Annotated in this window: 98 protein-coding genes, 1 pseudogene and 2 riboswitches (1 of these 101 running past the window's edge); of the genes and pseudogenes, 57 read left to right on the top strand and 42 right to left on the bottom strand. The window is 48.4% G+C overall.

The genetic code is table 11. The features are described 5' to 3' along the window. On the bottom strand, positions 1-265 hold the 5' portion of the coding sequence (fabA, locus tag CLC93_RS15965) for a bifunctional 3-hydroxydecanoyl-ACP dehydratase/trans-2-decenoyl-ACP isomerase (RefSeq protein ID WP_095506984.1). Its footprint begins 251 nt before the window's first position; only the first 265 of its 516 coding nucleotides appear in the window; its start codon is at positions 263-265; its stop codon lies off the left edge, out of view. 88 nt (positions 266-353) lie between these two features. Further along, positions 354-1,910 (bottom strand): S16 family serine protease, encoded by a 1,557-nt coding sequence (locus CLC93_RS15960; RefSeq protein ID WP_095506983.1) that lies wholly within the window; start codon positions 1,908-1,910, stop codon positions 354-356. Between the two features lie 205 nt (positions 1,911-2,115). Here CLC93_RS15960 and CLC93_RS15955 point away from each other — a divergent pair, with 205 nt between their 5' ends. The 16 genes from CLC93_RS15955 to CLC93_RS15875 all read left to right on the top strand — a co-directional run bounded on the left by CLC93_RS15955 (position 2,116) and on the right by CLC93_RS15875 (position 24,532). Next, positions 2,116-2,400 carry a helix-turn-helix domain-containing protein gene (locus tag CLC93_RS15955; protein WP_095506982.1) on the top strand — a complete coding sequence of 95 codons (285 nt, stop codon included), beginning with the start codon at positions 2,116-2,118 and terminating at the stop codon, positions 2,398-2,400. Positions 2,401-2,468: 68 nt separating this feature from the next. Then, entirely contained in the window at positions 2,469-2,879 is a 411-nt protein-coding gene (locus CLC93_RS15950; RefSeq protein ID WP_095506981.1) for an STAS/SEC14 domain-containing protein, read from the top strand. Positions 2,880-2,963: 84 nt separating this feature from the next. Then, complete coding sequence (locus CLC93_RS15945) at positions 2,964-3,920, top strand: D-2-hydroxyacid dehydrogenase (protein ID WP_245837180.1); 957 nt, start codon at positions 2,964-2,966, stop codon at positions 3,918-3,920. A 99-nt stretch (positions 3,921-4,019) separates the two neighbouring features. Beyond that, on the top strand, positions 4,020-5,930 hold the full coding sequence (locus CLC93_RS15940) for an acyltransferase family protein (RefSeq protein WP_095506979.1): 1,911 nt from the start codon (positions 4,020-4,022) through the stop codon (positions 5,928-5,930). A gap of 97 nt (positions 5,931-6,027) precedes the next feature. Further along, positions 6,028-7,239, top strand: coding sequence for an outer membrane beta-barrel protein (locus CLC93_RS15935; RefSeq protein ID WP_095506978.1), 1,212 nt, complete (start codon positions 6,028-6,030; stop codon positions 7,237-7,239). A gap of 9 nt (positions 7,240-7,248) precedes the next feature. Beyond that, positions 7,249-7,776, top strand: coding sequence for a polysaccharide biosynthesis/export family protein (locus tag CLC93_RS15930; protein WP_095506977.1), 528 nt, complete (start codon positions 7,249-7,251; stop codon positions 7,774-7,776). Between the two features lie 12 nt (positions 7,777-7,788). Beyond that, positions 7,789-10,047 (top strand): GumC family protein, encoded by a 2,259-nt coding sequence (locus CLC93_RS15925; RefSeq protein ID WP_095506976.1) that lies wholly within the window; start codon positions 7,789-7,791, stop codon positions 10,045-10,047. Positions 10,048-10,089: 42 nt separating this feature from the next. Beyond that, positions 10,090-10,821, top strand: coding sequence for a tyrosine-protein phosphatase (locus CLC93_RS15920; RefSeq protein WP_095506975.1), 732 nt, complete (start codon positions 10,090-10,092; stop codon positions 10,819-10,821). Position 10,822: 1 nt separating this feature from the next. Further along, a complete protein-coding gene (locus CLC93_RS15915) occupies positions 10,823-12,148 on the top strand; it encodes an O-antigen ligase family protein (protein ID WP_095506974.1) in 1,326 nt (441 codons plus the stop codon). Further along, positions 12,132-13,046, top strand: coding sequence for a glycosyltransferase family 2 protein (locus tag CLC93_RS15910; RefSeq protein ID WP_095506973.1), 915 nt, complete (start codon positions 12,132-12,134; stop codon positions 13,044-13,046). The genes CLC93_RS15915 and CLC93_RS15910 overlap by 17 nt, the downstream gene beginning before the upstream one ends. A gap of 51 nt (positions 13,047-13,097) precedes the next feature. Beyond that, the gene (locus tag CLC93_RS15905; RefSeq protein WP_095506972.1) at positions 13,098-14,588 is read left to right on the top strand and encodes a hypothetical protein; all 1,491 of its coding nucleotides are present in this window, start codon (positions 13,098-13,100) and stop codon (positions 14,586-14,588) included. Continuing rightward, positions 14,585-16,417 carry a WecB/TagA/CpsF family glycosyltransferase gene (locus tag CLC93_RS15900; protein WP_095506971.1) on the top strand — a complete coding sequence of 611 codons (1,833 nt, stop codon included), beginning with the start codon at positions 14,585-14,587 and terminating at the stop codon, positions 16,415-16,417. Before CLC93_RS15905 ends, CLC93_RS15900 begins: the two co-directional genes overlap by 4 nt. Before the next feature lie 11 nt (positions 16,418-16,428). Then, on the top strand, positions 16,429-17,580 hold the full coding sequence (locus tag CLC93_RS15895; protein ID WP_095506970.1) for a glycosyltransferase: 1,152 nt from the start codon (positions 16,429-16,431) through the stop codon (positions 17,578-17,580). Between the two features lie 775 nt (positions 17,581-18,355). Further along, entirely contained in the window at positions 18,356-20,362 is a 2,007-nt protein-coding gene (locus CLC93_RS15885) for a hypothetical protein (protein ID WP_141237416.1), read from the top strand. 150 nt (positions 20,363-20,512) lie between these two features. After that, positions 20,513-20,597, top strand: a riboswitch (cyclic di-GMP riboswitch). 49 nt (positions 20,598-20,646) lie between these two features. Then, a complete protein-coding gene (locus tag CLC93_RS15880) occupies positions 20,647-23,109 on the top strand; it encodes a hypothetical protein (RefSeq protein WP_095506967.1) in 2,463 nt (820 codons plus the stop codon). A gap of 127 nt (positions 23,110-23,236) precedes the next feature. After that, on the top strand, positions 23,237-24,532 hold the full coding sequence (locus CLC93_RS15875; RefSeq protein WP_095506966.1) for a hypothetical protein: 1,296 nt from the start codon (positions 23,237-23,239) through the stop codon (positions 24,530-24,532). Here CLC93_RS15875 and tviB read toward each other — a convergent pair. After that, positions 24,501-25,778 (bottom strand): Vi polysaccharide biosynthesis UDP-N-acetylglucosamine C-6 dehydrogenase TviB, encoded by a 1,278-nt coding sequence (tviB, locus tag CLC93_RS15870; protein ID WP_095506965.1) that lies wholly within the window; start codon positions 25,776-25,778, stop codon positions 24,501-24,503. The genes CLC93_RS15875 and tviB overlap by 32 nt on opposite strands. 134 nt (positions 25,779-25,912) lie before the next feature. On the opposite strand from tviB, the gene CLC93_RS15865 reads away from it, so the two are divergent. After that, positions 25,913-27,319, top strand: coding sequence for a mannose-1-phosphate guanylyltransferase/mannose-6-phosphate isomerase (locus CLC93_RS15865; protein WP_095506997.1), 1,407 nt, complete (start codon positions 25,913-25,915; stop codon positions 27,317-27,319). A 6-nt stretch (positions 27,320-27,325) separates the two neighbouring features. On the opposite strand, the gene CLC93_RS15860 is transcribed toward CLC93_RS15865, so the two are convergent. Then, positions 27,326-29,143: an SLC13 family permease gene (locus tag CLC93_RS15860; protein ID WP_211286890.1), complete on the bottom strand. Its 1,818-nt coding sequence runs from the start codon at positions 29,141-29,143 to the stop codon at positions 27,326-27,328. An 80-nt stretch (positions 29,144-29,223) separates the two neighbouring features. Further along, positions 29,224-30,369 carry an acyltransferase family protein gene (locus tag CLC93_RS15855; protein WP_169903086.1) on the bottom strand — a complete coding sequence of 382 codons (1,146 nt, stop codon included), beginning with the start codon at positions 30,367-30,369 and terminating at the stop codon, positions 29,224-29,226. A 131-nt stretch (positions 30,370-30,500) separates the two neighbouring features. Here CLC93_RS15855 and CLC93_RS15850 point away from each other — a divergent pair, with 131 nt between their 5' ends. Beyond that, positions 30,501-31,277 (top strand): Zn-ribbon-containing protein, encoded by a 777-nt coding sequence (locus CLC93_RS15850; RefSeq protein WP_095506963.1) that lies wholly within the window; start codon positions 30,501-30,503, stop codon positions 31,275-31,277. Positions 31,278-31,323: 46 nt separating this feature from the next. Here the strand turns inward: CLC93_RS15850 and CLC93_RS15845 are convergent, their stop codons facing one another. Then, complete coding sequence (locus CLC93_RS15845; protein WP_169903084.1) at positions 31,324-32,505, bottom strand: carbohydrate porin; 1,182 nt, start codon at positions 32,503-32,505, stop codon at positions 31,324-31,326. Positions 32,506-32,615: 110 nt separating this feature from the next. On the opposite strand from CLC93_RS15845, the gene CLC93_RS15840 reads away from it, so the two are divergent. Together CLC93_RS15840 and CLC93_RS15835 are read left to right on the top strand one after the other, a co-directional pair. After that, a complete protein-coding gene (locus CLC93_RS15840) occupies positions 32,616-33,494 on the top strand; it encodes a LysR family transcriptional regulator (RefSeq protein WP_095506961.1) in 879 nt (292 codons plus the stop codon). A gap of 149 nt (positions 33,495-33,643) precedes the next feature. Beyond that, complete coding sequence (locus CLC93_RS15835; protein ID WP_095506960.1) at positions 33,644-34,390, top strand: hypothetical protein; 747 nt, start codon at positions 33,644-33,646, stop codon at positions 34,388-34,390. 88 nt (positions 34,391-34,478) lie between these two features. Here the strand turns inward: CLC93_RS15835 and CLC93_RS15830 are convergent, their stop codons facing one another. The 8 genes from CLC93_RS15830 to CLC93_RS15795 form a co-directional block, all read right to left on the bottom strand. Further along, entirely contained in the window at positions 34,479-35,426 is a 948-nt protein-coding gene (locus tag CLC93_RS15830) for a cation efflux transmembrane domain-containing protein (RefSeq protein ID WP_169903082.1), read from the bottom strand. A gap of 10 nt (positions 35,427-35,436) precedes the next feature. After that, complete coding sequence (locus CLC93_RS15825; protein WP_095506958.1) at positions 35,437-36,858, bottom strand: ABC transporter ATP-binding protein; 1,422 nt, start codon at positions 36,856-36,858, stop codon at positions 35,437-35,439. Beyond that, a complete protein-coding gene (locus CLC93_RS15820; protein WP_095506957.1) occupies positions 36,855-37,655 on the bottom strand; it encodes an ABC transporter permease in 801 nt (266 codons plus the stop codon). Before CLC93_RS15820 ends, CLC93_RS15825 begins: the two co-directional genes overlap by 4 nt. Then, on the bottom strand, positions 37,652-38,590 hold the full coding sequence (locus CLC93_RS15815; RefSeq protein ID WP_245837179.1) for an ABC transporter permease: 939 nt from the start codon (positions 38,588-38,590) through the stop codon (positions 37,652-37,654). The genes CLC93_RS15820 and CLC93_RS15815 overlap by 4 nt, the downstream gene beginning before the upstream one ends. Then, on the bottom strand, positions 38,587-40,191 hold the full coding sequence (locus CLC93_RS15810) for an ABC transporter substrate-binding protein (protein WP_095506956.1): 1,605 nt from the start codon (positions 40,189-40,191) through the stop codon (positions 38,587-38,589). The genes CLC93_RS15815 and CLC93_RS15810 overlap by 4 nt, the downstream gene beginning before the upstream one ends. A gap of 179 nt (positions 40,192-40,370) precedes the next feature. Beyond that, positions 40,371-41,414, bottom strand: coding sequence for a HupE/UreJ family protein (locus CLC93_RS15805; protein WP_169903080.1), 1,044 nt, complete (start codon positions 41,412-41,414; stop codon positions 40,371-40,373). Further along, positions 41,414-42,274 carry a peptidyl-prolyl cis-trans isomerase gene (locus tag CLC93_RS15800; RefSeq protein WP_095506955.1) on the bottom strand — a complete coding sequence of 287 codons (861 nt, stop codon included), beginning with the start codon at positions 42,272-42,274 and terminating at the stop codon, positions 41,414-41,416. The genes CLC93_RS15805 and CLC93_RS15800 overlap by 1 nt, the downstream gene beginning before the upstream one ends. A 228-nt stretch (positions 42,275-42,502) precedes the next feature. Further along, entirely contained in the window at positions 42,503-43,822 is a 1,320-nt protein-coding gene (locus CLC93_RS15795) for an arginase family protein (protein ID WP_095506954.1), read from the bottom strand. Between the two features lie 216 nt (positions 43,823-44,038). Here CLC93_RS15795 and CLC93_RS15790 point away from each other — a divergent pair, with 216 nt between their 5' ends. Beyond that, entirely contained in the window at positions 44,039-45,001 is a 963-nt protein-coding gene (locus CLC93_RS15790) for a helix-turn-helix domain-containing protein (RefSeq protein ID WP_141237413.1), read from the top strand. 25 nt (positions 45,002-45,026) lie between these two features. Here CLC93_RS15790 and CLC93_RS15785 read toward each other — a convergent pair whose 3' ends face one another. Then, positions 45,027-46,427 (bottom strand): amidohydrolase family protein, encoded by a 1,401-nt coding sequence (locus CLC93_RS15785; protein WP_095506952.1) that lies wholly within the window; start codon positions 46,425-46,427, stop codon positions 45,027-45,029. Between the two features lie 185 nt (positions 46,428-46,612). Here CLC93_RS15785 and CLC93_RS15780 point away from each other — a divergent pair, with 185 nt between their 5' ends. The 3 genes from CLC93_RS15780 to CLC93_RS15770 all read left to right on the top strand — a co-directional run bounded on the left by CLC93_RS15780 (position 46,613) and on the right by CLC93_RS15770 (position 48,944). Continuing rightward, positions 46,613-47,557: a helix-turn-helix domain-containing protein gene (locus tag CLC93_RS15780; RefSeq protein WP_095506951.1), complete on the top strand. Its 945-nt coding sequence runs from the start codon at positions 46,613-46,615 to the stop codon at positions 47,555-47,557. A 200-nt stretch (positions 47,558-47,757) separates the two neighbouring features. Beyond that, complete coding sequence (locus CLC93_RS15775; RefSeq protein WP_095506950.1) at positions 47,758-48,345, top strand: HupE/UreJ family protein; 588 nt, start codon at positions 47,758-47,760, stop codon at positions 48,343-48,345. Continuing rightward, positions 48,345-48,944 carry a HupE/UreJ family protein gene (locus CLC93_RS15770; RefSeq protein ID WP_095506949.1) on the top strand — a complete coding sequence of 200 codons (600 nt, stop codon included), beginning with the start codon at positions 48,345-48,347 and terminating at the stop codon, positions 48,942-48,944. The genes CLC93_RS15775 and CLC93_RS15770 overlap by 1 nt, the downstream gene beginning before the upstream one ends. Here the strand turns inward: CLC93_RS15770 and CLC93_RS15765 are convergent. After that, positions 48,903-49,841 (bottom strand): LysR family transcriptional regulator, encoded by a 939-nt coding sequence (locus tag CLC93_RS15765; RefSeq protein WP_095506948.1) that lies wholly within the window; start codon positions 49,839-49,841, stop codon positions 48,903-48,905. The two genes, CLC93_RS15770 and CLC93_RS15765, sit on opposite strands and share 42 nt — an antisense overlap. Before the next feature lie 10 nt (positions 49,842-49,851). Next, positions 49,852-50,727: a LysR family transcriptional regulator gene (locus CLC93_RS15760; protein ID WP_095506947.1), complete on the bottom strand. Its 876-nt coding sequence runs from the start codon at positions 50,725-50,727 to the stop codon at positions 49,852-49,854. Between the two features lie 170 nt (positions 50,728-50,897). On the opposite strand from CLC93_RS15760, the gene CLC93_RS15755 reads away from it, so the two are divergent. The 4 genes from CLC93_RS15755 to groL all read left to right on the top strand — a co-directional run bounded on the left by CLC93_RS15755 (position 50,898) and on the right by groL (position 55,697). Beyond that, positions 50,898-51,803 carry a LysR family transcriptional regulator gene (locus CLC93_RS15755; RefSeq protein ID WP_095506946.1) on the top strand — a complete coding sequence of 302 codons (906 nt, stop codon included), beginning with the start codon at positions 50,898-50,900 and terminating at the stop codon, positions 51,801-51,803. Positions 51,804-51,843: 40 nt separating this feature from the next. Further along, a complete protein-coding gene (locus CLC93_RS15750) occupies positions 51,844-52,968 on the top strand; it encodes an S-(hydroxymethyl)glutathione dehydrogenase/class III alcohol dehydrogenase (RefSeq protein ID WP_095506945.1) in 1,125 nt (374 codons plus the stop codon). Positions 52,969-52,989: 21 nt separating this feature from the next. Then, entirely contained in the window at positions 52,990-53,832 is an 843-nt protein-coding gene (gene fghA / locus CLC93_RS15745; protein WP_095506944.1) for an S-formylglutathione hydrolase, read from the top strand. Between the two features lie 242 nt (positions 53,833-54,074). Beyond that, positions 54,075-55,697, top strand: coding sequence for a chaperonin GroEL (gene groL, locus CLC93_RS15740; RefSeq protein ID WP_095506943.1), 1,623 nt, complete (start codon positions 54,075-54,077; stop codon positions 55,695-55,697). Positions 55,698-55,732: 35 nt separating this feature from the next. Here groL and CLC93_RS15735 read toward each other — a convergent pair whose 3' ends face one another. After that, positions 55,733-56,716 (bottom strand): helix-turn-helix domain-containing protein, encoded by a 984-nt coding sequence (locus tag CLC93_RS15735; RefSeq protein ID WP_095506942.1) that lies wholly within the window; start codon positions 56,714-56,716, stop codon positions 55,733-55,735. Between the two features lie 260 nt (positions 56,717-56,976). Between CLC93_RS15735 and CLC93_RS15730 the strand changes: the two genes are divergently transcribed. Further along, positions 56,977-58,176 (top strand): hypothetical protein, encoded by a 1,200-nt coding sequence (locus CLC93_RS15730; protein ID WP_095506941.1) that lies wholly within the window; start codon positions 56,977-56,979, stop codon positions 58,174-58,176. 62 nt (positions 58,177-58,238) lie between these two features. Here the strand turns inward: CLC93_RS15730 and CLC93_RS15725 are convergent, their stop codons facing one another. Then, on the bottom strand, positions 58,239-59,213 hold the full coding sequence (locus CLC93_RS15725) for a helix-turn-helix transcriptional regulator (protein ID WP_169903078.1): 975 nt from the start codon (positions 59,211-59,213) through the stop codon (positions 58,239-58,241). A 208-nt stretch (positions 59,214-59,421) separates the two neighbouring features. Here CLC93_RS15725 and CLC93_RS15720 point away from each other — a divergent pair, with 208 nt between their 5' ends. Next, the gene (locus CLC93_RS15720) at positions 59,422-60,606 is read left to right on the top strand and encodes a hypothetical protein (RefSeq protein ID WP_095506939.1); all 1,185 of its coding nucleotides are present in this window, start codon (positions 59,422-59,424) and stop codon (positions 60,604-60,606) included. 67 nt (positions 60,607-60,673) lie between these two features. On the opposite strand, the gene CLC93_RS15715 is transcribed toward CLC93_RS15720, so the two are convergent. Next, positions 60,674-61,552, bottom strand: coding sequence for a LysR family transcriptional regulator (locus CLC93_RS15715; protein ID WP_095506938.1), 879 nt, complete (start codon positions 61,550-61,552; stop codon positions 60,674-60,676). Between the two features lie 210 nt (positions 61,553-61,762). On the opposite strand from CLC93_RS15715, the gene CLC93_RS15710 reads away from it, so the two are divergent. Then, entirely contained in the window at positions 61,763-62,950 is a 1,188-nt protein-coding gene (locus CLC93_RS15710; protein WP_095506937.1) for a hypothetical protein, read from the top strand. Positions 62,951-63,017: 67 nt separating this feature from the next. Here CLC93_RS15710 and CLC93_RS15705 read toward each other — a convergent pair whose 3' ends face one another. Further along, on the bottom strand, positions 63,018-63,893 hold the full coding sequence (locus CLC93_RS15705) for a LysR family transcriptional regulator (RefSeq protein ID WP_095506936.1): 876 nt from the start codon (positions 63,891-63,893) through the stop codon (positions 63,018-63,020). Positions 63,894-64,032: 139 nt separating this feature from the next. Continuing rightward, the gene (locus tag CLC93_RS15700; protein WP_095506935.1) at positions 64,033-64,362 is read right to left on the bottom strand and encodes a hypothetical protein; all 330 of its coding nucleotides are present in this window, start codon (positions 64,360-64,362) and stop codon (positions 64,033-64,035) included. Positions 64,363-64,641: 279 nt separating this feature from the next. Here CLC93_RS15700 and CLC93_RS15695 point away from each other — a divergent pair, with 279 nt between their 5' ends. Continuing rightward, positions 64,642-65,040 carry a hypothetical protein gene (locus CLC93_RS15695; protein WP_095506934.1) on the top strand — a complete coding sequence of 133 codons (399 nt, stop codon included), beginning with the start codon at positions 64,642-64,644 and terminating at the stop codon, positions 65,038-65,040. Between the two features lie 61 nt (positions 65,041-65,101). Here the strand turns inward: CLC93_RS15695 and CLC93_RS15690 are convergent, their stop codons facing one another. From CLC93_RS15690 to CLC93_RS15680, 3 genes are all read right to left on the bottom strand, one after another. Next, a complete protein-coding gene (locus tag CLC93_RS15690) occupies positions 65,102-66,793 on the bottom strand; it encodes an aspartate-alanine antiporter-like transporter (protein WP_095506933.1) in 1,692 nt (563 codons plus the stop codon). A gap of 147 nt (positions 66,794-66,940) precedes the next feature. Continuing rightward, a complete protein-coding gene (locus tag CLC93_RS15685) occupies positions 66,941-68,212 on the bottom strand; it encodes a serine hydrolase domain-containing protein (protein ID WP_095506932.1) in 1,272 nt (423 codons plus the stop codon). A 665-nt stretch (positions 68,213-68,877) separates the two neighbouring features. Next, positions 68,878-70,026: an iron-containing alcohol dehydrogenase gene (locus tag CLC93_RS15680; protein WP_095506931.1), complete on the bottom strand. Its 1,149-nt coding sequence runs from the start codon at positions 70,024-70,026 to the stop codon at positions 68,878-68,880. Positions 70,027-70,345: 319 nt separating this feature from the next. Between CLC93_RS15680 and CLC93_RS15675 the strand changes: the two genes are divergently transcribed. Beyond that, positions 70,346-71,104, top strand: coding sequence for a hypothetical protein (locus CLC93_RS15675; RefSeq protein ID WP_095506930.1), 759 nt, complete (start codon positions 70,346-70,348; stop codon positions 71,102-71,104). On the opposite strand, the gene CLC93_RS15670 is transcribed toward CLC93_RS15675, so the two are convergent. The 3 genes from CLC93_RS15670 to CLC93_RS15660 all read right to left on the bottom strand — a co-directional run bounded on the left by CLC93_RS15670 (position 71,101) and on the right by CLC93_RS15660 (position 73,240). Further along, entirely contained in the window at positions 71,101-71,469 is a 369-nt protein-coding gene (locus CLC93_RS15670) for a hypothetical protein (RefSeq protein WP_095506929.1), read from the bottom strand. The genes CLC93_RS15675 and CLC93_RS15670 overlap by 4 nt on opposite strands. A gap of 77 nt (positions 71,470-71,546) precedes the next feature. Further along, entirely contained in the window at positions 71,547-71,972 is a 426-nt protein-coding gene (locus CLC93_RS15665; RefSeq protein WP_095506928.1) for a hypothetical protein, read from the bottom strand. Positions 71,973-71,989: 17 nt separating this feature from the next. Beyond that, a riboswitch (cyclic di-GMP riboswitch) is annotated at positions 71,990-72,070 on the bottom strand. A 120-nt stretch (positions 72,071-72,190) separates the two neighbouring features. Next, entirely contained in the window at positions 72,191-73,240 is a 1,050-nt protein-coding gene (locus tag CLC93_RS15660; RefSeq protein ID WP_095506927.1) for a PLP-dependent cysteine synthase family protein, read from the bottom strand. Positions 73,241-73,393: 153 nt separating this feature from the next. Here CLC93_RS15660 and CLC93_RS15655 point away from each other — a divergent pair, with 153 nt between their 5' ends. From CLC93_RS15655 to CLC93_RS15645, 3 genes are all read left to right on the top strand, one after another. Next, positions 73,394-73,774 carry a RidA family protein gene (locus tag CLC93_RS15655; RefSeq protein WP_095506926.1) on the top strand — a complete coding sequence of 127 codons (381 nt, stop codon included), beginning with the start codon at positions 73,394-73,396 and terminating at the stop codon, positions 73,772-73,774. A gap of 94 nt (positions 73,775-73,868) precedes the next feature. Then, positions 73,869-75,128, top strand: coding sequence for an SLC5/6 family protein (locus tag CLC93_RS15650; protein ID WP_245837181.1), 1,260 nt, complete (start codon positions 73,869-73,871; stop codon positions 75,126-75,128). An 82-nt stretch (positions 75,129-75,210) separates the two neighbouring features. Continuing rightward, positions 75,211-75,516 carry a DnaJ family domain-containing protein gene (locus CLC93_RS15645; RefSeq protein WP_095506925.1) on the top strand — a complete coding sequence of 102 codons (306 nt, stop codon included), beginning with the start codon at positions 75,211-75,213 and terminating at the stop codon, positions 75,514-75,516. An 80-nt stretch (positions 75,517-75,596) separates the two neighbouring features. Here CLC93_RS15645 and CLC93_RS15640 read toward each other — a convergent pair whose 3' ends face one another. From CLC93_RS15640 to CLC93_RS15630, 3 genes are all read right to left on the bottom strand, one after another. Further along, positions 75,597-76,850 carry an MFS transporter gene (locus CLC93_RS15640; protein ID WP_095506924.1) on the bottom strand — a complete coding sequence of 418 codons (1,254 nt, stop codon included), beginning with the start codon at positions 76,848-76,850 and terminating at the stop codon, positions 75,597-75,599. Positions 76,851-76,916: 66 nt separating this feature from the next. After that, a complete protein-coding gene (locus tag CLC93_RS15635; RefSeq protein ID WP_169903074.1) occupies positions 76,917-77,720 on the bottom strand; it encodes an SDR family NAD(P)-dependent oxidoreductase in 804 nt (267 codons plus the stop codon). A 108-nt stretch (positions 77,721-77,828) separates the two neighbouring features. Beyond that, on the bottom strand, positions 77,829-78,977 hold the full coding sequence (locus tag CLC93_RS15630; protein ID WP_095506922.1) for an Ldh family oxidoreductase: 1,149 nt from the start codon (positions 78,975-78,977) through the stop codon (positions 77,829-77,831). A gap of 266 nt (positions 78,978-79,243) precedes the next feature. On the opposite strand from CLC93_RS15630, the gene CLC93_RS15625 reads away from it, so the two are divergent. Continuing rightward, a complete protein-coding gene (locus tag CLC93_RS15625) occupies positions 79,244-80,857 on the top strand; it encodes a transmembrane adenylate cyclase (RefSeq protein ID WP_095506921.1) in 1,614 nt (537 codons plus the stop codon). A gap of 79 nt (positions 80,858-80,936) precedes the next feature. On the opposite strand, the gene CLC93_RS15620 is transcribed toward CLC93_RS15625, so the two are convergent. From CLC93_RS15620 to CLC93_RS15600, 5 genes are all read right to left on the bottom strand, one after another. Then, positions 80,937-82,097 (bottom strand): arginase family protein, encoded by a 1,161-nt coding sequence (locus CLC93_RS15620; RefSeq protein WP_095506920.1) that lies wholly within the window; start codon positions 82,095-82,097, stop codon positions 80,937-80,939. Positions 82,098-82,407: 310 nt separating this feature from the next. Beyond that, positions 82,408-83,175 (bottom strand): SDR family NAD(P)-dependent oxidoreductase, encoded by a 768-nt coding sequence (locus CLC93_RS15615; protein WP_095506919.1) that lies wholly within the window; start codon positions 83,173-83,175, stop codon positions 82,408-82,410. A gap of 154 nt (positions 83,176-83,329) precedes the next feature. Continuing rightward, entirely contained in the window at positions 83,330-84,970 is a 1,641-nt protein-coding gene (gene cydC, locus CLC93_RS15610; RefSeq protein ID WP_095506918.1) for a heme ABC transporter ATP-binding protein/permease CydC, read from the bottom strand. Then, entirely contained in the window at positions 84,958-86,667 is a 1,710-nt protein-coding gene (gene cydD, locus CLC93_RS15605) for a heme ABC transporter permease/ATP-binding protein CydD (protein WP_169903072.1), read from the bottom strand. The genes cydC and cydD overlap by 13 nt, the downstream gene beginning before the upstream one ends. A 23-nt stretch (positions 86,668-86,690) precedes the next feature. Then, positions 86,691-87,167 (bottom strand): hypothetical protein, encoded by a 477-nt coding sequence (locus tag CLC93_RS15600; RefSeq protein ID WP_141237412.1) that lies wholly within the window; start codon positions 87,165-87,167, stop codon positions 86,691-86,693. A gap of 220 nt (positions 87,168-87,387) precedes the next feature. Between CLC93_RS15600 and ccoN the strand changes: the two genes are divergently transcribed. The 12 genes from ccoN (at position 87,388) to ttcA (ending at position 97,930) form a co-directional block, all read left to right on the top strand. Then, positions 87,388-88,824 carry a cytochrome-c oxidase, cbb3-type subunit I gene (gene ccoN, locus CLC93_RS15590; protein WP_095506914.1) on the top strand — a complete coding sequence of 479 codons (1,437 nt, stop codon included), beginning with the start codon at positions 87,388-87,390 and terminating at the stop codon, positions 88,822-88,824. A 13-nt stretch (positions 88,825-88,837) separates the two neighbouring features. Next, complete coding sequence (ccoO, locus tag CLC93_RS15585) at positions 88,838-89,443, top strand: cytochrome-c oxidase, cbb3-type subunit II (RefSeq protein ID WP_095506913.1); 606 nt, start codon at positions 88,838-88,840, stop codon at positions 89,441-89,443. Between the two features lie 16 nt (positions 89,444-89,459). Then, on the top strand, positions 89,460-89,636 hold the full coding sequence (locus tag CLC93_RS15580) for a cbb3-type cytochrome oxidase subunit 3 (protein WP_095506912.1): 177 nt from the start codon (positions 89,460-89,462) through the stop codon (positions 89,634-89,636). Then, complete coding sequence (ccoP, locus tag CLC93_RS15575; RefSeq protein WP_095506911.1) at positions 89,636-90,577, top strand: cytochrome-c oxidase, cbb3-type subunit III; 942 nt, start codon at positions 89,636-89,638, stop codon at positions 90,575-90,577. Before CLC93_RS15580 ends, ccoP begins: the two co-directional genes overlap by 1 nt. Positions 90,578-90,634: 57 nt before the next feature. Then, complete coding sequence (locus tag CLC93_RS15570) at positions 90,635-91,114, top strand: FixH family protein (RefSeq protein ID WP_095506910.1); 480 nt, start codon at positions 90,635-90,637, stop codon at positions 91,112-91,114. A gap of 1 nt (position 91,115) precedes the next feature. Beyond that, positions 91,116-93,509: a heavy metal translocating P-type ATPase gene (locus CLC93_RS15565; protein WP_095506909.1), complete on the top strand. Its 2,394-nt coding sequence runs from the start codon at positions 91,116-91,118 to the stop codon at positions 93,507-93,509. Continuing rightward, positions 93,510-93,701: a cbb3-type cytochrome oxidase assembly protein CcoS gene (ccoS, locus tag CLC93_RS15560; protein WP_095506908.1), complete on the top strand. Its 192-nt coding sequence runs from the start codon at positions 93,510-93,512 to the stop codon at positions 93,699-93,701. It begins immediately after the preceding gene. Next, the gene (locus tag CLC93_RS15555; protein WP_095506907.1) at positions 93,698-94,372 is read left to right on the top strand and encodes a sulfite exporter TauE/SafE family protein; all 675 of its coding nucleotides are present in this window, start codon (positions 93,698-93,700) and stop codon (positions 94,370-94,372) included. The genes ccoS and CLC93_RS15555 overlap by 4 nt, the downstream gene beginning before the upstream one ends. A 57-nt stretch (positions 94,373-94,429) precedes the next feature. Continuing rightward, positions 94,430-95,173: an FNR family transcription factor gene (locus tag CLC93_RS15550; protein WP_095506906.1), complete on the top strand. Its 744-nt coding sequence runs from the start codon at positions 94,430-94,432 to the stop codon at positions 95,171-95,173. 82 nt (positions 95,174-95,255) lie between these two features. After that, a complete protein-coding gene (gene uspE / locus CLC93_RS15545) occupies positions 95,256-96,179 on the top strand; it encodes a universal stress protein UspE (protein ID WP_095506905.1) in 924 nt (307 codons plus the stop codon). Positions 96,180-96,304: 125 nt separating this feature from the next. Continuing rightward, positions 96,305-96,868: an acyloxyacyl hydrolase gene (locus CLC93_RS15540; protein WP_169903070.1), complete on the top strand. Its 564-nt coding sequence runs from the start codon at positions 96,305-96,307 to the stop codon at positions 96,866-96,868. A 117-nt stretch (positions 96,869-96,985) separates the two neighbouring features. Beyond that, on the top strand, positions 96,986-97,930 hold the full coding sequence (gene ttcA / locus CLC93_RS15535) for a tRNA 2-thiocytidine(32) synthetase TtcA (protein WP_095506903.1): 945 nt from the start codon (positions 96,986-96,988) through the stop codon (positions 97,928-97,930). On the opposite strand, the gene CLC93_RS15530 is transcribed toward ttcA, so the two are convergent. Then, entirely contained in the window at positions 97,927-98,571 is a 645-nt protein-coding gene (locus tag CLC93_RS15530; RefSeq protein WP_095506902.1) for a DUF2987 domain-containing protein, read from the bottom strand. The two genes, ttcA and CLC93_RS15530, sit on opposite strands and share 4 nt — an antisense overlap. Positions 98,572-98,613: 42 nt before the next feature. Next, the gene (locus tag CLC93_RS15525; protein ID WP_095506901.1) at positions 98,614-99,411 is read right to left on the bottom strand and encodes a glucosaminidase domain-containing protein; all 798 of its coding nucleotides are present in this window, start codon (positions 99,409-99,411) and stop codon (positions 98,614-98,616) included. A 237-nt stretch (positions 99,412-99,648) separates the two neighbouring features. On the opposite strand from CLC93_RS15525, the gene potA reads away from it, so the two are divergent. From potA to CLC93_RS15500, 5 genes and pseudogenes are all read left to right on the top strand, one after another. Continuing rightward, entirely contained in the window at positions 99,649-100,758 is a 1,110-nt protein-coding gene (potA, locus tag CLC93_RS15520; protein ID WP_095506900.1) for a spermidine/putrescine ABC transporter ATP-binding protein PotA, read from the top strand. After that, positions 100,751-101,593, top strand: a complete 843-nt coding sequence (gene potB, locus CLC93_RS15515) for a spermidine/putrescine ABC transporter permease PotB (protein ID WP_095506899.1) — start codon at positions 100,751-100,753, stop codon at positions 101,591-101,593. The genes potA and potB overlap by 8 nt, the downstream gene beginning before the upstream one ends. Further along, positions 101,590-102,366, top strand: a complete 777-nt coding sequence (potC, locus tag CLC93_RS15510; RefSeq protein WP_342744948.1) for a spermidine/putrescine ABC transporter permease PotC — start codon at positions 101,590-101,592, stop codon at positions 102,364-102,366. Before potB ends, potC begins: the two co-directional genes overlap by 4 nt. A 16-nt stretch (positions 102,367-102,382) precedes the next feature. Beyond that, the gene (locus tag CLC93_RS15505) at positions 102,383-103,420 is read left to right on the top strand and encodes an extracellular solute-binding protein (protein WP_095506898.1); all 1,038 of its coding nucleotides are present in this window, start codon (positions 102,383-102,385) and stop codon (positions 103,418-103,420) included. A gap of 453 nt (positions 103,421-103,873) precedes the next feature. Further along, positions 103,874-105,304, top strand: a pseudogene (locus CLC93_RS15500) (IS1182 family transposase). A 243-nt stretch (positions 105,305-105,547) separates the two neighbouring features. Here the strand turns inward: CLC93_RS15500 and CLC93_RS15495 are convergent. The 3 genes from CLC93_RS15495 to CLC93_RS15485 all read right to left on the bottom strand — a co-directional run bounded on the left by CLC93_RS15495 (position 105,548) and on the right by CLC93_RS15485 (position 108,678). Beyond that, the gene (locus tag CLC93_RS15495) at positions 105,548-106,786 is read right to left on the bottom strand and encodes a C45 family autoproteolytic acyltransferase/hydrolase (protein WP_095506897.1); all 1,239 of its coding nucleotides are present in this window, start codon (positions 106,784-106,786) and stop codon (positions 105,548-105,550) included. A gap of 148 nt (positions 106,787-106,934) precedes the next feature. After that, positions 106,935-107,807, bottom strand: coding sequence for a LysR family transcriptional regulator (locus CLC93_RS15490; RefSeq protein WP_095506896.1), 873 nt, complete (start codon positions 107,805-107,807; stop codon positions 106,935-106,937). Positions 107,808-107,922: 115 nt separating this feature from the next. Continuing rightward, entirely contained in the window at positions 107,923-108,678 is a 756-nt protein-coding gene (locus tag CLC93_RS15485; protein ID WP_095506895.1) for a hypothetical protein, read from the bottom strand. A 411-nt stretch (positions 108,679-109,089) separates the two neighbouring features. Here CLC93_RS15485 and CLC93_RS15480 point away from each other — a divergent pair, with 411 nt between their 5' ends. Further along, positions 109,090-109,830: a hypothetical protein gene (locus CLC93_RS15480; RefSeq protein ID WP_095506894.1), complete on the top strand. Its 741-nt coding sequence runs from the start codon at positions 109,090-109,092 to the stop codon at positions 109,828-109,830. Between the two features lie 57 nt (positions 109,831-109,887). On the opposite strand, the gene CLC93_RS15475 is transcribed toward CLC93_RS15480, so the two are convergent. Then, the gene (locus tag CLC93_RS15475; RefSeq protein WP_169903068.1) at positions 109,888-110,781 is read right to left on the bottom strand and encodes a LysR family transcriptional regulator; all 894 of its coding nucleotides are present in this window, start codon (positions 110,779-110,781) and stop codon (positions 109,888-109,890) included. 109 nt (positions 110,782-110,890) lie between these two features. Here CLC93_RS15475 and CLC93_RS15470 point away from each other — a divergent pair, with 109 nt between their 5' ends. Together CLC93_RS15470 and CLC93_RS15465 are read left to right on the top strand one after the other, a co-directional pair. Then, positions 110,891-112,108, top strand: coding sequence for a C45 family autoproteolytic acyltransferase/hydrolase (locus CLC93_RS15470; protein ID WP_169903066.1), 1,218 nt, complete (start codon positions 110,891-110,893; stop codon positions 112,106-112,108). Between the two features lie 242 nt (positions 112,109-112,350). Then, positions 112,351-114,993 carry an Ig-like domain-containing protein gene (locus CLC93_RS15465; protein WP_095506892.1) on the top strand — a complete coding sequence of 881 codons (2,643 nt, stop codon included), beginning with the start codon at positions 112,351-112,353 and terminating at the stop codon, positions 114,991-114,993. Positions 114,994-115,343: the final 350 nt, after the last annotated feature.

Below are 115,343 nucleotides of genomic sequence, written 5' to 3'. Positions count from 1 at the left end.
GCTGCCACATAGCGTCTAGGCCCAAACAGCCTGGCATCACTGGATCGCCAGGGAAGTGGCAATCGAAGAACCATAGATCTGGGTTGATATCCAGCTCAGCGATGATCTCGCCTTTGCCGTATTTTCCGCCGTCTTCGTTAATTTTTACGATGCGATCAAGCATCAGCATATTTTGTACTGGAAGACGTGGGGTGTCGCCTGGAAACAGGTCGCCGTAACCGCAGGCAACGATTTCTTCTTTATTAAAACTGTTTGGCTTAGTCATGGATAATTCATAGCTCCTTGTCGAATGGCGCCAGAATAGCGAACACCTGTAAGCCTAACAAGTCCAACCAGCGGTTTTAAATCCAGTTTTATGTCAGTTTGTTGATCAAACGCTGCCAAATAGATAACGGCTCGTCGATTTCTCCGGCCAACTGCTCAAGTCGAGCCTGAACCAGAGCGTAAACACTGTCTTCGCTAAAACGCCCACGCTCATCGGCAATGCCCACAGATTTACCAAGCAAAAGCTCGATCGCTTGGTCGATATGGTCAACGGCGTACAAGTGAAACTTTTCCTTTTCGATGGCTTCAACAATTTCTGGGTCGAGGTGCAACTGAACGATGTTGGAGGAGGGAAGCAGCACGCCTTGTTGTCCGCTGAGACCGCGAGCCTGACAGAGGCGATAAAAGCCTTCGACTTTTTCATTGACGCCACCAATGGCCTGTACTTGGCCAAATTGGTCGATGGCGCCGGTGACAGCCAACTCTTGGTTGACCGGTACTTCGCTGATGGCGCTAATCAGCGCACAGTATTCGGCCAGCGAGGCACTGTCCCCATCGATTTCTTGGTAGGATTGTTCAAACACGATATTCGCGTTTAAGTGTAACGGCTCGTCTTTTCCAAAAATTCGGTACAAGCAAGCCGACAGAATCATCATCCCCTTAGCGTGAATATTGCCTCCGAGTTCGGACTTTCGCTCAATATCAGCCACTTCGCCGTCACCATAGTGCACGGTTGCTGTCACTCGAGCAGGCTCTCCGTAACTGAAATCCTGACTGTCAATTACGGTTAACGCGTTGATTTGGCCAACTTCTAATCCTTGGGTCTTTAAACGAACAAAGTCTTCGGTGAAGCTTTGTAGCGATAGCGCTTGTTGGACGTTTACTCGGTAATTTCTGTGGGTCCAGGCTTTGCCTATATCGTCACCGGTAACCTGCTGACCCTCGCTAAACAACTGGCCTTGACGGATAAGGTTCAGCAGGGGACGACTGGCCAGTGTTAGTTTTTGTTGATGCTCGCACTGCCAACTCGCATAACCCATTAACTCGGGGTAGGCTGAATCCGCAAGCTCAACCTGCGCTGCATTCGCTAATTGAAACAGATAGTCCACATAGCTCTGTAAATTGTCTGAATTTGCCGTTATCTCATGCATTAGCTCGGTTACTAATGGGAAGCCGGCATTGATCCCCTCGTGTTGCTCACGAAGATAATCTAGCCAATGAATTCGTCCCAAGATCATAACCACGGCTTGGCAGCCTGTTTGAATCTCAGTGAGCAAGGCTTTGGCTATTTGCTTTTGGCGCACCAGGCATTCAGCGCTGATCACCAGCAGGTCAGTATTGGCAATCAAACCAGGACTTTCTTTTGTGCCTATCAGCTTAGCTTTAGTCGTGGATTGGTTAACGTAAGCGCTGCTGATTTTGAAGCGGGCTTGTATGGCGTCTACCAACAAATCTTCATCTATGTCCGAATAGTAGCCGACCAATAGGTGCTGGTTTGCATCTGGCTTTTTTAACGCAAGCGATAGCGTTTCTACTAAACGCTCCTGTCCTAGGGTGAGTAACTCGGGTAGGGCAGACTGATGCTTGGGCGCTAGTGGGCCAAACGCAGGGCGGGCTAATTTGGCGGAAATTTTGTTGGTTGGCATAGAGATAGCTATTGAATGATTTGGGCGAAACTATACCACAGAAATCTCCATGGGTTTTGCCATGAACAGTCCTGATTCATGATGCAAAAACAGCGTTCTCAGATTGACGTATTTAGCTATTGAGTGTACGCTATTTGGCGTATCGAGAGATTCCTCGTACGCTATGAAGCGTATTGCAGTCTGTAACCAATTGATAAAAAAGACAATGATTGATATCGAACTTTTCTTTAATCAGTATCGAGCGCACGCCGGTTATGCCAGTGATAAGCAAATGGCAAAGGCGCTAGGCCTGTCTACTGCCTACCTTTGCGACATTAAAAAAGGACGCCGGCGCTTGAGTGACGCACTTGCGTTGACCATGGCTAAACCGCTAAACCTGGACCCGGGGGAGCTGTTGTTACAGATGCGGGTGACCTACGCCGCTCAGGCGGAAGAGAAACTGGCTTGGAAGCGCATTATGTTGCAGTGGCAAAAACACAAAGACGCCTAGTTCAAAGTCTTTGCAATACTTTCACGTCTGATGCAGACTGGGGGCATAACCGAACATGGAGGTCGGATATGTTATCTATAGCCATTAGAGGCGCCAGCAATTGTATTGTGGTAAATGCGCAAGGAAGCGTGAAACTGCAAGATTTTGAACTTGCCAATTCCCAACTCAACCAACAGACTGCCGATGGAGCATCCTTTTCTTCGTTGGTTATCTATATTCACGACGAGTCCTCTCGACAAGCGTTAGCGCGACTGTTTCGTCATCTCAATTTTGTGCTCGCCCATAGAGGTAAGTTCACCAAAGTTGCCATTATCTGCGATAACCCTATCGGCGGCATGGCCCTTGCCATCACCCGCTTAGCATCTAGTGCCAAAGTGGTTAGATTTTATTCCTGCCAACAAGCCGAGTTGCAAGCTTTCATTGGCTGCGCAATCGGCCCTGGCTGCTCACAATGTAAACAGGCCCATTGCTGTGGATAGATATCCAGCCATTTGAGCTTGCTCAAAGCTTGATGTTGCTTCAATGGTATAAGCTGACGCTGCATTCCATAAATTACAGGCGTTATGATGAAAGGCGTATTTCTCGATCGAAAAACCTTTAATCCAGACATAGATACTCAAGGCATAGCTTCACAGCTCACTGACTATCGCGAGTTCGCGATGACACAGGCTGAACAGGTGCAAGAGCGCATCGCCGGTGTTGAAGTGGTGATCACTAATAAGGTGGTGATCAGCCGAGAACACATGAAAGCCTGTCCCGAGTTAAAGTTAATCTGCGTCGCCGCCACAGGCACGAATAACGTCGATCTAGAGGCGGCCGAAGCCCTGGGAATTGCCGTGTGCAACGTGGCCAACTACGGCACTTCCACCGTGGCTCAACACGTTATTACTCTGTTGCTGATGCTGGCCACTAACGCCGCCAACTACGATAGGGATGTGAAGCGGGGCAAATGGCAGCAAAGCGATATTTTTTGTTTGCTCGATCATCCAATTGTTGAGTTGAGCGGCAAAACTTTGGGCTTGATTGGCGTGGGTAATATCGCTAATTCGGTGGCTCAGGCTGCCACCGGGCTGGGCATGAAGGTGGTTTTTGGTGAGCGTAAGGGCGCCACTAGTCTGCGTATTGGCCGAGTCAGCTTTGAAACTCTGGTGCAACAAAGCGATGCTATCTCTATCCACTGCCCACTTAATGAGCAAACTGCAGACTTGTTCAACGCAGATACTCTCTCTGCCATGAAGCCCAGTGCTTTTCTCATAAATTGTGCGCGCGGCGGCATCGTCAATGAGCACGATTTAGTTGCCGCTTTGAAACAAAAAGAGATTGCTGGTGCGGCGTTAGACGTTGCCAGTGTTGAGCCAATTCGCGAAGACAACCCCTTGTTGTCCTATAAAGGCAATAACCTAATCATCACTCCACATTCGGCCTGGGCAAGCGCCGAGGCGATGCAGCGATTGATCGATGATATTGGAGTGTCGATAGAAAGTTATCGCCAATCAGAAAGTTATAGTCGGGTGGTTTAATCGACTCCAGTAAACGGAGTCTTCGCACTCCGTTTTTTGTGCGCTGTGCTACTTTGAAAGTACAAGATTAAAAAAAGTAGCCGTTTTCAAAGGGGCAACATGCGCACAGATATTCAAGTACTGCGAGGCATCGCAGTACTCCTAGTCTTGTTCTATCACGCCGAGTTCAGTTGGTTTTCCAAAGGCTACTTGGGTGTCGATGTGTTCTTTGTGGTTTCGGGTTATTTGATCACAGGGCTTATTGTCCGAGACCTCGACAATGGCACCTTTTCCTTTAAACAATTCTATTTTCGACGGCTAAAACGGCTAGCCCCAGCGGCCTACGCCACGTTCGCCATTACATCGGTGATAGCTTTCTATCTGCTCTCGAGCAACGAGCTTGAGGACTATTTAAAACAGCTGATTGGCGCGTTGACCTTTACTGGAAACATTGCACTTTGGATGCAGACGGGTTACTTCCAAGGCGCGGCAGAATTCAAACCTTTATTACACGTTTGGTCTTTAGCGATCGAAGAGCAGTTCTATCTAGTGCTTCCGGTCGCTTTGTATCTGTTGCCTGCGGCGCGCCGCTACAAGTTACTGGTGTTGGCTTGCGCACTTAGTATGGTGTTGTGTTGGTTGCTGGTAACCATGCGCCCAAGCGAAACCTTCTACATGTTGCCCACGAGAGCGTGGGAACTGCTGCTAGGCGGCTTGTTGGCCCTGACGCAGGTACCAAAAATGGACGAGCGTATCGGCAACCTAATCTCTCTAATTGCACTGCTAGCACTGGGGTATGTGGCGTGCTTTGGCATCGACTATGCGCACCCGAGATGGGATGCATTAATCGCATGTTTGGCGACCATGACGCTCATCGCCGCCAGCCCATCTTGGTTAAAGTCTGGCCTTGTGGTGAATGGTCTGTCTAAAGTCGGTGACTGGTCCTACTCCTTATACCTAGTGCATTGGCCAATCTTCTCCTTTGCTCGCAATATCTATTTGGGCGAAACCCTGCCGTTTGCTTTGTCGATAGCCTTGGTTGGATTGAGTTTTGTACTGGCCTATTTGCAATACCAATGGATAGAGCAAAAGTTTCGACACTGGCGGTTTGACAATGCCAAGCCGTTGGCGCTGTCGGTTGGGGCGGCAACGTTCGCGCTGCCATTGGCTGTGTTCTTGTCCTTAACGGTTAGGGAACAAAACAGCGATACCGACTGGCGCTCGGTTCGCCAAGCCAATTATGGACTAGCCGAAGTGTGCGAGAACGACCAAGCGTTTGAGCTCAAAGCCCAGTGTTTAACTCGAGATCCCGCTCAGGTGTTGGTATGGGGCGACAGTTTTGCCATGCATTTGATGGACGGGATCGCCGCGCAACAAAATCTTCGTGGTGTGGTGCAGGCCACCAAATCGTCCTGTGGTCCTAATTTGTCCCTTGCACCGTTTGAGCCAGAGCGTTTGCGCTACCAAGACTGGTCTGAGTCCTGTTTGAGCTTTAATCGCTCTGTGGTCGATTTTATTGGTCAATACAAAAGCATCGATACTGTGGTGCTGGCTTCAACCTTTGGGTATTACTTTGACAGGGCGTACCAAGACGGCGAAGTCATCGCCTCAGATATGGAAATGGCCATCGACAGTTTTCAACAAACCATTGCTGCGTTAAGAGCGCAGCACGTTGAAGTGGTGATTATTGCGCCTCCACCAAGCGTGGGAGTGAATATTGCGTCGTGTCTTGAAAGAGTGAATAACGGACTGCCAGTTCAATCGAGTTGGCTTAATTCCGACTGCTCCTTTGATCAACAAACCTACCAAAATAAAAAGCAGCCTGTGCGGCAATTATTAACCGCTTTAGCAGATGCATCTGACGTACACGTAATATGGCCAGATGAAACATTATGTAACGATGGAATTTGCCAAAGCCAATTATTGGACGTTCCGCTTTATCGCGACGCCTCTCATTTAAGTAAAGTAGGATCAATAGCTTACGCAAACGCTGCGAAGCTAGGGGAGCAAATCCTTTATTTTTCAAAATAAGCTCAATTATTCCTTTGCTTTATTTTTTCTCGACTATAGTTAAACAAGAATTAGGGGTTATTGCGCTTATAAAAATTGAAAGAGTACGGAGGCTTTTATGGGAGCTAAGTCTTTTGTGTCTGGTCGTGTGGCTTTATTAACTGCACTTGTTGGTGCGAGTTTTAATGTTCATTCGGCAGTCCAACCACAACCTTATGTTACTGACAGTGGCGTTGAGTTAGAGCCTTGGCTGAAGGTAACTGGGATCCACGATGATAACTTGTTGCGCAGCCAAACTAACAAGCTATCGACCTCGGGTACCTTTATTGAGCCTGGGGTAAAAGTCCGCCTGAATCCGGGCAGTGCCCAATTCAATTTGGGGTATCGCCTCAATCGCGGTGACTACTACCAGTCCAAAGTCGATAACTTTACCGATCACTTCGGCGACGTGGGGTTGCAGTGGGAAATCACTCGACGCAATCGTCTGAGTTTGGTGTACGATTTTTCTAAACGTCACGAAGGCCGTGGTTATGGGTTTTCGGAAGGTCGTGGTGAGTTATTTGACAAGCCTTTGACCTACGATCGCAACAACGCTGAGGCGATTTATGGCTTTGGTGGTGTTGATGCCGCAGGGCGCCTAGAGCTGAGCGTACGCTACCGCGACAAGAAGTATACAAACTTCGAGGAAGTCACACAGTTTCAAAACCTAAAAGAGATGCGCTATCGCGGTACTTTCTTTTATCAAATGGCGCCAAAGACAGATCTGTTGTTTGAAATCATTCGCAACGATTCGCGCTACGACGTGCAACGCCCAGATTTCTTGAGTCGCGACAACGACGATTACTTTGGTTATGTGGGTGCTTCGATGACGTCGGATTCAGCCCAAGTCGTTGGTGACATTCGCCTAGGTTACCAGAACAAGCGCTTCAAACAGGGCAACCGCGACAAGTTCAATGACTTTAGTTGGGATGTCGGTCTTACCTGGAATCTAAAGACCTATTCACGCATTGAGCTAAGTACCAGCCAGCGCGCGAAAAACCCGAATCAAGAAACCGGTAATTACGTTAAGCAAACCCTTGGCCGTGTGGCCTGGCGCCACGCTTGGGTAGAGCGTTTTTCGTCTACACTTGAGTATTACCATGCAAACGATGATTACAACGGAATTGTACGTAACGACAAGCTGAATCAATACGGGGTTAGTTTTGAATACGACATGCGTCGTTGGCTCAGCTTTGCGGTGGGTTATGTCCATGGCGATAAGACCTCAAACGCCGAGGGCATTGGTTTTAAACAAAACCGTTATACGCTTAGCGTACACGTAACCTTGTAGTGACTGGTTATGAGTAGACTTCTATTAATATTGTTCGCCTTTTTCTTAAGCGCCCCAGTGTTGGCTGACGAGTTTGACGACAACTATAAGCTGGGCCCTGGAGACCTCATTTTAATTGAGGTCTACGGCGAGGAAGAGCTGACCTTTGAAACCTTGTTAGGTGAAAGCGGCTCTATCGACTATCCCTTTTTAGGTCGAATCCCGGTAAAAGGCCGAACCACAGAACAATTGCGCGCGAGCATCGATTCAGGACTACGCGGCGATTACCTAATAGATCCCAATGTTCACGTGAGGATCCTCGAGTATCGGCAGTTCTTCGTCAATGGCGAGGTCAAACAGCCAGGGGGATATCCCTATCAACCAGGTTTGACGGTGAACAAAGCCATTGCTTTGGCGGGCGGGTTTTCCGAGCGAGCGTCTAAATCTGGGATCTACTTGTCATCTTCTGATCACCCGGGGCGCAAGCCGATAAAAGTCGGGCTTAACGATAGGGTTAAGCCGGGTGACATTCTGGTCATAGACCAAAGTTTCTTCTAAAAGGGCGTCGCTATGGAACAGTCCCCAATGCTCTCCGCTTCAGCAATGAACGAAGAGAAGCCACTGGATATCAAAAAGCTCATACTGGTGCTGCTGAAATACAAATGGCGCATCATGTTTTTTGCTGGTTTGATCACGTCAATTGCAGTCGCGGTCGTACTGTCTAAGCCGTCGTTGTACACAGCTTCTGCCACCTTAATGATCGAGCCCAAAGATTCTAAAGTGCTCAGTGGTGAGCAGGTGTTTGGTATTAACACCCGCTCTTCGGAGTATTTGCTGACCCAGTTTGAAATTCTCAAGTCCGATAGCATCTCGTTACAGGTCATAGAGCGGCTCGATCTGGTCAATCATCCCGAGTTCAATCCAGCGCTAGACGAGAGCAATAGCTCGGATCTCAAAGACTTTTTCAAAATGTTCATCAACGTTCGCGATTGGATACCCTTTTTAGCCGAGGCCGAGCCTGAGGTTGAGCCCACAGAGGAGCAAAAACGCTACACCACAGAGCGAATTGTACTGGCAGCGTTTAAGGCCAAACTCAGCATTAGCCCTAAGCGTAAAACCCAGCTGGTTACCATTCGCTTCTCTAGTGAAAGTCCGAACTTGGCAGCCCGAGTGGCCAACACTGTGGGTACTGTGTACATCGAGAACAACCTGAATGCCAAGTTCCAAATGTCCAAACAGGCCTCAGAATGGCTTGGGGTTCGCATGCAAGAACTCAAGGACAAGCTGGTAGTCTCGGAAACCGAGCTACAGGAGTTTGTGAGAACCGAAGGGTTGGTAGAAACCGGTGGTAAAGCCGGTGTCAGCGAGCTGGCTCAACGTGAGCTTAACGAGTTGACTACCCAACTCACGGATGCGCGCAATCGTCGTGTAGCGGCTGCGTCTTTGTACAACCTCAGTACTACCTCAGAGAAAGACATTGCGATTATTCAGTCAATTCCTGAAATCACCAATCATCCTTTGATTCGAGATCTCAAGCTTGCCGAAGGGCAGGCCGAGCGTACCGTGACCGAGTTGTCACAACGCTATGGTCCCAAGCACCCAAGACTGCAGGCTGCGCGCTCGGATTTGCAGAACATTAGCCGTACCCTGAATCAAGAGCTAAACGAGTTGGTTCGAGGCATTAAAAACGAGTTGGCCTCAGCTCGCGCCGCCGAAGCCACCATCAAGCGCGAAATTCAGGCCAAAAAGAACGAGTATCGCGATCTGTCGGTGAAACGCGCCAAATACAACGAGCTGGCACGGGAAGTTGAGTCCAACCAGCAACTGTATGACTTGTTTATGAGCCGCTATAAAGAAACGACCGCCTCCGGTGACTTTGGCGCCACCATCGCTAATTTCACTGACCGCGCAACCGCGCCTCTATTACCAAGTAGCCCCAAGCGCAAATTGATTGTGATGACAGTCTTTGGTGGCGCGTTAGCGATTGGTTGTGTGCTAGCACTGGTGTTTGATGCGTTCAACGATAGCTTTAACGGCGTTAAGCAAATTGAAGAGGGCTTAGCGCTTAGCCTACTTGGGGTGCTGCCTCGAGTGAAACTCAAGAAAGGCAAAGCGCCGGCTTACATGTACTTTGATGACAAAGAGCGAACCTTCTCCGAAGGGATACGAACGGTGCGAACCGGGTACATGCTGTCCAACATCAACAATCAGGGCAAGGTTGTAATAGTCACCTCGTCTGTGCCTGCTGAGGGTAAATCCACTTGCTCTATCAGTTTGGCATTCGCACTAGCGCCGCTAGAAAAAACGCTACTGATCGATGGTGATTTACGCCGTCCGTCGATTGGCAACAAGTTTGAATTTAGCGGCTATCAGCCAGGGCTTGCCAATCTGATATCCGGCACTCACGAACTCAAAGACTGTATTGTCAAAGATCGTCGAGCAGGGCTGGATATCATGCCTGCAGGGCTGATCCCACCGAATCCATTAGACATGATTTTCTCAGAGCGCTTTAAAGAAGTGCTGGCTATGTTGCGCGACCAATACGACCGGATCGTCATAGATACCGCACCATGCCAAGCGGTTAGTGACACTTTCGTGCTGTCGCAGTTTGCCGATTCTTGCATCTTGGTCGTAAAAGCCAATGCCACTCGCACCGGAGCGGTTAAATCGACCGTGGGTAAATTGGTTCAGCAAGGCGTCAAAATTGATGGCGTCATACTCAATGGTTTGGACGTTAAGAAAGCCAACAAATACGGTGATTACCAAACTTACGCTGAGTACTACACCGACGGTAGTGAGCGCAAAGGTGGCCTAGAGAAAGTGGCCTAAGGCCACTTTCGTTGTTGGATTGTGGGAGAGCTTAGGTGAGACATGATTGACCTTCACTGTCATTTATTACCTGACATTGACGATGGCCCGGATACCCTGGACATGGCGGTCAGTATGGCCAAAATGGCGCTAGAAGACGGGATTCATCACAGTGTACTGACTCCGCATATCACACCGGGACGTTTCAATAATCAGCAGCGAGATATCGAAAAAGCTGGGATGAAATATCGCAGCCATTTAGCTGAGCAGGGCATTGAATTAGGCCTTTCTTTTGCCGCCGAGGTTCGCCTAGATCCTGTGATCCTAACCCTTCAAAGCTCAGGTCAGTTACCCTACTTGGGTCAGTACCAAGGCAAGAACGTGGTACTACTTGAAATGCCTCATGGCCAAGTGCCTCCAGGCGCAACTCAATTAGTGAGTTGGCTAATAGAGCGCGACGTACTTCCTATGATTGCTCACCCTGAGCGCAACCGCGATGTGTGGTACAAGCCAGCCAAGCTTCAGCCTTTGCTGGACCAAGGCTGCTTAGTGCAGATCACTGCAGGCAGCCTGCTGGGTCAGTTTCGTCAAGAGTCCTATCAGCGCGCCTGCGAATTGCTACAAGATGGCTTGGTCAATTGCATAGCCACTGACGCGCATAACCTCTCAAGTCGCCCGCCTAAATTGGCAGGTGCGGTTGCCAAGGCGGCCGAATTGGTTGGCGAAGCTCAGGCCAAAGCTATGGTGTTGGATTTTCCGCAAAGTCTGCTCAGTCAACGAGTCCGTGGGGTGTAACATGGATTCAGTATTGAGCTGGTGGCTAGCAGAGGATACAAGGGGTTATCAAAACGCTCAGAGGATCGCTGCGCTAATGGCCACCTTGATTGGTATTCAGGTGCTCAAACTCCTGTCTCCTGACTTTGAAGCCATTAGCTACACTGAGTTTGGCATCGACGTGATGGTCGAAGAAACTTCAACCGGTGATACTGGCAAATATCTGTTCTGGATAAGCATGTTTGCCGCAGCCCTGATGATGACCATTCGTCGTCCCATGAGCTTTGCAAAGAACCTCAGTGAACAGTTACCGCTAGTATGGCTGGTGGGCATTGGTGTGGTTAGCTTTATTTGGGCCTTGGCACCCTTCATTTCCTTTAAGCGCTCGGTCATGCAGTTAATTCTGGTGTTTACTCTGTTTGCCACTGTCACTTATCTGCGCGATCCTCGCCAAATCTTCCTGATTTTTTACCGCCTTTCTATCGTCCTGTTGCTGCTCAATCTACTGAGCATTCCAATCGGCGTGGGCTTTGACGTTAATGGTAATTTTCGCGGTGCTATGAGCCACAAAAACTTGTTCGGTCAGAACGCAGTGCTCGCTCTCTACTTTGGCTTGGCAGTGCTTTGGTTTTACAAAAGCCGAGTCAATCGAATGGTGTGGATGGGATACATGACGCTGTGGTTAGTCTTGTTACTGCTTTCCATGTCCAAAACCTCAATTGCGCTGTTGCTTTTAGTACCCATGCTGTTGATTGTGGCAAATTTTGTGGCCCATTTATTCCGAATGAATCTCGGCGTCGTGATAGCCAGTTTCGTTGCCGCCTGTTTTATGTTCGTGGCGATAGGAACCGCTTGGTTCGGCGTCAGTATCAAACCTTTCCTACAGATGTTCGTCGATGACGTTAGCTTAACCGGTCGCGACTTTATCTGGGCCTTTGTCCTTGAAGAGGTGTCTCAACGTTGGTTTAGCGGACACGGACTGGGCTCATTTTGGGGCATTGGTTTCAACTCGCCAAACGTCAAATACGGTGAGGGCTTTGTGGTTCATATTCACCAATCTCACAACGGTTACATCGATTTGTTAGCCCAGTTGGGAGTGGTCGGCATGGCTTTGTATTTGGCGATGCTGGCACAAATGTCGGCGCATCTTGGAAAAATCGAATCCAATGCGCCAAGACTCTTTTTTATCTGCTGGTTAATCGTGTTGTTTTCGCTGACCAACAATATTACCGAAAGCAGCATTTTCCGAGGCATTCACGGCGTTTGGGTGATTCAACTGATCATGATAGCGATTGCCAGTCGAGTCTATCTAGACAGTAAGCGGAGGGTCGATGTCCACATTAATTAGCCTGTGTCTTTGTACCTTTAAGCGCAATAGCGTGATAGACACGCTACAAAGCCTATCCCAACTGACTCTGCCTAAGGGCGTTGAGGTAGAGATAGTGGTGGTCGATAACTGTGAAAACGGCAGCGGTCGCGAGCGGGTTAATCGGTTCGCAGAAACTTGTCGCTGGCCTTTGACCTATCACGTAGAGCCTAGAAAAAACATCTGCCACGCTCGGAATGCTTGTATCCGGTATGCAAGAGGCGAGTGGTTGACCTTTGTTGATGATGACGAAGTGGCGCAATCTGACTGGCTGGCCCACCTTTATGAAACGGCAATCACCTATGAAGCCAGCGTGGTCATGGGTGCGGTAAAAGCCCATTACCCTGATTCTTGTCCTGAATGGATAGTGCAGGGGGATTACTTCAATCGAGCTATGCCGAAAAGGGGCACTCAAATTGACGTTGGAGCCACCAACAATGTGTTGATCCGCGTATCAGACTTGCCGGCAGGCGATCGCTCTTTCGATCCCAGCTTTGGCATCACCGGCGGTGGTGACACTGAATTGTTTAATCGCATGTATCGATTGGGCAAGAAGATAGTGACCTGCCCAGAGGCCATCGTAGAGGAAGTGGTCGAGGATAAGCGCTTAACTCGCCAATACTTGTTGCGCCGCTCGGTTCGAATAGGGGAAGTGTACGGGCGTATTTTCTTCCCCCAGAAGTGGAGCCTTAGCGGGGTGTATCAGCTTTGCAAAGCGTCACTTGCTCTTGCCGTTGCGACAGCGGCTGTGCCTGTGCTGAAGTTGATAAACGAACAGCGCTCCTTTCAGTACCAGATGAAGCAAAGGGCTAGTCTGGGCAAGGTTCGCTACTTTTTTAACGTGCCGCAAATCGAAATATACGGAAAACACAAAGAATAACGACACGCTACGGAAGGCCGTTACGGCTGGTAGTTAACTTGGGGATGTGCGATGCAAGGTGCAATGGCCAATATGAAGCTGGCTGACGACTATCGTGTAAACGAAGCGCAATTGTACTCACAAATTGACTCGCTAAAAGGCGACGAGCCTGTGATCGTCGACTTTGACGAAACGCTATGGCTGCGAAATTCGACCGAGGCTTTTTTGTCGAATGTCAGCCCGTCAATTTGGGTAGCATTTTGGCTGCAATTGCTTGGACTGATACGCCCATGGCGTTGGGCGTCACCGCACAATCACGATCACGTTCGCGATTGGATACGGGTGTGTGTGGTGGTCATGGTGGCGCCTTGGTCGGTGTGGCAATGGAAACGCGTGGCAGCCACAAAAGCCAAGGATTACCTCAATCGCCCTCTAGCCGAAGCCCTAAAAGCTTCCAATCAGCCAGTATTCGTTGCCAGTTACGGTTTTCAGTTTGTGATTCAGCCGATGTTAGATGCTTTATCCGTAAGTTGGCCATTGATTGTCGCTAGTACGTTGCGCAGTGCTCCCAGCTTAAGAAGACAAGGTAAAGGCGCGGCTGTGGCAAAACAATTGGGATTGCCGGCAGTTCAACGTGGCTTGTCGATCACCGACAGCAAACTCGATCTCGATTTGTTGGCCATGACCCGGTTGTCCGCTTTGATTCGTTGGCCCCAAGCCAAGTACATTCAGGCTGGGCGCAAGCCTATGCTGCCTTTCGTATACCTCAAAAAGGTCAAGCGACCCACAGAAAGCTATTTCACTCGAGCCATATTAGGCCACGATTATCTGTTGTTATTACTGGTCTTCAGTGCAACCAGCAGCACGCCAATCGCAAGCGCAATATGTCTGCTGCTGTTTGTGCTTAGCTATTTTACGGCCTACGAAGTGGGCTACTACGAGAACGACAGACTCGGCATCCTGCACGAGGCTAAACCCAAAGTTTCAAAGGCGTTTAGCGAACTCGGCGACAACTTTGTTCCAATCGTCGCTTGGATATTCGCAGGCCTGTTAGCCATTCCCGCGGCCATCTTAGCCACCGAAGTCAATGGTTTGCGGCAGAGTTTTGTTGGCGGTATGCCGGCAAATGCGATGGAAGTTTGGCTGGTATTCATGGGTCTGTTGGTAGCCGTACGTCTTGTTTTTGCCTGGTTTAATCGACTGCCTGAAATGGGACGAGTGGTACCCATGTTGATTTTGCAGGGGGCTCGCAGCGCAGGTTATTTGTTGCTGTTCACCACCAGCCTAGTTGGCATTCTATTTTGCCTAACTCAGGCTTTGAGCAAATGGATCCCATACGTGGTTTATCGCTTTGGCGGTTCGCGCGCATTGGTGCCTAACCATCTGATTAATTTGTTATTACTTCTAAGTGCAGTCGGTTTGTTGAGTGCATCAGGGCAGGTGAACGGCATCTGGGATCACTGGCACACCTGGCTATTACTGGGATACAGCGCACTTAGAGGCGTTATAGAACTGAGAAAGTTCGGTGTTTACTTAAAGCCATACTCGGGAAGCGAATCATGAAAGTCATACACATCGTTAGGCAGTTTGCGCCAGCTTTGGGTGGCTTAGAAAACTTTGTTCGAAGTCTTGCGCTGGAGCAAATCAAGCTGGGTTTTGAAGTTAAGGTGATTACCTTAAACAAGGTATTTCACGACAGCGGCGAAGTACTGCCAGCTAGCGAGACATTAGATGAAATACAAGTGGTCCGAGTGCCCTATAAAGGCAGCTACAAATACCCGATTGCGCCTCAAGTCCTCGAACACTTGCACGATGGCGATTTAATTCACGTCCATGGTATCGACTTTTTTGTCGACTATCTCAGCCTAAAACGCTGGAGCATCAACAAGCCTATGGTGGTGTCTACTCATGGTGGATTCTTTCACACCGGCTTTGTAAAACCCCTCAAGCAATTGTTTTTCCATACTGTTTCTCGTTGTAGCTTGACCGCTTTTGATGCGGTGGTGGCATGCAGCGTCAATGACTATCAGATCTTTGAGTCGGTGTGCGAGAAGCGATTGCAGTTGATAGAGAATGGGGTTGATACCGAAAAGTTCGCTAACAGGGCAAGCCAGCAGATGACCAAGCGCTTTTTGTTCATCGGTCGGTTCTCCGACAACAAGCGCATAGATTGGTTGATAGAAGTGTTTCAATTCCTGTGTCAAATGGATACTGACTATCAATTGGAAATCGTTGGTAAAGATTGGGACAACAACGAGCAGGATCTGCGCTTGTCGATTCAGCTAAAAGGGCTGGATCAAAACGTGCGCATCCACACCGAACTAAGCGATGAGGCCATCGCCGAGTTGGTTGAGCAATCGAGCTTTGTGGTTAGTGCCTCGGCCTACGAAGGTTTTGGTATGACTATCATTGAGGGGATGGCCGCGGGCTTACAGCCGGTTACGTCTGATATCGCCAGCTTCCAAAGGATCCTCAATCAAGCCCAGCTTGGACTTATTGTCGACTTTGAAGACAGAGAATCCGCCGCATGGCATATCCACAATTACTGCAACAATCTGGCGCCGGATTACCAACAGGCGCGAGCTGCAGCAATAGCAGCAGCTAATGTTTACGCGTGGCCGACGGTGGCACAGCATTTCTCGGAAGTATATAAGCCTTTATTAAGTCGACAGGACAAGGTTATTCAAGGAGTTCGACTAGCGGATTACACCAAACAGAATTTTAGAGCTCTGCTGGACGAGGGTTTAAATGAAGGCGAACGACGTATCGTGGCATTTGCCAATGCCCACACGATAAATTTAGCCCAAAAAGACCCCAACTATCGCCGCGTGCTTAACTCGGTGACCGTGGTTAATGACGGTGTAGGGATGAAGTTGGCTAGCACCATGAAATACGGGCGAGGGTTTGTTGAAAACCTTAATGGTACCGACTTTGTACCCTATTACTTGGCCAATTCAGAGAAGACTGTAAAAGTATTCTTGGTTGGAGCTCGCGAAGAGGTGGTCAAACGCTGCTTCGATATTTGGCGCTCGCAATACTCGCAGCACCAATGGGTGGGATACCAACACGGCTACTTTAAAGCCGAGGACACAGAGCAGGTGTGCTCGCGAATCAAAGCGGCAAACGCCGATCTGGTTATCGTTGCTATGGGCAATCCGATGCAAGAGCTTTGGTTGGATCAGCATTTAGAAAAAACCGGTGCCAGTATTGGTATTGGCGTTGGTGGTTTGTTTGACTTTACCGCAGGCGCGGTAAAGCGAGCACCTCAATGGGTGCAAAGGTTTGGACTAGAATGGTTTTATCGCTTGATACAAGAGCCCAAGCGTATGTGGCGTCGTTATTTGGTGGGTAACGCCGTATTCCTTTTTCACGCTTGGCGGGACAGCCGTTAGCAGGAGGCGATATGACAGAAAATCGTTGCGTATTGCATCTAGCAATGGATTATCCAAACCGAAACCGCCCCAACAACACTCCGGCGGTGCGTAACTTCGTGACCAAAAACCCGGGCGTTGATTACTTTGTGGTGGCACTGAGAAGAGTGGCCTGGCCATGGCAGTGCAACACATTACAAGGTGACGGCGAGGGCGATGAGAAAGTCGTATCTATGGCGTTTTGGGGGTTACCTTTTGGTATAGGCTTAGTGGTGTCGATGTGGATCGTCGCATTGAGGACGCGCGCGTTAATCCGCCAAAGAGAGCTTCAATTTGATGCAGTACACGGCCACAAGTTTGCTTTTGAAGGCATTGCCGCTTGGTGGCTATCCCGTTGGTTCAAAAAACCGCTCATTCTCTCGGTGCGTGGCAACTCAGATCATAAAATCATCCGCTACAAGCCATTTGCTAGGCCTCTTTTAGGGCGTATGTTGCAACACGCTAAGGCCATTTACTACGTATCAGCTTGGTATCGGCCGATCCTAAACCAGTATTTTGAGGTGTCCCAAGAAAAGCAAAAGCTGTTGCCCAACTTTGTTAAGCAGAGACAGCAGGCACCGGCGTCCGATTTCGACCCGTTTCGACTGGTCACTATATTGGACTTGAATCAATACCGGGACAAGGGACTCGACAAACTCCTGCACGCGCTAAAACTACTGGAAGGTCGCTACCCGAAAATGACATTAGATGTCGTGGGCAAGGGCAGCGATTCTAAAATAAAAGAAATTAACACTCTCATAGCTGAGTTAAACCTAGAGGCAAAGGTGCGATTGACTGGCCCAATCCCCAATCAAGAGCTCATCGAACAATTGTCTCAATACGCTGGGCTTGTGCTTCCCACCCAGCACGACGCCTTTGGTATGGTGTATGTGGAGGCGTTACTTAGTGGAGTTGCTGTTGTCTATTCTAAAGGTACCGGCATCGATGGGTTTATCGACGACATCAAGGCTAAAGTCGGTATCGATCCTCAGTCGATTACCGATATCGCTGCGGGCACCGCTCAACTGCTCGACCGCCAACAAGAGTTTCGTCATTGGCTGCTAAGATACCATTATCAGATCAAAGCTCAGTTCAGTGCAGAGCCCTATTTGTCTGGATATAAACAATTAATTCAACAAGTTTAATTTTCTTGGGAATAATCGTTTAAGTTTTTCGATAACCTCGTAGTGTTTTTCACTTGTGAAATAACCTGTTGTAATTTATATGGTTTATCGAATTCATGGCATATTATGGCGGTTTTTTGATTCCTCGTAAAAAATTTCCTCTCCCCAAAAGGGGTAGTGCCTTAGCTCACAATTAGTGTAAAAACTCTAATTGATCGTTTTTTAATCTCGCAAATAAAACTGATAAAATTCAACTAGATAAATAAGTTTTATCGTCAAAACAAAGCCTTATTCACTCCCGATTAACACTGACTTAAAAATTGCACGTTTTCTAAATTTTGAGTAATTAATCGCCACTCCGGTCGTTTAATCAACAATAACAGATGGTTAGTGCATTTTTTAAGCGGGAAGTCCTGTGCCTTCTGAATTGTCAATATGCCGAGGCTTAATTTCTCCGGTTCAAATCCCAAAATCCCGTCTGTATAGTTTTTAGCCATACCTATTCGATATCAGTTTTTAATCGATGAGGGTGCAGAATAAAAATTCCTGACCGTTCGCAATTATTTAAGAAATAGGTTGATGTGACCGGTTAAAGGGTGAGCACTCATATTCATAGAACAGGAGACTTCTTTTGAATCTGTGTAAATTGGATTTACAGACCGCGGTTTTCGGTCTTTCATCTATTGTAATGATTTCAGCAAGTAACGCTCAGGAACAAAATTTATCCGCTAACAACCAGCAAGGACAAAATACAACAGTCAGCTACAGCGCGAATAAACAAACGAGTTTAGCGGACATGAAAAAACAGCCAATTGGCTATCGCGAGCAAAACGGGTTATCTACCACCGCAAGCGCTCAAGTTGATTGGCACAGTGATATCGCGGTGAAGAGTGCTTCTTCAGGTTCAAATATCACGTCAACTAATACAAATAAGAGTATTAGTACACAAAATACCTCGGAGGTGGCATATCAACACGTTGGCTCCGATCCACAATCCTTCGCTCAATTAGAAAACAGCCTTCCTGGCGATGCCGGGAAAGGTACTGCGTTTAATGGCGTGGATTCCTACATCAGCTTTGCGCCGTGGAAGGCCACAGGTAATGTAAGAATCCAGGCGTGGCTGGGCGAATTGGGGCAGCAAGACGACGGCAGTTATCACTGGACCCACGTGGTGGCGTCAGACAATTCCCACGAATCGATCCGCATCGATCGATATTCCGCCCAAATCCAAATTGGCACCCAGTACCCTGGTATTTACCAAGCGTTTGATTTTGCAGAGACTCGCTATGTGCAGGTGGATGTAGAGCCGGGTAAGTTAACTATTTCTGATGGGATTCGCAGTGCCAGTATAGAAGATCAGAGCATTCAGCCTGACCGTCTCGAATTCGATCAGTTCTTTTTGCGCGACGGTCAGTATTCTAAAGGCATTGTTCAAGCGATTTCACTGCAGGAATTGAGCAATAGCGGCAATACGGTTAACTACCGCGCTTATGGTTTTGAGAGCATGCTTCCGGATACTGGCACTCAGTTCAACCTAGTGAATGTTGAGCACATAGTGCCCGATGGCGAAGTACCACCCCCATGTGAGGGTGATGAGTGTCCAGAGCCGCCGCCAAACCCTTGTGTTGACGACCCAAACAACTGTCTGCCAGGTTATGACTTGGATATGAGCAACTCGCCCGTGAAAACTCAGGCGGATTGGGATACTCAATTCTTAGCCCTATATCCAAACCACAAACCGGTAATGAATATTACCGTAGGTGACGACACCGGCCGATTTGCATGGGAAGCGCCAATTTGGCTGAAAACCTACGTGATTATGGCGACTACCTATCAAGACGATAAGTACATCGACTGGGCGGTGGAGCTGGTGGATCACTTGTTCCATTACACGGATGAAAAACGCCAGGCCCGTGGTGAGATTAATGTATCAGCTGAACCTTATTGGCAGGCGCCTAAGCACTACATGAACAATCCGGGTACTCCAGCGCCAGGCTGGCGTCATTACAACCCGAAAGATGGCAAGGACTGGCGTGTACAAGCCTTGCAAGACGGTCGAGTTCTTAGTGGTGTGATGTCTGTCGTTGATTACATCAAAGGCTTTGGTCTGACTCAATACGATGCCAAGGTGGATCAGTGGATCGCTGAAGCTAAGCGTATCGTGGATAGCCACGACACTTCGTACAGCGAGACTAAGCAATCAAGCGTGGCAGGTTCATACTATTATCCAAACGACAATTCGGCGGATGATGACTCTGGTTTGCACAGCCGCCCAATTCCGTTTAACCACAACCTAAGCCAGGCTTACGTGCAGATGGTGATGGACAAGTGGAGTGGTGGCACGACCAATTACTCACAACGCGTACAAAACCTGTTGAAGTTCTTCAGCGATTACTTAGAACGCAAGAGTGACGGTAGTTGTGAATGGCGCTATCAAGCCCACACCACAGATCCGAATACTAAGTTTGAGGACTTTAACCACGGTGATATCGACATTGAATTCTTGGTGAAAGCCCATCGCGAGGGAGTCAACCAAGACGAGAGTATGATGCAGTGTATTACTAAGTCGGTAACCGGCAAGATGCACAATCAGGGCACCTACACGGACTTGGTTAACGGCACAGGTACCGCCTCTGGCGACCATCAGATTAACTCGGGTTGGCACTGGATTGAGCTGCATCAGTACGATTCACAAGTGGCTTACGATGTACACGCCACTTTGACGAAACACGGCAATAGCTTGTCTTGGTATGGAACCTATATGGCATGGGCCAACATGCTGCGCATGACTCATAAGCCATAAAGCGCTCGTTCTAGCCAAAAGGTCAGACTCAAGTCTGGCCTTTTTTATGAGCGGCAGTATTTATCCGCGACACATTTAAGTTGTTTTTTTTACACCTAGTGTAGCTTTGTTGTGTTGCATACTGTGCCCGTTACAAAACCTTCGGTTCACTACAGACAATGGCAAACCACTCGAAAGGGTGGGACGCAAAGCTTCCGGTCTAAGGATTGAGTTCTATGATAGCGGGGCCACCTAAGGGTAGATCGATCTGCCTTTGATTTGTCTGTACTCATATGAGGTACAGCATGGCAATTTCCAACAAGTATTCCTCCACAATTACAGCATCCATTCTTTTGTTGCTGAGCAATGGCGCGCTGGCTTTTGACAGCAAAGAGCTAGGCACAGTGTTTAACGGCGAGTCCAGTTATGGCGAAATGCCAGCGATGAGCGCTTACGGTGGCTTCGAGATACGTGCAAAGTTTTCCGATTTTTCGCCTGACAACGCTCGCGGTTGGGTGACCTTAGTATCCGAGTCGCGTACCAAACGTTCGATCATGTTTGATAAAGACACAGTCGTGGTCAAGCTGGGTAAAAACAGTTTTACCATTTCTAAGAAAGATCTCGATTTCATGGCCAATGGCCAAATTGCCATAGGCATATATCCTGGTGAGCTCACTGCCAGCGACGGTGTAGTTGAGTACAGCATCGAAAACAGCAAAATCCAGCCGAACAAAGCCCAATTTGACCGCCTGTTTCGCCGTGGCAACTACTCTGGTGGATTCAGCGGTGTGGTGATGACCCAGTTTAGTCTGGATGGCAAAGTCGAGCAGGAGGTGTATCACACCTCGCCAGGTCTAGAATCTGAGCTTCCTGAGAACTCCGGCAATCTGACCCTTCACGAAGTGGTAGTGAATCGTCCTGCGATAGAAATTAAACCGCCTATCGAAGTAGAAAAGCCCGAGCCGAAACCGCCTGTGGACCAGCCCAAAGCGCCAGGTCAGCCCGGTTATGGTGCCGTGTTCAATGGCGAAGATGCCTACGCAGAGTTTGCTGATTGGCAAGCGCAAGGGGATATTCAAGTACGCGCTTGGCTAGGCGAGCTAACGGCGAAAGCCGACGGTAGCTATGACTGGTTACACTTGCTTTCGAATGCCGCCAACGGTCAGTCTTTGCGAGTCAACAATGGCTCCGTGCAAATGCAGTTTGACCGCTCATACCCAGGCGTTTATGGCGGACTAGATTTTGCCTCGAAACGATTTGTGGAAGTCACTATCAGCGCTGGCAAATTGACGGTGTCAGATGGGGATGTGCAAAAGGAGATTGCCAACGAAGCGATTCACCCAAGCAAAGTGACCTTTAACCGAGCCTATTTTCGCAATGGCAAGAAATACCCAGGAATTCTGCAAGCACTAGAAATCGTTGACTTAGGCCAGAGCACCAATCGCTTGGCCTTTAATGCCGAGGGTTTTGACTTGGTAGAGCCTGCAAAGCAGGGAATAGAACTAGTCAACGTTGAGATGCGCGTACCAGAGCAAAGCAAACCACCAATAACTCAGCCACCGGAAGTCACTCCACCAGATACCAAACCACCGGTAGTAAACCCGCCGCCAACACCTGAAAATCCAGACAAGCTGGACTTGTCAAACTCGCAGGTGAAAACCCAACAAGACTGGGACGACGCCTTCAACACCATGTATCCAGCCCACAAGCCGGTCATGAACATTGATGTCGGCGATGATACTGGGCGTTTTGCCTGGGAGGCCCCTGTGTGGCTTAAGGCCTATGTCACTATGGCAGAGACCTTTAACGATCCTAAGTACATCGAGTGGGCGGTTGAGCTTGTGGACCACCTGTTTAACTACACCGACGAAATGCGCGCGGCTCGTGGTGAAATCAACCTAGTTGAAGACGGTTACTGGCAAGCACCAAAATACTACATGAACAACTATGGTCAGCCAGTTCCGGGCTGGCGCCATTACAACCCAAGAAATGGCAAGAACTGGCGCGTACAAGCCTTGCAAGACGGTCGAATTCTGTCGGGTGTTATGGTGGTGGTTGACTACATCAAGCGTCATCAAATTGAGTCGTTGATGGACAAAGCTAACGGTTACATGGCGCACGCAAAACGCATTGTGGACAGTCACGATACCTCTTATAGCGAGACCAAGCAGTCGGACGTTGCCGGATCTTATTACTATCCCAACAGCAATTCAGAGACGAATGACAATGGTTTATCGAGCCGTCCAATTCCGTTTAATCACAATTTGAGCCAAGCCTTCGTACAAATGTACCTAGACAAGTGGAGTGATGGCGAGCCTGTCTATCACCACAGAGTGCAAGCGCTGACCACTTTCTTTAGCGATAAGTTGGAGTATCAGTCAGATGGCAGCTGTACCTGGCGTTACCAGCATCACTCACAAAACCCGGATACTAAGGCTGAAGACTTAAACCACGGTGATATTGACATTGAGTTTGTCGCAGCGGCCTATGCTGAAGGGGTGATTAGCGACGATTTAATGATGCGCTGTATTACCAAGACCTTTACTGAGCGCATGTATCAGGACAAAAGCTACAGTGATTTGGTTGATGGAACCGGTGTGGCAAAGGGCGCTCATCAGGTGAATTCAGGCTGGCATTGGGTGCGCTTAACTCAGTTTGATAAACGCGTTCAACAAAATGTGCTGGATACCATGAATCAGCATGCGCCAACTTTGACTTGGTATGGCACGTATCTGTCTTGGGCGAACATGCTAAAACTTGCTCAGTAGGCTGATAAACCCTTTGATACAAAATCCGACCATTATGGTCGGATTTTTTTTGTACTCAAGGTTTGTTGAACCGCCAAAGCTGAACTAGATTGAATCATTCACCCATATCACGATTATTTGCGAGACAATGAGTAAGCCACTTTTCGCTTTGATGGGCCTATTAGGTGTTGGGCTTTGCGAAATTAACGAGGTAAGGGCGGGGATCCCAATAGAACGTCCCAACTTAGAGCTAGATTGGAGCCGAGCTGCGGTAACCGATGTGGCACAGTGGCAATCATTCTTCGATCAAAAATACCCTCTAATGGATCCGGTGATGGACATCACCAAAGGCAATGAGTCTGGGCGTTTTGCCTGGGAGGCCCCTGCTTGGATTCGCAGCTACCTAGCGCTGTATCAAACCACTCGTGACATGCAGTACTTAGAGAAGGCGGTTAATCTAGCTCAGCATATGGCACTCTACACGGATGAAGCCCGCCACCGGCGTGGGGAAATCGACGTGGTGGAGAAGGGCTATTGGCAGGCGCCAAAGTATTACCTAAACAACCGGGGTAACCCGGTACCTGGTTGGCGCGGCTACTCCAAGGGTTGGCGCGTTCAAGTATTGCAAGACGGTCGAATTCTTTCCGCTATTTTGAGAGTGGTCGATCGAATAAAGCAAGAACAGGTGAGCGAGTATTTGGCGGTGGCCGATGAGCTGTTAGCCTTGGCAGAACGAGTCATTGAAAGTCACGATACAAGTTTCAGTCATACTAAAACCCCTCGTGTCGCAGGCAGCTATTACTATCCCCACGTGCGCAATCGTTATACCAATGACAATGGCCTGTTTAGCAAGCCTCTGCCTTTTAACCACAACATGGCCATGGCCGAAGCTTTGCTGTTAGCGCATAAATGGATGCCTGAGAAACAGGACTATTGGGATAAGGCCGAACTACTGACGCAGTTTTTTGCCGATCACATGCAAATCCGGGAAGACGGAAGCTGTTTTTGGCGTTACGCCTTCGTGCCAAGAGATCCTAACTCGAAAGCCGAAGACATTACTCACGCGGACATAGAGATTGGTTTTTTGGTGATAGCGCAGGAAATGCAGTTAGCCGATGTCTCCCCTATGTTGGATTGTATGGCCCAAACCCTAGTCGTCACCATGTATGACGATGGCGAAATCAGTTACAAAGTGGATGGGACCGGGGTCGCTAAAGGCTACCATCAAATGTATGTGGCCAGTCATTGGCTAGAACTGGCGGGTAGGGAGCCTAGGATCGCTGAGATTGCTTTTGAGCTGCTGAATCGATTGGAGTCACCGCCAAGCTCGTTTAATGGCTTTTTGGGTTGGGCGCAGCTTCTGGCGCTGCAAGACTCACAGCGCCAGGCCTTCTTAGTGCAAAATCAGCCGGTTACAGACGAAGGTCCGAATCGGCCTGATTGAGCATGTACTTGAGATCGTATATCACGTGCTTTGGTTTGCAGTAAGCGTGCATGCCATTGATGCCTATGTCTCTGAAATGATCGTGGGCCACCGCAACTATCACAGCGTCGTAGTGATTGACCTGAGGTTGGCTTAACGGGCGGATCCCGTAGTGCTTCTCTGCACTGTCAGCATCGACCCAAGGATCATAAACATCCACTTGAGCGCCGTATTCACTCAGATTACCTATGATATCAACCACACGCGTGTTGCGAATGTCTGGGCAGTTCTCTTTGAAAGCCAACCCCATGATAAGAATGTTGGCATCGCGAACGTGCAGTTTTTCCATCACCATCTTTTTAACCAACTGGTCGCAGACGTAGGCGCCCATACCATCGTTGATCAAACGCCCCGCCAGAATAATATCCGGGTGATAGCCGACCGCTTCGGCTTTGTGGGTCAGGTAGTAGGGGTCGACACTAATACAGTGTCCGCCCACTAAACCCGGTCTGAAGGGTAGGAAGTTCCATTTGGTGCCAGCCGCCTTCAACACCTCTTCGGTATCGATGCCGAGTTTGTTGAAGATAATCGCCAATTCGTTAATGAGCGCAATGTTGAGGTCCCGCTGGGTGTTCTCAATGACCTTAGATGCTTCAGCGACCTTGATTGAAGAAGCTTTGTGAGTGCCGGCTTTGATAATCGAGCGATACAGGCTGTCGACAAACTCTGCCGCCGCCGGGGTCGAGCCTGAGGTGACCTTTTTGATGTTTGCCACAGTGCGAGTTTTGTCGCCCGGGTTAACGCGTTCTGGCGAGTATCCCGCGTAAAAGTCACGATTGAGTTTAAAGCCCGTAGCTTGCTCAATGACAGGAATACAATCTTCCTCGGTGGCGCCGGGGTAAACCGTAGACTCATAAATCACCACGTCGCCTTTTTCTATCACCTGAGCGATGAGCGCACTGGCGGATTTCAAGGGTGTGAGGTCCGGCTTTTTGTCCAGATCTATGGGTGTAGGCACTGTCACTATGTACACATTGGCTTTTCTCAGCGCTTCTGTGTCGGTGCTAAATTGAAGTTGGTCAGACTCTGACAGTTGTTCGCGACTGACTTCTCGCGTGTTGTCTAAGCCCTGGGTGAGTTCGTCAACTCGAACGGGATTAACGTCAAAGCCGATGGTTGGATAGCGTTTTCCGAACTCGACTGCCAGTGGTAACCCCACGTAGCCAAGACCGAGCACAGCGATGCGCACTTCGTGCAAGTGTTCCATAACACACACCTTTTTTAAAAATTAAGCATTCCCCATTGCAAAGCGTAGTCAATATTTTGAGGTTTGCTGGCGAAGTCGGCGTTTGTGTGCACACTTTATTCAAGTAGTTCTTTTTTACAGGGAATATCATCATGATCTATCCAGTCGTGCTCGCTGGTGGCAATGGCACGCGTCTATGGCCACTGTCACGCTCAGCGTTTCCCAAGCAGTTGTTACCGCTAATGGGTGAGCAAACCATGCTGCAACAGACCCTAAATCGTCTGCAGGGACTCAATTGCGCCCATCCGCTGATTATCTGCAATCAAGCCCATCGTTTTATCGTGGCTGAGCAATTGCGCGCGAATGATAAAAAGGCGCGCATATTACTCGAGCCACAAGGCAAAAATACCGCGCCAGCAGTAGCGCTTGCCGCACTCATGGCCATGGAGCAAGACCCAGAAGCCCATATTCTGGTGCTCGCAGCGGATCATCTGGTTCGCGATAACAAAGGGTTTTGCGATGCGGTGAGAGCTGGCCTATCGCCGGACGTCGCCGATAAATTGGTGACTTTTGGTGTCACACCTGAGTATGCCGAAACTGGGTATGGCTATATCAAAACTGGTGAGTCCATAGGCCCGGCCAAGCGAGTCGCTCAGTTTGTCGAGAAACCGGATCAGAACACAGCGAATCACTACGTTGAAAGTGGCGATTACTACTGGAACAGCGGCATCTTTTTGATGAAGGCACAGCGCTTTCTCAATGAATTGAAACGCCATGCTCCTGATATCCTCAGTGTTTGTCAGGCCTGTTTCGATCAAAAATACGTTGACCTTGATTTCATTCGATTACCCGAAGACCTATTTGCCAGTTGTCGCGCCGATTCAGTGGATTACGCAGTTATGGAGAAAACCTCTGATGCGGTAACCGTTGCCATGGATGTCGGCTGGAGTGATCTCGGCAGTTGGCAAGCGCTTTGGCAAAACACCGAGCAAGATGAAGCCAACAATGCTGCCATTGGTGACGTGATAAAGGTGCAGAGTGAAGGTTGTTACTTTAATGCTCAAGACAAGCTTATCGCCGCTGTTGGGGTAAAAGACTTAGTGGTGGTTGAAACCAAAGATGCTGTGCTGGTGGCCGACAAGAACCGAGTGCAGGAGGTGAAGGACTTAGTCGACTGCCTCAAGCACAATGACCGCCCTGAAGTGGTGTTTCATCGCGAGGTTTACCGACCCTGGGGCATGTACGACAGCATAGACAATGGCGAGCGCTATCAGGTAAAGCACATTAGTGTGAAACCCGGTGAAAAACTGTCGATTCAAATGCATCACCACAGAGCGGAACACTGGATTGTGGTGAGTGGCACCGCCAAAGTCACCGTTGGTGAGAAGACCTTTCTGGTTACTGAGAACGAGTCGACCTACATTCCAATCGGCGAGCTACATGCTCTTGAGAACCCTGGAAAAGTGCCACTGGAGATGATTGAGGTGCAATCGGGCTCTTATCTTGGCGAGGATGATATTGTTCGATTTGAAGACAGATACGGGCGCAGCAGCAACGAGTAGCTGCGCCTACAAGGGCCAAACAACTTGCAGCAAAGGAATGCTGATTATCACTACCAGAATTTCCATCGGTAAACCCAAGCGCCAATAATCTCCAAACTTAAACCCAGCGGGCCCCAGAATAAGCGTATTGTTCTGGTGGCCGATTGGAGTGAGGAAGGAACAAGACGCACCGATAGCCACGGCCATCAAGAAAGGGTCTGGACTGGCGCTGAGTTGTTGCGCTGTACTGATTGCAATCGGGCACATCACCGCTGCGGTGGCCGCATTGTTCATAAAATCCGATAAGGTCATAGTGACCACCAGCATCAGGGTTAGCGCAATAATCGGGTGGCCTTGCGCCACGTTTTCAAGCAAAACGCTAGCCAACCAACTGGCGGTACCGGTAGAAGCCATAGCCCCGGCGACTGGCATCAAGCACGCCAAGAGTACGATAACTGGCCAATCGATAGAATCGTACACCTTTCGAATGGGTAAGATGTCAGCGACCACATACCCAATCACTGCAATTGAAAATGCCACCGGCGCCGTCGTTAATCCAACGGCAGTTACCAGAATGGCGGTTAACATGATTGACGCTGCCAATGCCGCACGTTTGATGTTGGGGATGCGTATGTCGCGGTTGGCCAGCGGCACGGCATTAAAGGTGTTGCCAAAGCCCGCCAGCGCCTCTGGGTTTCCTTGCACCAGCAGCACGTCGCCCGCTTGAAGTTTCTCCCAGCGCAGGCGTTTGATAGAGCGGCGACCCTGGCGGCTAATGGCCAACAGTTTAAGCGCGTAACGACGAGACAGTTGCACTTCGCGCGCCGAGCGCCCAACCAGTAATGAATTGGGCAGCACCACAAATTCTTGCAAACCGATTTGGGCCAACTCGCCTTTTGATGGCGGTCGGTCGGGGCCAATTGGCTCCTCTTCACCCGGTGCTTTGGGTGGGTTCTCTTGTTGGATCTCCAAGCCAATTTCGGTGAGCGCAGACGATAGTGCACTGGGCTCGGCCTCAATCACCAAAATATCGCCCGCCATGATGCGTCGATTGGGGTAGGGCGCAAACACACGAAATTCATTGCGCACCATGCTTACTACCTGCGCGCCGTGGCGGTCCAACTCTTGTTGCAGCTTACCCAAGGTCTTATCGATAGCGGCCGAATCTTCTGGCACTAGAGTTTCGGTGAGATAGCTGCCAGCCTCAAATCCTTGTTTATCTTTTGGCTCTCGATTGGGGATCCAACGCCAGGCAATGAGCGCCACAAAGGTGACCCCCACAGCAGCGACCATCACACCAATCGGAGTGAAGTCGAACATCCCGAAGTGACCAAGGCCGGCCTGACTACGAAAGCCTGAGACAATAAGGTTTGGTGGCGTACCGATTAGGGTAGTCATTCCGCCTAAAATGGTGCCAAATGCCAAAGGCATTAGGATTTTACCGGGCGTGAGTTGCAGTCGCCCTGAGAGTTGAATCGCCAGCGGCATTAACAATGCCATAGCGCCGACATTATTCATAAACGACGACAATAGCGCGCCTATGGTCATTAGCGCGCCTATGGTCAAAGTCGGACCTGAGTTTTTGGGGAGTGTGTACTTTGCTAAAAGGTCGACCGCGCCTGTGTGCTGCAAGCCGGAGCTCAATACCAATACGCAGGCAACCGTGATAACCGCCGGGTGACCAAAACCAATAAAGGCGTTGTCAGCGTGAACTAAGCCAAATACAACGCAGGCAAGTAAGGCGCCTAACGCTATTAAATCGTGTCGCCATCGGCCAGACAGAAAAGCCACGATGGTTACCGACAAAATGGCTAATATTTGCCATTGTTGCGCACTCAATCCCATTGTTATGCTTCTTTACGTCCTCGCTGAGCCACTTGTGTAAGCCTAGCTTAAAAAATGCACTTTCAAACTAACTTATTGAATTATCTAGCGGGGTTCAACCCAAAGCGCATCACGGGCATAGGAAAAGCGCGTTGCCCGTTGAGAAACCTAAACAGGCCTGGGGTGATGCTGTGCAATAGCCAAGCAAAGCCGTAAATCAGCCCAAGTGTAATGACGGGCGTCAACAAGTAGACCGCCAGTTGCTCGATACTCGAATTGACGTAAAACAATTTATGCCAACTTCTTTTTACCAGCTCGAGTAAAGGATAATGACTGGCAAAAATGAAAAAACTCAAACCTGAAAAGTGCACCAAAACGCCGTGGAGTTTTGCCGAACATAGGTGCAATCGCACCACCAGCCCACAAAAAGCAATCACAGCGCCCATGCGGATAATGCACTCCCATTGGTGTTCAAAAGGTATGGCCTTGTCTATCAACAGAGGGTAGAAGACTCTAGCCAAAATCAGTAACCAGGTAACCAATACAGCAAGGATGAACACGGGTTTTGACACAAACCAGGCTAATTTCTGCTGACCGCCTTTATGCAGCGCTAATGCGGTCCCTAAACTGAAGAACAAGAGTACGTCTAGTCGGTAAAAGATGGGCACATCGATACCAGTTAACCAAGCAGCACCCAAGGCCACTAAGAACAGTTTGGGGACTCGTTTTATGCACCAGTACAGAAGGGGGCTTAGCAGTAAGGTGTAAATAAGGTCGTGAATGAACCAAAATTGCTGAGCCACGTGTTGCGCTGGACCGTCAAACAAACTCCAGAGCGCGCCGGCCAAAGTGATGTGAAGCTCGCCTTGGGCTCTCGCTAAATAACCACCGCCATCGTCAATTAGGTTGACCGTGTAACCCGTGTTAATCAAAATCTGCCACAATCCAATCCAAACCAGACTGGGCAGCACCAGATTGGTTAAACGATTCTTCAGTTTTCGCTGGAACTGTCGCGGTTGCTGATAAAAAAACAAATAACCCGACACAATGCTGAGCAGTGGCACGGCCCCAAAAAACCAGTAGAGCACACTGCTATTAAGCGCCTGCATTTGCCAGCCATCGGTGCTCTGGACGCCTCTAAAAGGGTTGATGTCAGTGCCGGGGAAAGCGCCAAAATGAAGCAGTACTAAGCCTAGGATCATCAGTAAACGGGTCACTGCGATGCGTTGGCTTAGCTCATCAGACATAGTCAGTCCTTTGATCGGCGTAGGGTGAGTACTTAACTTAGACCCGATACCATTGCTTTTCCTTTCAATCGCTTGGAAATCCATGGGGCTAAGAGCGATAATGTTCAACCGGCCTTTTGAAAAACGAGTCTATGTACTGCGCGACCATACAGTTTGAATGCTATCGAGACGCTTTGATCCAAGAAGTGGATTTGGCCATAGGTAAATATTTGGATGCTTTAAGATATAACGGCCAGATCCTTGGGCGCGAGTTTCCCACAAGAATGGAGCAGGGCGTTTTTGTCACTCGAGTGGTGACGCCCTTGCCCGAAAGCCTTCATGCCAACAATGCATCCGAGCCGGTTAAACGGGCGTTACAAGGCCTACATGATGCGGGCATACTCACCCCGCAAGTCAAAAATCTCGGTATCGATTTACATTCAGATCACGCCGATCCCTGCACTAATCCCGATTGGCAGGTACTCTACACTTCGTTTCTAAGCACCTGTTCGCCCTTGCGCTGTGGTGAGCATTTTGCGCCAATTCCGTTGCATAAGTTACCCGTACTAGAAACCGGCGACTACCAGCCAATACTGCGTTGGCAACAGGCCTGGAGTGCCGCAGACGAGCTGCAAATGAACGGAGAGCTCAGCACTATTGAGCGCCAAGCCGTTAAAGAAATCAGTAACCACGATTCGCAATTAAGCGTAATGGGGCAGACCCTTGCCAAGGCTATCGAGGAGCGAAGCGGGATTCCCACCTATTACTACCTGTATCGAGTTGGTGGTAGCGACAAGGAGTCAGAGCAGAATCGACCTTGTCCTAGCTGTGGCGGTGATTGGCGATTAGAGCAAAGCGTTGCTGATATTCTGGCATTCAAGTGTGACGCTTGCCGCTTAGTTAGTAACCTCAGTTGGGATTTTCAGTAGGCCGAATACAAATAACCCTCGAACACAGTCGAGGGCTTTGTTAGCGCTAAAACACAATCTGAGTGCGAATACCAATCACAGTATCTGGCTTGCGCAGGTTAAACGCTGGGCGAATGTGCTGAAAGTTTGCCGTGACTCGCAACCAGCTCAACACCGCTACATTGTAATACGCCTCAGTCACTTGCTCTGGACGAAGCAAATTACGTGGCTCGGTTACCTTGTAGTTAAAGTCTTTGCTCATTTCGTAGTGGGCGTGAGCCACACCCCATAAATCGTCGCTGCGGCCTTTGATGAAACTGTTGCCACCTATACCTACCATCAGGTGTCCAAGTACTGGCGTTGGGTTACCGTCTGAGCGAGCGATTCGACCAAACACGCCCCAGCCTTTCGATGGGTCGTCTTTATTTTGAAAGAGATACTGTTGGACGTCATAGGCGGCATACCAACGACGTTTTTTCATCTCACCAGTGCCGCGAATATCTTTCCCTTTATAGTCGCTGACATTGGCCGTGATGCTGTGATAACCCTGTTTGCCACCAATTGTTACCGGTACGCGAATATTGGCCATGCCAGAGGTGCCATCTTCAAAGGTGTGGTCCAGCACGCGATTGCTGTTTTGAGTGTTGCGTGGATCGTAAACCATAAAGGTATAGCTGGCTTTGTCACCTTGAACGCTTAACACTGCACCTGTACTGAACGGTGATACGATCCCACTAATGGGCGCAGCAATCGCCATATTTGAAAAAGTCGATAGACCGCCGCCGCCAACTAGGGGCGTGGCTGACGCCATTTTGATCATATCGAACTTACCCGCCATCACAGCAACGCGCTTGCCAAATTGCTGTGTGACGTGTGCAGAGGTTTCATTTTCGCGAGGGAAGGTCATGCCCAACACAGGTGACATGATCACATCGTTTTGTCCCATGGTGCGATTAAAGTTGTTCTGCCCGTGCAAAAAGATCTGATTCACGTTGACAGAGAAACCATCCCACAGGCCTATGGCTTTGCCATCAATAGTGACATTGATGTCGCCACGACCGCCGTTTTGGCTAGGCTTTGCGCCATTGTCACTTTGCCAGTCGTAGGCAAAGTTGGTGTAGCTCATACTGAGATCTATCCCTTTCTCTTTCAGCTCCTTTTTTGCCTCGTTAGCAAAAGTCGCAGCGCTGGGTATTGATAGCAACGCCATAGCGGTTAGGGCCGCTAATCCACGGGTTTTCAATCTCATCACGTTCGCCCTCGAAAAAATTGGCGCCATTGTATGAGGCTTAAACATTAGCGGGTAATGAAATACCTATAGAGAAAACCTATAGTTTGGAAAAGCGCAGGAGGAATAAGATGAATACGCCGACGAGATTACAGCTAGAGACTTTGGTTTGCGCTGCTGAGTCTGGCTCTTTTTCTGAAGCTGCACGCCGGTTGAAGCGCTCCCAGGCAACCGTTAGTCAAACCATTGCCAACCTTGAAATCGACTTAAACCTCGTTTTGTTTGATAGAAGCCAACGCGAGCCTCGGCTAACCAGCGCCGGTGAGATGTTGTTAAACGAAGCTAAACTGATTCTGTCGCGCTTTGAGTACTTTGGCGAGATTGCTAACCGTCTCACCCCAAACATGGTTAGCGAGTTTGTTCTAGCTGGGGAAGTTCAGGTGCAACTGGGCGATGACAAAGCCTTAATCGAGCGCTTGATAGAGAAGTTTCCAGAAACCAATATTCATATCTGGAGTGGAAGTTCTGCTTCAGCCCTGCAAAACGTGATTGACGGTCAAGCTCAGGTCGGTTTAGTTTTCAGCCATCTGTTGTTACCAGAAGAGATAGACTTCCAACCTCTAAAACCAACCCAGTGGTTAACGGTTTGCTCTCCCGAACATCCTTTAGCTAGCCAAAGTTCGGTGAGTTTGTCCGAGTTAACTCTGCATCGTCAGGTCTCATTTACCGAGCCTTATAAGCAAGACTTAGCCAAAGACAGGCTCAGCAGTAAAGCTTGGCGGGTCAATGGGTTTATCACAGCTTACAAACTTACCTTGTCAGGACATTTCTGGATGCGAATTCCCAGAGACCTAGTGGCCTCGGAACTAGAGTTGGGAATAATGGTAGAGATTGCGCTTGATGACGAGTTGTCCCAGTCGGTCGAGTGCGGTCTTATTTGGCGTAGAGACAATAAGGAACACCCTGTAATCCTTGAAGTTTTGGATGTAGTACGAACATCCATGGTGTAATCCCCAGCAAGTAAAACGACCTTTCGAAAATTCCAACGCTCGCTGATTTAAGGCAATGCTAATGTTGCTGTATAGTGCCGCCGAACTCTTCGGCTGAAACTGGAATCACCGATTTTAACGTCATGGAATGACCTATCAGGGGAACATCCATGAAATTGAAACTAGCATCAGCCGTTAGCTTGGCTTTGCTATCTGCAAATGCGCTTGCAGAAGAGAAGAAAGAAGACATCAACTACGGCGATCCAACTGCTGTGTACAAATCCGTTGGTGTGTCTGTTTCGAATAGTAATGCGGTTCAAGGTAACTTGATCTACGGTGCTGGCAAAAACGTTGTAATGGCCGATCTGACCAGCCAATACAAGGATGCCAAGAAGGGTGACGGCAGCAAGGGTATCAACTATCGCGCCCGCTACTTTTACGTGAACGATGGTCTAGGTGCCAGTGTTGATTTGATTGGCACTCACAATCAAAATATCGACAGCACTCAAGCGGTAGCTGGTCTGATGTACAAGATGCAAATCACCGACAACTTCATGTTTTTCCCTATGTTAAACGCCGGTGTTCAGCAGGATAAGTACAAGATCCCTGGCAGTGAAACCTATCAGACAGGCATCATCCAACCGGCGTTTTTTGCCATGTATGCCTTTGACGAAGGCCATTGGTTGTATTTGAACCCGCGCTATACCATCGCAACCAACAAGCGTGAAGAAGTACTGGAAGGCGACAAGTTTGACGCTGGCACGCTGCAAATTGAACTTGGTGGTGGCTATATGTTGAACGAATGGTCAGCACTTGAAGTCAAAGTTGAGCACACGGTAGCCAACAAAACAGTTACCTTGGGTCAAAAACAAAAAGATGACACCGTTGGCTGGTTGAAGTACTCCATCTACTTCTAGAGCTTGAGCTACAAATTGAAAAAGCACCCGAATGGGTGCTTTTTTTGTTTGTGGGGGCATGCGCAAACCGCCGAGACCCTTCGTCAATTTAACTGGCTAGACCGAAGTAACCACCTTGCGACTTAGGCAAACCCCAACCACTATCAAAGGTGAAGGTCAGATCCAAAGTCGTGTGTGGATGCGCCTGGTTGAGCTTTTGGTAGGCGTTTAAACGCAACTTATCTTGCTGAGCGAGCGATAAGTCGGCTGTTGGAGCGACAACCGCTTGAGCAATGACCATCCGCGAGCGCCCGGGTTGCAAGACTCGAACGTACAAAGCTTGAACATCAAGCCCATCCAAAGTTTCAACGATCTCTGTTTTTGCACTGTCTACTAGATGCACATCTGGGGTTCGATTCAGCAGCTGCAAAACCGCATACTTTGCCATCTTGTATGGCACGGGAAGCGAAATTACCACAACAGTCAGTACCACAACCGGGTCAACGTATGGGGCATACTCAGGTAAACCCAGAGTGTTCAGTAAATGGATACCGGCAAATGCCACTAAAACGCAACTGGAGATCAGTGCATTGATGAGCCAGTTTTCTTTGTCGGTTTTTACCAAAGGGCTGTCGGTGTACTTATGTCCCACATGGGTAAAAGCGAAAACCAGCCAACCAATGAGTGTCGCAAAAGCGCCATAACCAACAGCCAATTCAGGGTCGACTACACGACCGCCATCAAAAAGGGCGAATAGCGAGCTGAACAGAGCCATTAAGGCTACTCCAAACACCAGCACACCTTTTAAGCCGTTAATCAAAGGCTCAAAATAGCCGTATCCCAAGGGATACTTGTCGTTGTCGCCAGCAGCGAGCAAAGCGGCAATCTTGATAGCGAACAAGCTACTGACGAAATAAGTTAGATTGAATAAACCGTCTAACAAAATAGCTTCAGAATCACTGGCAAACGCCACTACAAGACCAACAATACCCACCAGCAAATTACCGGCAGCCGCGAGCAGCAGGTACTGGCGTTCGGTTAAGTTTTTAAATAACACGCTTAGCTCCTTAGCCGACCTTGGCAAATTTAGTTGGACAATAGTGGGTAAGGTCGATGACCTTGTCACAGGTTTTGGAGACAAGCTCGGGGTTATGCGTAACCAGTATCAGAGCGCAACCGCGTTCTCTTGCTAGTTCTACCAATAACTCGGTCACCTCTTTTGCGGTAATCGGGTCTAAGCGCGAAGTCGGCTCGTCGGCAAACAAGAACTTGGGCTGCATCAGCATGGTTCTCAAAATAGCGAATCGCTGCAGCTCACCGCCCGAAACTTGCTGACTGGTGCGCTCAAGCAGGCTAGGGCTTAACTTTAATCGCTCCATTAGCGGTCCAATGTCGTTGGCATTTAGTTGGTGCAAAGCAACGAGATCATCCAACAATTGCCCAAGGGTGACAGCCGAACTAAAGGCCGCTGGAGGATCTTGATAAAGCTTAAGGCGAGAGGTTTTATCACCCGCTTGTAAGTAGCCAATCTTGCCAGCACAGGGTTTCAACAACCCAAGCAGAGCATCGCCCAAACTGCTTTTACCACAGCCACTTTCACCAATAAGGCCCAACACCTCACCGGTAGACAGTTCAAAACTAAGGCCTTCAAACAGCGGCTGATTTTCTCGCTTGAGGCTTAGGTTGGAAACCGTGAGTTGCGGTGACAAATCCTGAGCCTTCTCTGCAACAGGCCAGTTGTACGGATCGGCAGCGATCAGCGATTTGGCGTAATCTGACTTCGGCGATTCTAATACGCTTTTGGCATCGCCATGCTCAACCAGCACCCCTTGTTTAATCACCATTATGCGGCCACCCAATTGGCGCGCCACACTGACATCGTGGGTAATGGTCAGTAAACCGCCACCTTGGCTTCTGGCTTTGAGCAGGCGCACCACATCGTCGCGACGACGGCTGTCCAGCCCTTTGGTTGGCTCGTCGGCGAGCACTATGTTGGCACCACCGACTGTGGCCGCCATTATGGCGACACGTTGCGCCATACCACCAGACAACTGGCCTGGGCGTTTGAAGTAGGCGTTGGACAGTTCGACTCGCTCAAGATCCTGCCAAGCTTGTTGATTGGATTGCTGATAGTCCATGCCGTGTAGGGTCTGGTAAACCTCGGCGACTTGGGTGCCAGATTGCATTAAAGGGTCTAAGGCATGCCATGGCTCTTGTGGCAACATCACCAACTCTCGTCCCCACAGGGCTTGCCACTGTTCTGCGCTCGACTGATTGAGCGAGCGTCCCTTAACCCACACTTCGCCCGTGTGAGTTAGACCTTCGGGCAGTAACCCCATAATGGCTTGTGCTAGCAAACTCTTACCGGCACCAGTCTCGCCCAAAATCGTCAGCGGTTGGTCTTGGAATAGCTCCAGATCTAAAGCTTGCAAAAGCTGGACGTTTTGGGCGTGAATACTCAAGTCTTTTACTGAAATTAGTGCGCTCATGATGATTTTCCTGCTAGCAAGTTAAAGCCAAGCACCATTGCGGCGACAACGACTAAAGGTTGTGCCAAGGCCCAAGGGGCTTCGTGGTAGTAGGGGAAGAGTTCAACAATCATTAACCCGAGCTCAGCGGTAGGCGGCTGCAAGCCAACGTAGACAAAGCCAATCGATGCCATGGTCAAAATTGCATGGGCCGCGCCAAAGGCGGCTAGGGTCAGGATTGGTTGAGCCAATTTAGGCCAAACGTGGCGTTTAAATAGGTACCAAGGGCCAAAACCCAACATGGCCGACGCCTGGAGCTCTGGAGCGCTCAGGCTAGATAGAGTGATTGCGCGCACCACACGAAAATATTCAATCCACTGCACCAAAGCGATGGCGAGATAAATGATGAAAAACGAGCCGGGCACAATAGCGGCAAACAGCAACACCACCACAAGACCAGGAAGCGCTAGTAAAATGTTTACCACAATGTGGATGTTTCTATCGACTAGGCCGCCGGCCCATGCCGCCCAAACGCCAAGGCCTGTGCCAATAGCCGCTGCGGTAAGCACGCTAATAATGCTCAAACCAAAAGACAAGCGAACCGCTTCTCCCAGTCTGGCCAGCATTGAGCGGCCAAATTGGTCGCTACCTAGTACGTGAGCCTCACCTGGCGCGGCGAGTACGTTGGACAAGTCCTGAGTGTAAGGAGAGTATTGAGACAGCAGTGGCTCAAGACCTGCGAAGCTCGCCAAGGCCAGCAGCAAACCAAGCCCTATTTTCTGGCTAAGACTCATAGCCGTTAGGTGTTTTACTATCATGATTTCACCTCCTGGCGTGGGTCGAGTTTGGCGCAAGCGATATCAACAAGGGTGTTAAGCATTACAAACATCACGCCCATGCAAAGTGCGGCGCCTTGAATGACAGGAATATCACGAGAGAAGATGGCGTGAGCCAAACCGTGGCCAATGCCTGGCCAGCTAAACAATGACTCGATCATCACGATCCCTTCGATAACAGTAATCAGTTGGATCCCCATAAAGGCCACAACAGGTACAGACATATTGCGAATGCCATGGCGGACAAAGGTCTGCCAGCGGGAGAGTCCTTTTACCTGTGAAAACTGGTAGTAAGGCGCTCGAAAGACGGCCAAAGCAGCATCTCTGATGACTCGGTTAGATGTCGCTGCGAGCACAACCGCCAAACTGATGGCTGGCAATACTAAGAACTTCGCTTCGCCAAAGCCTGCAACTGGGAACCAATTCAACTCAAGCGCGAAGATCAGAACGAATACCAAGCCAATTAAAAACACCGGCATGGCTCGAATGCCAGTAGAAACCACAAGGCTGATACGATCGAGCCAACCACCATAGCGAGCAGCGGCCAAACCAAGTGGGATGGCTATCAATAGAGAAATAGTGACGCCGACAAAAGCCAGCAGCACTGAATGCCCCAACTGGTGTTGCACTTCGGCGATGACAGGACCGCCACTGACCATAGAGGTGCCTAAATTAAAGCTCAGCAAATCCCATAGCCAATTGAAGTACTGCTGCCACACAGGTAGGTCTAGCTCAAGCTCCGCGCGAACCATATCGGCAGCTCCTGCAGTGACATTGTCGTAGCCAAAACGTCCAGCGGCGATGCGATAAGCCATATCTCCAGGCAAGCTGCGTAACAGCACAAAGGTGAGGGTACCAACACCCCAAACCACAGTGATTAGCTGCCAAAAACGGCGCAACAATATTTGCTTAATCATTGGGCAATCTCGAGTTGTTCCAAACGATACGAACGTTCAAACGGGTCGAAACTAAAACCCTTAATGCGCTCGTTCACTGCCGATTGCTGGGTGTAGGTGACCACAGGCAATACTGAGTAGCTTTGATGAATGATTTGCGCACTTTCCTGGGCCATTTGACGATACTCGTCGCGATCACTGGTTAGTGGAAGCTTGCCTAACAGGCTATCCAGCTTACTGCTACTCCAGTTCATCGCTCCCCAATCGCCACCTTTAGAGCCGTCAGACTTGGTGGCAAAGTCGGCAATAATGGTGGCTAGAGGATCAGCAATAAAGCCGTAATTTCTCGCCATTAGCGCCACTTCAAGGCTCTGGTCTTGATGGCCCATAGGTATGCCTGAGGAGTTGACAACATCAATTCCCAAGTCGACTCCAATTTCCGCCCATTGTGACTGAATAGCGGTAGCGACAATCGTAAGTTCGGGGCGATCGGCGTAGGTGATCATGGTTAGACGCAGTAGCTGACCGTCTTTTTCGCGCATGCCTTGGGCACCCATTCGCCAACCGGCTTGGTCTAACAGTTTTGCCGCTTTGTCTTTCGCATCAGCAGCTGAGCTTAAGTCGGTTAGGTACCAATCGCTAAAAGCCGCAGGCAGTAATTGTTCGGTTTCAACACCTGGCGTGCGGAAAATGGACTCGGCGATCCCTTTGCGGTCGATGGCTAAATGCAAGGCTTGGCGAACCCTGTCGTCTTTGAGCTGCGGCAGACCCGCGTTCAGTTTGATCGAAATCGCTCGTGGGATAGGGTCTGTGTGCAAGACGACATTCTTCGCATTGCGGATCTGCGGCAAGCTTGAGGGCTCAAGACCAAACACTATGTCCGCTTGTCCGCTTTTGGCTTGTAAAACGCGACTCTCTGAGCGGTGGCCTGTCAAGTAGCTTGCAAAACGAATGCTCGCGGGCCCTTTCCAGTATTGGTCAAAGCGCTCAACCACCAGTTTATGGGGTGGCTCAAACTCAAATACTTGATAGGGGCCTGTCGCAATCAGTTGGTGAACAAAGCCGTCTTTGTCGAAAGCACCGCTGGCCACAATACCTGCGCTGTAGTGAGCGATAAGCGCGCCTAGCGGGCTGTAAGGCTGTTCAAGCCAAACCGTCACTGAATCAGTGCCTTCTGCGGTAATTCGAACGATTGGGGCTTCAGCTAAGGGACCATGGGTGTCCACTGCATGTTGTAGGGACTTGGCCACCGCCTGTGCTGTCATTTTGCTGCCATCGTGGAAAAACACATTGGGGCGCAAAGTGAATTGCCAGCGTTTGCCATCTTCGCTGACTTGCCAATCTGTGGCTAAGCCAGGGGTTAGCTGACCTTGTTCGTTGACGTTCAACAAGGTTTCTAGCACGCCCATACGTGAGTAGATATAGCCGTGTTGCGAGGGCTGTTGAGTAGTGAACTCCATAGCGGCGGCAATTGATACAGTATTGGCTTTGGTCGGGCGGTCGTGGTGTTGCCCATCAGCGAGTAAATACAAGGTAGTTCCCAGTACGCCAACGAGGCCGGCGACGATAGCCACCAAACCTTTGCGAGAGGATTTTGCAGAAAAGTCAGGAGCGTTGTGCATATAAGAAATCCTAATTAGCCAATTGCGCTAGCAAATAAAAAAGAAAACGTGGAAATCACAATGGCCGCCATATTAAGCGATTGCTAAATTGATGCTATGCAATATCGGAAAGACACAAGAAAAAGAGCCTAACCCCATTAGAAACAAAAGTTTGTGAGGTTAGGCAAGGTTGGATAGATTTATCCTAGTGGATTGAATACTAAGTAAACGCGTTCAAAGGTCCACAGAGTGGCAAAGGTGCCCATGGCGTAAATTAGGGTCAATTCGCCATTGATGAATACGCGGCTGTCTTTGCTGCGATTAAGGGTTTCGCGCAGCGCGTAGGCTAGCGCCAAACACACCCCAACAAACAGTAGTTGGCCTATTTCGACGCCTACGTTGAAGAACAACAGCGCCAATGGGATTTCCGCTTGAGGTAAACCTATGTTCATCAGGGCACCCGCGAAGCCTAGACCGTGCAACAGACCGAAGGCGAAAGACACCACCCATGGGAAGCGATAGGTCAGGCCCTTGCGACCGTTTCTGGCATACAAGAGCTCGGCGCACATAAACACGATAGACAGCGCGATGGCGGCCTCTACCGGCTCAGCCGGAAGTTTTATCAGGCCAAAGGTCGCCAAAGCCAGCGTAATACTGTGGGCAACAGTAAAGGCGGTGATGGTTTTTACCAATAGCCATCCGCCGCGAACCACAAACAATAGGGCCAGAACAAAAAGCAGGTGATCCAATCCCATCAAAATGTGCTCGGTACCAAGCTTGATATAGCGTTTGGCCGCCGGAATAACCCCACCAGAGGCGCCGTTAAACTCACCGAGATCGATGACAATGTGATCGCTGGTGCGGCTGTTCAAGCGGGTTACTGTATCCGCTTCAAACCACTTAACCGTAAGCATTACTCCCTCGCGCTCCCATGGCAGAATAAACTGGTCATTACCGGTTAACGGGGTTAAACACTTAAAGCTAAAGCGAATGCCAGAGGCGGTAGTTTCACCGCCTGGCGAGTCAATAAACTCACAGCGCTCTGGTAACTCTGGCGCGCCAAGATAAAAAGCGATTTCAGCCGGAGTAGTAACCGCAAGCTTGTACTCACCTGGAGCGATTTCGCTGAGTTCAGCTTTGTCCACTCCCAAGGTATGAGCACTCGCCGGCGTCGAGAATACCAGCCCCAGCAAACCGACCAATATCAGTAGTTGGATAACTCGAAAAGGCGTTAAATGGCGCATTATTCAGCCTCCTTGTTGTCACCCTCTGACGTAGGCATTACATGAATTGCGTAGTTTTCACGTGCATCTTCAATGACTTTGCGCATGATCTGGCTTTGCTCGTACGATTCCCACTGAGCTTGAACCCATGGCTTGATGGTTTCAAACGCTGGCGCTTGACCTATCTTACGTGCGTTTAGACGTAGGTAGTGCCAGCCAGAATCCGACTCAATTGGGCCGTACCATTGAGGATTTTCGGTATCCATTAGCTTTTTGGCAGCTTCCTGACCAAAGGTGGCAATTAGCTCGCGATCCGGCACATGGGTCAAGCGATAAGTAAAGTGTGGGTTTACATCACCAAACTCACGGTGGTCAGCACCGGCGTTCAGTTGCTCCATCAAATCTTGTGGAATGCTCTCTTTTTCGATGTAGAACACTTGGTCAAAATTACTGATAGTAGGCGAGGTAAAGCGATTGTTGTGCTCGGTGTAGAACTTGAAAAGCGCTTCATCGCTGGCCTTTGGCATGTCTTCTTTGAAGAAGAAACGCATGTTTTGTTGGAGCAATTTACGGATTTGCCCACTGTTGTCGAGCCCGAGCTTACGCGCTTCTCGAACCAAAATTTCTTCTTGCACAAACTTCTCAACAATGGCGTCTTTCTCGTCGCCAGTTAGATTGTGCATTTTCATGCTCTGTTCCATTTTGAACAGATATTCTTGGGTCATGCGATCCACAACCAGTGGTTCGCGGCTGTCCGCTGCAACCATTTCGTTGGCTGCAAAAAGTAGGGTGGCCAGTACGATGAAATGAACCAGAGGCTCTTTAATGAGCTGACTGAATGAGCTTGCAAGTGGCGATTGTGTCGACTTTTCAGAATTCACAGTGGTTACCTTCTTTCGATGGGCGTTTGACCCAGACCGGATTGCAAAACTTGGATCCACAAGGCGCAATTCAGTAGAAATAGTTTTCGCTACTTTTTCCTTTCGGCGAACAGATTGTCTTAAGAACGGTGGCAGTGTTTCTGCCGGGATAAAACGCAGCCGTTTCCGGCTGCGTTACTGGTCGGTGCTTATTCGTCGATACTTATTCGACGGGATAAGCCGGCTAGATTACTTCTGGTCAGCGTAAGTTTGCTTAATCGCTGGGTGGATGTAATCCGGATCGGTGTTACCTTCTTTACGAGCAGCTTTACCGGCCAAGAAGGCGCGCATCATACGGTTGATGGTGTTAGCCGTGTTGTAGTGGTTGTCGTCCATCAGAGGGGTGTACTCTGCGAAGTCCAACAGTACAACGTCGTTTTGCATGGCTAGTTCACGTAGCATGCGACCCATTTGAGCAGAGGTGAAACCACCAGCTTCTGGGTTAGAAGTACCTGGTACGTATGGCGCGTCTAGAACGTCAACGTCTACAGAGATGTAAAGCTTTTTGCCTTTCAGCTCTTCACGGACTTTCTTCCAAGTCGCTTCAAAGCCCTTGCGCTCAAACTCAGACATGTAGTGGATCTTGTCGCCAGCGGCGTTCAAGTATTCAACACGCTCAGCGTCGTCGTAGGCGCCACGAATACCGATTGAGTGCATGTCAGCACCGTCAATCCAACCATTTTCATGAGCAAAACGACGAGCACGACCACCGTGGGTGAACAGACCTAAAGTACCGGCACCAGCAGTTGAGTAGTCCATGTGAGCGTCAAAGTGAACGAAAGCCACTTCTTTAGGACCGTAGTGATCAACAACTGCCATGATAGAGGCAACCTGAGTACCGTGCTCACCACCAATGGCGATTGGCGTTGCGCCACCTTCGAAGATTTCACGCAGTACTTTAGCGTGCTCTACGAAGTTGTCGTTCATGAATGAAACGTGAGAGTTGGCGTTACCGTAATCGACTACGTTTAGGATGTCGAAGTAGTGGTTGTTCAATACTAGATCGTGGCCAACACCAGCGAAGTCGTACTGACGCACGAAACGCAACTGGTTAGCAGCCCATGCAGTACCGTCACCGCCCATGTTGAAGTTTGAAGGCAAACCAACGATAGCAACGTCAACGTCGCCAGCTTTCAAATCTTCGGTGTTAAGAGCAACTGGCAAACCAAAGTAAGTCGGGAAGCCGTGCTTGGTGGTTACGTACTCGTAGCGCTGCAAGTCGATAGGACCTGGCTCACGCTTAGGGTTGATCTTGTCTAGATCGCGGCGCTTGTAAGTGCCTTCCCAGTCAGTGTCACGCTTGATTAGGTTAGGTTCGCCCGGTACACGCCATGGTTGCATGCTGGCTGGGAAACCGTTGATTTTCTCTTCAGCTTTTAGATTTGGAGCTGGCTTGTCCTGGTAAGCAGAGTAATCAATTTCGCCACCTGGGCCGCCTGCTGCAACTGCGCTACCGCACGCCAGCATTACGCTGATAGTAAGAGGTAACAATGTTTTTGCTTTGTTCATCTATAAAACCTTTTTGATAACAGTAATACTTGAACCTAGAATTCAGGTTCTGTACTGGCTAACGGATTGACAAACCCAATGCGCGATTATCCTTCGCAATGCTGTCCTTATATTTTCCTTAGTTGGCGCTAGTACTATCTGTTGAACCGAGCAGGATTATTGCAGTAAACTCTAATTTAATTCAGGTCGATTTCGGCAAGTTTTAGGAAAGTTCCCTTGAAAGCATATGAAATGATAAATTTTTCGATTAGCGAAGCCTTTGATCAACAGGATGTTGCGGTTGCTATCGAACGTTTATTTGGCGACAAAATTTATGCCTATCAACTTGGCAAAGCTGAAGGTAATGCTCGATTGCAGATAATTGAGGTTCCTGAGTATCAATTAACCATTTTTAAAAAAGAGGTAGTGACTAAGGAGTACCTGAGCTTTACCGTGCCAGCCGACTATGTTGTTATTTCCTTTAGCTATAGTTCCGATGGTTTTTGGTCAAACGGTTTGTTGTTGAAGCAACATTTTATATCTTTCTATGGCAGTGGTAACACCTACCATGAAGTGTCTGGTGCAAACGGCTGGCAATCTTACGACTTGGTCATCCACAAACAAGAGTTGTTGAAGTTGTGTTGGTTCGATAATACAGATTTCACCTTTATCGAAACCAGCAAGCAACCCTTGTATGTACAGGTCGATGAGCGGCAAGCTAATGATTTAAAAGGGCTAATGGGCAGTGTGTTTAGTGTTGGCCAACAGCAGAACATTCAGATCGACGCCAACCGTCTAGAGCCGGTCTGGGATCGCTTGGAAGCCTTGCTTAGTGACACGGGGTTAACGATCCACAAGTTTTCACCTGCTAAAAGTAAGCGTTGTAGAAACCTGATAACAGCATTGTCGATTATTCACAATAATCAGCATGCGCCAATAAAAGTGGAGGACTTAGCGATTAAATTGAATATGAGTGAACGCTCGATAAATAATCTATTTAATAGCACCTTTAATCTCTCGCCTTATCAGTTTTCCATAATGGTTAGATTAAATACTGTAAGACGCTTATTAAAAGATGAAAGTCAAGTGGTTGAAAAAGTTTGTAGTGAATATGGATTTCAAACACTGAGTCGATTCCGCAGTCAATATACTCGGCTATTTGGCGAGCTACCGTCTCAAACCCATTTTCACAGTGAATAAAAGGTGCTCAAAAGCACCTCTTAAATTATTGTAATTGGTTGAGTGTTGCTTTTACGTTTTCGAAGATTCTTTGAATTGATTGATTGTCGTACAACTTGCCCGCCAATATCACTGAATCGATATTTTGAGTGTTATTTATATCCTCTAAAGGATTAGCATTCAAAAGTACCAAGTCTGCCTTAAATCCCTTTTTAACTTCGCCGTGTTGGTTAAAGCCTAATAGCTTGGCTGCATCTAACGTGGCCATCCGCAGAAGTTGGACATTTTCTAAACCAAGGTGATTTAACAGCGACATCTCATCGTGCACCGCGAATCCAGGAAACACGTACGGGTTGCCTGAATTGGTACCGACTAACAATTTAACTCCAGCGTCTGACAATGGCTTTATCAAAGCAAGCTGAAAATCAACAAACTCTCGCAAGACCTCAAACCCTGCTTGGTCCAGGTGCCTTAGTTCCATGTCATTTTTAGCGACCCAAATTTCTTTAAAAGGCTTGGGCAAAAGCGCTAAACGAGGGTCGTTGCTGCGCGGATTGTCCAAACGAGCCATGTTGTAGAGATACAGAGCGGTTGGGTCGATAGCCACATCACTGGCAGCCAACTGCTCAGCCAGCTTGTTGAATTTGTCTTGATCGAACGTATCTAGCAGAAAGCGCATTTTGTTGGTGTCAAAACGCTTGCCGCCTATGTATTTCGCAAGCTCTTGTGGTTGGCTAGTTGAGGCTTCCATCAGACCGTACATATGTTCTAGCGATTGTTGTCCAGATTTGATGGCCTGTTCGATGCTTACTGACTCAGGCAACTGTCCCGCAAAGGGTACACCGAGGGTTTGACTGGTTTTGGCAACCGCTTTATAGGCACCCAAAGAAAGACGGTCGTGGATAGCGATAAAGTCAGCGCCTTGCTTTACATGCCACTCCACCGTGTATTTGGCTTCCTTCGAGCCAGATATGGACTGCAAACTTGGAGTACGGGCAGGTATGCCATCAAGCGGCTCAGCACTTGCAAAGATATTGGGTACCAGATCACCGCTTTCGGCCATTAGCTTCAGTTGTTTGGTGATTTCTGGGTTACCTGTCATGTCGCGCAAGCCAGTAACGCCGTTAGCAATCATCAATGGACGAGCAATAGACTCAGCAGCAGAAAAGTTGGTGTGCATATCCCAAAGGCCGGGTATCAGGTACTTGCCCTGAGCATCTATGGTTCTTCCCGCAGGAGCTTCAGGTGCTCGGCTAGCTTCAATCGAAACAATGGTGTCGCCAGACAAAGTAACCGTCTGGTTGTCCAAGGTCGTACCGCTAGCCACATCCACCACGTTGACATGGGTGATGGTAAGCGTCGGAGTTACCTGAGCTTGTGCTTGGCCAGATACAGCGGATAGGCAAGATAAGGCTAGCATGGATAACGCGGTGGCAACTCGTAGCATGAATACTCTCCCGATTAGGACTACCCACTTAGACGCTGAGGTAAAAGTAGGGCGTAAAGGCTAAATCAAACGGAGGCTATGATAAGTCCCTCCTAAATAACGGCTATGCAAAATCGGAAAAAGCCTTACACTAATCATTGTATCCATGCATTTTTGCTTTCTTTTTTAAGGGAAATTATCGCGAAATGTACAAGAAACAGCGCTTCACCGAACGCTCAGAGCTCGCTGAGTACTTCAATCAAGCCTATGATGGCCAATTCGACATCATTCAATTGTCGCCAGGACCACTCGAATGCTTGTGCGAGCAGTTGATACTTGAGCAGATTCAGCTGTATTGGACTAGCATCTATCACCCCGTGATGTGGAGCTTCCAGCCGAATAGGGCGGATCTGCGCATGAATCTGGTATTGAGCCAAACCGATGAGTTCACCCTATGGGGTAATGCCTTTGACGAACAAACCATTGTAATTCAAGGCAATAAAGACACTACGGAAGGCTACCAAAACGGTGTGACTCAGCATCTTCAACTGGTCCTCTCGGAAGAACTCGCCGGAAGCATAGGACTACCCACCGACCGAAATTTTTGCTTGCGTGGCTTGGCCATCGAGCAAGTTCAGCGCTTAGTCGCTATCTGTGATTGTGCAAAGCTACAGTTAGAGTCCTTTCAGAATAGCGACAGTGATTTGTTAGAACAGCTCGCAGCTTACTGGAATCAAGCGATTGCAGTGGAGTTAACAGAGACCTTTAGCCAGGTCCTCGAAGATCCTGATGTGACTATTGATGAACTCGCGCCCACCAAGCCGTTTGCGACAGTACAAGAGCTGCAAAAGTTGTTTGGCACCACTTTGCACGAGGAATCGATACAAGTTGCTGATCTTGCAGAACAAATTGGTGTTTCAGAGCGTACCGTATACAATGCGTTTAAGGACAGTTTTGGTGTCGGGCCAAGGCAAATTATCGAATTGCTTCGGCTTTACGAGTTTAGAAAGCGCCTACTAGAGGCAGAGGCTGAGCGACAAACAGTGACAGAAATCGCCTTTGACTTGGGCCTGTTTGAGATTGGCCGTATCGCGCAAAGGTACAAGAAGCAGTTTGGTGAGTTACCCAACGAAACACTTAAGCGCGCTTGAACAGTAAAACGCCAGAACACACAAAATAGCGAGTTTTGTGCACAAAGTCTCGCCAGGCTTTTCCGAAATTGCATTTTCGCTCAGAACGCCTGTGGCTAGAATCTCGCTGTCCCTATTTAGCGGTCTCTAATGTGGCGCTCCTGACTCCACAACAGCAATGGGTCGGGGCTGATTTTTAAACAATGGATGGGAATATCTAAATGACGAATCTTTCTAAGAGTGTGTTCGCTCTGTTGGCACTGGCCTTCACAACGCCTGCGCTGGCCCATGAAGTGGTGGATGCCGGCGGTGGATTTATCAATGGCTTCATTCATCCGCTAGTCGGTTTTGATCATATTGTGGCCATGGTCGCTGTAGGCCTGTGGGGTGCGTTTCTTCGTCAACCAGCAATCTGGTTGTTGCCCGTGGTATTCCCATTAATGATGGCCTTTGGCGGTGCGCTAGGAGTCATAGGTATTGATATTCCCGCGGTTGAAGCGGGCATTGCCCTATCAGGGCTTGTGCTGGGTCTTATGGTGGTGTTTGCTGCGCGCTTGCCCCTGTGGGCCGCAACTGCATTAGTGGCTGTTTTCGCCATCTTCCACGGTCATGCCCATGGTACTGAGCTACCAGCCGCGACCTCGCCGCTAACTTACAGTGCTGGATTTGTGCTATCCACTGGCATGTTGCACTTGGCAGGTGTTGGCTTTGGCCTACTGGCTGACCATCCTAAAGGGCAAATCGCGGTTCGTGTTTGTGGAGCTGTGATTGCCGCTACTGGCCTGACTTACTTTGTTGGCGCGCTGTAATGCTCAAACCTGTCGTTCAGTTGTGTCTGTTGGCGATGAGCTTGGTCGCTTGGCCGAGCTTTGCCCACAGCCCGATAGAGGGGGTCGGTGAGTTTTACAACGGCTTGCTGCACCCTCTATTGATTCCAGCACATGTCATGTTATTGCTCGCAGTTGGCATTTGGTTTTCACAGCAACAAAAAGCGTACTTACCTCAAGCTATGATTGCTGGAGCAGTAGCGATTGTCATAGGCCTATATTGTTCTGACTACGTTGATGAGAAAACGGTAGAAATCCTTCCTTTACTCACCGCGGTTGGGGTTGGATTATTGGCGGTCTGTAGTTGGCGGGCACCAAAACTGGTCGTTACTCTGGTCACCGCATTTTCATTGTTGGCTATAGGTATAGATTCTGGACAGGCGGAATTGTTTGGCAACGGCAAAACCCTGTCGCATCTGGGCACCTTTCTCGGAAGCTTGTTTTTGCTGCTTAATTTTGGCTTGCTGTCGAGACGTTTCTCGCAGGTGAATTGGCAGGCCATCGGTTGGCGCGTGCTGGCTTCTTGGGTAACTGCAGCATCATTTCTTGTTAGTCTGCTTCAGTACAAAGGGATGGCGTAATTCTTTTGCATAAATATGATTGAAACGGTCCACGTTCGCGTGGATCCAATCGTGAACGATGCGAGTGGTGCGTGAATCGCCTTGGCGATTGGAGAACTTCACATCCCACTCGATCACCGAACCCAGCGCATCAAAATCCACTTCAAATAAGGCCAGAGCGCCACTTTTAAGGGCTTTTGCAGCGGCTCTATATGGCACCACAGCCCAGCCTAAATCACGCTCTACCAAAGACAAAACATCGTTGAGGCTACCGACTACCCAAACGTCACGGCCATAGATGTATGACAATTTGAGATTCAGGTTGCCCAGCAGGGAATGGCTTAAAATTTGTCGAGTGGTTACCAGAGTCTCAATGTCTACTTTATCCGAGTCTGCAAGGTGGGAATCTGGGGCGCAAACGGTCACTAATGGTTCTCTGAAGCAATGAAGCGAGTCGCCACCGTGGTCTAGGTAGTGATCAGATGCCACCAACACAAACGACAACTCACCTTGTTCGAGTAACTCAAGCAGCAAATCATCGGATTTACAGACGATTGAGACTCGGTAGTTGGCGAGTTCGGTTTCTGAAAGTAGGGCGGTTAGCCAATCTCGAGGTCCAATTTCACTAATGCCAATTTTAACCTCCAAGGCCTGATCGGTCTCACTTACACCAAAAATCTCTAAAACTCGAGACGCCTGCCAATCCATGTACTTGGCTTCGAGCACGAGTCGATTGCCGGCTTGAGTGAGCTTGAGCGAGTTGCCAGAGCGCTCAAACAAGTTGAGCCCTAACTCGTCTTCTAGTGAACTAATCGCCTGACTCACCACACTGCGATCTCGCTGTAACATCATAGCGGCTTTGCTAACCGAAGACTCGGTAGCCACTGCTAAGAAATATCGCATTTGATCTAAGGTCATAATTCTCGTTTTACCGATTAGTGTCGTTTGAATTGAACATGGCTAATAAGTCGCTAACCACAGGACCCGCTGCTTTGTCCGGCGCTACCTCGAGCCCTATGTTCAGAGTCAACTCGGCCAAAGGTTTGGGGCAGTCAAAAATGACAAGCTTGTCTTGTTTGGCGTACTCACGCGCTAAATGCATCGGTGCGAGTGCCCAGCCAAAGTCTTCTTCAACGAGTTGCATTAAGTCCTCAATCGAGGTCACCGACCAACTGTTGTTCTCTTCGCTAAGTGCATCGTTGAGAATGTCGAGTTTAACGACGCTCTCACACAAAATTTGGCGGGTGGCCTTAAGTTGCTCGAAGTCTACCGACTTGGGGTCAAACAAATTGGTCTGCTTGGCGCAAACGCCAACGAGTTGGATCTCGGTCAACTGATTAGCGCCGTGCGTTGAATTGTTGGCCGCCAGAATGATATCCAGCTGGTTAGAGTGGAGTTGCTCAACAAGTATTTCAGCGCGCTCTCGAGTCAATCTCAGCTTGGTATCGGGAAATTTTTTCGATATTTGAGTTAGGTGATCCTCAACAAGCTGAAAAGGGGCTAACTCATCAAGACCAATGCTAACTTCTTCCTCGACCTGGTTTATCAAGCTATTGGCAACCGATTGAATCCGATTGGCTTGTCTGAGTAACAACTGTGCGAGCTCATATAGCTGTTCGCCTTGCTCGGTGAGTTTGGGGTATTTAGAACTGCGATCAAACAGCTCAACGTTTAGATTTTTTTCGAGGTTACTGACCGCCAAGCTGACCGTGCTCACGCTTTTCCTGTGCAGTCGAGCCGCTGCAGAAAACGAGCCTTTATCGGCGGCGGCTACAAACAAAGTAACCTGATCTAAATTGAGCATCGACGCTTTGCCCTACGTTTCATGGACTTGAGTCTAGATTATGCCAACTTAAGACAAAGCTCAAAGACTTAGGGTAGCGAACTAGAAAAAGCCTACTACACACAATAATGAAAGGTACATGCTAAAGTATTCACTATAATTGACACCTTTAGCCTGCAAAGTCACAGCTAATGTTTCATTTAGAACAAGCCAAAGCCTTTGTCGTATCAGTAGAGCAGGGATCTTTCTCAGCGGCTGCTAGGGCAATCGGTAAAAGTCACAACACTGTCAGTGTGTCGGTCAACAATTTAGAGATCGAGTTGGGCGTTGTGCTATTTGACCGCTCAGGCAACAAGCCAAAGCTAACTCCCGTAGGCGAACAGCTCTATCAGCAGTTTCGCCTCTTGCTGCGCCAAAGCGAGCGAATTTATGGTTTTGCCGAAAGTAAACTCAGTCACACGGAAGAGCAAATTCGAATTGGTATCGGGGAGCTGATTCCCTTTGGCTATGTGGAGAAGCATCTTGCAGAGATGGCAAAGCGATTTCCCCATACCCAACTACGAGTTATTAGAGATCGAAGTGATAAGCTTCAGCAACTAGCAGAGCAAGGCGATATCGAGCTTATGATCCAGTGTCGCAGAGAAGCTCAGGCACCGGTTTTAGATTTTATCGACTTAGCGCCGCTTGAGTGGTTTTGCGCCTGTTCGCCAGACTCACCTTTGGCGGATATGCCTGTGGTAGATACAGAAACCCTATTGCTTTCCAGGCAGATTAACTGCGAAGCCATGCAAGAGAACCCTTTGTTGGAGATGCGTTCTAAGTTTTCCAATGAAATCTGGCTAGCCTCGGACCAACAGGATGTGGCGAGTCTGGTGGAACAAGACATGGGCTGGGCGTTTCTGCCTTTACTATTAATAGAGGAGCGAGCAGGTAATGGCGCTTTAACGACTTTCACGCCTCATTTTAATCAAAGTAAAACTCCGTTCATCACCGAAGTCGATTTGCTGACACACCCAAGTAGGCCAGTGGGGCCGGCGCAAGCTTGGCTACAAGAGTCGTTACTGGGTCAGCAAAGTTCTGCGAACTCGTCAAAATGAACTATGTTGGGTTAAAGCTTGATCAAAGGAAATCATCAAGATGCAACCCACAAGCGTTAAATCAAAAGCCATGGTGGCCTGGGCCGCCGGCGAACCCCTAAAGTTAGAAACCGTCGATGTTGCACCGCCGAAAGCCGGTGAAGTTCGAGTTAAAATCGTTGCCACCGGCGTGTGTCATACAGACGCCTTTACTTTATCGGGTGATGATCCCGAAGGTATCTTCCCTGCGATTCTTGGCCATGAAGGCGGCGGTATCGTCGAGTCCGTGGGCGAGGGCGTCACCAGTGTTACGGTTGGCGATCATGTTATCCCTTTGTATACGCCCGAGTGCGGCGAATGTAAGTTCTGCAAATCGGGGAAAACTAACCTTTGTCAAAAGATCCGCGAGACTCAAGGCAAGGGACTGATGCCAGACGGCACCACTCGCTTCTCAATCGATGGCAAACCCATATTCCACTACATGGGGTGTTCGACCTTCTCTGAGTACACGGTGCTGCCAGAAATATCTCTGGCCAAAATCAATCCCCAAGCACCACTAGAGCAGGTGTGTTTATTGGGCTGTGGCGTAACTACCGGCATGGGCGCGGTAGCCAACACGGCCAAGGTACAACCCGGAGATACAGTTGCCGTATTTGGTCTAGGCGGCATTGGTTTATCGGCTGTGATTGGTGCGCAAATGGCGAAGGCCGGACGGATCATTGCCATCGATATCAATGAGTCTAAGTTTGATTTGGCCAAGAAACTTGGGGCCACCGACTGCGTCAATCCGAAAAATCACCAAAAGCCCATTCAAGAAGTTATTGTCGATATGACCGATGGCGGAGTGGACTTCTCTTTTGAATGCGTTGGCAACGTGGGCCTGATGCGCAGCGCGCTTGAGTGTTGCCACAAGGGCTGGGGCGAGTCCGTGATAATCGGGGTTGCAGGCGCAGGACAAGAGATATCCACCCGTCCGTTTCAACTAGTCACAGGGCGAGTTTGGCGAGGAACAGCGTTTGGCGGTGTTAAAGGCAGAAGTGAATTGCCTGACTATGTTGAGCGCTATCTAGCCGGCGAGTTTGCGCTCGATGACTTTATTACGCATCAATTGCCATTAGAGCAAGCCAATGAAGCGTTTGATCTAATGCATCAGGGAAAAAGTATTCGAACCGTGTTGAGTTTTTAGCGTGCGGTTGAGGAAGGGATAATGAGTCAAATTGAGCTGGTATCAGAGTTCAAGTGTTTTGAAGGCCGTCAGGCGCACTATAAACACCAGTCCAAACATTTAAATTGCTCAATGCGGTTTGGCATATTCTTACCGCCGCAAGCAGAGGTTGCTAGAGTTCCCGTGTTGTATTGGTTGTCCGGGTTAACTTGTACCGATGAGAACTTTGTGCAAAAAGCGGGCGCGCAACGAATGGCGGCTGAGCTTGGGGTAGCGATTGTCACCCCAGATACCAGCCCTCGTGGCGAGAATGTCGCTGATGACCCGAACTACGACTTAGGCCAAGGCGCTGGCTTCTACCTTAACGCCACCCAAGAACCCTGGAAAGCCCATTATCGAATGTACGATTATGTGGTGGAAGAGCTGCCCGAACTCATAGAAGCAGAATTCAAGGTCAATAAAAAGCGTTCTGTTTGCGGACATTCGATGGGGGGAATGGGTGCCTTAGTAGTGGCGCTTCGAAACACCCATAGGTATCAGGCCGTCAGTGCATTCAGTCCTATCGTTAACCCAACTCAAGTGCCATGGGGAGATAAAGCCTTTAGCCATTATTTGGGCGACGATAAATCCCTGTGGCGTTTGCAAGACCCCTGCGAGTTACTCTCATGGGCAGATGCTTCTCAACCACTGCCAATGCTGATTGAGCAAGGCAGTGACGATCAGTTTTTGAAAGAGCAATTGAAAACCGATGCGATTGCGTTAGCTGCTCAAAAAAAAGGCTACCCGATCACCATAAATTATCGCTCGGGTTATGATCATTCTTATTTCTTTATCGCCAGTTTTATCGATTCGCACCTGAAATTTCATGCGGAACATTTGTATTAACGGTAGGAGACAGGTGTGGAAGAGGTGAGCTTAATTGCTGTGCTTTATTACGGTGAAAACGCGCAGATATTACCCTATGGCAGGTTAGCGTAAATTTTAACCACACGCTTCTAGGTCACTATAAACATGGTGGTTTTGTTGGGAATTTGCCGTTAGGTTATGGCTTGCATAAGCTTTTGTTCAACTAGCATGTGCTACTTTTATAGCAGTGAATTTTTCCCAAATTTAGGTGAGGTTTAGGTATGGCAAAGAAGGACGTTCAGTTTGGCGATGACGCGCGCTACAAAATGCTGGTTGGCATTAACCTGTTAGCAGACGCGGTCAAAGTGACGCTTGGTCCCAAAGGTCGAAATGTTGTGCTGCAACAACGCTTCGGCGCTCCCGTACTAACCAAAGACGGTGTTTCTGTCGCGAAAGAGATCGAGTTGTACGACAAGCACCAAAATACCGGCGCTCAATTGGTGCAACAAGCCGCGGCAAGAACCAATAGCGCTGCCGGTGATGGCACCACTACAGCGACCGTATTAGCCCAGGCGCTGGTTAAAGAAGGCCTAAAGGCGGTTTCTTCGGGCATGAATCCGATGGACCTGAAGCGTGGTATCGATCAGACCGTTAAAGCTGCAGTAGCCGAGCTAAAAGCTATGGCTAAGCCTTGCGATACCCACGAAGACATAGCTCATGTTGCAACTATCTCGGCTAACTCAGATAGCGATATCGGCGAGAAGCTCGCTAAAGCGGTAGATGCCACCAAGCACAAGGGTGTTATTACCATTGAAGACGGTAAGTCGCTAAACGATGAGCTTACCGTGGTTGAAGGTATGCAAATCGACCAGGGCTACTTATCGCCACACTTTATGACTGACCGCAAACGCGCTCGAGTCGAGTTGGACAACCCACTGTTTCTTCTAATTGACCGCAAGATCACTGCAGCTCAAGAGTTACTGCCACTACTTGAGCAACTGGCCAAGTCAAAGCGCTCCTTGATGATCTTCTGTGAAGGTATCGAAGGCGAAGCCTTGGGAACCCTAGTGGTTAACAACACCAAGGGCATCATCAAAGTATCGGCTGGTAAGGTGATTGGCTTTGGTGAACGCCGTCATGAGTTTATGAAAGACTTAGCGGTACTCACCAACGGCATAGTCATCAGTGATGATACCGGCGTTACTCTTGAGAACGTTCAGTTGCACCAGTTGGGTTCGGCTCGACGTGTGGTGCAAAACAAAGACAGAACTACTGTGGTGGATGGCGCTGGCTCATCCGAAGCGGTAAAAGCTCGTGTTGAAGAAATAGAACGAGTGGTTGAAAGCGCCACCAACGAATACGACCGAGACAAGATGATTGACCGGATCGCCAAGCTCTCTAGCGGGGTAGCGGTTTATCACGTCGGTGGTTCAACCGAAGTGGAAATGAAAGAACGCAAAGACCGAGTGGTAGACGCACTGCATGCAACACGCGCAGCGGCCGCTGAAGGCATTGTCCCTGGTGGCGGCGTGGCGCTGGCTCGAATTAGCGCCAAGATCGCCGATCTTAAAGGTGCTAATGAAGACCAAAACCAAGGCATTCGCCTGGCACTGAGGGCACTAAAAGCCCCCATCCAACAGATTGCACTGAACTCAGGTGACGAGCCTGAAGTGGTCGCCGATGCCGTGGGCAAAGGCGAGGGCGATTACGGGTATAACGCAGCGACTGGGGAATACGGTTCTATGTATGACATGGGGATCATCGACCCAGCCAAAGTAACTCGCACCGCGTTGCAAAACGCCGCTTCGGTAGCAGGGCTGATAATTACCATGGAATCACTAGTAACGCCGTTTCCAAAACTGGAAGCCGATGGACCTTTGGTTCCACCCAAACGCCAAATGTAATTGGTATCGAAAGCGCTTCAATCGAAGCGCTTTTTTTATTGGCCGCTTTTGGCGCGCTTTAAGGTTTGCGAGGGGAGCTCACCGTACAGGAGTTGATATTGCTCGGCGAAGTAACCCGGTTTGCTGTAGCCAAACTTAAGCCCCACCTGAGTGATTTGATGCTGTCCTGTATTAATCAGCGCATGTGCCTTGGCGAGTTTTACGTTATTGAGATACTTGGACGGGTTAATGCCAAGCACGTCATTAAAGGCACGCAACAAGGTTTTGCGACTCGCAGCGACTTGATTGCTTAAATCATCGATACTCAGCTTGGCCAACTCACTATCTTCTAAAGCAGAGATATGCGCTATGGTTCGATTGACCAAGGCGAATCGCTTCGAGGGGGCTGAGTCGGTTTGATTCGGGACATTGCGGGTTAAGCAATCGGACAATAGCCGCAGCAAATCAATTCTGATTTGCGCTGCGTGTCCTGGGTCGATAATCGCATTCCAATCACTATTACTCGACAGCTTATAACGCTGACATAAATCATCCATTAAGTTTTCTAAGTTATCGCCCATGGGCTCGGGAATGTCGTAAAAGCATCGGTGTAAATTATCGCTGCCCAACCAAGTATCGGGCTTTTCTATGCCTAAGGCGTCCATCAATGGGTAGCTCAGTATCAGTGTGAGATCTTGATAACCTGCGGGAATCGAGAATACACCGCCGCCCTTGGGAGTGATGAAGAGGGTGCCCGGTTTAATTGATACTCCTTGCCAACTGCACTCCTGGTCGACAGGGCCAGTGAACAGTCCAGCTCTCAACCAGCCATCACCGTATACAGGGGCAACGTTGATCGCCAGATTAACCCCGTGCTTTTGAATAATGAGATCGTCAAAGTCTAGCCGCCATCGCTCGGCTTTTAACGTACCAGGATCCAGTTGAATCATGGTAGGTACTTCATCAACGAAGGGCTCTTCGTCGAAAAAGGATTCGAGCGTGGAGTATGTTCGATAGCTGAACTTTACATACTGCGACATAAACTCAAATAGCTCCTCAACTCATTGGATTTAATGGCAAAAAACTGGCCTAACCAAGGGGTTATTTCCAGCACGAATCTTATTTTGTCCCATTTCTGGCTATTTTAGTTCAAAAGGGTCCCAGTGTGGGGCATTAGCCAAACCTTATTTACCTCAGAATACCCTCAATTCGACGGGGCAGGGAAATCCAAGGCGACAAAAGTCGCTATAGGGTCGAACACCATTAAACCCTTTGATGTACAACCTTTGAGGACACCATCATGAGTAACCAAACTGTCAATCCTACTGATGCCGAAATGCAAGAGTTCATGGCAACTGAGCAAACCAAATGGGATCAGCTTAACGGCTACATGCACCCACAATTTGAAGGCCAGCGCGCTTACGTTGAGCACGGCTTTGCTCGCTACCGCACCGCTTTTGTTGGTGATACTAACGCGGTTTACATGCCAGATCCTGACCAGGGCGAAATGGAAGCCATGACTGGTGACAGCTGCTCTGACGAAGTGAAAAATATGTGGCGTGAGAACAAGGGCAAGCTTCTAAAAGACGTAGATCCTGAGTTACATGCAGAAATGACTGAAGAGTCCGACGGTCTTGCCAAAGCGCTGCGCGACTGTGGTGTGAATGTGATTCGCAACGATCGCAACGAATACCCAGAAGCCATTGTAGATTTTAACGCCAACTGGAAAGGTCCTAAGTTCGTATCGATTTACGGCGGCCCAACCTATGGTCGAATCATTCAGAACAAATTCGTTCAAATTTGGGAGTGCGGTCCTGTACGTCAGTGGGAGTTGGCTTTCCGTCAAGGTACTGAGCAGTTGTTCAATGCCAACCCAGATCTTGAGTACCGCTCAATGCAATTCCCTGAGCCGGACGTAAACTTGCGCGGCCCTGGTACTCCAGGTTTGGACAATGCCGCGGTTAAGATTTTCCCTGATAGCCACTTGCTATTTGGTTACGGTGTGGCCGATGAGAAGCACATTGAAGCCACTTACAACCCGGAGACTCGTCACGATTACACCAGTGCGGGTAACCCGTTGGGCGGTAAGTTCTTGATGGAGCGCGTGTTGAACAATGACGGTTTTACCTCAGAAGAAATCTTCTTTGACTCAAAGCTGACTTACCACTTTGACTGCTTCTTGATGATGATTAAAGAAGGCGTGGTGGGTATGCCTGACACCATTAACCACGGTTTGATGCACGAGCACTTACCTGAGTGTCTGAAGGACTACGAAATTGTTCCGCTACCACTAGAAGACATCGCTCGTGGCGTATCAAACGCACCGACTATTGGCGACGGTCGTATTCTTATCGACAACCGTTGTACCGAGACCATGAAGCGTCTGCAAGCCCGTGGTATTGAGCCTGTGCCGGTTAAGTACGAGAAGTGTTGGGATACCTTCAACTCTGGTATGGACTGCTCAGATGCGGAAATCTGGCGTCAAGACATCATCGATTAATATCGATTGATAACACAGTTAAAAAGCGCTTTGATTGAAGCGCTTTTTTGAGTTGTGGAGAGTTACTTTTTACTCTGGGCTAAAGTGTCAGAGGGCAGTACGCCATAAAACTCTTTGTAAAAGGTGGCAAAGTCACCAGGCTTGCTAAAACCACAGCGTGTGGAAACCTCTAATACGGATTTCGCACCAGATTGCAGGTCTCTATGCGCCACGTTAAGCCTTAAATGGAGTAAGAATCGATACGGCGCGATATAAAGAACGTCACTAAACGCCCTTAACAGGGTCTTGCGAGAGGCGCCGATGGCTTCACTCCAATCATCCACGGTGAGTTCGGTGACTTGGTCATCTTCCATTACCGCAACATGATTGAGCGCGCGTTGCACCAGTTGGAAGCGACGAGAGGGCTTTTTGGTCTGAGCGCCTGAGTCGGCATTGGTGAGCCCGTAAGCGATGATTTCAAACAGTCGACTTCTTAACTGACCCGCCAAATCTGGGTTGAGCAAACTGGTAAAGGGCTTGCCGTCATCAAAGGTGTATCGGGATTTAAGGTCGTCTAAGGCCTTATTTATCTCGCTTGCCATGGCCGGGGGCACTTCTAAGAAGCACTCTTTAATGTCGGATGAGCGGGTCCAACGTTCGGTAGAGACTCCCATTTCTTCAAGCAGACTTTGTGAGACATGAATACTGGTGTCTTGATGGCCAGAACCAATGGAATAGACGCCTTCAACATCCGGTACCACCACCAGTGAGTTGGGTTTAAAGTGAACCCCTTGCCAAGTCGAGTCGGGTTGTTTGCCTGTGTATAACAAGAAACGCGTCCAGCCTGTGCTGTAGCGCAAAGACATCTGCAAACGCTTATCCGCATAGTATTGCTGCACCATTAAATCCGAGTACTCCAACCGAAAACAGCTAGCGCTAAGATCGCCTGGCTCTGTCTGGGTTGTCAGTAAAATTGACTCTATGTGTGGCTCATCTTCTAACAAGGACAGTATGTCGTTATAGCGTCTGTAGCTGACACGAACGTCGTTTGAACTCAAAAAATACTCCATTTAACGGTAGGTTAGCTGTTTTTTTCACCTTGCTGTCCCAAATCCGGCCTAGATCCAAAGCAAAGTGTCCCAAATCGGCGCGAGCTAAATAAGGGATATTGAAATAATACGCTCGAATTCAACGAGACGCACAACAAGTTAATCCATTGTGCGTCTGGTACCTAAACACTTAAGCCGTATAAGAGAGGACTACACCATGTCAGCAACTCAAGATATGCAACAGTTTATGAAGACCGAGCAAGAAAAGTGGGATGCGCTAAACGCTCACTTAACCCCTCAGTTTGAAGGTCAACGTGCCTTTGTAGAACACGGATTTGCTCGCTACCGCACTGCCTACGTTGGTGACCCGCAAGCCGTATACGTACCAGACCCAGATGTGGGTGAGATGGATGCGATGACTGGTGATAGCTGCTCAGACGACGTTCGTGATTTTTGGCGTAAGCACAAAGACCAAAACTTGCGTGACGTAGCACCAGAGCTGTGGGAAGAAATGGCACAAGAGTCAGACGGTCTTGCTAAAGCGCTACGTGACTGTGGCGTGAAAGTGATTCGTAACGAAGAGTGCGAATACCCAGAAGGCATCATCAACAACAACGATGCGTGGCGTGGTCCTAAGTTCTGTTCAATTTACGGTGGTCCAACTTATGGCCGCATCATAGAAAACTACTTCATGCAAATTTGGGAATGTGGCCCTGTTCGTCAGTACGAATTTGCGATGCGCAACGGCACCATGGAGCTGTTTAAAGCCACTCCTGAATTGCAGTACCGCTCAATGCCGTACCCAGAGCCAGACGTAAACATGCGTGGCGTAGGTAACTTGGCGGGCGTTGATAACGCTGCACCTAAGTTGTTCCCTAACAAGCAAATCCTGTTCGGATGGGGCTTGCCAGATGCTAGCCTGATTCCAGCGGCCTATGACGAGAAGACCTGTAACGACCACACCTCGGCAGGTAACCCAATGGGCGGCAAGTTCATGATGGAGCGCATCATGCAAGAAGCCGGCTTTACCTCAGAGGAAGTCTTCTTTGACTCGAATCTGACCTACCACTTTGACTGCGTCATGATGATGATTCAAGAAGGTTTGGTTGGTTTGCCTGACACTGAGAACTTTGGTCTGCTACAAGAGCAATTGCCTGAGTGCTTGAAGGACTACGAGATTATGCCAATTCCTCTGGAAGACATTGCTCGCGGTGCGTCAAACGCACCTACCATTGGCGACGGTCGTATCCTAATCGACAACCGTTGTACCGAGACAATGAAGCGTCTAGAAGCCCGTGGAATTGAGCCTGTGCCAGTGAAGTACTCGACTTTGTGGGATACCTTCAACTCAGGTATGGACTGTTCAGATGCAGAAATCTGGCGTGAAAACGACATCGCTTAAGCTCTTTTGGTAGAAAAGCAGCGCTGTCATTAATAAAAAGCTCTCAGACTTAGGTCTGGGAGCTTTTTTAGTTCTGACTCAAAATAGAGTTTTTAATAAGCTCAGTCACAGGCCCTAGTGGATGATTGGCTAACGAGACTAGATCCGTATCTATTTGCAAGCCGGCACTAAGCAATGTGCAGTTGAACTGAATAACACTGCCGGCTTGCACCTTTTCTTGGGCGAGGTCGGATGCCACAATAGCCCATCCAAACCCTTGTTCAACAAATCTCAGCATGTCGTCCATGCTGCTGGTTTCCCAAACATCGGGAGAGAATAGCAGTTTTCGAGAGAGCAGGGGATGGTGGATCATGCCGCTACAGGCGATTTGACGGTCTTTAAACAAGGCCTTGGCGTCTACCAATTCCATATCCGCCAAATGATAGTCTGGCGCACAAACTAGGCTCAATTGTTGGGGGCCTGCTCCAGTGAAGGCAAAGCGCTCATCCAAATTGTCAAAATTGGCCATGAGTGCGATGTCTATGGAGCGATTGGCCAACTCATCGAGTAAACGACTGGGGTCGTCGCGAATGATGAGCACCCTAGTGTCTGGGTATTGAGGCATAACCTTCTCAATGGCGCGTTCGATGCGCCCAGCATGCATGAGCTCTCCCACACCAATTTTAACTTGGCTTTCGACTTCTTGAATCGAGTCCTGTGCCATGTGTTCAATGCGTTGCACTTCGTGAAACAACACCTGGGCGCGAGAGTACAAACGTTGCCCATCGCCGGTAAGCACCGGGCGGCGACCACTTCGGTCAAAAAGTTGCAGCCCTAGTTGTTCCTCCAAAACCATAATCGCTGCACTAATGGTATTAACCCCTTTATTCATGGCTTTTGCGGCTGCACTAAAACTGCCTTTATCAGCAGCGACCTTGAACATTTGCAGCTTATCCAGTGAGAGCATGGCTGTTGACTCCTAGTCGTTGGGAAGGAACTTATCCTAATTTGGGAAGCAGGGCGCTTAATATGCAATTTAGCTTAAATACGCTTTTGATTCCTGTTTTTTGGGAAGAAGCTTACTCGCGGCATTAATTAGCTATCTGTAATCTACGCAGCATCTAGTTCGGACAGGACGACCGGCTCGTCGTTAACTGACTAATTTGAGGTAACTAATATGACTCACCAAGCCAATCCAAGCTGTGTTGATTTGATTAAAAACCCAATGCCAAAGCCTACTGACAAAACCGAGCAGTGGCAGGTGTTTAACAAATCTTGGGAAGACCAGATCCGCGGAAAGGGCATCAAGGTCCACGAAGAACACGCCAGTGCTAAGCTTCGCGCCGCCATGGTTGGCGACCCGTTTGCGGTTGAGATCCCAGAGCTGACTCCAGAAATGGAAGGTTTGATTCGCGATAACGCCAGTGAAGAAATGTACATGAACTGGAAAGAGAATGGCGGCAAAGCTATGCGCGATATTGACCCTGAGCGTTTCGACAAAATCTGCGAAGAGATTGCCGGCCGTGACGAAAAGTACGAAGCCGCGGGCGTTACCATCATCAAAAACAAGCTGGGTTGGTATCCAGAAGAAGCGTTGAACTACAACGGTGCTTGGAACGGCCCGCGCTTGTTGTCTATATACGCTGGTGCGAAGTGGCGCGGCGCCCACAACGGCATTTTGGTTGCCGAAGATTGTGGTCCAGTAAAAGGTTGTGAAGCCTCTTCACGCGCAGCCACTATCGCCTTGATTGAAGAAGATCCAGAAGCAGCGATTATTCCATTCTTGTCGCACGAACCTAACCCAACCATCGTTGGCCCAGGTTTCGGTGGACTGGACTTGGCCGACTGGCGTCTAATGCCTAACAAGACCATTTTGTGGGGCTATGGTGTAGCCGACCGTTCACAAATCGCTGCGGCTCAAGCCACTGGTGAACACACACCAGCCGGCTGGCCGCGCGGTCGTGACTTGTTCATGCGTCTACTTGACCGTTTAGGCTACAAGCAAGAAACTTGGTGGTTTGACTCAAATCTGGGTTACCACGAAGACTGCGTAATGATGAACCTGGTCGAAGGCGTTGTGGGTCTGCCTGACGACGGAAAGTTTGGTCAGTGGGGCGAGTTGCCTTTAGTACTAAAAGACTGGGAAATTCTGCCAATTGCTGTTGAAGACGTGAAAAACGGTGCCTGTAATGCTACCACCTTGGGTGATGGTCGCATCTTTATCGACAGCTCTTGTACTCAGACCATGAAGTTGTTGGAAAGCAAAGGCTACGAGCCAATTCCAATCGACTACCAGACTTGCTGGACCACCTTTAACAGTGGTATCGATTGTTCAGATTCGAACATCTGGCGCGAAAACGACTAATATCGTATTTCGAAAGATTAAGGGCCCATACGGGCCCTTTTTGTTTGCGCAACAGAAAGTAGGGCAGCTAGGAAACTATTTGGGATATTCCTTGCTGAATAAAACGATGTACTGCGCCGTTTTCAAAAGAAGGATGCCAGATCATCGACAGCTCTACGGGTTCTTTTAGTTCTTTGCTGACCTTTAACTCTACCAAGCGGTAGTCAGTGACGTACTCCATCACCAATTCTCTTGGCACCTTTGCCCAACCGCAGCCGTTTAGTAAAAAATTCACCAGCGAGGAGGCCGACTCTAGCTGCCAAAACTTGGTAGACAGGTTAGGTTCTAACTCCTGTTGCTCTACTCGAGATACCACCAACTCGCGACTTTGCGCTAGATCCGCTTTGGTAACATTGGGTAAGTCGGCAATGGGTAAACCTGGTGCGCACACATAAATGAACTGACTGGTGGCTATGTGCATTTGTCCTAAAGAGGAGGGCAGCGCCTTGTTGGTAATGACAAAACCGAGCTCAGCCTGTTTATCAGAGATGCGTTGGATAACCGCTTCAGTGTCGCACTCTTCTATGGCAATCATTAACTGTGGAAAGTGATCGCCAATCTGTTTAGCGAAACGCTGGCTACTTGGGTAGTGAAACAACTGGCTAGCCAGAATCAACAAGTTGCTTTCGGTTTCAACATTTAAGCTAGAAGCCAGTTCTGATAGGTTGTCGCAGCGTTCCAGGATAAAGCGACACTCGCGCACAATAAGTTCACCGGCCGGCGTCAATTGGGGTTTATGGCCACTGCGTTCAAACAAAGTTAGGTTTAAGTCGATCTCTAGGTTGGAAATTGCGGTGCTAATCGCCGCTTGGGATTTGCCCAGCACTCGTGCGGCACCAGAAAAGGAACCGGTTTCAACAGCACTGACTAAGGCTTTCATCTGACCCAAACTCACTTGTGACATGCAGATTCTTCCAGTGGATACAGTTACACCATCTATTCTAGTCAAACTAAAACTTAAGCTCCTAATAGTAAACAAAAAAAGGCCACCTAATTAGGTGGCCTATAAACACGGGTAAAGGTTTTTAAAGAGAACAAAAACACTATTTTTTGCGGGAAAATACTGCTTTCATCTTTTGCTTGATGAGAATGCCTACGCTTTTTCCAAGGATAAGCACACCACCGAAAAACATGATCTCACCACCAACAACACAGGCAGTGGCAACACTTGCGCTCATCGCCGCGCTAAAGCCCATTGCTGCCATGGCAACACCGACTAGAGGACCCCACAACGGAGCTACGCAGCCCAGAATACACAAGGCCATTACAAGCTTCTTGAAAGGGGTGTTAGCTATATCCTTAAGTGTTAGTTCCTGCTGCGCTTCTTGGTTAACTGCTGATTCTTGGTTAACTACTGCTTCGCTAGTACTCATGGCCGAACCTCATAAACAATCTGTTTGGGATGGCGTGTATTTTACGGACAGCTAATATTGAGCGTGAATTAGACCTCTATAACTTAAATTGATACTCAGGGTTATACGGATGATTTTATGAGGATTTTGTTAGTTTTACTGGACGGTAGATTGATTCAGCGACATCTCGTATAAAAATTCCGCGACTACCTGGGCTGTTCAGCTAATGATCTAGACAATCTAGCATTTAGTATTCAAACTCATACTGTTAGCAATTGCTTAAGTTTTGGAGCTGCATACATGCTAGATACATTTTTGGGAAGTTGGACGCTGATAAATGATGAATGCACTTACGAGGTCGGTGAGCCGCTGACTAGCGCAAAGCTAGTTAACAAGCTCGATGATGATGAGCTGATCATTACCTTGACCTACGTAGATAGCTCAGGAACGGAGCGACAGTTTTTGTTTGAGCAATACGCCGATGGGATCTTTAGACCCGACGATACCAACGGTGGTGATGAAACCAGTTTGAGTTTCAACGATGACGGTAATCTCGAAGGCGTGATATTGAAAGACGGCGAGGTTGTGTCTGCACTTGAAATGGAAGTTAAAGACAACAAATTGATTTTGTTTTTGGGCATGAAGTTTACCGGTAACGATTTGCAATCCAATACTCTAGTGTTTGAACAATCTTCCTAGTCATTTTCTATCGAGTGACGTTTTCTAATCGTCACTCGATAGTGTCTTGCTTAATGGCTTCTTAAACGATTGCCATTACGACCAATGCAACCGCTATAAACACCACATTACACAATGCTCCAGGTAGGGCAAATGCGACCGCAGGCGCACTGCTTTTGGCATCTTTGACAAATTCGTTGATAGCGGTCCCTGTCATCGCGCCGTAGGTAGCACCCACGTTAAGAGCGACGTTAAGTTGAAGTACAAAGTGGCCGAACAGGAAAATCGCTATTGCGCAGAATGTAGTCACTATCATGCCTGCAATGATCAAGACAGGTCCTTGACTTTGAATCAGTTCAAGTAGAGAGCCGCCCGCGCCCAATGCAACTGCTGCTATGAAGATCCCTAGACAGAGTGTTGATATAGCGTCTGTTGCGGGTGCTGCGACAGAGCCAAACATAGGACTTCTAGAACGCAACCAGCCCAGTACTGCACCACCGATCATCGCCCCCATCGACGCGCCGCCTAGAATGGCCAAATTGATGCCTGCAAGGTTAATGCTAATGGTGCCTATGACACCAAAGGCGGCAACAAATAGTCCGAATGAGACAAAGTCGGTCGATAGTTGATCTTTCACTTTGTACCCCAGTGACTTTGAAAACTCAGCAACATGGCTTTGCGGGCCAGAGACAAACAAAACATCGCCTGCTACCAGAGTTGTATCGCCTCGCACCGGTAAATCGTTACCAGTTCTGACCATGCGCTCGACCGTTACACCTCTGCCTGCTTTTGTGACCAATTCTCGGAGTGACTTTCCAACCAGTGCTTTATTGGTCAGTACCAGTTCGGCTGACTCAGTTTGAATATCAAGTAGTTTGTTGTCTGTGACTTCTTCGCCAAGTAGGCGGTTTCCTTTTACCAAAATACTAGGTGTCGCCCAAATACAAATGATGTCGCCTTTTTGCAGTACTAAATTGGCATTTAGAGCTAAGGTGTCGCCATTTCGAATCACTTTCTCGACTAGTGTTGGTACACCTTCTTCATCACGCGAATGTTCAGCTGCGTCTTCAAGATCCTTAATGGATTTGCCGATGAAATCGGGTGCTGTGATTTTCCATGCTCGCAAAGAAGCGTGCGCGCGGGTTGTATCCAAAATAGTGGAAGAGTCAGAAGTGTCGAGCTTTGCAGCTTCAACAGCGATGTCTTTTCCAACGATTTTTGGCAGAAGCTTTAAGATGATGATCAGGCCAAAAGTACCGAACAAATAGGTGAGGGCATATGCACCTCCAAGCATGGCACCAGCATCCGATACAGACATGCCTTCAGACAGTGGGATCGAGCCATTCGACAATGCGTCCTGAGCGGCAGCAAGGATTGCCGACGTCGTCATGGCGCCAGCTGCAACGCCGCCTACGGTGGCACTGTTGAGGTCAAACACAACCGCTACAAAATACAAGCTCACCGCCATTGCAACACCGGCAAACAGCGATACAGCCAAGTATTTGAAGGCCTGACGACTGAAGAGTAGATGAATGAAAGCAGGCCCCATCATCACTCCTAAGGAAAACAAGTAAAGGGTGAAGGAAAGCCCTTTAACAATGGGAGGCACGTCGATATGAATCAGACCGACAACCAGCCCGACAGCTAATATGCCTGTGGTTGACCCAAGTTCTAAAGAACCGATTTTTACTTTACCGAGGAGGTGCCCGAGACCGAGCACCAAGAACAGGACTAACACTACATTAGTCTGCATATATTCTATGATGAAATTCATTTCATAATTCCTATCTAAATAGTGTTCGAGCACACTTTGATGGCATGTTGTTTTGTGTATGTTTGTGGCGTTGACGCCGCCAACTTACTTAAAACCCAGCCACAGACTCGCAATTGAGAGTGGCTAGGAATTTTTCTAGGAGAATGCTTACTGACTGAATGTCTCAGAGGTAGCGATAGGTCTTAGGAAGCGATGCAACGAATCATCAGGCACATTAGTCGAATAGAACGCAATCACAAGATCCTTGTCTGGTGATACGTACAAGCCTTGTGTCTGAATACCGGATTTCCAAAAGTCACCATCAGGCCACACCGCATCCCATTGGCGACTGTTACTGATCATTGAGTCATCGTTTAAACGGCTCACAAAAGTCGCGCCATCATAGCCATCTAAGTAGAATTGTTTGCTGCGCACGCCACTGCGAATTCGTTCGACAACTTCATCACTCACAACTTGTGCTGTCGCCGTTTTTTTCCAACTCGGTGTATAGAGCATGCCAAAACGAGCTAAATCGCGAAGTTGACTGGATATAACGCCATGCGCTATCGCAACACCGCCAGGTGATAGATGGAACATCAATGGGCCTTCAGCTCCCACTTTTGACCAAACATGCTGATCGATAAACTCGGAAAAGGGTTGATTGGAAACCGACTCGACCAACAGAACTAACATTTGTGTGGTTGGCGAACCGTATTCAAATTTTGTCCCAGCAGGGCGCATTGACCTCGCATCTTTTAGCACATCAGGTAGAGTTTCATGCTGTCCCTGATAAGGCATGTTAAATTCCGCTAAGAAAGAGCGAATAGCAATGGAATCTGGGTCCGCTCTAGTCTCATCATTCTCTTCTGAGTTCATACCTGGGGTCATATCAAGAACATCGATGATTTTGACGTCTGCCCACTCTGTGTTCGCAAAGTCAGGAATGTAATCTTTGACGGTTTTTTGAGTATTTATTTTGCCTTCGTCAATCAAGATATCGACAGCAAGGCTTGTCCAAGGCTTGGCGGTAGACATCCAAATATGGTTGTCAGTTGGATTCATTCCCGGATACTTCTCAAAGACCACATCGCCTTTATGCACCACAATAAAGCCTGCGGCATAGCTTTCAGGTTTGGCGAGAAAATCATCTAGGCTGATATTTCCAAAGTTCTTGGTTTGGGCCTTGATTTGTCCAATATTAGGGTTGATAGACTCGGCTAGTGGCATGTAAGGTGCGCGACGTGGCAACACTGCGGTATCTAATACCTCAGATGCTCTCATCGAAAACCATACTGACTCATCACCACCGGCAAGCAAGGTCGGCAAATTGTAGTTAGCTCGATAATTCGCTACTTGGTCGTTGCTAAAGCCAGTTTTAAATTCGGCCAATGGAGTTCTTTCTAGCTGAAGTTCACTAGTGGTTTTTTGATGTTTACTCATTACTTAGTACCTTATGTTTGCCTCCAATTAGCGATATTCACTATGGCTAGTTGGGGTCACGAGTTGCTTGGATGCAGGAAGTCTACGTGGCCAACTCATAGGCACTAAATCGCCTTTGCAGGATCATGTCCTCCGAATATGGATTTGCTTAAGGCTTTGGTGAATGTGGCAGTCTCTGGGGAATCTCATCAAGATGTGCGATGTTGCGCATTGGGTTTAGTAGCGCATAGCTCACAAATATCTCGAAGGTTGACGAGCTTAAATTCTGGAGGTGGTTACTGCCAAAACGCACTCAGATTTCACGTAGCGACGCGCATTCATTATTCAGAAATAGCCAAAGACAGGACAATGCAGGAGTTTGCCTGGTGTAAACCCAGTTAGAGTGACTGATTGGTCGAGAAAACCAGACGATTGGTTTATAGAAAGATGCCCACAACTATATGTGCGCACAATGTATATTATGTTAAATTGAAAATCTACGTTAGTAATAGAGAGTACGCCTGGTGCTTACATCTGCAGCCCTCCTTTTCGCTATATCCACCTTGCGTGTCTTTCAGTTGTAACCAAGTCACACACCACCGGTGTTCGATTCACCTGCCACTAAGTCGCTGCCACAAAGCGATACCTAAACTTTTACAGAATTAGGTACCGCCTTTGCGTCATTACTAAGCGATGGCTTTCTCTAAAATCTGGCGAGCCTCCACCGGCGTAATGCTTTGGTTTTCCGATAGCGCGGTAAATCCATGGTGTTCCAGTCGTTCGATGACCGCATCAACTGCTGCAGACTTACCATCCTGATGCTCAGTTAACTGCGTGCTGACATTCAAGCTGTGATAAAAGGCTTCAATCTTATCAATGGTGCGCTCTGCCAAATCTTCCGAGTCAGTCAGGCCAAAAACGTTTCTGCCCATCTGTTCGAGTTTTGCGCGCTTAAACTCAATCTGATTTCTCAGTAGCCAAGGTTGAACAATGGCTAGTGAACGAGCGTGGTCAACGCCCCAAATCGCAGTTAGTTCGTGGCCAATCATGTGCGTTGACCAATCCTGCTCGACTCCAACTGCAATCAAACCATTCAAGGCTTGATTGGCTGTCCACATTAGATTCGCGCGCCATAAGTCATTGTCTCGGTCTTCAAAGGTTTCCCCTAAGGTCTTCAAAGAGCGCAACAATGTCTCGGCATATCCGTCTTGAACTAAAGCGCCAGAAGCTTTGGTAATGTATTGTTCGCACACGTGTACCCAAGCATCGACGATACCGTTTACTAGCTGTTTTTCGGGCAGAGTTTTCATGACATCTGGGTCCATCACAGCAAACCTTGGTAATACGCAAGGCGCTGCAAACGCCATTTTCTGGTGGGTAGCTGCCTTTGTAATTACTGAGTTAGCGTTTGATTCCGAGCCGGTAGCCGGCAAAGTCAGCACCGCACCCAGAGGAATGGCGCTTTGCGGCTTGTGTTTGCCGATGAGTATGTCCCAACCTTCCCCGTCATAATGCGCTGCGGCTGCCACATACTTGGCGCCATCAATCACCGAGCCACCACCAACAGCAAGAATCAAATCCACTTTCTCGGTTTTACAAAGCGCTACTGCTTTGTCTAGGGTTTCAACAGTGGGATTGGCTTCAATCCCTGAAAATTCTAGCCAGTGGTAATCCGATAATGCCTCAGCAACTTGTAGGTAGACGCCATTTCGCTTAATGGAGCCACCACCGTATAACACTAATACTTTGCTGGTGCGTTCTATCAGCTTGGTTATCGCGCCTATTTGGCCTTGTCCGAACAGAATTTGAGTTGTATTTGCGTAGGAAAACTTCATCGATACCTCTATCAGAAAGTGCGTGCAAAAGTCATTACTTGGCAGCGCACTACATAGTTCAGTCAATTTGAATTTGTTGGAGAATATACTTGGTTTAAGGCCACAGATTTGCGAGTTAGTTCAAACTCGACCGCCCTTGCCTGTTTCCTCCTGTGCGAATTTCAATATACACTTCAAAGCATGCTGTAAACCTATGGATTTTTTGGAAGTTTCTGGTCAAACTGGGGCTTCGCTTGCTTGTTGGTCACTCCTCTAGATGCACAGATTCTTGTTGTTAGTCGGTTTATTATTGGTTGTAGGAATAGGAATACGACTTACCATGCTCGAACCAGCAGCCCCAGACGACATAGAACAGGTCAATGACATTAACCGGTCTTCACCTAAACAGTTTGTATCGGAAGCTGATACCTCCGCTCATTCTTCTAATCACACTCCTTTATCGTCAAACGCGCATTCAAACCAGAGCCAGACTCTTTGGCAACGACTGACTGAATCACCTGGCGAACTTGAAAATCTGACAGACGATGCACTAAAAGATCTGCTGAACAACGCATCTGATGGAATATTTGACGCCAGTTTTCTGCAAGCTCAACACATCGAAAGCTTAACAACAGCCACTCGCAACAAGATTTTAGGAATGCTCTCTGAGATCGAGCCACAGCGTGTAGTCACCCAATACTTGGAGCAAACAGAGCACCCCGAGACCCGCTATGCAGCGGTTTATGCCTTAGCTGAAAGCTATCAGAACCTAGATAGGACTCTTGAGTTTTTTGAACTGGTGTACAGTCAACAAGACCAAGAATTATGGTCTGAGGTTCAGCAGAACTACACCGCAATTGATACTGAGAGTTTTGAGCAACAATTAGAGTGGATGAGTGTGTACGACAGTCATCAAGTTTTTGAAGGCATCATAGACCAAAACGCTACTTTGTATTTCAATCAGCACGGCATCGACGCTTTTAGCGAGTTAGCCAACGCCAGTGTCTACAAAGAGCGATTAATCCAGACTGTGATAAACGACCTAGAACAGGACTCCCAAGCTAACCAAGCATGGATAACCAGGCTACAAGGGCTTTAACTCGCAGGCTTGTAAGCCTCGACTTGGTCTTGATAATTTAAGAATTCGCCAGTTTGTTGGCTGAAATAGCCGACTCTTGGTGAGCCTTCGATATCAAAAATGAAGTCGTTCAGATTGTCACTGCCATCGATGGCAACTTGACGTCTTGGCACCCCATTACCGTCAAGCATGGTTAGCGTAGTCTCACCATCAAGGGCGTTAAGTACGATGCGCATTTGATTCGCTTCATCAGTGACAATCAAACGCCCAGTGGTAATCTCTGCACGCATGTTTTTATTGTCTTGTTTGAGCGTCCATACCTCTGTTGCTAGGTAGCCCACGGCGCAAATCAGTACCAAGTTTATGCTTATTATTAGTTTATTCATGCTTGCTCGCTGTAAAAAAGGCGCCTCTGCAACAGAGACGCCTTGGTTCTACTACTTAGGTTTTAAGCTAGTTACCATTAAAGCTCTTTAACTAAGTTACCAGCAGCATCAAACCAGCGAATTGAGTTGGTTTTTGCATCCAACGCAATGTAGCTTGTGCCACTTAACTTAGAGCCAGACACTTTAAATACGGCCGCTGCGGTTTCCTTAGAATAGCCAACGCCATCTCCAGGAACGCCAGCAGCTACATAACTTGGGTTGATCGTCAGATTAGCATTTCCGCTGCTGATAAGAATACCGTCAGCTTGTTTGTTATGCATATCGATCACTAAACCAGTACCGCGGTCACCTTTCAAAGTCAGAACCGGAGCCCAACCTTTCTTGTGATTGATAATGGTAGTGTCACCATTTGGAGTCCACTTAGTAACTAGCGCACTGGTTTCAGCAGCAGTTACAGAAGCGGTTACAGATAGCGCGATTACACCCAAAATTAGTTTTTTCATTTTTGCAAAATTCCATACTTTGCAACCCGGCTGTCTCAAACTCCATGAGACCCGTGGCTTTCCGTCCCCACATCACTGAGGGTTTGGCAGTTAGACAAAAAACCACCAAAAAGGCTAACACAACTACCCACAAGTGGGTAGTTGCTAATTGCACAAAAAGACAAAAAAATAGCGCGTTTATTACGCGCTATTGGCCTGGATTTTGCTGTCAGATTATATTAGCTATAGCCGGATAGCTCTGCATCGAACTTGCTGATATCCCCGATGTTTTCACTCACCCACTGAGGATTGTGGTAGCTATCTAAGTAGCGGTCGCCACTGTCGCACAGCAAGGTGACTATCGAGCCTGGTTGTCCCTTTTCGCGCATTTCATTGGCTAAACGCAAGGCCCCGAGTAAATTGGTGCCTGTAGAAGGTCCAACTTTACGACCTATGACCTTTTCTAACCACTTTGCTGTAGCCACACTAGCGGCATCCGGTATGGTCATCATGCGATCCACCACGCCAGGAATAAAACTCGGTTCTACCCTCGGACGACCGATACCTTCGATTCTTGAGCCCCTATCCCGTGTCAGCGACTTGTCTCGAGTCTTGTAGTAGTCGTGAAATACTGAGTCTTCAGGGTCTACCACCATTAGCTTGGTATCGTGTTTTTGATAGCGAATAAAGCGTCCGATAGTCGCGGAAGTACCGCCAGTACCGGCACTCATCACTACCCAAGCAGGTATTGGATAGCGTTCCAATTGCATCTGCTCGTACATGCTATTGGCGATATTATTATTACCTCGCCAGTCAGTGGCGCGTTCGGCATAAGTAAACTGGTCCATGTAGTGACCGTTTAGCTCTTCCGCCAACTGATGCGAGGCTTCGTATATTTGGTCAGTTCTGTCAGTTAGGTGGGCCTTACCGCCGTAGAATTCAATCAGCTTTATTTTTTCCTTTGCTGTGGTTTTGGGCATCACAGCAATAAAAGGCAAACCTATCAAACGGGCAAAATAGGCCTCTGACACCGCAGTGGAGCCTGACGACGACTCGATGATGGTGGTCTTTGGCCCTACCCAGCCATTACACAAGGCAAACAAGAACAAAGAACGCGCCAAGCGGTGTTTCAAGCTGCCGGTTGGGTGGGTACTCTCATCTTTTAGGTAGATATCGATATTGGGAAATGCCGGCAATGGCAGCTTGATTAGATGAGTGTCGGCACTCCGTTGAAAATCGGTCTCAATTTTATGAATGGCTTGGCTCACCCATTGCTGTTCGTGCGGCATAGCAATCACCTGTGTAGTTTATGTTTGGCTTAACTATAGACATAGATTGCACGAGAGATCGAGGTGTTTAACAGGTCACTAAAAACAGGTAGTAGTGGAAAACCTGTCCTACAGTTAGTTCAACGTATTCACTGACAAAGGTTCTAACTGACCATGAAAACCAGCATTATTTCTGACAAAGCACCCGCGGCCATTGGCCCTTACTGTCACGTTACCACCAATAATGGTGTCGCTTATACCTCTGGCCAACTGCCAATTATTCCTGAAACTGGAAAATTCCCATCGGACGACGTAGCTGAGCAGAGCAAGCAAGCCCTAGAAAACCTAAAAACTGTTTTAGAAGCAGCAGGCTCGAGCTTAGAGCAAGTGCTAAAGACCACCTGTTACCTTGCAGATATCAATGACTTTGCAGCCTTTAATGAAGTCTACAAGCAGTATTTCGTTGGTGACTGCCCTGCTCGCTCTTGTTTCCAAGTTGGCGCACTGCCCATGGCGGCAAAAATTGAAATAGAGGCTATTGCAGTCTGCGATTAATCTCACCGTTGTATAGGAGCAATCAATGCTGAAGCGCAGCCCTCCTGAGGTAACCACCTGCTCGGGGCCCATGACCATTTGGGACAAAGCAGGCATGAGCAAAGACGAGTGGCTCGAGGCCATTCGTTTCGATAGCGTCGACACAGGATGGGTCGTGATGAGTATCGGCATGGCCATTGGTGCCGGCATCGTATTTTTGCCGGTACAAGTTGGCATCATGGGGCTGTGGGTGTTCCTGCTATCTGCAGTTCTTGGCTACCCCGCCATGTATATGTTTCAAAAACTGTTCATTAGAACCCTGGCCAAATCAGAAGAATGTACTGATTACGCTGGCGTGATCTCTGGCTATCTTGGCAAAAACTGGGGTGTGGCCTTAGGTCTTTTGTATTTCTTAATGCTAGTGATCTGGCTATTTGTCTACTCACTAGCCATTACAAACGACAGCGCCGCCTATTTACAGTCGTTTGAGGTAACCGAAACACTTTTGTCCGAGAACGTCTTCTACGGTTTAGTAATTATTAGCGTTCTGGCTTTTCTTGGTTCCAAAGGCGAGAATCTTCTGTTCAAGCTCTCGGGCTTTATGGCCATCACGGTGTTGAGTTGTGTGCTAGTGATGGGGCTAATGCTGGTAAGCCGATGGGATTTCGACAACATTGTGCCCCCCGGCGAAGCGATGGACATGCTAAAAAACGCCATTATTACACTGCCCTTTACACTGACATCCATCCTGTTTTTACAGTCCTTGTCACCCATGGTGATCTCGTTTCGCTCTCGAGAAAAGTCTATCTATGTCGCCAAGTACAAGGCGGTTCGAGCGATGAACATTGCCTTTAGCATATTGTTTGTGATTGTCTTTTTCTTTGCAGTGTCATTTACCTTCGCGATTTCTCAAGAACAGGCCCAAGATGCATTAGCGAGAAACATTTCGGCGTTAGCAATCCTATCGACTTACTTTCCGGGCAGCTGGGTTAATTACATGGGAATTGTCATTAACCTTTTCGCTGTGGTGACCTCCTTCTTTGGGGTGTATCTGGCGTTTCACGAAGCTTGTAAAGGCATATTGCTCAACCTGCTGCGTCGCAAATACGACGACTCCCAGATAAACCAAAAGCTAATCTCCAAGCTGCTCAATTTGTTTATTATTTTGCTCGCTTGGGCTGCTGTGGCCTCAAATGCGCCTATTCTGGCATTCACTTCGATATCTAGCCCGATCTTCGGTCTAGTTGGCTGTTTGATACCTGCGTATTTAGTCTACAAAGTGCCAATCCTTCACGTTTACAAAGGGCTTGGGACCACGGTCATCATAATTACTGGGATTTTATTACTGGTATCGCCACTATTGGCCTTTTGGTAACCACATTAGCTCTAAAAGCTCACATCTTTGTGTGCTGAGCTGACGTAAACTAGCCGCCTTATTTTTAATAGGCGGCTTTTTCATGGGTATTATTGATGACGCAATCGGCGGTTGGATGCGCAATGCCGAAGCGACCAAAGAGCTTGAAACCAACAAGCTAAAGCATCAAAAGTTAGACCTCGATGACTACTTCAAGTCACCGTCTGATACGCGTGTCGGATATCGTATGCTAAAGGATGCGGGCTTTGCGCCACCTCAGGTGGACATGATGCGCCAGATAAACGAGCTAAAAGCTAAGATTCAGCAAGCAGACTGTGAAAAGACCAAAACCAAGCTCAAGCTGGAACTGATGGACATGGAATTGCGCAAGAACTTAGGAAGCCGTTAATTCCAATGCCGAAAACAGAAAAGCGAAGGTACGCAGGCCTTCGCTTTTTTCGTTCTGGATTGGAAGCTTAATCGATCGAACTAACTAGTCGCAGCCTTGCCGACTTTTGTTTCGATGGCATTAGGATGGTTCTTTTTCGGAATAAGGCAACCAAAACCGATTAAGAAAGCAATTCCCGTTACCACCGCAACTACCCAAGCCAAACTTGGCCAACCTAGAGTATCTGCTGAAATCCCAGAGATTACGTTGCCGCCCGCATAAGCTCCAGCGATAGCAAACATCAACAAGCCTTGGGTTAAACCAGCGCCAACTTTTGAAAGCTTGGCAGCGATGGCAGGCTGAACCATATCCACAGTGATCACCCCTTGCAGATAAACGATGTAAAGCAGCAGTGGTAGATATTCGCCAGCAACTTTACCAGATATGGCCACTAGCGAAAGGCTAACCATAATGGCGGTTTTAATAAGAACCGCGACCAGCCAAACAGGCTCTGGACCTTTGTTAGCCATCGCCTTACCGACGAAACTCAATAACGCTAAACTAACGATCGCTGATACCGATAACCCTAAACTGGACATAGAAGCATCAATGCTGAATACCTCGGCCATATAGTTTGGGTACTGGCCAGTGATCACCCCATGACCTATGGTCACAAAGAAAATGGCTATCAAAGACATACCAAACGTCGATGCCATGACATCCATTAGGTTGGTTTTTGCTTTTACCGATGCGTCGTCTTCTGGAGTTTCGACTTCAATTCTGTCTGCCGCTTTTTTGTTGGTCAGCAACGTCACCACAAAAGCCCCAATACAGATGGCTAACATCACCAAGAATCGGGTTTCAAAACTGGCACCCGCCTCGGTAATACTCGCCAGACCGACGCCAGCCGCCAACGAGCCTACAATGGCGATTTGATTGAGCGCGGTTAGTTTAGTGGCCTGTTCACTTTCTGAATAACCGGCAGAAACTACAAAGGCCGGGTTAATCATCAACAAACTAGCAGAGCCAATACCCAAAAACGCAGCGCCTAGTAGGTGAAGTTCTAAACTGCTACCGGATGCAAAGAAAGTAATGGCTGCGAATCCGTAGGACACTAAGCCTAATAACTGAACTAAGCGATGGGCTTTAAATTTATCTGCTAAACCGCCCAATACAGGCGCGATGAAGCCCCCTAGCCCTATGATCCCCATGGCAAACCCTACATAGGTCGCGTTACCGGTTTTTGAGAGAATAAAGGTAGGCACTAGAATTGGAATAAACACCATTTGAATGATGCCGTAGGCGAAATGAGCGGTAAACCACCACTCTAATCCTAGTTTTCGAAATAGATTCATATCTCCTCCGTAGCAACAAAAAAGACGAGATGCAGTCCCTTGCAATGGGCTCGTCCAATTCGGGTGTTAAATACCAGCAGACATGCCGCCGGCCACGGGAACGCTGATGCCAGTCACATACTTGGCTGCAGGGCTCACTAAGAAAGAAACCGCCGCAGCAATTTCAGCCGGTTCGGCTGGGCGCCCCAGTGGTATGGTTGAGTTTTCAAGCGCCGCGGCTTCCTCGACAGAAATGCTCTCGGCTTCTGCAATCGCTTTGTACGCCTCTTCCAGCATGTCAGTGGCAATGGCACCAGGGGCTAGTACGTTAGCGGTAATGCCTTTTGAACCGTACTCTAGCGCCAGTGCTTTGGTGGCACCGACAAGTGCGTGTTTAGTGGCAATATAGGGATAAGGCATACCCACGCTTGCGCCGACTCCAGCCAGCGAAGCGACGTTAACAATCGAGCCACCGCCGCGCTTTTCCATCTCAGGAATAGCGCCTGCGCACATGGCAAAGGTGCCTTTGACGTTTACCGCGTAGTTAGCGTCCCAATCGCGATCGGTGTTTTCCAGAAGCACCCCAGAACCCGCGCCGATACCCGCGTTGTTTACCAGGATGTCGACGCCGCCTAAGTAATTGGCGACTTTGCCAATGGCTTGCTCAACTTGTTGAGGGTCGGCAACATCCACTAAAACGCCAATGGCAATCGCGCCGGTTTCGTCTTTGATAGACTGCACCACTTCTTCTAAACCCTGCTTAGAGCTTTCGCGGCCGGTAAGCGCAATGCTTGCGCCCTGCTTGGCCAGTTCTAGTGCGATAGCACGGCCAAGGCCTTTCACTTTGGTAGCGCCGGTGACAATGGCGACTTTGCCGGTTAATGGTTTCATAGGTAGAGCCCTCCTAAAGGTCATCGCTGTTAGAAAGCGAACCTCAGTGTTAAATAATCAGAGAATGTGTGGTGAGAGCTCGGGCGGAGTGCCCGCCCGAGCAATGTGTTAGGCAACGTCTTTAAGTTGCAGCCATTCTTCGCGAAGGCTTTGTTCTGTCATGCCGTGGCGGCCTGCTTGAGTGTCAAAGAATGGGGCCCAGTGAGATTCCAGAACTTTCACTTCTTCGGTTTGAGCATTTAAGCTATTCCAGCCCGATGCGCCTGGCATGCGGCATCCACGAGAGCCTGGTAGCGGCTTGGTGTCTTCAACCGCTTGAGCAAAGCGATCAGACTTAGCGAGTACTTCGCCAATTGGGCCGAATACCGATGGGTCAATACACAAGAAATAAGAGCCGCCCACCGAAGTACCGGTTACATCGCCAGAAACAAACTTGTCTAGCGACGGCAAATCAGAGGTGATGATGCCGTGAGGGTTAATAATTGAAGTCATCAACTCATTCCACAGATTAAGCATGTAGGTACGAGGTTCACCCAGAGCTTGGAGCGCTGTGGTATCCCAAACCCGACCATAGCCTTCAACTGGCACGGCGTATGGGGCAAGATCGTTGCTCAGTTCACCGGTTTCTGGGTCAATCACATAGTCGCCTTTAAGCTTGGTGCCCTGTAATGCTGCTTGCGCGGTGTCCGCGTCATACCACTCACACACCTTGGTGCTCATCCAAACTGGAGGCTTAGAGCCCGAAGGACCAATGGCATCCAGCGGTGCAACCGAAATGGTATTGCCCATGCCGCCCAACGGAGAGCACATAGGTACCGAGTTATTTGAGGTTAGCGCCACACAGTTTTCACGGTGTGCCATCCAGGCGTACGAGCCAAATGAGCCAGCGTCGTTGTGGTTGTGTCCGAACACAATCGCAATACCGTGTTTCTTGGCCTTTTTGATAGCCAACTTGGCCATCTTGGTTAAAGTCCAGTAGCCGCTTGAGCCCTTGCCGTCAATTGACGCCCAGGTATCGCCTTCGCTCACGATCTCTGGTTCAGCTTTGATATCCAATACACCCATTTCACGCGTAATATCAATGGCTTCATAAACTCCCAAGCCCTGATTTAGCTTACCTTGGCGAATGCCAGTCATCAGTGCGTCTGCAACCGCATCCGCATGATCTGAGCTCGCACCTTCTGCCATCCAAACGCGCTTAAGGCAGTAATGTAGAAACGAAGCGTTAGTCTTCTTAGTCTTACCTGGAGCAGCCATAATTGCTTACCTCTTTGTTCAATTGGGTTGACGTTTTTGATGGGGTTTACTTTGCCCGTTTACGCATTTCCAAAGAAGTAATTTACGGTAACCTGAGCGCCCCTCTACCTTAGGCTTTTTGTCGATTTATCAATCAACTAAGCGAGTTGAAACGCTACAAACTGCTAGGCTTAAGCACAGATTGATAAATTTCAGCAAATGATGAACAACCGAGATAAACTGAGGTCAGACACTGGGTTGTCACCCCTGTACTAGTGAGTTAATCAATGAGTGTGATTAGAGTCCTGGATTTTCAGCAGTCTCAAGACAAGCGAATCATCGAGCAACAGGCGCAAAAGGTGCTCGGCAGTGATGCCTTTGAACAAAGCCCAAAGCTCCATGAGCTACTCAAATATTTGCTAGCGCAAACCCTAGACGGCAATGGTGATCGATTAAAACAACTCACCATTGCGATAGACGTGTTCGATCGTGGCGCTGATTTTGACCATCAAACCGATCCCATTGTGCGAATTCAAGCCGGGCGCCTGCGCCGCGCCTTAGAGAATTACTACCTTAAAGACGGTCGCCTAGACGATGTACTCATCGAGATCCCTAAGGGACGTTATCAGGCTGAGTTTTCTCTAAGAGATGTTCGCGAAAGTTCCGTCAACCCAGATAATCCAGAGGCAGAGCTCCCTTCATTACTGCAGCCGAGACTGGTGGTACTGCCTTTCCAACAAATCGGCAGTCATCCTGACCAAGCGCTATTTAGCTTTGGATTCAGCGAGCAGTTAGCCACCGAACTGGCGCGCTTTGATCACCTGCAAGTGGTATCGCTGATAGGCTCAGGACAAGCCGGCGAGATGACTCACGCTGATTGCCAAACCTTGATCGAAAAGCAAGACATTACCTTTCTGGTGACCGGGAGCGTTCAATACCACAAGCAGCGGATGCGCTTAAACGTGCGTTTGTTGATGGCACAAAGCCAACAACAGGTGTGGGCCGAGGTGTTTGACTGCAACATGGATACTAACGAACTGTTCGATGTTCAAAGCCAAATCATTGCTGAAATCGTCGCAGAAATTGCCTCTACCTTTGGCATCATTCACCGCCAACTCTTCGCTAGTGATAATTTTCAGCAAGCCAAGCAGTTGTCCAGCTATCAAGCCACCCTTAAATATCGCAAGTATCTGTTAACCCTAGCTCAAGCAGACTTTGATGATGCCCTGTCGGCGCTTGAGCAAACCGTAGCGCGTGAACCAAACTTTGAACTTGCTTGGGCCATGTTGTCGGTTCTTTACTTTGACGCTGACAAGTTAAACCTAGGTCGAGTTGAAGGCGCGGTTGAGAAAGGCGTTCGCTGTGCCAATAAAGCGGTAGAGCTCAACGCTGCTAGCCAAGAGGCACAAATGGCATTGCTATTGAGCTATCAATCTCAAGGCAACCAACAAGGTGTGTTAACCACTGCTCCGCAAGTCGCTCAAATGAATCCCAATGCGGCCTTTCAAATTGGGCTCGCGGGTTGGACTTTGTGCTTAGCCGGTGATTTTGTGCAGGGAATGGAGCTGATGACAGCGTCGAAGCGCTTGAACCCCTTTAGACCGCCTTGGTTTTCCTTAGCTGATAGCTTGAACCACCTCATGCAAAATCAGCTTCACGAAGCGGAAAAGGCGCTTGACCAGTTCGCGCTGCACCAGGTGTTTTGGCATCCCTTAATGAAAACCGTATTACAGGTTGAACAGGGACAGATAAAACAAGCTCAATCTAGCTACAAGCGACTGCTAGAGATGGCGCCAAATTTTGGCCAGAATAGGATGAGCATAATAACGAGCTTAATCTCTTGCCCTCGCATCCTAAAGCGCATCGATAAAAATCTCGATACCCTTTCTAATAGGGCCTAGGTCTTTCAAAACATATTCGGAGCACAAAAAAGCGAGCCTCTTTTAGCAAATTAAAGGCTCGCTTTTGTCTTTCAGGAAATTAGAGGCTCGCTTTACCAAACGCCTGTGGCCATTCGGTTTTGCGCTTCTCACCGTTGCGCTTAGCGGTACATTCGGCCAACCAGCACAAGAGTTTCCAGCTAATGCCCGCAGCAATGTAGCCGTCGCGCTTAGACAAGTCGTGTTGAGGCGTGTATTCAACCACGTCGGCGCCTACCAGGTTAATGTTACCGTGCTTGCGCAAGTAGCGAATGATGTCCCAAACTTGGCGCGACTTAAGGCCAAAGGGTTCAATCGCCGAGTTAGACGCGTTGTCAGTGGCATCCAAAGAGTCCAAATCGAACGAGAAGTAACAAGGGCCATCGCCTACTCGACGCAAAATGCGTTCGGCAATCTCAGTGGTACCCAAATCAAATACGTCATCGGCAGAATAGGTTTCTACGCCAAAGTTCTGTGCGTGGCCGCCCACCAAGGCTGTCATACGTCCACGAATACCCATAGTAATCATGCGCTCTGGATCTAGGTTTCCTTCGGCAAAGTTACGGGTGAACTGGTTACCCGAGTGATAGGGATACTCAAAGTCAGCAAAGGTTACCAAGTCGTAGTGCGCGTCAAAGTGAATCAGGCTCAGTGGACCAAACTTCTTACCTAAGGCAGCAATAGGTGCATAACTGGTCGTGTGATCGCCACCCCAAGTAAAGGTCACGCAATCGTCTTCTAGGACAATCTTCTCGTATTCGGCAACAATCTTGGCCACTTCTTCGTGCATGTCGAACTGACCGTAGGTATCAATGTTACCGTAATCGACGATGCGGGCATTATCGAAAGGAATATCCCAGCCGCCGGTTGGGCTTGGCTCAATGGTTCCCATGGCGTTCTTAGACAATTCACGTAGGGCTTTTGGGCCGTACTTATGTGAGCTGTTCATTGGGGCCGCCTTTTCTAGCGGTTGACCAACTACGGCGATATCTGCGTTCTTGGTATCGCGAGAGAATGGTGCCATGAACGCGCCTAAGTATTCCTTGTTTAGGTTACCCACAACCTCAAGGCCTACGCCACCCATATCGCTGATTCGAACCAGGTGATCCATTACTTCCTGATCGATACCGTCGATGCTGCGAGAGCTCTTCCAAAGGTCTTGATACTTCTTCAGGCGCTCAGCTGGGATCGGTGGGTGCTTTTTGAAAGTTGATTGAGTCATAGGTCTATCTCCTAAGGGTTGAGGCTGTTAAACCAAACTTGGTTGTTTGCCGCTGAAATCTGATGGGGCTAACTTTACGGGGTTATCCAATCCCTAATAAGTAATTTACTGGTACTAATAGGCGCTGTTACTGGACCGTGTTACTAGGCCAGACTTACTGTGTAATGCTCTGTTTATACATATAAAAAAAGCCACCCTAAGGTGGCTGAGAAGCAGAAACATATGGTTGCGTTAGGCGTTCGAGCTTTGCCTAAAAGGCGCGCGATATCATTGTCAGCGGGTAGTATGGCCCAACGCAACTGAGCACTGATTAAACCGCTAGGTTGTTGTAAGCATCGATACTCATGCCTGCTGTAAATCCGCCGTCAACCGCCAGGGTTTGGCCGTTAACGAATCCGGCGTCATCGGAAGATAAGAAATGAATCACAGAGGCCACTTCCTCAGGCTGGGCAATTCGGCCCAAAGGTACGGCTTTCTCTTCCATGCGCAGTTGTGGCTCACCGCCCTCAGCGCGCGCCATTGGAGTATCCACTGAGGTAGGACAAATGGCATTAACTCGAATGTTTTGGCTACCTAGCTCCAGCGCTGCAGTTCGAGTGATCCCCAACACTGCCCACTTTGAGCCTACGTACGGCGCAAGATAAGGCACACCCTGAACACCAGCCGCTGAAGATACGTTGACTATACTGCCGCCGTCTTTCATGTGAGGTACAGCGTGCTTAATGCCGTAAACAACGCCTAAAGTGTTCACTTTGTAGTTAAAGTCAAAGTCGTCTTTCTCCGACTCCATTAAGGTGTTGTAGCCGCGGTTTACACCGGCACAGTTCACCAGAATATCAATCTTGCCAAACTGCTCTGCGGTGGTCTGTATGAGCTGTTGTACCGATGCTTCGTCGCTGACGTCAGTTTTGATAAACAAGCCACCGATTTGTGCTGCGATATCTTCGCCATTTTTGCGACCGGCAATTACGACTTTGGCGCCAGCTTTTGCTAATCGTTCAGCGGTAGAAGTACCGATACCTGATGTGCCACCGGTTACGATAGCGACCTTACCTACAAGGTTAAAAAAGTCAGACATGTGCGTCATCTCCAAGGTTGAGCGTGGTTGATGGCGCTTAGATTACGGATTGAGTGAGTCTGAAATAAGTAAATTACTGGTAGTGGAGGCGCTAATTACGCTTAAAAAAACACCGCGCTATCTGGGACTCGCGCGGTGTTTGGGGTTAGGACGGTTAGCTCAATTCGATGATACCGTCGAAGAAGCGTTTGTGGTCGGGGTTGTGAGTCACCCAAAGCGTGGCCGGATTTTGCGGTAAGTTGGTCAACAGCTCCAAGATTTGCGCTTCGGTTTTTGCATCTAAACCTTCGGTGGGCTCGTCTAGCAACCAGAGAGGTGCTTCTCGTAGTAATGCTCGAGCAATTTGCAGTCGACGTTTTTCACCACCGGATAGGCTGCGACCACCCTCACCTAGCCATTGCTCTAGCCCCTGTGCATCGTCAACTAACTCCCCAAGACCCACTTTATTGAGCACATCGACCAGTTGGGTTTCATCGAAATCCCCTGCTATGGCCAAGTTTTCTCTTAGAGTCCCATTGAACACATGCACTCGTTGACTGACAGTCACCAAGTGCTGGCGCAACTTGGACTCTTCGATGGCTTCCAAAGCCTGACCGCCCAAAGTGATAGTTCCACCGGCCGCATGCCATTGGCGATTAACCAAGGCCAGCACTGTCGATTTGCCTACGCCTGAAGGTCCAAATAACCCAAGCTTTTTACCGGGTTCTAAAGTGAATGACAGTTTTTGCAGCACGGATTTCGATTGGCCTGGATAAGCAAAACTCACCTGGCTAAATTGCAGACTAGCCTGAGCGTCGATGGATTGCTCACCAAAGGTTTGGGTTGTGGGATTTGCAACGACTTCATTGACCCGGTTAGCGGCCAACTGACTGGCTGACAAGTACTGAAACGCCGCAGCGACAGGCGCAATAGCTTCAAAGCTCGCCAGCGTCGCAAATAACAGCAATGCCATAACCGCGCCCGAATAAGCGCCTTGCTCTACCATGGGGCCAGCCAAGTAGGCCACCAATACAATGGCAACCGCCTGCATCAACACAACCCCGGCCACAGACAAGCCAGAAGTACGGTTGAGGGATTTCTGACTGCGACGCAGTTTCTCGTCCGCGACGAAAAACGCTTGCTGTAAATCGTCTTGATAGCCAAACACTCGAGCTTCAGCGGCGTGACTTACCAAAGCGACACTAGTAGCTCGTAACTCTCGCTTGGCTTGCACTTGCTGCCGTCCGGCTTTCTTACCCAGTTGGTAAAACAGTGGCGGCAACAGAAGCCATAAGGCCAGTAGTAACCCGCTTAACGCTAGCGCTGCTGTTGTGTCGAACAGACTTAAGAAGCCAAACAGCAAAAGTATGGTCACTAAGCTGGTTAGCATAGGAGTGATTAGGCGCAAATAGATGTGATCGAGTGTATCGATATCGGCGACCAATCGATTGAGCAAGTCACTTTGCTTGTACCCAGATAACTGTTGCTCGCTCATGGGCACCAGTTTTTTCCATAGCCAAAGTCTTAACTCGGTAAGAAGCTTAAAGGTAGCGTTATGGGTTGCCAGTCGCTCACCGTAGCGAGCCGCGGTCCTGCCAATGGATAAACCGCGTACACCGCCGGCAGGCACCATATAGTTAAAAGCTTGGGCGGTCGCCACCGTCAGCCCTGCAAAAGCCGCTGCCGAGATAAACCAGCCGCTTAAACTCAACAGCCCTATAGCCATGACTAGTGTCAGTAGCGACAGGCTTAAGCCTATGGCCATCCATCCCCAGTGTCGCTTGAACAGTGCCAGAAACGGCATTAATTCGCGCATAATGCCTCCTGCTGTTGGCCATTTAACTCAATGATTTGATTAAACTGAATTTGTGTCGGCAACTTGTGAGTGATCATCAAACAGGTTTTGTCCTCAACCCAAGTTTTGATGGCGTTGTTGACCAACTGGGTGTTGTGGCTATCTAAACTGGCGGTGGGTTCGTCTAACAACACCAGAGGCGCTGGTTTTAACATGGCTCTAGCCAATGCTAAGCGTTGCGCCTGGCCAACAGACACTCCTGCTTCTTGTTCGCCAATGCTTTGTTGAAGATCTTCAACAAACTCACGACCATTGACCGTATCTAATGCAGCCATAAGCGCTTGCTCACTGGCATTAGCATCACCCAAACGAAGATTGGCGGCGACTGTGGTCGGTAATAACTTGGGCTCTTGACCAAGCCAGGTCAATTGGCTGTAAAGCTGTCTATTCTCGAGGGCTTGTGCCACTTCTTGACCGCTTATCTTAAGCTCACCTTTGTAAGGTAAAAAGCCCAGCAAGGCGTTCATGATTGAGGTTTTGCCACTGCCACTAGGGCCGATTAGAGCCAGCTTCTCACCAGGCTTGATAGAGAAGCTAATGGGCCCGACTAACTCGGTGCCATCGCTAGCCAGCACAACCAAGTCGTTGGCTTCGACCAAATATTGGCTTGGCTTAGAGTTTACTTCTGCCTTGTCCATGGACACCGTGTCATCGCCTATGCTGCGCAAACTGTCTGCCGCCGCAATGGCTTGAGCTCTGGCGTGATAAAACGCGCCCATATCCCTAAGTGGCTGGTAAAACTCTGGTGCGAGCATTAAACAGAACAAGCCGGTGAACAGACTTACGCCTAATCCGTAATGCCCAAAGTTCAAATGGTCGAGATACGAAAAGCCGAAATACACCGCCATCAAAGCAATAGAAATTGCCGAGAAGAATTCGAGTACTGCTGAGCTTAAAAAGGCCAGCTTTAACACACTCATGGTTCTGGAGCGAAATTCCTCAGAGGCATTGGCAATGGCACGAGTTTGCGATTCTTGTTGGTTAAACAACTTAATGGTTGCTAAGCCTTTCAAGCGGTCCAAGAAATGGCCCGATAACTGACCTAGGGCTTTAAAGTTGCGCCGATTAGCGTCAGCAGCTCCTTGGCCGACTATCCACATAAACAGCGGTATTAACGGCAAGGTACCTAACAGAATTAACCCAGCGATCCAATTTAATGGAAACACGGCAATCAGTATCGACAGTGCGATGACCGCGGCAATCATCATTTGAGGGCGATACTTAGCGTAGTAATCTTGAACATCTTCTATTTGCTCAATCAGAACTGTGGTCCAGTGCCCGCTGGAGTACCTAGCGATGTGCGCCGGCCCCATAGCATCCATTTTGGCCAATAAATCGCGACGTAACTCTGCTCGGATCTGCTCTCCGGCTTTAAAGCCCAAGGTTTCCTTTAGATAAAGGCACAAAGCACGTCCTACTGCAGCGGCCAATACAAACCACAAGTAATGGCTGACGTCGGCAAACGCCATTGAGTCGATGACCATTGCTTGTAATAAGGAGGCAAGACTCCAGGCCTGCAAAATGAATAGCGCACCATTCAAGCCGCCAAAGATTATGGTACCTATATGTAAACCTTTGGCGCTTCCTGGTTGCTGTAATAGCCAAGCTTGTGCTGCGGCATTGGCCTTCTTGGTGTCGTTTTTAGTAACTTCGGACAAAAGTGAAATCTCTTACTGAGCGATTAGTTATCGGCGAGGAAATCGAAATGAACTAGATTGGTCTTACCCTTGTGCTGAAACTCCAGCTGCAAACGCCAAACCATGTAGCCAGAGCTGCAACTGCCATAACTGGCGGTCGTCTCAAATAAGCGGCTATTTTCAGACTGCCAGACCAGAGGTATAGTTCCCATAAACATATCCCTGCCTGCGATTTGAGCTTTGAGGTGTTCCACCGGCTCACTGAACTCTAATTGATAGGTAATTGGCGTTTCGCTAGGCGCATTTACCGGGTCAATGCTTAACGAAAGGTTAAGATTGTTAATAGTTTGTTGACAGGAACCCACCGCAAACTGGCAAAGACTAGTGTCGAGCGTTTTTTGCTCAGTCGGGGCGGAACTTTGATTACACCCAGTTAACACAATAAGGCCGACGGCGCCTAAAATACCGCCGCATTTGTTAACGAAATTACCGTTTTGGGTGCCGCAACTCATTTTTTTCAACAATCTTTCCTACGCCTTGATCTGGATCAGGTTTCTAGTAGATAGCTCGCTATCTTTTTTGATTTGGCTCAAGTATGATCGCCGTGACCTCGCCGCTCGCCAAGGTTTTGGGCGTTTTTTTGTGACTTGGCTCACTGTTACGCTGGCCTACTTTGACGGTTGGGTTACTAAGACAAAAACTAAAAAGTGTTAATTCTATTCTTATAGCAGTGGAAGCATAATGATGTCCCATTCCAGTCCATCACCAGCTGACTACAACTATACTGTCGTTCGCCAATTTGCTCTCGTTACCGTTTTATGGGGTATCGTGGGTATGGCCGTCGGTGTATTGATTGCAGCACAACTAGTCTGGCCCGCGCTGAACTTTGATCTGCCTTGGTTGACCTACAGTCGCTTGCGACCTCTTCATACCAATGCCGTGATCTTTGCCTTCGGCACCTCGGCCTTGTTTGCCACCTCTTACTACGTGGTACAACGTACCTGTCAAGCCGTGCTATTCGCGCCTAAATTGGCTGCCTTCACCTTCTGGGGTTGGCAAGCGATTATTCTAGCCGCAGCCATCACTCTGCCTTTGGGTATTACCTCAGGTAAAGAGTACGCTGAGCTAGAATGGCCAATCGATATCGCGATTGCAGTGGTTTGGGTATCCTACGCCGTGGTCTTCTTCGGTACCATTATGAAGCGCAATACTTCGCACATTTACGTAGCGAACTGGTTCTTTGGCGCCTTCATTATCACAGTAGCAGTACTGCACATCGTTAATTCGATGGCGATGCCAGTAAACATGTTCAAGTCTTACTCTGTGTACTCTGGTGCTGTTGATGCCATGGTTCAGTGGTGGTACGGGCACAACGCGGTAGGCTTCCTGCTAACTGCTGGTTTCTTGGGCATGATGTACTACTTCGTACCTAAGCAAGCCGGTCGCCCTGTTTACTCGTACCGTTTGTCTATCGTTCACTTCTGGGCGTTGATTTCTCTGTACATTTGGGCTGGTCCACACCACCTACACTACACTGCGCTTCCTGATTGGACTCAGTCACTGGGTATGATCATGTCGCTAATTCTGTTTGCTCCGTCTTGGGGTGGCATGATCAACGGTATCATGACCCTGTCTGGCGCATGGCATAAGCTTCGCACCGACCCAATCTTGCGTTTCCTAGTGGTTTCTCTGTCTTTCTACGGCATGTCGACCTTCGAAGGTCCAATGATGTCTATTAAGACGGTTAACGCCCTATCTCACTACACCGACTGGACCGTAGGTCACGTTCACTCAGGTGCATTGGGTTGGGTTGCCATGGTATCTATCGGTGCCATTTACCACTTGATCCCTAACCTGTTTGCACAAGGTCGCATGTACAGCGTATCTCTGATTAACGCCCACTTCTGGTTGGCGACTATCGGTACTGTTTTGTACATCGTAGCCATGTGGATCTCTGGTGTTATGCAAGGTCTGATGTGGCGTGCAGTTAACGACGACGGCACCCTGACCTACAGCTTCGTAGAGAGCCTTGAAGCCTCTTACCCATTCTACTTCGTTCGCTTCCTAGGTGGTGTCCTTTGGGTCGCCGGTATGTTGCTAATGGCTTACAACGTCTACAAGACTGTGAAAGCTCCTGCAAACAGCCTACAAGCTGAACCAGAAGCAAAAGCGGCGTAAGGAGTATTAAGCAATGAAATTCAATCACGAACTTGTCGAAAAGAATATTGGCCTAATGGCCATCTTCATCGTCATCGCAATTAGCTTTGGTGGTTTGGTACAAATCGTACCTTTGATGTTCCAAAAGGACACCACTGAGCCGGTTGCAAACTTGCGTCCTTATACTGCTCTTGAGTTGGAAGGTCGTGACATCTACATCCGCGAAGGTTGTTACGGTTGTCACAGCCAAATGATCCGTCCAATGCGCGCAGAAACCGAACGCTATGGCCACTACTCTGTTGCTGGTGAATCTGTATGGGATCACCCGTTCCAGTGGGGCTCCAAGCGTACTGGTCCTGATCTAGCTCGTGTTGGCGGACGTTACTCAGATGAGTGGCATCGCATTCACTTGATTGACCCACGCGCAGTTGTGCCTGAGTCAAACATGCCTGGTTATCCATGGTTGGAAGAGAACATCCTAGATGGCAAGTACACCGCTAAGAAAGTACAAGCCATGCAAACTCTAGGTGTTCCATACAGCCAAGCGGACATCGATGGCGCTGAGCAAGCAGTTAAAGGCAAAACCGAAATGGAAGCCCTTATTGCTTATCTTCAATCACTAGGCCACGCGCTTAAGTAAGTCTTAGGAGGACCATATGGATTACGGAACGTTTCAAGGGATTTTGACGCTCGTCCTGATGATCACCTTTATTGGGATCGTACTGTGGGCTTATAGTTCACGTCGCAAAAAGTCTTTTGATGAAGCCGCCAATTTGGTCTTCTCTGACGAGCAAAAGGACGTTGAATCGAAAGATTCGGGAGAAACTAAATAATGAGTGTATTTTGGAGTTGGTGGATTGCCATCCTTACCCTTAGCTGCATTGGTATCAGTGTAGTCGCCCTGTATTTTTGCCTGCGCAACAATACTGGTGTGAAGGAAGGCGAGTCCATGGGTCACGAGTTTGATGGCATTGAAGAGCTGAACAACCCGCTACCTAAGTGGTGGACCTATATGTTCGTAGCCACCATCATCTACGGTTTGGGCTACTTTGCTCTGTACCCTGGTTTGGTTGCCTTTGGTAACTCGCTAGGTTGGGCCTCTTCTGAGCACAACACCATTTCAGAGATAGAAGGTGGTGTTAAGCCTCTTACTGTTGTGGTTAACCAATACCAAGCAGAAGAAGACGCAGCGCAAAAGGTATTCGGTCCTATCTTCGCCGCTTACGCTGAAAAATCAGTAGAAGAATTGGCGCAAGACCCTGAAGCCATTAAAGTTGGTCGTCGTTTGTACCTACAAAACTGTGCTCTGTGCCACGGTTCAGACGCAAAAGGTGCGAAAGGCTTCCCTAACATTGCAGATGGCAACTGGATTTGGGGTGGTTCTGGCGAGGAAATCAAGACTACCTTGATGAATGGTCGTAGCGGCATGATGCCACCAAAAGGCGGTCTACCGATTACTGACGAAGAAGTACCAGCACTGGCTGAGTACGTTATTAGTCTATCGGGTCGCGAGCACGATGCGGCAAAAGCAGCTGAAGGCCAAAAAGCCTACATGAAAGGTTGTTTCGCTTGTCATGGTATGGACGGCGCTGGTAACAAACTACTGGGCGCACCTAACCTGACCGACAATGCGTGGACTTACGGGGGCAGCCGTAAAGCCATAGAAGAGAGCATTATCAACGGCCGTGCCGGTGTGATGCCTGCTTGGAAAGACGTATTGGGCGAAGAGAAAGTTCACGTAATTTCTTCTTACGTGTACAGCCTAAACAACTAATCCATTGTATTTGGGCTCCCGCTTATGGGAGCCCTTTTTGTATCTACGGGACAGACTATGAACAAACCTACCCCTTGGTATAAGCAGTTTTGGCCTTGGGTCCTGATTGGAATTCCAGCGTCAGCTGTAATTTCTAGCCTATTCTTGGTAAAAATTGCGGTTGATAACAAAGACTCGTTAGTCGCAGAAGACTACTACAAGAAAGGTAAGGCGATTAATTTGGATCTTGCTAAAATCGACAAGGCCCGCGAGCTTGGCTTGCAATTTTCCATGGTGTTTAACCAAGGTGAACTGACCATCAAGCAAGTCAGTGGCGACACCCATCAAGGTGCAATTGCCCTATCCTTCTATCATCCGACACTTCCCGAACGCGATAAAGCCGTGATGCTAACCGCCGATGGCAGTGGTAATTACCGATTAGAGACAGATAAAGACTTCAACGGCAACTGGGAAGTTCAACTAGACAGTTATGATCACAGTTGGCGTCTACAAAAAAGAATACACTTGCCAAGACAAGCTCCAATAGAATTCAAATAATATGAGTCAAACCTGCTGTTTTCATTGCGGCGAAACAGTTACCAAGGACGGTGAATTTCAAACTCAAGTTAATGGCAAAATAGAAGAATTCTGTTGTGCCGGTTGCGAAGCGGTATGCAACGCCATTCTTGAGGCCGGACTGAACAATTACTACAAATTTCGCACGGATAAAGGCGCTCGCCAGGATGGGTTGGTGCCAGAGCAGCTTCAAAAATTTCAAGCCTTTGACATCGAGGACGTACAACAAGAGTTTGTTGCCAACGAAGACGATGTTGCCAGTGCCAGTATTACCATTGACGGCATTACCTGCGCCGCTTGCGCTTGGCTAATCGAACAGAAAGTTCGCCAACTCGACGGTTTGGTGTCAATTTCAGTTAACTCAACCACCGAACGCGCGTTGTTGCGTTGGGACCCTTCAAAGCTTGCGCTTAGCCAAATCTTTACTGTGATTCATCAAATTGGCTATCAGGCGTCACCGTTTGTGGTCAACGACGCTGAGATAACCAACAAGCAAAACAGCCGCCGCTTCTTATTGCGCTTGGGATTGGCTGGGCTTGCCACCATGCAAGTCATGATGTTTGCATTAGCGCTGTATTCGGAAGCCTTTTTTGATGTTGAACCGGAATACGTTGAGTATTTCCGCTGGGTCAGCATGATTTTCGCAGCCCCTGTGGTGTTGTACTCGGCTCAGCCCTTTTACTTCTCAGCGTTTAGAGCGCTTTGGAGTGGACGGGTTAACATGGATACTCCGGTATCCATTGCCATTATTGTGGCCTACATATCGAGTTGTATCGCAACGGTAAACGGTACCGGCGAAGTCTACTTCGAGTCGGTTTCCATGTTTACCTTCTTTTTGCTGATCGGGCGCTATTTTGAACAAAAAGCCCGCCAAAAAGCCGCCGAAAGCGCCTCAAACCTGCACAAACTGGTTCCTCTATCGGCTCAGAAAATTACCGCTGACGGGGTGGAAACCGTTTCAGCTAAGTCGCTGCAAATTGGCGATGCCGTATTAGTGGCCGATGGCGATGCCATCCCTGTCGATGGTGTACTGATTGAAGGCAGCACTAGCGTCAACGAATCCATGTTGACCGGTGAACATCTGCCCGTAGAAAAGCAACTAGACGATACTTTGTATGCAGGCACCATTAACGTCGAACAGCCCATTACACTGCAAGTGAGTGCCACCGGCCAAGCACAGCTAGTCTCACAGATCATTCGCCTTCAAGACGAAGCTGCTAGTGCTAAGCCAGCGGTGGCCATGCTGGCGGACAAGCTAGCGCGTTACTTTATTCCAGGCGTGTTAATTTCTGCAGCGCTGAGCTATCTGATTTGGAGCTACATTGAGCCAAGCCATGCCTTTTGGGTGGCACTTGCTGTACTTGTAGCTACCTGTCCATGTGCTCTCTCTCTTGCAACACCGACCGCGGTTACCAGTGGTACCGCACGTCTACAAATGGCGGGAATTCTCAGTCGTCGCAAAGATGTGTTTGAACGCCTTACCCAAATCGACGGTGTTATTTTTGATAAAACGGGCACTTTGACCCATGGTAACTTCCACATCAAAAAGGTGGAATTACTCGGTGATGCTAGCGAGAAACAAGCGCTAGCCATTGCAGCCGCCATGGAGCAAGGATCGACTCATCCTATTGCCAAAGCATTCGCGGAACACGCTGACTCACAAGTGGTGATCACCAGCATTGAAAGCCACGTTGGCCACGGCGTCAGCGCCGAGTATCAAGGCGACAATTATCGGCTCGGAAGCCACAAGTTTACTGACCAAACTGCGCGAGACTCCGGCCAGCACATATGGCTACTTAAAAACCAGCAACCCTTGGCCCGTTTCGAGTTAAGCGACCAGCTAAGACACGATGCCAAAGCTTGTATTGAAGAATTAAAAGCCAAAGGAATGGATGTGGTGATTGCCTCTGGCGATGCCAAGGCTTCGGTGGCTGCCATGGCCGAGCGCTTAAACGTCGACAATTTCCACGCCGAACAATCGCCACAAAATAAACTCGAGTTGATTCAGTCTTTGCAGGCGTCAGGCAAGCGTTACGCCATGTTTGGCGATGGCATTAACGACGCCCCTGTGCTTGCCGGCGCTGATTTGAGTCTGGCGATGGGCTCAGGTGCCGCGGTTTCCAAATCCAAAGCCGACCTGATTTTACTCGGTGACAAGCTACAAGGCTTGTCTGAGGCTGTATCGATTGCTAAACAGACCCAAACCACGGTTAAGCAGAATTTGATGTGGGCCTTGGGATATAATATCACCGTGCTACCGCTGGCAATGGCAGGTCTGGTACCGCCTTACCTAGCTGCGTTGGGCATGTCGGCCAGTTCGCTGCTGGTAGTAGGCAACAGTGTCAGACTGTTAAAGAAATCTTCGACGAGGCGCTAAATGAGCATTATCTATGTATTGATACCCATTGCTATGTTGTTTGTGATTTTAGCGGTGTCGATCTTTTTTTGGGCGGTTCGCTCTGACCAATTCGAAGACCTCGAAAAACACAGCGTATCCATTCTGTTTGACGAAGACCAACCGCAAACGCAAAACAACTCGAATGCGAATAAGGACTCGTCCACCAAATGACAGAAATAACGCCCTGGGCTGCGCTCCTTGTAGGCTTGATGGGCGGTGGTCATTGTCTTGGCATGTGTGGCGGTCTGATGGCCGCCATGAGCCTAAGCGCTTCTAGCAACTCCTCCAAAAAAAGCCTGATTCTGGGATACAACCTAGGTCGCATTACCAGTTATATGATTGCCGGCGCGATTGTCGGTGGCGTGGTCGCCAGTATTGCTCAAGTCACCGACGCCAGTAATGGTTTATTGTGGCTACGATTCGTTGCAGCTGCTTTAATGATAGTAACTGGGCTCTATATAGCCGGCATCAACCAGTGGTTAACGGTCACAGAAAAAGCCGGTAAGCAACTGTGGGCGCAAATACAGCCATTGGCTAAACGCTTGTTGCCGGTCGCCAACCCGTTACAGGCCTATATGGCCGGCATCGTTTGGGGTTGGTTACCTTGCGGTTTGGTTTATTCGATGCTGACCTGGGCGATAGCCTCTGGCTCAGCGGCTCAAGGCGCCACGTTAATGGCGGCATTTGGTCTTGGCACCCTGCCCGCTCTGTTGCTGGTTGGGGTTGCCGCTAAGAAGCTCGAGCACTGGCTAAAGCACAAAGGAGTGCGTCTTGTTAGCGGGCTTTTGCTTATTGCCTATGGAGTTCAGACTTTTGTGATCGGGCTTCAACAGCTGAGCTAGCCCAGTATGGTAAATTGGTTTAACATGATGCGGTTATTGTTAAGGTAAGAGAAGTCTATGTCCTCAGACAACACAATACAGCGACGCCCAATCCAACAAGGATGTGCCATTCACTGCCACGATTGCAGTATGGGTGCACTGTGTATTCCTTTTACCCTAGATAACAATGAGCTAGATAAGCTCGACTCCATCATTGAGCGCAAAAAGCCGATTCAAAAAGGCGAGCAGTTGTTCAAAACAGGCGACTCGCTTAAGTCCTTATACGCGATACGTTCTGGCACCTTAAAGAGTTTTACGATTACCGAGCAAGGTGACGAGCAGATTACCGGCTTTCATTTGGCTGGCGATGTGATTGGCTTTGACGGCATTCATGCCAACGAACATCAGAGTTTTGCTCAAGCACTCGAAACCGCTATGGTTTGCGAAGTGCCCTACGAAATGCTGGACAAGTTGTCCGGCACCATGCCGCGCTTGCGCCAACAGCTAATGCGCCTTATGAGTAACGAAATCAGTACCGATCAGGAAATGATTTTGTTGCTTTCCAAGAAAAACGCTGAAGAGCGTTTGGCCTCCTTCATCGCTACCCTCGCCATTCGCTATGGCAATCGCGGTTTCTCTCACAAAGAGTTTCGCTTAAGTATGACCCGTGGCGATATCGGCAATTATTTAGGCTTAACCGTTGAGACCATTTCTCGTCTTCTTGGTCGCTTTCAAAAAGCCGGACTCATTGAAGTTAAAGGCAAATACATTACGCTTTTGAACGTAGAAGCGTTAAATGAGCTCGCCGGTATTCGAAAGTAAAGATTTCTTGATTTAGTTCACAGCAAAGCGCCACAATAACTTCTATACATAAGTTAGGAACCAGTGAATAACGAGGCGCGTTATGAAGGACTATAAAAAGCTAATGGTGGTCATTGACCCCACAAAAGACACCCAACCTGCCTTAGACCGAGCGCTGGAACTTTCGCAAAGTACCGGTGCTGAAGTGACTGCCTTTTTGTGTATCTACGACTTCTCTTACGACATGACCTCTATGTTGTCCGGCGAAGAGCGTGACGCAATGCGCGATGGCGTGGTTGCGGATAGACACCAATGGCTATCAGAACTTGTCAGCAAGACCAATCAAGACGTTGAAGTAAAAGTGGTATGGCACAACCGCCCTTACGAAGCCATTATCACCGAGTGCATTGAGCGCGGCTTTGACATGATCATTAAAGCCACTCACGAACACGACATGCTCAAGAGCATAGTGTTTACACCGACCGATTGGCATTTACTACGCAAAGCTCCTTTGCCAGTGCTGTTGGTCAAAGAACACGACTGGCCGGTAAATGGCACTATCGTTTGTGCAGTTAACGTTTCCGACGATGACGTAGCTCATCGCACCCTCAACGAAGCCATTATTGTTACCGCACAAAAGCTAGCTCGTGAGATTAAAGCTCAGGTTCACCTGGTAAATGGCTATCCAAGTACGCCTGTGAATATAGTGATCGAGTTACCAGACTTTGACGCGGCGGCGTATAACGCCAGCATTCAGCAGCAACACGAGCAGCGAATTGAAGAGTTAGCGGCTAAGTTTGATATTCCAATGAGCCATTGCCACGTTAAAGAAGGTTTAGCGGAAGAAGTGATTCCTGCGGTTGCCAAAGAGTTGGATGCAGAATTGGTTATTCTGGGCACTGTGGGCCGAACCGGTATTTCTGCCGCGTTAATCGGTAACACAGCCGAGCATGTTATCGACAGCCTAGATTGCGATTTATTAGCAATTAAGCCCAAAGACTATGTTTCCCCGCTGCAAGAAGACTAGGGGTAGTAGTTGAGTTGGCGTCTGACTCCTACAGGCGTTCAGCGCCTTCTATCTTTCTGAAAATTCAGCATTAACCCAAAAGCTTTCTACAATACTAGAAAGCTTTTTTGTATCGGGAATCCAGTGTGTTGAGTCTGACAAACCTCAGCTTCTATCGAATTGCCACTATTGTTGGCGCTTTACTGCTGCCAGCTCAAGCGCTCGCCAGTAGCTTTACCCCAGAAAGTGTCGGCATTCGAGCTAGATTTTCCGGCGCGACCACTTTGGGCAAACCACAACCCGAAGAGTTTAAAGCCTACGATATCAGTGCGGATTTTCGTTTGCCTTGGCGTGGCGATTGGGAAACCTGGTACCTCGGCGGCAGTCTTATGACTAGCGCGGGTTACCTAAGCGCCTCTGGACAAGATTCATTGGTAGTTTCGGTTACGCCCAAGATTCGAATCGCCAGCAAGCACGATGGTGTCTATTTCGATGCGGGCGCCGGTGGTGCCTATTTATCGCGGCACCAATTTGAACGCCAAGATTTCGGTGGTGCGTTTCAATTCTCTTTGACGGTTGGCGCGGGTGTGACCTTGTACAAAGGCCTGGGGCTTGGTTACCGCTTTATGCATTACTCGGATGGCGGGCTGCACGGCTCAAACAACGTAGGCGCCGATTTTCACATGTTAGAAATCAACTACCGATTTTAAGCGCAGAGGCTGAATTGATAACAAACCACACCTAGGTAACAGCCTATGCCCTTTACCCAATGCCCGTTAGCTGGAATAATACGCGCCCATTGTTAGCCAAGTTGTAGTCACCGAATCATGTCTGATGCACTTTCTCAAAAACAGAAAACCCGATTGAATAAACTGCAAAAGCGTTTGCGACGCGAAATGGGCAGTGCCATTCAAGACTTCAACATGATTGAGGATGGCGATTTGGTCATGGTGTGCCTATCCGGAGGAAAGGACAGCTACACCATGCTGGACATCCTTATCAATCTGCAAAAAGCCGCACCTGTGGATTTTAAACTGGTCGCCGTTAACTTGGACCAAAAGCAACCAGGCTTCCCTGAAGATATATTACCGGCTTATCTGGATAGCTTGAATATTCCCTACCACATCCTGGAGAAAGACACCTACTCTGTGGTGAAGGAAAAGATCCCCGAAGGCAAAACCACTTGTTCGCTTTGCTCGCGCTTACGCCGTGGCACCTTGTACGGCTTTGCCCAACAAATTGGCGCCAACAAAATTGCCCTAGGCCACCACAGAGACGACATAGTAGAGACCTTTTTCTTGAATATGTTCTACGGCGGCAAGCTAAAGGCCATGCCTCCTAAATTGCGTTCAGATGACGGTGCTAACGTTGTGATTCGTCCGTTGGCCTACTCGCGCGAAAAAGACATCATTGAGTATGCGGACTTTAAAGAGTTTCCAATCATTCCGTGCAACCTGTGCGGCTCTCAGGAGAATTTGAAGCGCAAGATGGTCAAGCAAATGCTGAATCAGTGGGACAAGCAATCACCGGGACGCATCGAAACCATTTTTACATCGCTACAAAACATCGCGCCATCGCAGCTTGTGGACCGCTCTCTGTTTGATTTCGCTTCACTGGCCATTGACCCCAATGCCAAGCCAAGTGGAGCAGTCGCCGAGGCAGACCTACCGGCATTTGATTATCTAGACGTTGAGAATCGGGGCCACATCGACCTGGATGCCGCCGAGCGCATCGCTGTGGTTCAAACCTTTGACCCCGAACCGAGCAATTAATACCAAGCAGTCGCTTTGAATTTGCTCGGCGTCACCTGAAACGGTTTGATTTCAGCTAGCTCTTGTTTGGTTAGCTGAAGTTGTCCCCCAGCCGGTAGGCTTAACAGACGTTGCCTTGATTCGATACTAATATCGGAATCCGAACTATTGAGCAGTGTCAGCCCTTTGGCCTCTGGTCGAAAGTACTTCATTGGAAAACCCGCGTATTGAGCGTATACCTTGTCTAACTGCTGATACAACTGCTCCAACCAAACGCTGTCGACACTTGGGTTAATTAGGGGTTTAGATTGAACGGATATCGCTAATGCACAACTAGACTCATCGCCGTCTAAATCTAACTCAACCAGTGCGCGGTCTGATTTGAGTTGACGGTCAAATGGCAACAACAAGGCATTGTCTGGCCCGATCATCAATTCAGTTCGTTGAGTGTCCTGCTTTTTTACAACCAAGTTCACCTGATTGAGTTCGCAACTGGCACTGGCACGTGGGCGCACGTAAAACGCCACTTCCACCATGTTAACTTCGGCTTTTTTGAGCCCGTTTAGGCGGTCATAAAATCCACCGTATTCCAATGAAAAAGTGCCGGCAGCTGAAGAGAAACTAGCGCCAATTAACGCTAAGCCTATGAGTGTAGTTTTCATGATTATTCTTTTTTTACGTCTTGTGAAAAGCCCAGAGGCCTTTTAGCTCAAAAAGCCACTGTTATGCTTGAGCATTTGCAGCAATTCATCAATGTATTCTTGCTGGCGCTCAGAGTAATGGATTAAGCCGTGAATTAGCACCTCGGCTGACAATTCTTGCTGAGTATCTCTCAAACCTGCGCGCAATTGGCGAAATTCTAGGTAGGCGGCGTTGGTATTGAGATTCTTAAGGTAGGCGCCCACCGAGTCCTCGACCGAGTTAAACACAGCCACTTCGTGGCTCAATCCTTGGGTGCGCGAGTTGGGAACCAAGCCACAACCTTTGCGAAAACACCACTGGCCAAAGAAGTTGTTTCCCTCTCGGGCAAATCGGCTACTGCCCCAACCTGTTTCGTTAGCGGCTTGAATCAGCACCATGTTTTCAGGCACTAGATCCACACGCATCAGCAAATTCTTGAGGGTTTTAGCGCTTAGCTGGCGGAAATTGTACTGATAAGCGCTGGCGATAGATTCGATTCTTGCAACTTGTTCGGGCGAGAGACTAGCGCCGTTAAGCAAGAGTGCACGCTGTGCTATCAAGAATTCGCGGTCGATGCGAATAAACTCATTTTGGCGTGCCACCATGGGCTGCAAAAACTCAAAGAACTGACGCTTTTTCTCATCCACATCCGCAATGGCTGAAAAGTCTGGGAGGTTTGGCTTGCGATCCGGATTGGCTTGAAGCGTCTTTGCCGCTTGCTCTGGCTCTGAATACGGTACCAAGGCCAAATAACCAACCAGCACCAATACGATGGCGCCGCCTAAACCTATGGTAAATTGTCCGACTCGACCACTTCTCAACGGGTTGCTCCCAAGCTAGTTACTCTAAAATTTAAGAGCGGCAATCATAACACAAAGGCTATTCACCATAACCCTTTGCTTTTACGTCAATCTGGGCAAAATTAGGTAGGCAAACGGTTCTCAGTCTAACTTTATGGTAAGAAACTGATGAGCAAAGGTGTTTTTTCTCTAGTTTTGACCCTAAAATGTGCCACCCAAATTTAGCTAAGTTACTGCCAGTCAAGGAATAGCCAACCAATGAGCCACACCGATAACCGGCCTGTTGTTTGTTTAACCCAGATAGCCAAAGCCTATGGCGATCGCACAATTATTAGCGACTTGTCACTCGACATTTACAATGGCGAGTTTATTACCTTGCTGGGTCCTTCAGGCTGCGGCAAAACTACCCTATTGCGTTTGATCGCGGGCCTAGAGTCTAGCGACAATGGCGCTATATTGCTCGATGACCAAGACATCACCGAGTTGCCACCTGAAAAGCGCCGAGTTAACACAGTCTTTCAGAGCTACGCTCTGTTTCCTCACATGACAGTGCTGCAAAACGTCTGCTTTGGATTGCAAATGGCCAAGGTACCTAAGGCCGAAATAGAGCCTAGAGCCAAAGAAGCGCTGGCCATGGTAAAGCTTGAGCGCTTTATGGATGCCCGCCCAAACCAGCTCTCTGGTGGTCAGCAACAGCGAGTGGCTATTGCTAGAGCTGTGGTTAATCGCCCAAAAGTACTACTGCTCGACGAGTCGTTAAGCGCACTGGATTACAAGCTGCGAAAACAAATGCAAAGTGAACTCAAGCGTCTACAGCGAAAACTTGGGATTACCTTCATATTCGTGACTCACGACCAAGAAGAAGCCCTGTCTATGTCTGACCGCATCGTAGTTCTGAAAGACGGTGAAATTCAGCAAATAGGCACGCCCAAAGAAGTCTACGAAACACCGGATAATATGTTCGTCGCCAAATTCATCGGTGAAACCAATATCTTTGATACCCATATTCAAGGTGAGATATCAGAGGGGATTTATCGCGGCGAAATCGACGGAAAAGCCTTTGAAATTCGCACGGATAAATCGCTTGTTATCGGTCAACACGTCAGTACCCTGCTTCGTCCTGAAGATCTGCGAATTGCCGAAATCACGCCCGAGCATGATTCTGCCCTACTCACCGGAAAGGTTGTCGATAGAACCTATAAAGGAATGACACTCGACTCCACCATTAAGCTCGACTCGGGACAAATTTTACAAGTCAGTGAGTTTTTCAACGAAGACGACCCGGATACCGACCACAGTATCGGTCAGCGCGTAGAAGTGTCTTGGGTGCCAGGTTGGGAAGTAGTGCTGGAACACGGCAATGCGTGATTATTTCAAGTGGATAAGTCTTACTCTCGCGGTTGGATGGCTCAGCCTTTTCGTGGTGTTGCCCAACCTCATGGTGCTGCTGACCAGTTTTCTGACTCGTGATCCCAGCGAATTTGTTAGCCTGCCTTGGACTATCGAAAACTACGCGCGTTTAGTAGACCCTATTTACGCCAAGATTCTGTGGCACTCGTTGTCAATGGCGGCTATTGCGACAGTCTTGTGCTTGTTGATTGGTTACCCTGTCGCATGGATTATCAGCCGCTTTGGACCAATGGGACGTGGCGTGCTTCTGTTTATGATCATTGTGCCTTTTTGGACCAATTCGCTAATTCGCGTATACGCCATCAAAATCATACTTGGCACCAAAGGCCTAATGAATTGGGCCTTATTGGGCCTGGGTATCATCGATAAGCCATTAAAGCTGATGTACAGCGAAACCGCGGTAATTATTGGCCTAGTCTATATTCTAATCCCCTTCATGATTCTGCCGCTTTACAGCGCTATTGAAAAACTGCCAACCAGCTATAGTGAAGCGGCCAAAGATCTCGGTGCCAGCCGTTGGGCCTATTTCCGCAGAATCATGCTGCCGCTCACCACTCCAGGAATCATTGCTGGTGTGCTTATGGTGTTCTTACCTGCAATGGGCATGTTCTATTTGTCAGATTTGTTAGGTGGTTCGAAGAACTTATTGGTCGGTAACGTGATTCGAGACCAGGTGCTGATTACGCGAGATTGGCCTTTTGGTTCCGCAGCCTCCATGGCGCTAACCCTACTGATGGCAATTATGCTGTTGGGCTATTACTGGGTGCATAAACGCATGGAGCGCAACGCATGATGGCCAAACTGTCGAGAGCGCTATTTCTTTTCATCCTATTCCTGTTTTTGTACTTGCCGATTGGCGTGTTGATTGCCAATTCCTTTAACAGCTCAAAGTACGGTATCAAATGGGGTGGTTTCACCACCAAATGGTACGACGCTCTGATTAATAACCCGGGGCTCATGGAAGCAGCGGTCAACTCGCTAACCATTGGCTTATTAGCGGCAACCGTGTCGACCTTAATTGGTACCCTCACCTCTGTGGCGCTATTCCGCTATCGCTTCAAGGGCAAGAAAATGCTCTCCGCCAGCTTGTTTGTAGTGATGAGCTCACCAGATATTATTTTGGCGATATCCTTGCTGGCGTTATTTGTGGTGATCGGGGTCAGTTTAGGTTTTTGGTCATTGCTACTCGCCCACATTACCTTCTGCCTGCCGTTTGTGGTGATTTCCGTATCCGCTCGATTAAGCGACTTTGACCCCAAGATAATTGAGTCCGCCAAAGATCTTGGCGCTAGCGAATGGCAAATCTTTTCTCGGATTATCGCGCCACTGGCGATGCCTGCCGTGGCCGCTGGTTGGTTGCTGTCATTTACCCTAAGTCTGGACGACGTGATTGTCAGTACCTTTGTGACCGGACCGGCCTACGAGATTTTGCCCATCAAGATCTATTCTATGGTCAAGGTCGGAGTCTCACCTGAAGTCAACGCGTTAGCCACCCTAATGCTAGTATTATCCTTGGCGTTGGTGGGCATTGCTCAGCTCATCATGCGCCTAAAACGCTTCCAATAAGAAGGAACCTACAACAATGAACACCAAACGCTGGCTTGCCATTGCGGCTGCCCTGCTGATGTCTTGGAGCGCCACCGCCAAAGACGACACCATCTACTTTTACAACTGGTCCGAATACATTCCGCCTGGGTTGATGGAAGAGTTCACCAAGGAGACAGGCATTAAGGTGGTATACACCACTTACGATAGCAACGAAGCCATGTACGCCAAATTAAAGCTACTCAACGGTGAAGGCTATGACTTGGTGGTGCCATCAACTTATTTTGTCTCCAAAATGGCGAACGAAGGATTACTGCAAAAGCTAGATAAATCTAAGCTGAGCAACTTTAAACACTTAGACCCTTCATTGTTGGATCAACCTTATGACCCAGAAAACCAATACAGCCTGCCCTACATTTGGGGCGCTACAGGTATTGGTGTCAATAGCGATGAGATTGACCCTGCCAGCATTACCAGCTGGGCCGATTTGTGGAACCCCGAGTACGCTGACAGCATTATGTTGATGAATGACGTACGCGAAGTATTCCACATAGCACTGGTGCTAAACGGTCACTCGGGCAACAGCACTGACGAGAAAGAAATTGAGCAAGCCTACGAGCGCTTAAAGCCGCTTGTTAAAAACGTACTGGTATACAACTCAGACACGCCGTCACTGCCTTATTTGGCGGGTGAAACCAGCATTGGCATGCTGTGGAACGGTTCGGCCTACGCGGCCAAACAAGAAGACCCAGCGATTACCATGGTGTATCCAAAAGAAGGCGCGATTTTCTGGGTGGATAACATAGCAATTCCTGCGGGAGCTAAGAACGTTGAAGGCGCACACAAACTCATTAACTTTCTGCTTCGCCCTGACATCGCCGCTAAAGTGGCCGAGGAAATTGGGTACCCAAGTCCAAATAAGACAGCAAAAGAGCTAATGCCTGCGGATTTTGCTAACGATCCTGTGGTTTATCCTTCGGCGGAAGTCATCGCCAACGGCGAATTTCAAAACGACATCGGTGAAGCGGCGCTGATTTATGACAAGTATTGGCAGAAGCTAAGAGCTGGGCAATAACTTCGTTGTCATTTCAATTCGCTAGACATGAGAACGGGACCCTAAAGGTCCCGTTTATGTTTGTAGCCCACCAGTTCTCAGCCAACACCCACGCCCGCCATTGCCGCTAAAGAACGTCATCCCCGTGAAGACGGGGACGGGAATCCATCAAACTGCGAACGGCACAAAACAGCCAATACCCGCGCTCGTCATTGCCGCGAAAGCGGTAATCTAGCTAACCACGAACAGCAGTAAACGGCCAACTCCAGCGCCCGTCATTACCGCGAAGGCGGTAATCTAGCCAACCGCGAACAGCAACAAACGGCCCAGACTGTGTGAAAACTCCTCATTCCAAATCGTCATATCTAGCTGATATATATGATCAAATAGTCTAACCAATAGACTCAAACCGTTAGTCGCTGGAAACCATATTTGGTATCTTAAGTATTGTGATAAGTACGGTAAGGTATTGATATGTCGGGCTATATCAAAGGAAAGAGTCGAACGCAGTCAACCTTGTTTCCTGAAGTGCTCGATGACTTCATTTCAGAAGAAAATACCGTTCGTGTTCTGGATGTTTTCGTTGATGAGTTGGACTTGGACGCACTTGACTTCCAAAGAGCGCAGCCTAATTGAACTGTACGCCCCGGTTACTCTCCCTCGACCATGCTCAAACTATACCTCTACGGCTATCTCAATCGTATTCAATCCAGTCGCCGCCTCGAGCGCGAGGCGCAACGCAATGTCGAGCTGATGTGGCTCACCGGTAGATTGGCTCCTGATTTCAAAACCATCGCCGATTTTCGCAAGAACAACGGCAAGGGTATCAAGAATGCCTGCCGTACTTTCATTTCCATCTGCCGTGATCTCAACATGTTCAAAGACGCGGTTATTGCGATTGACGGTAGTAAATTCAAAGCGGTCAACAACAAGTCTAAGAACTTCACTTCGGCCAAGCTAAAATCGCATATCACCCGAGTGGAGAAACACATTCAGCAATATCTGGATGCTCTTGATAACGCCGACAATGAGGACGAAGAGCCTCGCGAAACCATTCAACAAAGAATCGCTCACCTGAAAGGTAAGCTCAAAGAGTACAAAGCCCTTCAAAAGCAAGTTGAGGCTATCCCTGATAAGCAGCTATCCCAAACAGACCCCGATGCCCGGCTAATGAAGCTCCGTAGTTTTGGCGGTCAGGTGTGCTACAACGTACAAAGCGCTGTCGACGCGAAGCATCATTTAATCGTGGCGCACGAAGTTACAAACGTACCAGATAGAAACCAGCTCTATAACGTCGGATGTGCGGCTCAAGAAGCGCTCGCGAACACAAACATTACCGTGTTAGCTGACAAGGGCTATTATAGCGGCGTAGAAATCAAATCCGCCAAAGACGCTGGAATGCTGACCTATGTTCCCAAGACGGATACTTCTGGGAGTAATGCCAAGAAGATTTTCAATCGAACTCAGTTTAAATACGACGCGGCCAAAGACGTCTACCATCGCCCTGGTGACCAAGAGCTTAAATACCGAGGGAGTGAGACTGAAAAGGGTAAATTGATTAAGCGATATTATGCTGACGTCTATGCCTGTCGTGGTTGCAGCCTAAAGAGTCAATGCACAACAAGCCCTTATCCCAGAAGGCTTGGGCGCTGGGAGCATGAACAAGTGCTTGTATCGGTGCAACGACGGTTAAATCAATGGCCCGAAGCCATGCTCATCAGAAAGCAAACCGTAGAGCATCCGTTTGGCACCATCAAAATGTGGATGGGCGCGACTCACTTCCTCACTAGGGGTTTCAACAACGTCAAAACTGAAATGAATCTTAGCGTGCTGGCTTACAACCTGCGCCGGATGATCAGTCTCCTTGGAGTGAAACCTCTGATAGAGGCGATGAGGGCTGTGTAGCCCTTTTATTGTCTAAAACCGCCCAAAACAGAGCGCTATAAGACCCAAAATAGCCTGCCTGAAACTGTATTCACTACTTTTGACCGTTGTTGCTAATTGCGAAAGGCACTGGCCAGCTAGAGTCATAGACGCAAACTGGGCGACATCAGGCCGTTAAAAATCAGTTATCACACAGTCTGGGCCAAAAGCTGCCATTCAAAATTTGATAAATCTGAATAGCAGCTCTTTCATGGATTGCTAAGATTAATCTTCGTTACTAAAGCAAGTCACTTCGTACGATGATAGGTCTGGTCGATCTGGTGTCATATACAAACACCCCTTGTTTAGGTCCATCACGTAGCTGTTAGTGGTTAGGAAGTCTACTTCGTTGGATGAACGCATATTAATCGGCTGAGTGCGTAGAATCGTCTTCATCGAATCGACATTGCGCTCGTGTTTAGGAACTATACTCATCAACAAACTGGCGGCGTCATAACGAGCAATGGTGAATAACGTCGCTTGTGCTGCAGCGTTGTAATCATTGCCATATACCGACAGCAACTTATCTCGGTTTTTCAAGTTGTGATTAGTGTGAACGACGTAGCCATTGGTCGCAGGTATCACCCTTGTGTCTTCGGTCTTAATGAAGTTGTAAGCGATGGCGCTGCCTTTGTTATCGCCAATCGTGTAGTTCATCGGTGATTCGCTTTTCAACGAATCTAGCATTTGGACAGCTTCGCCAACGCTGCGAGCTCTTTTTGTTACGCTCGCAATCACAATCGGATGTGGCAGTCCATCGGCACCACTGGCCGCGTTATCCAGTGCAATAGTATTGATAATTAGACCAATATACTTACCCATGGAGCGAAAAGCGCCAAAGTAGCTTCCTTCAAAAATAAGATCATCAGATTTCACAAGGCGCTGAGCACCCAGAAAATCGGAAGAGAAATCCATGTTTCCGCCAACGATTCCATTGGTCCATGCTGCTGTGGTGCAACCCCCTCGTGATTGAGTTGATTGAATGGCTTCATTTCGAAGGGCTTCGTCACCGCCCCACAAAGCCTGAGCTAAACCTTGAGCGCCCTCAGTCCAGGCCGCATCCATATATAAACTGACCCAAAAGTCCTCAATGGCAATACCCAGCCCTTCTGCCATCGAAGCAACGTAGCCATACATATCAGCATCAAATTCCTTTAGTACAGGCAATTGCTTAGAAGCTCGCTTCTTGAAATCCGAAAAGTCGGGAACCGCATTTTCGATGGTTTGAATCTCATGTTTTACAGCTTCTAGAATTGAGGCCTTACCTTTGATTTCCAACATCGCCGCTGCATACTCAGCGGTAAACGCACTACCCGGAATAATATCTTTTTGCAGTTCATTGATAACGACTGAACGGGACTTCCCAAACATAGAGCTGCTAGGGTCTATTTGAGGGTGATGATCGGCTGCAATGGCTAGCAGGGGAAGCATGCTAACTAGACCGGCAATAATTGTCTTCTTCATGGAACACCTCGATTTAGGGGTTGATTGAATCTACAGGTGTTATTTTATTGTCGATTAATGAATCATTGTTACCTAGTTACTATGCGAATTTCGGATACCATGGCTGCTCGTTACTGTGCAACAACGAATGCGTCGTACTTTGTTGAAATTACAATAAATTACATCTAGCAAGATAATCCAGTAACCATCGTGTGACTGGTTTGCCTTGATTTGCGGAAGGATACAGCGCGTGGAGCGTGTAGCGTAGTCGTTTATCAATCTCAGTATTGAGTGGTATCAGTTCTTTGGGAACTTTGATATTGCTGGGAATGAAGGCGAAACCAACACCAGCGCAGGCTAACTCTAATGCTTGAGCCATGGTTTGAACATAAACAGCGTTTGAACTGAAGTCTAACTCAGGTCGGTGACTTTGCGACTGAGGCTGAACAAAACTGATTGTTCTATATTGCTCGAGAATGTTAAGAGAAATTGATTGCTCGCGAGCCAATGGATGGTCACTTTTACAATACAATCTTCCATACATATCCCCCACCAATCTCGAATTCAAGCCAGGCATTAACGAGTGGTCGTAGATAGTGAATGCAAAGTCAAGCTTGTCAGCGACGAGCATTCGCTCCATCTCTATTGGCGAGGGCTCATACAAGTCAAACTCAGTTGTGGGAAAGGTTTCGATCAATTGGGCTAAGAGCCTTCGACTTGGCCCTTTAGTAAGAAAACTTGGGAAGCCCACTCGAAACTTGGCCTCGACATCTTGGCTAATTCCTAAGCAAAAGTCTTGATATTCTTGCAGAGCCGCCAGCGCCATACGGCTTTTATTCATAATTGTTTTGCCCTTGTCCGTTAGCTCCAAACGCTTAGAGGAAAAATCTCGAACAAACAATTGCATCCCCATCTCGTCTTCGAGCCTGTCAATCATGCGGCTTATGGTTGATTGAGAACGGTGTAATTTCTTTGCTGCCTTGTTCATCGAACCCGTATCGGCAACGGCAATAAAAGCTCTAAGTAGCGCAGGGTCAAACATTAACTTGCCTCTAAGGAGAAATAATCGAAGAAAACCAACTATAAGCTACCACCTGATGGTCACTAAATCCGCCATAAAAAAGCCTCCAAACGCTGGAGGCTTAAAACACTACGAATTACTCTTGGTACAACCCTGGAGAGAACCCTGTCTCTGCACAGGTATCGCTTGGTAGAATGACTATGCGTCGTCCATCGGTGTAATACTCTTGCTCACAAGCTTGTTGAGTAGCGTCAAACTTTAAGCGATTGTCTTCGCCAAGAAGTGCTTCGTCACCTTGTTCATTTTGAATTTTTCCTTGATACAGAAATATCGCTATTCCAGCGCCATTGATTAGCGAAACACTGTCTAGTTGCGAAAGTGATTGCTGACGATTAGCTGACTTTACATATTCAGAACGCTCTCCACAATTGGTGAAAAAGCTGACTCGTTCACCTGACTTCTCAAACCGATAGTGATGATCCCATAGTTGACCATTGTAACTATCAGCTCGTTTACACGCGCTGCGTTGAGTGTATTCGGTACGATTATTTACTGACTGGCGAACCAAAGAACGATATTCAACCTCTCGATCGTCTTCGTAGTAGTCGTCCCAAACCAGCACTTCGCCTTGCTGAGAAATGGTGGCTACATCATCATCACCAAGCGCCGAGTAGAATCCTGCAGTAGTAAATTTACTCTCTCCCGGTTGAGTCGGAGGCTTTGTTGGAATGCGGCCGCCACGATTATCTGGGACACACATACCGTCCTCACGTTCATAGCCTGGACGGCAGCCATCTTCGCCGCCTCGTTTAAGATTGTTACCTTCGCCTCCACATGCCGTGAGTAACAAGGGAGCTAATACTAACAAAATCGCTTTAGTCGAATGATTCATATGGGATCCTCTCAAAGTAGGCGCTTATTTATGCCAGTTTCAATAAAGTTTGAGCGGAATTCCCTGCCTGCTCGCTGATTAGTTGAGAGGATATTAATTGGTAGCATTCCATAATACACTTTACATTCCATTGGAATTACCAATAGGTGGTTAGCTTCCCGAAGTGCTTTCGCTCAGGAACGCAACCAAAGGAGACAGAAATATTGCTGCGTTAAAGGCCTATCTACCTGATCATATTTATCGCTAGTTCTAGAGTCTCGATACTCAACCTATTCGTAGAACCAATAGAAACTAACTGTAATAAACAAAATTCCCACAATATATTGCCCCACTTCCTGAGGCCGATATGGATTTCTGCGCTCAATTTAGAAACCAGAAGCCCTAAGGGCGACTAACTTGAGGAAAATCTACATGAAAAATGCAGCGAAGCTCGCGTTGTTATCCTTTGTCCCGCTGATGCTAATGGCCTGTAGCGGCGGAGCGCACGTCGGTGGTGGTGAGGATGGCTGTCGTCCTGGCTACGAGCGTGAAGGTGGTATTTGCGTGCCAGACGATCCCGTTTCGGATAGCCCGGTAGCCAGACGTGCTGAAAAGTCGATTAATACTAAGGGGATTTACCTTTCCTCTAACAACGACACCATAGCTACCATATCCAAGCACGGAGAGGTGCTAATTTGGGATGATTACGCTGAATCTGACGAAAAAGTCAGCTATCGTTCTTACGTGCGCAATCAAATTCTGCCGGGAACTCAATACCGGAATAATAATGCGTGTGCTCAAACGGAAAGTGGTTACGTCCAGCTTAGTGATCATAACTATAGCTTTGAGCAAATAGGCTCAGGATTATTATTTAGCACTGACTGCGGCGAAAACGGCGAATTCGCTAAAAATTTAAACGCAGAACAAGTCAACTCTTTGGAGGATGATTCGGTGTTAGTAAGCCTTGCAGGCAATACCATCTACCGAATGAAAAACATCATTCAAAACGATGAAGGAGTTCTGGCAACATTGGGTGAAGACAATCTTTTGCAGTTTGACAGCGAAGTAACGAATTGCGAGCAGGAGTTCTACAGCGACAACGAACACCTTGTCATTTTGCCAAGTGATACCTGCCAATCAACAGGGTTTGTTCCAGGCGTTTATCAAGAGTAATAGTTAAGTAGGACGTGCTTCGGCGGATACATATGCAGTAGTAACCGCCGAATCACTTTAATTGAATGCAGCCTGCCCTAGAGAAAACAGGTCTGACAATTTATTGATAATATAAGACTCAACTTCTGTTATCGGGTGGCTTTTGGGCCATATACAATCGTATTGAGCGGCAAAGTCAGTACCAGCGAATTCCGCCTTAAATTCTATGGTTCCCTCAGGTATCGCAGTTCCAATAATGTCAGAAGAAAATCCCCAACCAATATTCGCTCGAATCGCTTCCAATACCATTTCGTGTGTTTGACATTCCCAGACGTCCGATGACATTCGAGACAACTCTTTTAGTGGATTAATCTCACTCCATTTGTGCATCACTTGAGTCGCGTGGAGCAAATCATCGTTAGACACGGTTCGCTTAGAGGCAAAAGGATGCTGGTCCGAGCAAAGCAGGCGTATCTGTGCGAAGCCAAGCGCTTTAAACTCATATGCTTGACTGGTCCCTTCCAGGGTCATAGTCACTGCCAGACTTAGCTCACCCTTTTCAACCAACTTCAGTAAGCGGGCGTTATTCGCTCTTATAAGGTGCAGTTTCAAGTGAGGATACTTTCGCCGAACACAGCGAAGAAAATTATTGAAAGCTCCGGCCGGAAGGGCTTCGTCAAATCCCAGATTTAAGGTTACCGGGATATTAGAGGAGAGATTTAGCGCATTTCGATTGAATCGCTCACTAGATTCTACAACTAACTTTGCGCTGTCGTACAGCGCCAGCCCAGCTTCTGACAATTGTGGGTACTTTCCTACCCGGTCAAACAAAATCACCGCCAGTTCGTCTTCAAGGCGGGCGATATTGCCACTTATGGTCGCCTGATGTTTTCCCAAAAGCCTGCCTGCCGCGCTAAATGATCCCGTATCTGCCGCTGCAATAAAGCTTCTTAGCAATTCCGTGCTGCTCATATCTGACCTATGCGTTCTACCTATGGAAACCAAGTATGGAATATCCAGTGCTTTGTCGATAATAGCAGTCCAATACTCAAATGCTAGATCAATCCTCGCCGGAGAAACTATGAAAAGACATCTAAAACAGACGGTTATCGCTATAGCTTTTAGCGGAGTCGCATCCGCTATGTTTGCCAATGCCGCTAGCATCGAGCCGGTTGACGGTTTGAACGTCAATCAACCGTTTTACCAACCAGAAGCTTTTGTCATTCAAAAGCAAGCCCCGGTTGTCGATCTCACGGGCATACCAGTAGAACTGCATGGTCAACGCATCATGTCCCAGGCCGGAAAGGAGGTCGAGTTGTTTCTGGCTAATGCACGCCGCAAGTTTGAGGTGATAGGTCTAGATCCCATTGAAATGTCGATTGAGTTAACCGAGGTCTTTAAAAACAGTAAAAAACTTAATCCCGAATTTATAGGCACCTTAGAATCCCTGGCACAGGAGTTAGGGATTGATGCTCGTGAACTATTTGCTCTCTCGCAGACCGATTACGCTGTCGTTAAGCTCATGGAAAAAGGGAAAAAAACTGAGGTTAAGCCTGGAGGCTGTACCTCTATGGCGTTTAACTCCAGTGGTGTCGTCGGGCAAACAAATGACCTAGCGAGCTTAGATTATGGCTCTGGCATTATTCTCAAGAAAGACCAAAGCATCACCACTATGACAGGATTTGGCCCGGCGGGACAAAGCCTTGGAAAACGCGTCGGTGTCGTTATTAATTTCTTGGGCGCCGACACTCAAGGGATGGATGTCTCCGATAGCATGGCAACCGGTATGGGCGCCCTTGTCGATGCACTGGCAAAAACCCGCAGCGTAGAAGAGGCCGTTGAGCTGCTAACGACCAACCGAACCATTGTGGGAATGAACTTTACTATTGCGGATATTGACGGCAACGCCGCGTCTGTTGAAGTCGGTCGTGATGGGTTGCTGGTTACTATCGGAGAAAAAGGTGTCGCACACGCAAACCATAGTCTTCGCGAAGGGAGCGAAGAATCATTTAGAGCGAATCTGGGGGGAAATTTTAAAGAGCAAACCATCGCTAGCTCGTATTCCTTTTGGCGTCAGGAAGCTGCAGAAACCTTCTTGAAGCACACGCCAGAAATTGATGTAGACGCGATGAAGTACATCTTTAATCAAAAACCCATAGCTCAGTCAGCTGCGTACGGGAGTGATTTCATTACCGTAAACACTGTTGTTCTGGACACCCAATCGGGCTGTATGAACTATGCGCCTGGCATCGGTGATTGGACCGGATATCAACAAGTGTGTTTTAACTCGCAACATTAATACGTTTATCGTCCATTTGTAGGTCGTTTCAAAGCGTCGCTGCTATCACTCAAACACCTCGGCACTGGGTGTTTAAGAGATACAGAGGCGCTTTTTTTGTATCCAGAAACTAGCTCCAGCCCAACAATTCAAAGTTGCCACTTCGACCTTTCGATGTATGGGTCTTACCTATGGAAAGTAAATTCTTTCATACCCATCTTCGCGAGATAATGGAGTTGTCTTAATTAAATCGGTGCCAAATTATGAGAAACTCAACTTTTTTCAAACCCATCTTGATGGGGTTGATGCTCATTCAGATGTTATCCGCTTGTAGTGGCGGAGGCTCTAATGGAGAGCATCAAAAGTCTGGTTCTGAGCCAGCAGAAATCCAAGTCATTGCGACGCCTTCAAACTTAGTTTCAGAAAACGAAGTCGCCAAAGGCGCAGTGGTTCAACTCAAAGCGATTGCCACCCTGCAAAGTGGAGCCAAACAGGATGTAACCAGCCTAGCCTCATGGAGCAGTAATGCCCAAGACACTTTGACGTTTAACACTAAGGAGTGCGCCAGCTGCGCGAGCGCTTTGAAGATGGGTCAAGCTAAGGTGACGGCAAGCTTTAAAGGACTCAAAGGCGAACTGAATCTGGAAGTCGTTGCGGCAAAGCCTGTCTCAATAGCCATTACTCCAGAGCGACTGAATAACGGATTGCCCGTTGGAGAGCAAATCTTAGCAGAGGCTTTGGTTCAACTATCCGACGGAGTCATTGCAAAAGCACCAGAAACAATCCAGTGGTCCTCTAGCGACAACGCTGTGGCAACCGTTGAAAGTGAGGGAAGCAATAAAGCAAAGATTACCGCTGTTGGGATCGGAACCGCCTCAATTAAAGCAAGCTTAGGAGAGACTAATTCCAACGAGCTCACGCTGACCGTCTTTGCAAGCTCTTCTGCTCCTGAACTGATCATTGAGCCCAACGTACCTGACACACTCCCATTGGGTCGTATTCAAAACTTTAGCGCCAAGCTTAAGTATGCCGAAGGTAATCTGATTGATATTACTCAACGAGTAATTTGGAAAACAAACGATGAGCAAGTCGCCAAATTTCCGGCAGACTTTCAGGCAGGACAATTGCTAGCTAGCCCGTCGAATAAGGGACAAGTTACCGTGTCGGTCAAAGATCCATTAAACAACCTTGAGAATCAGGTGAATGTCCGTATCGCTGATATCAAAATGACTGACCTCAGTATCGAACCACAGAGTGAACTGGCAAAAGCCCTACCCTCAGGCACGAAATTGCAGCTATCTGCGATTGCAAGCTTTGCCGATAATATTTCGCGAGATGTAACGAAAACGGTTCAATGGAGTATTGCTGACAACGATTACTTAAGTGTGGACAACCACTTCGAGAAGAAAGGTAAATTAAGTGTCAACCGAGCTCGCCTTAGCGACGAAACAAAAACTGCTGTCGTGGTGGAAGATTCGATTTCGAGCAACTCGACTCGTGTAGTAGTTGATGCCAAATTTGCTGAAGTTCAACGCATTGATTTGTCACGCTCGACAATCGTTCTTCCGGTAGGAATGAAGGAGCAACTACAAGCGACGGCAGTGTTTAAAGACGGCTCTACTATGCCCATCACCGAAAACGTGTTTTGGTCATCGAGCAATGGGCAAATTGCAAGCGTAGGTAGCACAGCACCAAATAGTGGATTAGTCCACGCCCTTAAAGAAGGGGTTACGACCGTACAAGCCAATTTCGCTTTTGAAGGGAAAACCTATCAATCGCCAGCGGCTACGATCACGGTTTCGCCTGCTTCACTACAGACAATAACCATCAAACCTGAAGCAAAGATCGAACTTGAGTTAGGAAGCAGTAAACGCCTTATTGCCGAAGGTTTTTACTCTGACGGTACAACCAAAGACATTACTACTAGTGTGAATTGGAGCAGCAGCAAGGCTAAGGCGATTTCAGTGGTTAGCTCTGGTAACCATGCCGGTACAATCACCGCTCATGAGGTTGCAGATTCGGTATTGATCAACGTTTATGAACCCTCGACTAGTGTGTTTGCTTCTAAACCTGTGACCTCGAAACTTCGCTCAAAAGTAGCCCTAGAGATCAACTCAAGTCAGGGATTCACCAAGCCTGTTGGTATACCCGAACTTTTAAGTGCAGACCTGCACTTAGTTGACGGTAAAGTCGAGCCGGTGTCAGAGCATGTTGTTTGGAGTTCTAGCGATACCAGTATTGCTGTGGTTTCCAACGAGCCAGGAAAGAAAGGCCAAGTCGTCGGTTTGCAAGAAGGGGTTGTTCAGATCAGCGTTAGTGGATTTGATACGGTCAGTGCGCCAGTGAGCTTTTCTGTAACGGCTGCAACCTTACAGCGTATTGAAGTTTCACCAAAAGTAACAGGCATCAGCGTTGGTGAAACTCTACAGTTTCAAGCGATGGGAAGTTATTCCGACGGAGACCGACAAGATATTACCAACCAGGTGACTTGGAATGTGGATAAACAGGCTCTTGCTTCGATTTCCAACGCTACCGGGACAAAAGGAAATCTGGAGGCCAAGTCCAGCGGTTTGGTCAATGTGTCAGCAACCCTAGGCTCGGTTAACTCCGACATTGCTGAAGTAGTTATCAATAACCCTTCTGGAGACGAAGCGCTTGGGCAAGTTAGTTTAAGTGTGAGTATGGGCGGCAATATTTTGGACAAAGCTTCAGGATTCCTAGCCGAATCCGATACAGAAAGCACGCTAACCTTGCCAATAGGTCAAGCAATGGAATTAATAGCTAATCCGCTGGATGGATATCAGTTTACCGGTTGGGTCGGATGCCTGAACACTAATGGTCCTGTGTGTAACCTCATCGTTGATGCACAAAGCCAACGAGTATCCGCTCAGTTCAAAAAGCTGTAACAACAGACACAGTTTGTTAGAGCTAGACTCAAGCTCAATATATTAGATGTAACGACTTGAAGAGCACCAATAGCGGTGCTCTTTTTTATCTTGCGATTTTCGCAAATCTTTCAAAAATAGTATTTTTATGTTTTGTAGGAACATACAGTTATTTGTTTATCGATCACTTGTTCCGATTCTGAGCTATCCCAGTTACATTTCAAAGAGACCGGTATTCCCTACAGTTTTTGAGTTTAACGGTTCTGGATTGCATAGCTACACATACAAACTTTGAACGGCAGCTAAGGGCCAAATCCAACTAGTCTCCCCGAGAGCTGCAATATCTCTATAGGCCAACGCTGCTAACTCAT

The sequence above is a fragment of the Paraferrimonas sedimenticola genome, assembly GCF_002282855.1.
GTDB classification, from domain to species: Bacteria; Pseudomonadota; Gammaproteobacteria; order Enterobacterales; family Shewanellaceae; genus Paraferrimonas; species Paraferrimonas sedimenticola.
The sequence above is the reverse complement of the archived record's forward strand: the minus strand, read 5'-3'. Positions and strand labels throughout refer to the sequence as shown.

Bases quoted from the DNA above. Each gene is read 5' to 3' on its own strand.
- CLC93_RS15960 (WP_095506983.1), bottom strand. From the start codon at position 1,910: ATGCCAACCAACAAAATTTCCGCCAAATTAGCCCGCCCTGCGTTTGGC.
- CLC93_RS15955 (WP_095506982.1), top strand. From the start codon at position 2,116: ATGATTGATATCGAACTTTTCTTTAATCAGTATCGAGCGCACGCCGGT.
- CLC93_RS15950 (WP_095506981.1), top strand. From the start codon at position 2,469: ATGTTATCTATAGCCATTAGAGGCGCCAGCAATTGTATTGTGGTAAAT.
- CLC93_RS15945 (WP_245837180.1), top strand. From the start codon at position 2,964: ATGATGAAAGGCGTATTTCTCGATCGAAAAACCTTTAATCCAGACATA.
- CLC93_RS15940 (WP_095506979.1), top strand. From the start codon at position 4,020: ATGCGCACAGATATTCAAGTACTGCGAGGCATCGCAGTACTCCTAGTC.
- CLC93_RS15935 (WP_095506978.1), top strand. From the start codon at position 6,028: ATGGGAGCTAAGTCTTTTGTGTCTGGTCGTGTGGCTTTATTAACTGCA.
- CLC93_RS15930 (WP_095506977.1), top strand. From the start codon at position 7,249: ATGAGTAGACTTCTATTAATATTGTTCGCCTTTTTCTTAAGCGCCCCA.
- CLC93_RS15925 (WP_095506976.1), top strand. From the start codon at position 7,789: ATGGAACAGTCCCCAATGCTCTCCGCTTCAGCAATGAACGAAGAGAAG.
- CLC93_RS15920 (WP_095506975.1), top strand. From the start codon at position 10,090: ATGATTGACCTTCACTGTCATTTATTACCTGACATTGACGATGGCCCG.
- CLC93_RS15915 (WP_095506974.1), top strand. From the start codon at position 10,823: ATGGATTCAGTATTGAGCTGGTGGCTAGCAGAGGATACAAGGGGTTAT.
- CLC93_RS15910 (WP_095506973.1), top strand. From the start codon at position 12,132: ATGTCCACATTAATTAGCCTGTGTCTTTGTACCTTTAAGCGCAATAGC.
- CLC93_RS15905 (WP_095506972.1), top strand. From the start codon at position 13,098: ATGCAAGGTGCAATGGCCAATATGAAGCTGGCTGACGACTATCGTGTA.
- CLC93_RS15900 (WP_095506971.1), top strand. From the start codon at position 14,585: ATGAAAGTCATACACATCGTTAGGCAGTTTGCGCCAGCTTTGGGTGGC.
- CLC93_RS15895 (WP_095506970.1), top strand. From the start codon at position 16,429: ATGACAGAAAATCGTTGCGTATTGCATCTAGCAATGGATTATCCAAAC.
- CLC93_RS15885 (WP_141237416.1), top strand. From the start codon at position 18,356: ATGAAAAAACAGCCAATTGGCTATCGCGAGCAAAACGGGTTATCTACC.
- CLC93_RS15880 (WP_095506967.1), top strand. From the start codon at position 20,647: ATGGCAATTTCCAACAAGTATTCCTCCACAATTACAGCATCCATTCTT.
- CLC93_RS15875 (WP_095506966.1), top strand. From the start codon at position 23,237: ATGAGTAAGCCACTTTTCGCTTTGATGGGCCTATTAGGTGTTGGGCTT.
- tviB (WP_095506965.1), bottom strand. From the start codon at position 25,778: ATGGAACACTTGCACGAAGTGCGCATCGCTGTGCTCGGTCTTGGCTAC.
- CLC93_RS15860 (WP_211286890.1), bottom strand. From the start codon at position 29,143: ATGGGATTGAGTGCGCAACAATGGCAAATATTAGCCATTTTGTCGGTA.
- CLC93_RS15855 (WP_169903086.1), bottom strand. From the start codon at position 30,369: ATGTCTGATGAGCTAAGCCAACGCATCGCAGTGACCCGTTTACTGATG.
- CLC93_RS15850 (WP_095506963.1), top strand. From the start codon at position 30,501: ATGTACTGCGCGACCATACAGTTTGAATGCTATCGAGACGCTTTGATC.
- CLC93_RS15845 (WP_169903084.1), bottom strand. From the start codon at position 32,505: ATGAGATTGAAAACCCGTGGATTAGCGGCCCTAACCGCTATGGCGTTG.
- CLC93_RS15840 (WP_095506961.1), top strand. From the start codon at position 32,616: ATGAATACGCCGACGAGATTACAGCTAGAGACTTTGGTTTGCGCTGCT.
- CLC93_RS15835 (WP_095506960.1), top strand. From the start codon at position 33,644: ATGAAATTGAAACTAGCATCAGCCGTTAGCTTGGCTTTGCTATCTGCA.
- CLC93_RS15825 (WP_095506958.1), bottom strand. From the start codon at position 36,858: ATGAGCGCACTAATTTCAGTAAAAGACTTGAGTATTCACGCCCAAAAC.
- CLC93_RS15820 (WP_095506957.1), bottom strand. From the start codon at position 37,655: ATGATAGTAAAACACCTAACGGCTATGAGTCTTAGCCAGAAAATAGGG.
- CLC93_RS15815 (WP_245837179.1), bottom strand. From the start codon at position 38,590: ATGATTAAGCAAATATTGTTGCGCCGTTTTTGGCAGCTAATCACTGTG.
- CLC93_RS15810 (WP_095506956.1), bottom strand. From the start codon at position 40,191: ATGCACAACGCTCCTGACTTTTCTGCAAAATCCTCTCGCAAAGGTTTG.
- CLC93_RS15805 (WP_169903080.1), bottom strand. From the start codon at position 41,414: ATGCGCCATTTAACGCCTTTTCGAGTTATCCAACTACTGATATTGGTC.
- CLC93_RS15795 (WP_095506954.1), bottom strand. From the start codon at position 43,822: ATGAACAAAGCAAAAACATTGTTACCTCTTACTATCAGCGTAATGCTG.
- CLC93_RS15785 (WP_095506952.1), bottom strand. From the start codon at position 46,427: ATGCTACGAGTTGCCACCGCGTTATCCATGCTAGCCTTATCTTGCCTA.
- CLC93_RS15780 (WP_095506951.1), top strand. From the start codon at position 46,613: ATGTACAAGAAACAGCGCTTCACCGAACGCTCAGAGCTCGCTGAGTAC.
- CLC93_RS15775 (WP_095506950.1), top strand. From the start codon at position 47,758: ATGACGAATCTTTCTAAGAGTGTGTTCGCTCTGTTGGCACTGGCCTTC.
- CLC93_RS15770 (WP_095506949.1), top strand. From the start codon at position 48,345: ATGCTCAAACCTGTCGTTCAGTTGTGTCTGTTGGCGATGAGCTTGGTC.
- CLC93_RS15765 (WP_095506948.1), bottom strand. From the start codon at position 49,841: ATGACCTTAGATCAAATGCGATATTTCTTAGCAGTGGCTACCGAGTCT.
- CLC93_RS15760 (WP_095506947.1), bottom strand. From the start codon at position 50,727: ATGCTCAATTTAGATCAGGTTACTTTGTTTGTAGCCGCCGCCGATAAA.
- CLC93_RS15755 (WP_095506946.1), top strand. From the start codon at position 50,898: ATGTTTCATTTAGAACAAGCCAAAGCCTTTGTCGTATCAGTAGAGCAG.
- CLC93_RS15750 (WP_095506945.1), top strand. From the start codon at position 51,844: ATGCAACCCACAAGCGTTAAATCAAAAGCCATGGTGGCCTGGGCCGCC.
- fghA (WP_095506944.1), top strand. From the start codon at position 52,990: ATGAGTCAAATTGAGCTGGTATCAGAGTTCAAGTGTTTTGAAGGCCGT.
- groL (WP_095506943.1), top strand. From the start codon at position 54,075: ATGGCAAAGAAGGACGTTCAGTTTGGCGATGACGCGCGCTACAAAATG.
- CLC93_RS15735 (WP_095506942.1), bottom strand. From the start codon at position 56,716: ATGTCGCAGTATGTAAAGTTCAGCTATCGAACATACTCCACGCTCGAA.
- CLC93_RS15730 (WP_095506941.1), top strand. From the start codon at position 56,977: ATGAGTAACCAAACTGTCAATCCTACTGATGCCGAAATGCAAGAGTTC.
- CLC93_RS15720 (WP_095506939.1), top strand. From the start codon at position 59,422: ATGTCAGCAACTCAAGATATGCAACAGTTTATGAAGACCGAGCAAGAA.
- CLC93_RS15715 (WP_095506938.1), bottom strand. From the start codon at position 61,552: ATGCTCTCACTGGATAAGCTGCAAATGTTCAAGGTCGCTGCTGATAAA.
- CLC93_RS15710 (WP_095506937.1), top strand. From the start codon at position 61,763: ATGACTCACCAAGCCAATCCAAGCTGTGTTGATTTGATTAAAAACCCA.
- CLC93_RS15705 (WP_095506936.1), bottom strand. From the start codon at position 63,893: ATGTCACAAGTGAGTTTGGGTCAGATGAAAGCCTTAGTCAGTGCTGTT.
- CLC93_RS15700 (WP_095506935.1), bottom strand. From the start codon at position 64,362: ATGAGTACTAGCGAAGCAGTAGTTAACCAAGAATCAGCAGTTAACCAA.
- CLC93_RS15695 (WP_095506934.1), top strand. From the start codon at position 64,642: ATGCTAGATACATTTTTGGGAAGTTGGACGCTGATAAATGATGAATGC.
- CLC93_RS15690 (WP_095506933.1), bottom strand. From the start codon at position 66,793: ATGAATTTCATCATAGAATATATGCAGACTAATGTAGTGTTAGTCCTG.
- CLC93_RS15685 (WP_095506932.1), bottom strand. From the start codon at position 68,212: ATGAGTAAACATCAAAAAACCACTAGTGAACTTCAGCTAGAAAGAACT.
- CLC93_RS15680 (WP_095506931.1), bottom strand. From the start codon at position 70,026: ATGAAGTTTTCCTACGCAAATACAACTCAAATTCTGTTCGGACAAGGC.
- CLC93_RS15675 (WP_095506930.1), top strand. From the start codon at position 70,346: ATGCTCGAACCAGCAGCCCCAGACGACATAGAACAGGTCAATGACATT.
- CLC93_RS15670 (WP_095506929.1), bottom strand. From the start codon at position 71,469: ATGAATAAACTAATAATAAGCATAAACTTGGTACTGATTTGCGCCGTG.
- CLC93_RS15665 (WP_095506928.1), bottom strand. From the start codon at position 71,972: ATGAAAAAACTAATTTTGGGTGTAATCGCGCTATCTGTAACCGCTTCT.
- CLC93_RS15660 (WP_095506927.1), bottom strand. From the start codon at position 73,240: ATGCCGCACGAACAGCAATGGGTGAGCCAAGCCATTCATAAAATTGAG.
- CLC93_RS15655 (WP_095506926.1), top strand. From the start codon at position 73,394: ATGAAAACCAGCATTATTTCTGACAAAGCACCCGCGGCCATTGGCCCT.
- CLC93_RS15650 (WP_245837181.1), top strand. From the start codon at position 73,869: ATGAGCAAAGACGAGTGGCTCGAGGCCATTCGTTTCGATAGCGTCGAC.
- CLC93_RS15645 (WP_095506925.1), top strand. From the start codon at position 75,211: ATGGGTATTATTGATGACGCAATCGGCGGTTGGATGCGCAATGCCGAA.
- CLC93_RS15640 (WP_095506924.1), bottom strand. From the start codon at position 76,850: ATGAATCTATTTCGAAAACTAGGATTAGAGTGGTGGTTTACCGCTCAT.
- CLC93_RS15635 (WP_169903074.1), bottom strand. From the start codon at position 77,720: ATGAAACCATTAACCGGCAAAGTCGCCATTGTCACCGGCGCTACCAAA.
- CLC93_RS15630 (WP_095506922.1), bottom strand. From the start codon at position 78,977: ATGGCTGCTCCAGGTAAGACTAAGAAGACTAACGCTTCGTTTCTACAT.
- CLC93_RS15625 (WP_095506921.1), top strand. From the start codon at position 79,244: ATGAGTGTGATTAGAGTCCTGGATTTTCAGCAGTCTCAAGACAAGCGA.
- CLC93_RS15620 (WP_095506920.1), bottom strand. From the start codon at position 82,097: ATGACTCAATCAACTTTCAAAAAGCACCCACCGATCCCAGCTGAGCGC.
- CLC93_RS15615 (WP_095506919.1), bottom strand. From the start codon at position 83,175: ATGTCTGACTTTTTTAACCTTGTAGGTAAGGTCGCTATCGTAACCGGT.
- cydC (WP_095506918.1), bottom strand. From the start codon at position 84,970: ATGCGCGAATTAATGCCGTTTCTGGCACTGTTCAAGCGACACTGGGGA.
- ccoN (WP_095506914.1), top strand. From the start codon at position 87,388: ATGATGTCCCATTCCAGTCCATCACCAGCTGACTACAACTATACTGTC.
- ccoO (WP_095506913.1), top strand. From the start codon at position 88,838: ATGAAATTCAATCACGAACTTGTCGAAAAGAATATTGGCCTAATGGCC.
- CLC93_RS15580 (WP_095506912.1), top strand. From the start codon at position 89,460: ATGGATTACGGAACGTTTCAAGGGATTTTGACGCTCGTCCTGATGATC.
- ccoP (WP_095506911.1), top strand. From the start codon at position 89,636: ATGAGTGTATTTTGGAGTTGGTGGATTGCCATCCTTACCCTTAGCTGC.
- CLC93_RS15570 (WP_095506910.1), top strand. From the start codon at position 90,635: ATGAACAAACCTACCCCTTGGTATAAGCAGTTTTGGCCTTGGGTCCTG.
- CLC93_RS15565 (WP_095506909.1), top strand. From the start codon at position 91,116: ATGAGTCAAACCTGCTGTTTTCATTGCGGCGAAACAGTTACCAAGGAC.
- ccoS (WP_095506908.1), top strand. From the start codon at position 93,510: ATGAGCATTATCTATGTATTGATACCCATTGCTATGTTGTTTGTGATT.
- CLC93_RS15555 (WP_095506907.1), top strand. From the start codon at position 93,698: ATGACAGAAATAACGCCCTGGGCTGCGCTCCTTGTAGGCTTGATGGGC.
- CLC93_RS15550 (WP_095506906.1), top strand. From the start codon at position 94,430: ATGTCCTCAGACAACACAATACAGCGACGCCCAATCCAACAAGGATGT.
- uspE (WP_095506905.1), top strand. From the start codon at position 95,256: ATGAAGGACTATAAAAAGCTAATGGTGGTCATTGACCCCACAAAAGAC.
- ttcA (WP_095506903.1), top strand. From the start codon at position 96,986: ATGTCTGATGCACTTTCTCAAAAACAGAAAACCCGATTGAATAAACTG.
- CLC93_RS15530 (WP_095506902.1), bottom strand. From the start codon at position 98,571: ATGAAAACTACACTCATAGGCTTAGCGTTAATTGGCGCTAGTTTCTCT.
- potA (WP_095506900.1), top strand. From the start codon at position 99,649: ATGAGCCACACCGATAACCGGCCTGTTGTTTGTTTAACCCAGATAGCC.
- potB (WP_095506899.1), top strand. From the start codon at position 100,751: ATGCGTGATTATTTCAAGTGGATAAGTCTTACTCTCGCGGTTGGATGG.
- potC (WP_342744948.1), top strand. From the start codon at position 101,590: ATGATGGCCAAACTGTCGAGAGCGCTATTTCTTTTCATCCTATTCCTG.
- CLC93_RS15505 (WP_095506898.1), top strand. From the start codon at position 102,383: ATGAACACCAAACGCTGGCTTGCCATTGCGGCTGCCCTGCTGATGTCT.
- CLC93_RS15495 (WP_095506897.1), bottom strand. From the start codon at position 106,786: ATGAAGAAGACAATTATTGCCGGTCTAGTTAGCATGCTTCCCCTGCTA.
- CLC93_RS15490 (WP_095506896.1), bottom strand. From the start codon at position 107,807: ATGTTTGACCCTGCGCTACTTAGAGCTTTTATTGCCGTTGCCGATACG.
- CLC93_RS15485 (WP_095506895.1), bottom strand. From the start codon at position 108,678: ATGAATCATTCGACTAAAGCGATTTTGTTAGTATTAGCTCCCTTGTTA.
- CLC93_RS15480 (WP_095506894.1), top strand. From the start codon at position 109,090: ATGAAAAATGCAGCGAAGCTCGCGTTGTTATCCTTTGTCCCGCTGATG.
- CLC93_RS15475 (WP_169903068.1), bottom strand. From the start codon at position 110,781: ATGAGCAGCACGGAATTGCTAAGAAGCTTTATTGCAGCGGCAGATACG.
- CLC93_RS15470 (WP_169903066.1), top strand. From the start codon at position 110,891: ATGAAAAGACATCTAAAACAGACGGTTATCGCTATAGCTTTTAGCGGA.
- CLC93_RS15465 (WP_095506892.1), top strand. From the start codon at position 112,351: ATGAGAAACTCAACTTTTTTCAAACCCATCTTGATGGGGTTGATGCTC.